The sequence below is a fragment of the Paraburkholderia sp. HC6.4b genome (assembly GCF_014200875.1).
GTDB classification, from domain to species: domain Bacteria; phylum Pseudomonadota; class Gammaproteobacteria; order Burkholderiales; family Burkholderiaceae; genus Paraburkholderia; species Paraburkholderia tuberum.
In genome coordinates this window covers 112,718-215,499 of sequence record NZ_JACHDC010000020.1, presented here as the reverse complement: position 1 = coordinate 215,499, position 102,782 = coordinate 112,718, and the positions used below count along the sequence as shown (strand labels likewise).

At 61.1% G+C, this 102,782-nt stretch carries 116 protein-coding genes and 5 pseudogenes (1 of these 121 cut by a window edge); 61 read left to right on the top strand and 60 right to left on the bottom strand.

Annotation, left to right across the window (positions count from 1 at the left end; all coding sequences use genetic code 11):
* Window positions 1-673: 673 nt before the first annotated feature.
* The 3 genes from HDG34_RS28750 (at window position 674) to HDG34_RS28740 (ending at window position 3,464) form a co-directional block, all read left to right on the top strand.
* Entirely contained in the window at window positions 674-1,966 is a 1,293-nt protein-coding gene (locus HDG34_RS28750; protein WP_184064721.1) for a sodium:proton antiporter, read from the top strand.
* A 410-nt stretch (window positions 1,967-2,376) separates the two neighbouring features.
* A complete protein-coding gene (locus HDG34_RS28745) occupies window positions 2,377-2,655 on the top strand; it encodes a DUF1488 family protein (RefSeq protein WP_018423012.1) in 279 nt (92 codons plus the stop codon).
* A gap of 17 nt (window positions 2,656-2,672) precedes the next feature.
* On the top strand, window positions 2,673-3,464 hold the full coding sequence (locus HDG34_RS28740; protein WP_184064717.1) for a phosphate/phosphite/phosphonate ABC transporter substrate-binding protein: 792 nt from the start codon (window positions 2,673-2,675) through the stop codon (window positions 3,462-3,464).
* A 33-nt stretch (window positions 3,465-3,497) separates the two neighbouring features.
* On the opposite strand, the gene HDG34_RS28735 is transcribed toward HDG34_RS28740, so the two are convergent.
* The 4 genes from HDG34_RS28735 to HDG34_RS28720 are packed head-to-tail and all read right to left on the bottom strand — an operon-like array spanning window position 3,498 to window position 9,296.
* A complete protein-coding gene (locus tag HDG34_RS28735) occupies window positions 3,498-5,567 on the bottom strand; it encodes an acetyl/propionyl/methylcrotonyl-CoA carboxylase subunit alpha (RefSeq protein WP_184064714.1) in 2,070 nt (689 codons plus the stop codon).
* Between the two features lie 52 nt (window positions 5,568-5,619).
* On the bottom strand, window positions 5,620-6,405 hold the full coding sequence (locus HDG34_RS28730; RefSeq protein WP_184064711.1) for an enoyl-CoA hydratase/isomerase family protein: 786 nt from the start codon (window positions 6,403-6,405) through the stop codon (window positions 5,620-5,622).
* 49 nt (window positions 6,406-6,454) lie between these two features.
* Window positions 6,455-8,062 (bottom strand): carboxyl transferase domain-containing protein, encoded by a 1,608-nt coding sequence (locus tag HDG34_RS28725; protein WP_184064708.1) that lies wholly within the window; start codon window positions 8,060-8,062, stop codon window positions 6,455-6,457.
* A 52-nt stretch (window positions 8,063-8,114) separates the two neighbouring features.
* Window positions 8,115-9,296 carry an isovaleryl-CoA dehydrogenase gene (locus HDG34_RS28720; RefSeq protein WP_184064705.1) on the bottom strand — a complete coding sequence of 394 codons (1,182 nt, stop codon included), beginning with the start codon at window positions 9,294-9,296 and terminating at the stop codon, window positions 8,115-8,117.
* 247 nt (window positions 9,297-9,543) lie between these two features.
* Here HDG34_RS28720 and HDG34_RS28715 point away from each other — a divergent pair, with 247 nt between their 5' ends.
* From HDG34_RS28715 to HDG34_RS28705, 3 genes are all read left to right on the top strand, one after another.
* Window positions 9,544-10,326 carry a TetR/AcrR family transcriptional regulator gene (locus tag HDG34_RS28715; protein ID WP_184064702.1) on the top strand — a complete coding sequence of 261 codons (783 nt, stop codon included), beginning with the start codon at window positions 9,544-9,546 and terminating at the stop codon, window positions 10,324-10,326.
* A 39-nt stretch (window positions 10,327-10,365) separates the two neighbouring features.
* The gene (locus HDG34_RS28710; protein ID WP_184064698.1) at window positions 10,366-11,289 is read left to right on the top strand and encodes a DUF72 domain-containing protein; all 924 of its coding nucleotides are present in this window, start codon (window positions 10,366-10,368) and stop codon (window positions 11,287-11,289) included.
* Window positions 11,290-11,552: 263 nt separating this feature from the next.
* Window positions 11,553-12,671: a 3-deoxy-7-phosphoheptulonate synthase gene (locus HDG34_RS28705; RefSeq protein ID WP_311734751.1), complete on the top strand. Its 1,119-nt coding sequence runs from the start codon at window positions 11,553-11,555 to the stop codon at window positions 12,669-12,671.
* A gap of 244 nt (window positions 12,672-12,915) precedes the next feature.
* Here HDG34_RS28705 and HDG34_RS28700 read toward each other — a convergent pair whose 3' ends face one another.
* A complete protein-coding gene (locus tag HDG34_RS28700; RefSeq protein WP_013092091.1) occupies window positions 12,916-13,194 on the bottom strand; it encodes an HU family DNA-binding protein in 279 nt (92 codons plus the stop codon).
* A 349-nt stretch (window positions 13,195-13,543) separates the two neighbouring features.
* Here HDG34_RS28700 and HDG34_RS28695 point away from each other — a divergent pair, with 349 nt between their 5' ends.
* Window positions 13,544-13,927, top strand: a complete 384-nt coding sequence (locus tag HDG34_RS28695; protein ID WP_184064694.1) for a hypothetical protein — start codon at window positions 13,544-13,546, stop codon at window positions 13,925-13,927.
* Between the two features lie 241 nt (window positions 13,928-14,168).
* On the top strand, window positions 14,169-16,142 hold the full coding sequence (locus tag HDG34_RS28690) for a bifunctional diguanylate cyclase/phosphodiesterase (protein WP_184064691.1): 1,974 nt from the start codon (window positions 14,169-14,171) through the stop codon (window positions 16,140-16,142).
* Between the two features lie 27 nt (window positions 16,143-16,169).
* Here the strand turns inward: HDG34_RS28690 and HDG34_RS28685 are convergent, their stop codons facing one another.
* A complete protein-coding gene (locus HDG34_RS28685) occupies window positions 16,170-16,883 on the bottom strand; it encodes a DUF899 family protein (RefSeq protein ID WP_184064688.1) in 714 nt (237 codons plus the stop codon).
* 285 nt (window positions 16,884-17,168) lie between these two features.
* Between HDG34_RS28685 and HDG34_RS28680 the strand changes: the two are divergent.
* Window positions 17,169-17,621: pseudogene (locus HDG34_RS28680) on the top strand (LysR family transcriptional regulator); the annotation flags it as partial.
* Between the two features lie 219 nt (window positions 17,622-17,840).
* Here HDG34_RS28680 and HDG34_RS28675 read toward each other — a convergent pair.
* On the bottom strand, window positions 17,841-18,446 hold the full coding sequence (locus tag HDG34_RS28675; RefSeq protein WP_184064685.1) for a peroxidase-related enzyme: 606 nt from the start codon (window positions 18,444-18,446) through the stop codon (window positions 17,841-17,843).
* A 177-nt stretch (window positions 18,447-18,623) separates the two neighbouring features.
* On the opposite strand from HDG34_RS28675, the gene HDG34_RS28670 reads away from it, so the two are divergent.
* The 5 genes from HDG34_RS28670 to HDG34_RS28655 all read left to right on the top strand — a co-directional run bounded on the left by HDG34_RS28670 (window position 18,624) and on the right by HDG34_RS28655 (window position 24,199).
* A complete protein-coding gene (locus tag HDG34_RS28670) occupies window positions 18,624-19,040 on the top strand; it encodes a cupin domain-containing protein (protein WP_184064682.1) in 417 nt (138 codons plus the stop codon).
* 477 nt (window positions 19,041-19,517) lie between these two features.
* Window positions 19,518-19,739, top strand: coding sequence for a hypothetical protein (locus HDG34_RS39530; protein WP_026226309.1), 222 nt, complete (start codon window positions 19,518-19,520; stop codon window positions 19,737-19,739).
* A 308-nt stretch (window positions 19,740-20,047) separates the two neighbouring features.
* Window positions 20,048-21,382: a glutamine synthetase family protein gene (locus HDG34_RS28665; RefSeq protein ID WP_184064679.1), complete on the top strand. Its 1,335-nt coding sequence runs from the start codon at window positions 20,048-20,050 to the stop codon at window positions 21,380-21,382.
* A 50-nt stretch (window positions 21,383-21,432) separates the two neighbouring features.
* The gene (locus tag HDG34_RS28660; RefSeq protein ID WP_184064676.1) at window positions 21,433-22,887 is read left to right on the top strand and encodes an aspartate aminotransferase family protein; all 1,455 of its coding nucleotides are present in this window, start codon (window positions 21,433-21,435) and stop codon (window positions 22,885-22,887) included.
* Window positions 22,888-23,467: 580 nt separating this feature from the next.
* A complete protein-coding gene (locus HDG34_RS28655) occupies window positions 23,468-24,199 on the top strand; it encodes a DUF2278 family protein (protein WP_184062928.1) in 732 nt (243 codons plus the stop codon).
* 132 nt (window positions 24,200-24,331) lie between these two features.
* On the opposite strand, the gene HDG34_RS28650 is transcribed toward HDG34_RS28655, so the two are convergent.
* From HDG34_RS28650 to mdlC, 3 genes are all read right to left on the bottom strand, one after another.
* Window positions 24,332-25,750 (bottom strand): MFS transporter, encoded by a 1,419-nt coding sequence (locus HDG34_RS28650; protein ID WP_184064672.1) that lies wholly within the window; start codon window positions 25,748-25,750, stop codon window positions 24,332-24,334.
* Between the two features lie 130 nt (window positions 25,751-25,880).
* Window positions 25,881-27,332, bottom strand: a complete 1,452-nt coding sequence (locus HDG34_RS28645; protein ID WP_184064669.1) for an aldehyde dehydrogenase — start codon at window positions 27,330-27,332, stop codon at window positions 25,881-25,883.
* Window positions 27,333-27,369: 37 nt separating this feature from the next.
* A complete protein-coding gene (mdlC, locus tag HDG34_RS28640) occupies window positions 27,370-29,013 on the bottom strand; it encodes a benzoylformate decarboxylase (RefSeq protein WP_184064666.1) in 1,644 nt (547 codons plus the stop codon).
* A 104-nt stretch (window positions 29,014-29,117) separates the two neighbouring features.
* Between mdlC and HDG34_RS28635 the strand changes: the two genes are divergently transcribed.
* From HDG34_RS28635 to HDG34_RS28610, 6 genes and pseudogenes are all read left to right on the top strand, one after another.
* Window positions 29,118-30,035 carry a LysR family transcriptional regulator gene (locus HDG34_RS28635; RefSeq protein ID WP_184064663.1) on the top strand — a complete coding sequence of 306 codons (918 nt, stop codon included), beginning with the start codon at window positions 29,118-29,120 and terminating at the stop codon, window positions 30,033-30,035.
* 127 nt (window positions 30,036-30,162) lie between these two features.
* A pseudogene (locus tag HDG34_RS28630) lies at window positions 30,163-30,444 on the top strand (5-oxoproline transporter, DUF969 family subunit); the annotation flags it as partial.
* 58 nt (window positions 30,445-30,502) lie between these two features.
* Window positions 30,503-30,676: pseudogene (locus tag HDG34_RS28625) on the top strand (5-oxoproline transporter, DUF979 family subunit); the annotation flags it as partial.
* A 10-nt stretch (window positions 30,677-30,686) separates the two neighbouring features.
* Complete coding sequence (locus tag HDG34_RS28620) at window positions 30,687-31,697, top strand: DUF2891 domain-containing protein (protein ID WP_184064660.1); 1,011 nt, start codon at window positions 30,687-30,689, stop codon at window positions 31,695-31,697.
* A gap of 155 nt (window positions 31,698-31,852) precedes the next feature.
* Complete coding sequence (locus tag HDG34_RS28615) at window positions 31,853-34,264, top strand: DNA polymerase II (protein ID WP_184064657.1); 2,412 nt, start codon at window positions 31,853-31,855, stop codon at window positions 34,262-34,264.
* A gap of 413 nt (window positions 34,265-34,677) precedes the next feature.
* A complete protein-coding gene (locus HDG34_RS28610) occupies window positions 34,678-35,049 on the top strand; it encodes a BON domain-containing protein (RefSeq protein WP_184064654.1) in 372 nt (123 codons plus the stop codon).
* Window positions 35,050-35,160: 111 nt separating this feature from the next.
* Here the strand turns inward: HDG34_RS28610 and HDG34_RS28605 are convergent.
* Window positions 35,161-36,117 (bottom strand): annotated as a pseudogene (locus HDG34_RS28605) (MFS transporter); the annotation flags it as partial.
* Window positions 36,118-36,535: 418 nt separating this feature from the next.
* Between HDG34_RS28605 and HDG34_RS28600 the strand changes: the two are divergent.
* From HDG34_RS28600 to HDG34_RS28590, 3 genes are all read left to right on the top strand, one after another.
* A complete protein-coding gene (locus HDG34_RS28600) occupies window positions 36,536-37,042 on the top strand; it encodes a KilA-N domain-containing protein (RefSeq protein WP_184064651.1) in 507 nt (168 codons plus the stop codon).
* A gap of 283 nt (window positions 37,043-37,325) precedes the next feature.
* Window positions 37,326-37,544, top strand: a complete 219-nt coding sequence (locus HDG34_RS28595; protein ID WP_184064648.1) for a hypothetical protein — start codon at window positions 37,326-37,328, stop codon at window positions 37,542-37,544.
* Window positions 37,510-37,923 carry a hypothetical protein gene (locus tag HDG34_RS28590; RefSeq protein WP_184064645.1) on the top strand — a complete coding sequence of 138 codons (414 nt, stop codon included), beginning with the start codon at window positions 37,510-37,512 and terminating at the stop codon, window positions 37,921-37,923. Before HDG34_RS28595 ends, HDG34_RS28590 begins: the two co-directional genes overlap by 35 nt.
* 80 nt (window positions 37,924-38,003) lie before the next feature.
* On the opposite strand, the gene HDG34_RS28585 is transcribed toward HDG34_RS28590, so the two are convergent.
* The 14 genes from HDG34_RS28585 to HDG34_RS28520 form a co-directional block, all read right to left on the bottom strand.
* Complete coding sequence (locus tag HDG34_RS28585; RefSeq protein ID WP_184064642.1) at window positions 38,004-38,294, bottom strand: hypothetical protein; 291 nt, start codon at window positions 38,292-38,294, stop codon at window positions 38,004-38,006.
* On the bottom strand, window positions 38,278-38,502 hold the full coding sequence (locus HDG34_RS28580) for a hypothetical protein (RefSeq protein ID WP_184064639.1): 225 nt from the start codon (window positions 38,500-38,502) through the stop codon (window positions 38,278-38,280). The genes HDG34_RS28585 and HDG34_RS28580 overlap by 17 nt, the downstream gene beginning before the upstream one ends.
* Complete coding sequence (locus HDG34_RS28575; protein WP_184064636.1) at window positions 38,499-38,900, bottom strand: hypothetical protein; 402 nt, start codon at window positions 38,898-38,900, stop codon at window positions 38,499-38,501. The genes HDG34_RS28580 and HDG34_RS28575 overlap by 4 nt, the downstream gene beginning before the upstream one ends.
* A gap of 1 nt (window position 38,901) precedes the next feature.
* A complete protein-coding gene (locus tag HDG34_RS28570) occupies window positions 38,902-39,453 on the bottom strand; it encodes a hypothetical protein (protein ID WP_184064632.1) in 552 nt (183 codons plus the stop codon).
* A 36-nt stretch (window positions 39,454-39,489) separates the two neighbouring features.
* Window positions 39,490-39,672 (bottom strand): Com family DNA-binding transcriptional regulator, encoded by a 183-nt coding sequence (locus HDG34_RS40250; RefSeq protein ID WP_184064628.1) that lies wholly within the window; start codon window positions 39,670-39,672, stop codon window positions 39,490-39,492.
* Window positions 39,673-39,717: 45 nt separating this feature from the next.
* Window positions 39,718-40,371 (bottom strand): hypothetical protein, encoded by a 654-nt coding sequence (locus HDG34_RS28560; protein WP_184064625.1) that lies wholly within the window; start codon window positions 40,369-40,371, stop codon window positions 39,718-39,720.
* Complete coding sequence (locus HDG34_RS28555) at window positions 40,368-40,955, bottom strand: glycoside hydrolase family 108 protein (protein WP_184064749.1); 588 nt, start codon at window positions 40,953-40,955, stop codon at window positions 40,368-40,370. Before HDG34_RS28555 ends, HDG34_RS28560 begins: the two co-directional genes overlap by 4 nt.
* Before the next feature lie 8 nt (window positions 40,956-40,963).
* Window positions 40,964-41,410 carry a hypothetical protein gene (locus HDG34_RS28550; RefSeq protein ID WP_184064623.1) on the bottom strand — a complete coding sequence of 149 codons (447 nt, stop codon included), beginning with the start codon at window positions 41,408-41,410 and terminating at the stop codon, window positions 40,964-40,966.
* Window positions 41,397-41,798: a putative holin gene (locus HDG34_RS28545; RefSeq protein ID WP_184064620.1), complete on the bottom strand. Its 402-nt coding sequence runs from the start codon at window positions 41,796-41,798 to the stop codon at window positions 41,397-41,399. Before HDG34_RS28545 ends, HDG34_RS28550 begins: the two co-directional genes overlap by 14 nt.
* A gap of 24 nt (window positions 41,799-41,822) precedes the next feature.
* Window positions 41,823-42,764, bottom strand: coding sequence for a phage minor head protein (locus HDG34_RS28540; protein WP_184064617.1), 942 nt, complete (start codon window positions 42,762-42,764; stop codon window positions 41,823-41,825).
* Window positions 42,761-43,996, bottom strand: a complete 1,236-nt coding sequence (locus HDG34_RS28535; protein WP_221309289.1) for a hypothetical protein — start codon at window positions 43,994-43,996, stop codon at window positions 42,761-42,763. Before HDG34_RS28535 ends, HDG34_RS28540 begins: the two co-directional genes overlap by 4 nt.
* Before the next feature lie 146 nt (window positions 43,997-44,142).
* A complete protein-coding gene (gene terL, locus HDG34_RS28530; protein ID WP_184064611.1) occupies window positions 44,143-45,762 on the bottom strand; it encodes a phage terminase large subunit in 1,620 nt (539 codons plus the stop codon).
* Window positions 45,763-45,773: 11 nt separating this feature from the next.
* Entirely contained in the window at window positions 45,774-46,409 is a 636-nt protein-coding gene (locus tag HDG34_RS28525) for a terminase small subunit (RefSeq protein WP_184064607.1), read from the bottom strand.
* A complete protein-coding gene (locus tag HDG34_RS28520) occupies window positions 46,402-46,776 on the bottom strand; it encodes a hypothetical protein (RefSeq protein WP_184064604.1) in 375 nt (124 codons plus the stop codon). Before HDG34_RS28520 ends, HDG34_RS28525 begins: the two co-directional genes overlap by 8 nt.
* Window positions 46,777-46,932: 156 nt before the next feature.
* On the opposite strand from HDG34_RS28520, the gene HDG34_RS28515 reads away from it, so the two are divergent.
* The 3 genes from HDG34_RS28515 to HDG34_RS28505 all read left to right on the top strand — a co-directional run bounded on the left by HDG34_RS28515 (window position 46,933) and on the right by HDG34_RS28505 (window position 49,952).
* Window positions 46,933-48,912 (top strand): hypothetical protein, encoded by a 1,980-nt coding sequence (locus HDG34_RS28515; protein WP_184064601.1) that lies wholly within the window; start codon window positions 46,933-46,935, stop codon window positions 48,910-48,912.
* A gap of 252 nt (window positions 48,913-49,164) precedes the next feature.
* Window positions 49,165-49,437 (top strand): hypothetical protein, encoded by a 273-nt coding sequence (locus HDG34_RS28510; protein ID WP_184064598.1) that lies wholly within the window; start codon window positions 49,165-49,167, stop codon window positions 49,435-49,437.
* Window positions 49,438-49,472: 35 nt separating this feature from the next.
* Window positions 49,473-49,952, top strand: coding sequence for a hypothetical protein (locus HDG34_RS28505; RefSeq protein WP_184064595.1), 480 nt, complete (start codon window positions 49,473-49,475; stop codon window positions 49,950-49,952).
* A 49-nt stretch (window positions 49,953-50,001) separates the two neighbouring features.
* On the opposite strand, the gene HDG34_RS28500 is transcribed toward HDG34_RS28505, so the two are convergent.
* The 25 genes from HDG34_RS28500 to HDG34_RS28380 all read right to left on the bottom strand — a co-directional run bounded on the left by HDG34_RS28500 (window position 50,002) and on the right by HDG34_RS28380 (window position 71,644).
* Window positions 50,002-52,695, bottom strand: coding sequence for a host specificity factor TipJ family phage tail protein (locus tag HDG34_RS28500; protein WP_184064592.1), 2,694 nt, complete (start codon window positions 52,693-52,695; stop codon window positions 50,002-50,004).
* Complete coding sequence (locus HDG34_RS28495; RefSeq protein ID WP_184064589.1) at window positions 52,679-53,038, bottom strand: hypothetical protein; 360 nt, start codon at window positions 53,036-53,038, stop codon at window positions 52,679-52,681. Before HDG34_RS28495 ends, HDG34_RS28500 begins: the two co-directional genes overlap by 17 nt.
* Entirely contained in the window at window positions 53,038-53,550 is a 513-nt protein-coding gene (locus tag HDG34_RS28490) for a DUF1833 family protein (RefSeq protein ID WP_184064586.1), read from the bottom strand. The genes HDG34_RS28495 and HDG34_RS28490 overlap by 1 nt, the downstream gene beginning before the upstream one ends.
* Complete coding sequence (locus HDG34_RS28485) at window positions 53,540-54,025, bottom strand: hypothetical protein (protein WP_184064583.1); 486 nt, start codon at window positions 54,023-54,025, stop codon at window positions 53,540-53,542. The genes HDG34_RS28490 and HDG34_RS28485 overlap by 11 nt, the downstream gene beginning before the upstream one ends.
* 53 nt (window positions 54,026-54,078) lie before the next feature.
* On the bottom strand, window positions 54,079-57,255 hold the full coding sequence (locus HDG34_RS28480) for a phage tail length tape measure family protein (RefSeq protein ID WP_184064580.1): 3,177 nt from the start codon (window positions 57,253-57,255) through the stop codon (window positions 54,079-54,081).
* A 5-nt stretch (window positions 57,256-57,260) separates the two neighbouring features.
* On the bottom strand, window positions 57,261-57,692 hold the full coding sequence (locus HDG34_RS28475; RefSeq protein ID WP_184064577.1) for a hypothetical protein: 432 nt from the start codon (window positions 57,690-57,692) through the stop codon (window positions 57,261-57,263).
* 321 nt (window positions 57,693-58,013) lie between these two features.
* Window positions 58,014-58,451, bottom strand: a complete 438-nt coding sequence (locus tag HDG34_RS28470) for a hypothetical protein (RefSeq protein ID WP_184064574.1) — start codon at window positions 58,449-58,451, stop codon at window positions 58,014-58,016.
* A 14-nt stretch (window positions 58,452-58,465) separates the two neighbouring features.
* Entirely contained in the window at window positions 58,466-59,938 is a 1,473-nt protein-coding gene (locus tag HDG34_RS28465) for a phage tail tube protein (RefSeq protein ID WP_184064571.1), read from the bottom strand.
* A 52-nt stretch (window positions 59,939-59,990) separates the two neighbouring features.
* Window positions 59,991-60,410, bottom strand: a complete 420-nt coding sequence (locus tag HDG34_RS28460) for a DUF4128 domain-containing protein (protein WP_260321374.1) — start codon at window positions 60,408-60,410, stop codon at window positions 59,991-59,993.
* Window positions 60,410-60,817, bottom strand: a complete 408-nt coding sequence (locus HDG34_RS28455) for a hypothetical protein (protein WP_184064566.1) — start codon at window positions 60,815-60,817, stop codon at window positions 60,410-60,412. Before HDG34_RS28455 ends, HDG34_RS28460 begins: the two co-directional genes overlap by 1 nt.
* Entirely contained in the window at window positions 60,814-61,209 is a 396-nt protein-coding gene (locus HDG34_RS28450) for a hypothetical protein (protein WP_184064563.1), read from the bottom strand. Before HDG34_RS28450 ends, HDG34_RS28455 begins: the two co-directional genes overlap by 4 nt.
* A gap of 8 nt (window positions 61,210-61,217) precedes the next feature.
* Window positions 61,218-61,688, bottom strand: coding sequence for a hypothetical protein (locus HDG34_RS28445; protein WP_184064560.1), 471 nt, complete (start codon window positions 61,686-61,688; stop codon window positions 61,218-61,220).
* A gap of 6 nt (window positions 61,689-61,694) precedes the next feature.
* The gene (locus tag HDG34_RS28440; protein WP_184064557.1) at window positions 61,695-62,588 is read right to left on the bottom strand and encodes a hypothetical protein; all 894 of its coding nucleotides are present in this window, start codon (window positions 62,586-62,588) and stop codon (window positions 61,695-61,697) included.
* 131 nt (window positions 62,589-62,719) lie between these two features.
* Window positions 62,720-63,094 carry a hypothetical protein gene (locus HDG34_RS28435; protein ID WP_184064554.1) on the bottom strand — a complete coding sequence of 125 codons (375 nt, stop codon included), beginning with the start codon at window positions 63,092-63,094 and terminating at the stop codon, window positions 62,720-62,722.
* 2 nt (window positions 63,095-63,096) lie between these two features.
* Window positions 63,097-64,395 (bottom strand): hypothetical protein, encoded by a 1,299-nt coding sequence (locus HDG34_RS28430; protein ID WP_184064550.1) that lies wholly within the window; start codon window positions 64,393-64,395, stop codon window positions 63,097-63,099.
* Window positions 64,395-64,772, bottom strand: coding sequence for a hypothetical protein (locus tag HDG34_RS28425; protein WP_184064547.1), 378 nt, complete (start codon window positions 64,770-64,772; stop codon window positions 64,395-64,397). The genes HDG34_RS28430 and HDG34_RS28425 overlap by 1 nt, the downstream gene beginning before the upstream one ends.
* Before the next feature lie 472 nt (window positions 64,773-65,244).
* Window positions 65,245-65,697, bottom strand: coding sequence for a YbjP/YqhG family protein (locus HDG34_RS28420; protein ID WP_260321373.1), 453 nt, complete (start codon window positions 65,695-65,697; stop codon window positions 65,245-65,247).
* An 805-nt stretch (window positions 65,698-66,502) separates the two neighbouring features.
* A complete protein-coding gene (locus HDG34_RS28415; protein ID WP_184064542.1) occupies window positions 66,503-67,126 on the bottom strand; it encodes a hypothetical protein in 624 nt (207 codons plus the stop codon).
* The gene (locus HDG34_RS28410; protein WP_184064539.1) at window positions 67,123-68,475 is read right to left on the bottom strand and encodes a hypothetical protein; all 1,353 of its coding nucleotides are present in this window, start codon (window positions 68,473-68,475) and stop codon (window positions 67,123-67,125) included. The genes HDG34_RS28415 and HDG34_RS28410 overlap by 4 nt, the downstream gene beginning before the upstream one ends.
* Window positions 68,472-68,708: a hypothetical protein gene (locus HDG34_RS28405; RefSeq protein ID WP_184064536.1), complete on the bottom strand. Its 237-nt coding sequence runs from the start codon at window positions 68,706-68,708 to the stop codon at window positions 68,472-68,474. Before HDG34_RS28405 ends, HDG34_RS28410 begins: the two co-directional genes overlap by 4 nt.
* A 45-nt stretch (window positions 68,709-68,753) precedes the next feature.
* Window positions 68,754-69,071, bottom strand: a complete 318-nt coding sequence (locus HDG34_RS28400) for a winged helix-turn-helix transcriptional regulator (protein ID WP_184064533.1) — start codon at window positions 69,069-69,071, stop codon at window positions 68,754-68,756.
* Window positions 69,072-69,129: 58 nt separating this feature from the next.
* The gene (acpP, locus tag HDG34_RS28395) at window positions 69,130-69,369 is read right to left on the bottom strand and encodes an acyl carrier protein (RefSeq protein ID WP_184064530.1); all 240 of its coding nucleotides are present in this window, start codon (window positions 69,367-69,369) and stop codon (window positions 69,130-69,132) included.
* A 60-nt stretch (window positions 69,370-69,429) separates the two neighbouring features.
* A complete protein-coding gene (locus HDG34_RS28390; RefSeq protein ID WP_184064528.1) occupies window positions 69,430-69,954 on the bottom strand; it encodes a hypothetical protein in 525 nt (174 codons plus the stop codon).
* A gap of 51 nt (window positions 69,955-70,005) precedes the next feature.
* Window positions 70,006-71,112 carry a hypothetical protein gene (locus HDG34_RS28385; RefSeq protein WP_184064524.1) on the bottom strand — a complete coding sequence of 369 codons (1,107 nt, stop codon included), beginning with the start codon at window positions 71,110-71,112 and terminating at the stop codon, window positions 70,006-70,008.
* Window positions 71,105-71,644, bottom strand: coding sequence for a YdaU family protein (locus tag HDG34_RS28380; RefSeq protein WP_221309288.1), 540 nt, complete (start codon window positions 71,642-71,644; stop codon window positions 71,105-71,107). Before HDG34_RS28380 ends, HDG34_RS28385 begins: the two co-directional genes overlap by 8 nt.
* A gap of 50 nt (window positions 71,645-71,694) precedes the next feature.
* On the opposite strand from HDG34_RS28380, the gene HDG34_RS28375 reads away from it, so the two are divergent.
* From HDG34_RS28375 to HDG34_RS28365, 3 genes are read left to right on the top strand one after another with little or no spacing between them, the layout of a single operon-like run.
* Window positions 71,695-71,973, top strand: a complete 279-nt coding sequence (locus HDG34_RS28375) for a type II toxin-antitoxin system RelE/ParE family toxin (protein WP_221309292.1) — start codon at window positions 71,695-71,697, stop codon at window positions 71,971-71,973.
* A gap of 12 nt (window positions 71,974-71,985) precedes the next feature.
* Window positions 71,986-72,294 (top strand): HigA family addiction module antitoxin, encoded by a 309-nt coding sequence (locus HDG34_RS28370; RefSeq protein WP_184064518.1) that lies wholly within the window; start codon window positions 71,986-71,988, stop codon window positions 72,292-72,294.
* Window positions 72,287-72,538: a helix-turn-helix domain-containing protein gene (locus HDG34_RS28365; RefSeq protein ID WP_184064515.1), complete on the top strand. Its 252-nt coding sequence runs from the start codon at window positions 72,287-72,289 to the stop codon at window positions 72,536-72,538. The genes HDG34_RS28370 and HDG34_RS28365 overlap by 8 nt, the downstream gene beginning before the upstream one ends.
* A 10-nt stretch (window positions 72,539-72,548) precedes the next feature.
* Here HDG34_RS28365 and HDG34_RS28360 read toward each other — a convergent pair whose 3' ends face one another.
* From HDG34_RS28360 to HDG34_RS28350, 3 genes are read right to left on the bottom strand one after another with little or no spacing between them, the layout of a single operon-like run.
* Window positions 72,549-72,749: a transcriptional coactivator p15/PC4 family protein gene (locus HDG34_RS28360; protein WP_184064512.1), complete on the bottom strand. Its 201-nt coding sequence runs from the start codon at window positions 72,747-72,749 to the stop codon at window positions 72,549-72,551.
* Window positions 72,750-72,790: 41 nt separating this feature from the next.
* Window positions 72,791-73,030: a hypothetical protein gene (locus HDG34_RS28355; protein WP_184064509.1), complete on the bottom strand. Its 240-nt coding sequence runs from the start codon at window positions 73,028-73,030 to the stop codon at window positions 72,791-72,793.
* A gap of 20 nt (window positions 73,031-73,050) precedes the next feature.
* Window positions 73,051-73,353 (bottom strand): DNA-binding protein, encoded by a 303-nt coding sequence (locus tag HDG34_RS28350; RefSeq protein WP_184064506.1) that lies wholly within the window; start codon window positions 73,351-73,353, stop codon window positions 73,051-73,053.
* Between the two features lie 180 nt (window positions 73,354-73,533).
* Between HDG34_RS28350 and HDG34_RS28345 the strand changes: the two genes are divergently transcribed.
* Window positions 73,534-74,016 (top strand): hypothetical protein, encoded by a 483-nt coding sequence (locus HDG34_RS28345; protein ID WP_184064502.1) that lies wholly within the window; start codon window positions 73,534-73,536, stop codon window positions 74,014-74,016.
* A gap of 59 nt (window positions 74,017-74,075) precedes the next feature.
* Here HDG34_RS28345 and HDG34_RS28340 read toward each other — a convergent pair whose 3' ends face one another.
* On the bottom strand, window positions 74,076-74,339 hold the full coding sequence (locus HDG34_RS28340; RefSeq protein ID WP_184064500.1) for a YdaS family helix-turn-helix protein: 264 nt from the start codon (window positions 74,337-74,339) through the stop codon (window positions 74,076-74,078).
* Between the two features lie 69 nt (window positions 74,340-74,408).
* Here HDG34_RS28340 and HDG34_RS28335 point away from each other — a divergent pair, with 69 nt between their 5' ends.
* From HDG34_RS28335 to HDG34_RS28220, 25 genes are all read left to right on the top strand, one after another.
* Entirely contained in the window at window positions 74,409-74,915 is a 507-nt protein-coding gene (locus HDG34_RS28335) for a helix-turn-helix domain-containing protein (RefSeq protein ID WP_184064497.1), read from the top strand.
* Window positions 74,916-75,014: 99 nt separating this feature from the next.
* The gene (locus HDG34_RS28330) at window positions 75,015-75,989 is read left to right on the top strand and encodes a hypothetical protein (RefSeq protein ID WP_260321372.1); all 975 of its coding nucleotides are present in this window, start codon (window positions 75,015-75,017) and stop codon (window positions 75,987-75,989) included.
* A 232-nt stretch (window positions 75,990-76,221) separates the two neighbouring features.
* Window positions 76,222-76,470, top strand: a complete 249-nt coding sequence (locus HDG34_RS28325; protein WP_184064494.1) for a hypothetical protein — start codon at window positions 76,222-76,224, stop codon at window positions 76,468-76,470.
* A gap of 87 nt (window positions 76,471-76,557) precedes the next feature.
* Window positions 76,558-77,031 (top strand): hypothetical protein, encoded by a 474-nt coding sequence (locus HDG34_RS28320; RefSeq protein ID WP_184064491.1) that lies wholly within the window; start codon window positions 76,558-76,560, stop codon window positions 77,029-77,031.
* Between the two features lie 174 nt (window positions 77,032-77,205).
* Window positions 77,206-77,355 (top strand): hypothetical protein, encoded by a 150-nt coding sequence (locus HDG34_RS28315; protein ID WP_184064489.1) that lies wholly within the window; start codon window positions 77,206-77,208, stop codon window positions 77,353-77,355.
* Between the two features lie 11 nt (window positions 77,356-77,366).
* Entirely contained in the window at window positions 77,367-77,768 is a 402-nt protein-coding gene (locus tag HDG34_RS28310) for a hypothetical protein (protein ID WP_184064486.1), read from the top strand.
* The gene (locus tag HDG34_RS28305; protein ID WP_184064483.1) at window positions 77,765-77,959 is read left to right on the top strand and encodes a hypothetical protein; all 195 of its coding nucleotides are present in this window, start codon (window positions 77,765-77,767) and stop codon (window positions 77,957-77,959) included. Before HDG34_RS28310 ends, HDG34_RS28305 begins: the two co-directional genes overlap by 4 nt.
* A complete protein-coding gene (locus HDG34_RS39520) occupies window positions 77,956-78,081 on the top strand; it encodes a hypothetical protein (RefSeq protein WP_260321371.1) in 126 nt (41 codons plus the stop codon). Before HDG34_RS28305 ends, HDG34_RS39520 begins: the two co-directional genes overlap by 4 nt.
* A 2-nt stretch (window positions 78,082-78,083) precedes the next feature.
* A complete protein-coding gene (locus HDG34_RS28300; protein ID WP_184064480.1) occupies window positions 78,084-78,236 on the top strand; it encodes a hypothetical protein in 153 nt (50 codons plus the stop codon).
* Between the two features lie 49 nt (window positions 78,237-78,285).
* The gene (locus HDG34_RS28295; RefSeq protein WP_184064477.1) at window positions 78,286-79,362 is read left to right on the top strand and encodes a hypothetical protein; all 1,077 of its coding nucleotides are present in this window, start codon (window positions 78,286-78,288) and stop codon (window positions 79,360-79,362) included.
* Window positions 79,355-81,067: a YqaJ viral recombinase family protein gene (locus tag HDG34_RS28290; RefSeq protein WP_184064474.1), complete on the top strand. Its 1,713-nt coding sequence runs from the start codon at window positions 79,355-79,357 to the stop codon at window positions 81,065-81,067. Before HDG34_RS28295 ends, HDG34_RS28290 begins: the two co-directional genes overlap by 8 nt.
* A 1-nt stretch (window position 81,068) precedes the next feature.
* A complete protein-coding gene (locus HDG34_RS28285; RefSeq protein WP_184064471.1) occupies window positions 81,069-81,257 on the top strand; it encodes a hypothetical protein in 189 nt (62 codons plus the stop codon).
* Window positions 81,258-81,291: 34 nt separating this feature from the next.
* Window positions 81,292-81,732 carry a KTSC domain-containing protein gene (locus HDG34_RS39515; RefSeq protein ID WP_260321370.1) on the top strand — a complete coding sequence of 147 codons (441 nt, stop codon included), beginning with the start codon at window positions 81,292-81,294 and terminating at the stop codon, window positions 81,730-81,732.
* 7 nt (window positions 81,733-81,739) lie between these two features.
* Entirely contained in the window at window positions 81,740-82,015 is a 276-nt protein-coding gene (locus HDG34_RS28275) for a hypothetical protein (protein ID WP_184064468.1), read from the top strand.
* Window positions 82,016-82,068: 53 nt separating this feature from the next.
* A complete protein-coding gene (locus tag HDG34_RS28270) occupies window positions 82,069-83,991 on the top strand; it encodes a ParB/RepB/Spo0J family partition protein (protein ID WP_184064465.1) in 1,923 nt (640 codons plus the stop codon).
* Between the two features lie 133 nt (window positions 83,992-84,124).
* On the top strand, window positions 84,125-84,370 hold the full coding sequence (locus HDG34_RS28265; protein ID WP_184064462.1) for a hypothetical protein: 246 nt from the start codon (window positions 84,125-84,127) through the stop codon (window positions 84,368-84,370).
* Window positions 84,367-86,085 (top strand): hypothetical protein, encoded by a 1,719-nt coding sequence (locus HDG34_RS28260; protein ID WP_184064460.1) that lies wholly within the window; start codon window positions 84,367-84,369, stop codon window positions 86,083-86,085. The genes HDG34_RS28265 and HDG34_RS28260 overlap by 4 nt, the downstream gene beginning before the upstream one ends.
* A 317-nt stretch (window positions 86,086-86,402) precedes the next feature.
* Entirely contained in the window at window positions 86,403-86,963 is a 561-nt protein-coding gene (locus tag HDG34_RS28255) for a Bro-N domain-containing protein (RefSeq protein ID WP_184064457.1), read from the top strand.
* Entirely contained in the window at window positions 86,960-87,169 is a 210-nt protein-coding gene (locus tag HDG34_RS28250) for a hypothetical protein (protein WP_184064454.1), read from the top strand. Before HDG34_RS28255 ends, HDG34_RS28250 begins: the two co-directional genes overlap by 4 nt.
* Window positions 87,166-88,119 (top strand): phage Gp37/Gp68 family protein, encoded by a 954-nt coding sequence (locus HDG34_RS28245; protein ID WP_184064451.1) that lies wholly within the window; start codon window positions 87,166-87,168, stop codon window positions 88,117-88,119. The genes HDG34_RS28250 and HDG34_RS28245 overlap by 4 nt, the downstream gene beginning before the upstream one ends.
* The gene (locus tag HDG34_RS28240; protein WP_184064448.1) at window positions 88,116-88,589 is read left to right on the top strand and encodes an ASCH domain-containing protein; all 474 of its coding nucleotides are present in this window, start codon (window positions 88,116-88,118) and stop codon (window positions 88,587-88,589) included. The genes HDG34_RS28245 and HDG34_RS28240 overlap by 4 nt, the downstream gene beginning before the upstream one ends.
* A complete protein-coding gene (locus HDG34_RS28235; RefSeq protein WP_184064445.1) occupies window positions 88,586-88,834 on the top strand; it encodes a hypothetical protein in 249 nt (82 codons plus the stop codon). The genes HDG34_RS28240 and HDG34_RS28235 overlap by 4 nt, the downstream gene beginning before the upstream one ends.
* Window positions 88,835-88,854: 20 nt before the next feature.
* Window positions 88,855-89,118 (top strand): hypothetical protein, encoded by a 264-nt coding sequence (locus HDG34_RS28230; RefSeq protein ID WP_260321369.1) that lies wholly within the window; start codon window positions 88,855-88,857, stop codon window positions 89,116-89,118.
* Window positions 89,115-89,312 (top strand): excisionase, encoded by a 198-nt coding sequence (locus HDG34_RS28225; RefSeq protein ID WP_184064439.1) that lies wholly within the window; start codon window positions 89,115-89,117, stop codon window positions 89,310-89,312. The genes HDG34_RS28230 and HDG34_RS28225 overlap by 4 nt, the downstream gene beginning before the upstream one ends.
* A 2-nt stretch (window positions 89,313-89,314) precedes the next feature.
* The gene (locus tag HDG34_RS28220) at window positions 89,315-90,400 is read left to right on the top strand and encodes a tyrosine-type recombinase/integrase (RefSeq protein ID WP_184064436.1); all 1,086 of its coding nucleotides are present in this window, start codon (window positions 89,315-89,317) and stop codon (window positions 90,398-90,400) included.
* A gap of 40 nt (window positions 90,401-90,440) precedes the next feature.
* Here the strand turns inward: HDG34_RS28220 and HDG34_RS28215 are convergent.
* The 4 genes and pseudogenes from HDG34_RS28215 to HDG34_RS28200 all read right to left on the bottom strand — a co-directional run.
* Window positions 90,441-91,034 (bottom strand): annotated as a pseudogene (locus HDG34_RS28215) (MFS transporter); the annotation flags it as partial.
* Window positions 91,035-91,168: 134 nt separating this feature from the next.
* Window positions 91,169-93,124 (bottom strand): aconitase family protein, encoded by a 1,956-nt coding sequence (locus HDG34_RS28210; RefSeq protein ID WP_184064433.1) that lies wholly within the window; start codon window positions 93,122-93,124, stop codon window positions 91,169-91,171.
* Between the two features lie 133 nt (window positions 93,125-93,257).
* Window positions 93,258-94,160 (bottom strand): LysR family transcriptional regulator, encoded by a 903-nt coding sequence (locus tag HDG34_RS28205; RefSeq protein ID WP_184064430.1) that lies wholly within the window; start codon window positions 94,158-94,160, stop codon window positions 93,258-93,260.
* Between the two features lie 104 nt (window positions 94,161-94,264).
* Window positions 94,265-94,993 carry a 2OG-Fe(II) oxygenase gene (locus tag HDG34_RS28200; RefSeq protein WP_184064427.1) on the bottom strand — a complete coding sequence of 243 codons (729 nt, stop codon included), beginning with the start codon at window positions 94,991-94,993 and terminating at the stop codon, window positions 94,265-94,267.
* Window positions 94,994-95,206: 213 nt separating this feature from the next.
* Here HDG34_RS28200 and HDG34_RS28195 point away from each other — a divergent pair, with 213 nt between their 5' ends.
* The gene (locus HDG34_RS28195) at window positions 95,207-95,854 is read left to right on the top strand and encodes a DsbA family oxidoreductase (protein ID WP_184064424.1); all 648 of its coding nucleotides are present in this window, start codon (window positions 95,207-95,209) and stop codon (window positions 95,852-95,854) included.
* 188 nt (window positions 95,855-96,042) lie between these two features.
* Here HDG34_RS28195 and HDG34_RS28190 read toward each other — a convergent pair whose 3' ends face one another.
* A complete protein-coding gene (locus tag HDG34_RS28190) occupies window positions 96,043-96,363 on the bottom strand; it encodes a pyrimidine/purine nucleoside phosphorylase (protein WP_008917257.1) in 321 nt (106 codons plus the stop codon).
* A gap of 197 nt (window positions 96,364-96,560) precedes the next feature.
* Here HDG34_RS28190 and HDG34_RS28185 point away from each other — a divergent pair, with 197 nt between their 5' ends.
* Together HDG34_RS28185 and HDG34_RS39915 are read left to right on the top strand one after the other, a co-directional pair.
* Window positions 96,561-97,136, top strand: coding sequence for a cysteine hydrolase family protein (locus HDG34_RS28185; protein ID WP_184064421.1), 576 nt, complete (start codon window positions 96,561-96,563; stop codon window positions 97,134-97,136).
* Window positions 97,051-97,578 carry a BON domain-containing protein gene (locus HDG34_RS39915; protein WP_311734750.1) on the top strand — a complete coding sequence of 176 codons (528 nt, stop codon included), beginning with the start codon at window positions 97,051-97,053 and terminating at the stop codon, window positions 97,576-97,578. The genes HDG34_RS28185 and HDG34_RS39915 overlap by 86 nt, the downstream gene beginning before the upstream one ends.
* A 142-nt stretch (window positions 97,579-97,720) precedes the next feature.
* Here HDG34_RS39915 and HDG34_RS28175 read toward each other — a convergent pair whose 3' ends face one another.
* Window positions 97,721-98,497 carry a hypothetical protein gene (locus tag HDG34_RS28175; RefSeq protein ID WP_035471695.1) on the bottom strand — a complete coding sequence of 259 codons (777 nt, stop codon included), beginning with the start codon at window positions 98,495-98,497 and terminating at the stop codon, window positions 97,721-97,723.
* 518 nt (window positions 98,498-99,015) lie between these two features.
* On the opposite strand from HDG34_RS28175, the gene HDG34_RS28170 reads away from it, so the two are divergent.
* From HDG34_RS28170 to HDG34_RS28160, 3 genes are all read left to right on the top strand, one after another.
* A complete protein-coding gene (locus HDG34_RS28170; RefSeq protein WP_184064415.1) occupies window positions 99,016-100,206 on the top strand; it encodes an L-dopachrome tautomerase-related protein in 1,191 nt (396 codons plus the stop codon).
* A gap of 214 nt (window positions 100,207-100,420) precedes the next feature.
* Window positions 100,421-101,626 (top strand): paraquat-inducible protein A, encoded by a 1,206-nt coding sequence (locus HDG34_RS28165; protein ID WP_184064412.1) that lies wholly within the window; start codon window positions 100,421-100,423, stop codon window positions 101,624-101,626.
* On the top strand, window positions 101,623-102,782 hold the 5' portion of the coding sequence (locus HDG34_RS28160) for an MlaD family protein (protein WP_184064408.1). Its footprint extends 136 nt past the window's final position; only the first 1,160 of its 1,296 coding nucleotides appear in the window; its start codon is at window positions 101,623-101,625; its stop codon lies beyond the right edge, outside the window. The genes HDG34_RS28165 and HDG34_RS28160 overlap by 4 nt, the downstream gene beginning before the upstream one ends.

The window sequence follows — 102,782 nt, the reverse complement described above, 5'->3', positions numbered from 1 at the left end:
TTCACCGAGTTGAGCATCGATTCGCTTCGTCATCCGGAAAATTCGACGGCATCTCGTCTGCAACTTGGGCAGTTGGTCCATTGATCAGCGCTTCCTTAGATATATGATTTACAGATTTTGGAACAATGAATCACAAGGCTCCATGCAATGTGAAGTCATCGGACCGGCAAATTCGGATTACAGATTCATACCGTTTATTCAGATTCGATTGAATAGCCTCGACGAATCAAGCCCCGCGAACCATCTCGAAATAAAAAGCTATATCTCAAAATAAAGACCGGAACTCCTCCGGCGCTTCAGTAGTCCGAACACTGCCATTGCCCATCGTGGTGCCCTCTGGCGAGCCTGGCTCCGCCCGGTTCGCCGTCATCCGCTCGTGGTCCGATAAAAAGCACGCTGCGTCTGGCCGCATCGTCCGCTGCGTTTGAATAAAGCGTCCGTCCCGGTACGTCGCTCGATCGCCAGCGGCAAAGATCGTGTCATTACAGACCGCAGATCGCTTATCGGATTGAATGAGCCTGAATAAGGAATTGCTGGTGAAACATCTCGCTGGTTCAATATCGCAATTGTGTCGGCATTCTCTGCCTGCCTGTTTTATGCCTTGTCGCGCGAGTTACCTCGGTGCCACCCTGATCACGCGTTCGCGCCGCCGCGAAGCGGGAGAGCGTGCACGATGAGCGTCTTCCAGATTGCCGGTGCGCTGTTCGCCATCGTCGCGCTGTTCGGCGTCCTCAATTATCGATTCATCAGGTTGCCCGACACGCTCGGCATCACCGCGGTGGGGCTCGTCGTCTGCGTCGGCATTTCTGCGCTCGGGTTCTACTATCCGGCGATGGCGATCGCCGCGCGCAAGATCGTCGTGCAGATCGATTTTGCCGACATCGTGTTTCACGGCCTGCTAAGTCTGCTGCTGTTCGCCGGCGCGCTGCACGTCGATCTGTCGAAGATGCGCACGCAGCGGCGCGCGGTGCTGATGCTCGCGACGATCGGCGTATTGATTTCGATCGCGGTGGTCGGCTTCGGCTTTTACTACGCGGCGCAATGGCTCGGCCAGCCGGTGAGCCTGCTGTGGTGTCTCGTGTTCGGCGCGCTGATCTCGCCGACCGATCCGATCGCGGTACTCAGCGTGCTCAAGCGCGCGGCGGCGCCCGAAAGCCTCGAAACCAAGATTACCGGCGAATCGCTGTTCAACGACGGCACGGCCGTCGTCGCATTCGTCACGCTAGTCGGACTCGCGACCGGCGCGAACGAGTTTTCCGCGGGCGCGATCGCATTCGATCTGCTGCGCGAAGTCGCCGGAGCGCTCGTGCTCGGCGCGGCGCTCGGCTTCGGCGCGTCGCTGCTGCTGCGAGGTATCGACAGCTATCCAGTCGAAATCCTGATCACACTCGCGCTCGCGACCGGCGGCTATAGTCTCGCCGAAGCGCTGCACGTGTCAGCGCCTCTCGCGGTCGTGATCATGGGGCTCGTGATCGGCAATCACGGCGCGTCGACGTCGATGTCGGAGAAGACGCGCGAGCATCTGTTCAACTTCTGGGACCTGCTCGACGAGTTGCTCAATCTCGTGCTGTTCGGGCTGATCGGACTCGAAATCATTGCGCTGTCGCTGCGCGTCGAGATCGTTTGGCTCGGGCTCGCGGCGATTCCGGTCGTGCTGTTCGCGCGCGGCGTCAGCGTCGCGATTCCGCTGCTCGCGCTGCAGAACTTCCGGCGGCTCAGTCCGCATTCGGCTGTCGTGCTGACGTGGGGCGGACTGCGCGGCGGCATCTCGATTGCGCTCGCGCTGTCGCTGCCGGAGTTTCACGGACGCGAAATGTTCATCGGCGTCACGTATCTCGTCGTGGTATTCAGCCTGCTGATTCAGGCGACGACATTGGGCCCGCTGATCCGTCGGCTCAATATCCCGGCCGCTCACGCAACCCGGCCAGCCCCGCCGGACTCATCGCCTGCACAAAACGCGCGCTAATCGTAAAGTGGATACCTACGCCGATCTGCACCGCGAGGTTGGTGAGAAAATCCAGACACAGTCCGAGACCGGCGCGAGCGGCTCTCGCGTCGATTTCGAGATTGGATTGGAGCGCCCGATTTAAGCGTTTTCTGAGCAGTGCCGCCGCGATTCTGACCCGGGGCGGCCCACCAGCAGGCGAGACCGATGGCGAGTCGAACCGCCGCCGTCTCCCTCCGGCCACGGTTCACGCCGCGGTCCTGGCTCGGACTTCAACGAGTCCGCCGCCAGTTTCTGGCTTACTTTCCGCCAGTTTCCGGACCGTCGCGCCTGCCGCGGCCCGGGCATTTGGCCGTCAATGCCGGTTCTCCCACATACCTGGCAGGCGCGGTTTGTCATTCTGTCGATTCAGGCGTCCGAAGGAGTTCGCCATGTCGGTCTATGTCGATGAAGGGTTCCGGCCCTGTGTGACGGAATGCGCGACGGTCGCGTTCCGCGTGTGCTGCGACGATCGTGCGCAGATTTTTGAAGTTAGCGCCGACGCGCTGGTCGAGTTCTGTGGCGCCGTGAGCCGTCGCAAGCAGGACCTGTTGGTCGCGTTCGAGGATGCGCAGGACGAGATCCTCTCCGTAGCCGCGCAGCGATGGCAGTTCACGCCGAGCGAGCCGGTGCGGCTCGGTCTCGATGAATTCAAATTGGTCAGACATTAGGCGCGAGAAACGCCTTCATGAGCTGGATCGCCGCCCTGCCGATGTACAACGTGACACCCGCGCTCGACCTCGAATGGCGCGAGTGGCTCGACGACGTGCTGCGCCGGGTCAAGCCCGCGTGCCGCATCGTCGAACCGGACGAGGAACTGCACGGCTTCTGGCGGCGCCCGAATCTGCTGATTTCCCAGACCTGCGGTTATCCGCTGATGCAGGGGCTGCACGCGCAGGTGCAATTGGTCGCGACACCCTGTTTCGATGCGCCCGGCTGCGACGGAGCGCATTACTCGAGCGTACTGGTCACGCGCGCCGACGCGCGCTTCGACTCACTCGCCTCGTGCCGCGGCGCACGCGCCGCCTACAACCAGGACGATTCGAACAGCGGCATGAACGCATTTCGTCACGCGGTCGCACCGCTCGCGCGCGCCGGCATGTTCTTCGGCGCGGTGCTGCGCACGGGCTCGCATGTCGGCTCGCTGCGCGCGGTCGCGGACAATCGCGCGGACGTCACCGCGATCGACTGCGTGACCTTCGCCTTCGTTTGCGACGTGCTGCCGGAACTCGCGGGGCGCGTGCGCGCGATCGGCATGACCGCCGCCTCGCCGGGCTTGCCGCTGATCGCCGCGGCCAATGTGCCGCCGGCCACGATCGCCGCGTTGCGCGACGCGTTGAACGAGGCGCTGAGCGTCCGCCCCGAGCGCGCAAAACGCCTGCGTTTAAGGGGCTTTTCGACGTTGCCGCTGACCGACTACGCACGCATCGGCGAGCTGGAAAGCGAAGCGCGCGCCGCGGGCTACGCGCGGCTCGCTTGATTCACCTACTCGCTCTTCTGCCACTCGACGTGCTTATTCACCCGCCTGCTGCACCTCCAGCACCAGCAGTTGCGCGCCGTCGGCGACCTGATCGCCGACCGCGTACAGCACCTCGGCGACCGTGCCCGCCGCCGGGGCGCCGATCGTATGCTCCATCTTCATCGCTTCCATCACGATCAGCGGCGCGCCCTTCTCGACCACCGCGCCTGGTTCGACCAGCACCGCAATCACTTTGCCCGGCATCGGCGCGGTCAGACGGCCTTCGCCGTGCTCGGCATCCGCGGCATGCGCGAGCAGGTTCTGCCATTCGAATGCGAGCGTCTCGCCATGGCAGAACACGTGGAACCTGTCGCCGTCGACGAATACACGCCCCGTCACGCGCGCATCGCCGATCGTCGCGCGCAATTCATGGTCGCCCGCGCCGACCGACCACGTGAAGTCCTCGCGCACGCCGTCGTGTTCGAGTGTTTGCACGAGCGCTTGCGTGTCCCCGTTGCGCGCGAAAACGACCGTGAACGCGTCGGGGCTGTCGTCGTTGGCGCCGTCGTCGATCACGCGCCAGCCGAGCGTTTGCGTGTAGCCGCTATTGAGCCGCCAGTGCGACAGCGCGTCCCACGGCGACGCGCCGTGCGCGGTGCCGCCCTCGCGCGTCAACAACGCGGCGCACGCGAGCGCGAGCGCTTCCTTGAACGGCTTCTGTGCCGGCGCGAACAGCACGTCGTGATGACGCTCGATCAAACCGGTGTCGAGCTCGCCGCTCGCGAACGGCTCGCTCACGACGATGCGCCGCAGAAACTCGACGTTCGTATGCGGCCCGACCACCTCGCAGGCATGCAGCGCACGCGCGAGGCGCGCCAATGCCTCCTCGCGCGTCGCGCCGTGCACGATCAGCTTGGCGATCATCGGATCGTAGAACGGCGTGATCGTGTCACCCTCGCGCACGCCGCTGTCGATACGCACCGGCGCCTTGCGGCCCGGCTCGCCGAGCCCGGCCGCGTCGATCGCGAACTCGACGCCTTCGGGCATGCGCAGATGCTTGAGCGTGCCGGTGGACGGCAGGAAGCCGCGCGCCGGATGCTCTGCGTAGATGCGCGCCTCGATCGCGTGGCCGTCGAGCTTCAACTGCTGCTGGGTGAGCGGCAAACTCTCGCCCGCGGCAACGCGCAACTGCCATTCGACGAGGTCCTGCCCCGTCACCATCTCGGTGACGGGATGCTCGACCTGCAGCCGCGTGTTCATCTCCATGAAATAGAACTCGCCGGTCGGCGTCATGATGAACTCGACCGTACCCGCGCCAACGTAGCTGACCGCGCGCGCGGCGGCCACGGCCGCTTCGCCCATCGCGCGCTTGACCTCGGCCGACAGCCCCGGCGCGGGCGCTTCCTCGAGCACTTTCTGATGACGCCGCTGCACCGAACAGTCACGGTCGAACAGATAAATGGCGCCGCCGTGCCGATCGGCGAACACCTGGACCTCGACGTGACGCGGCCGGGTCAGATACTTCTCGATCAGCACGCGATCGTTGCCGAAGCTGCTCGCCGCCTCGCGCTTGCACGACAGCAGCGCGGCCGCGAAGTCCGCGCTGCGCTCGACCACGCGCATGCCCTTGCCGCCGCCGCCCGCGCTCGCCTTCAGCAGCACCGGATAGCCGATCGTGTCCGCCTCGCGCTGCAACAGCTGCGGCTCCTGGTCGTCGCCGTGATAGCCGGGCACGAGCGGCACCGCGGCCGCGTGCATCAGCGCTTTCGCGGCGGCCTTCGAGCCCATCGCGGCAATCGCTCCGACCGGCGGTCCGATAAAGACGATGCCGGCCGTCTCGCACGCATGCGCGAAGTCTTCGTTTTCCGAAAGAAAGCCGTAGCCCGGATGCACGGCCTGCGCGCCGGTCGCGCGCGCGGCTTCGATGATCCGCTCGATGCGCAGATAGCTTTGCGCCGCCGTCGAACCGCCAATATGCACCGCTTCGTCGCAGGCGGCGACGTGTTTCGCGTTGGCGTCGGCGTCCGAATAGACGGCCACGCTCGCGATGCCGAGCCGCTTGCAGGTCGCCGCGACGCGGCACGCAATTTCACCCCGGTTGGCGATCAGGATCTTGTTGAACATGAGTGTCTCGATGAAATGGGCGGTACGGGGCGATGGTTGTTAGCGAAGCATGTCAGTTGCGCCAGCCCGGCGTGCGCTTTTCGAGGAACGACGCCACGCCTTCGCGGCCCTCTGCGCCGGCCCGCGTTTTCGCAATCCGCACGGCGGTGTCCTCGATCAGCGCGTCGCTCAACTCGCGGCCCGCGATGTCCTGCACGAGCCGCTTGCAGGCGCGCACCGCTTGCGGGCCGTTCGCGCACAGCGTCTGCGCGAGCTGCGCGACCATCGCATCGAGCTGCTCGGCGCTCACCGCTTCGCTGACCAAACCCAGCCGCAACGCGCTCGCGCAGTCGAACGCCTCGGCGGTGAGGAAGTAGCGCCGCGACGCCTGCTCGCCGAGCGCACGAATCACGTATGGCGCGATCGTCGCGGGAATCAGCCCGAGCCGCGCCTCGGACAGGCAGAAGTGTGCGCTTTCGACCGCGACGACGATGTCGCACGCGGCAATCAGGCCCATGCCGCCCGCGTATGCGTCGCCGCTCACGCGCGCGATCACCGGCTTGTTGCAGCGATATACCGCCGACAGCATGCCGGCGAGCCGCATCGCATCGGCGCGGTTCTCGTCGTCCGAGTAGTCGGCCATTTTCTTCATCCAGTTCAGGTCGGCGCCCGCGCAGAACGCCTTGCCGTTCGCGGCGAGCACGACCGCGCGCACGTCGTCGCGCGTGTCGAGCGCGGTGAATGCGGCGGTCAGCTCGGCGATCATCGTTTCGTTGAACGCGTTGCGCACGTCCGGACGATTGAGCGTGACCGTCGCGATCTGGCCGGCAAGCTCGACCTTCAGCGTTTCGTATTGCATGCGTAACACTCCTTTGCCTTACGCGGTCGCATCGCGGTGACGCGGGCCATCACATTCTGAACACGCCGAAACGCGTGTCTTCGATCGGCGCGTTCATCGCCGCCGACAAACCCAGCCCAAGCACGTCGCGAGTTTGCGCGGGGTCGATCACGCCGTCGTCCCACAACCGCGCGCTCGCGTAGTACGGATGGCCCTGACGCTCGTATTGCTCGCGGATCGGCTGCTTGAACGCCTCTTCTTCCTCCGCGCTCCAGTTGCCGCCCTTCGCTTCGATGCCGTCGCGCTTGACGGTGGCGAGCACCGACGCGGCCTGCTCGCCGCCCATCACCGAGATGCGCGCGTTCGGCCACATCCACAGGAAGCGCGGCGAATACGCGCGGCCGCACATGCCGTAGTTGCCCGCGCCGAACGAGCCGCCGATGATCACCGTGAACTTCGGCACCTTCGCGGTCGCGACCGCGGTGACCATCTTCGCGCCGTTCCTCGCAATGCCTTCGTTTTCGTACTTGCGGCCGACCATGAAGCCGGTGATGTTCTGCAGGAACACGAGCGGAATCTTGCGCTGGCAGCACAGCTCGATGAAGTGGGTGCCCTTCAGCGCCGACTCCGAAAACAGAATGCCGTTGTTCGCGACGATGCCGACCGGATGCCCCCAGATATGCGCGAAGCCGCAGACGAGCGTGGTGCCGTAGCGCGCCTTGAATTCGTCGAACGCGGAATCGTCGACGATACGCGCGATCACTTCGCGGATATCGAACGGCTTGCGCGTGTCGACCGGAATCACGCCGTAGATGCTCTGGGTGTCGTAGCGCGGCGGCTTCGGCTCCTGCAATACGAGCGGCGCCGGCTTCACGCGGTTCAGATGGCCGACGATGCTGCGCGCGATCCCGAGCGCATGCGCATCGTTCTGCGCAAGATGATCGACGACGCCCGACAGACGCGTATGCACGTCGCCGCCGCCGAGATCTTCGGCGCTGACCACTTCGCCGGTCGCGGCTTTGACGAGCGGTGGGCCGCCGAGAAAAATCGTCCCCTGGTTCTTGACGATGATCGACTCGTCGCTCATCGCCGGCACATACGCGCCGCCCGCGGTGCACGAGCCCATCACGACCGCGATCTGCGGAATACCCGCGGCCGACAGATTCGCCTGGTTGTAGAAGATGCGGCCGAAGTGATCGCGATCGGGAAATACGTCGTCCTGATTCGGCAGATTCGCGCCACCCGAGTCGACGAGGTACACGCACGGCAAGCGGTTTTCGCTGGCGATTTCCTGCGCGCGCACGTGCTTCTTCACGGTGACCGGATAGTAGGTGCCGCCCTTCACGGTCGCGTCGTTGCAGACGATCACGCACTCCTGTCCCGCGATGCGGCCGATGCCGGTGATCACGCCGGCGCCCGGCGCGTCGTCGTTGTACATGCCGTACGCGGCGAGTTGCGACAGCTCGAGAAACGGCGTGCCCGGATCGAGCAGTTGCGCGATCCGCTCGCGCGGCAGCAGCTTGCCGCGGCTCGTGTGCTTGTCGCGCGCGGCCTGGCCGCCGCCCTGCGCGAGTTGCTCGATCTTCGCACGCAGATCGGCGACGAGCGCTTCGAGCGCCGCCGCGTTCGCGCGAAAGTCGTTCGAGCGTGGGTTCAGTTTCGATTCGATGATCGGCATGACGTCGCTTCTCCAAAGTGCGGCGTATTGAGGGGGTTCACGCGCGCTTGTATCACAGCGTTTCGGCAAACAGCTCCCGGCCGATCAGCATGCGACGAATTTCGCTCGTGCCCGCGCCAATTTCATAGAGCTTCGCATCGCGCCACAGACGACCGACCGGATACTCGTTGATATAGCCATTGCCGCCGAGAATCTGGATCGCCTCGCCAGCCATCCAGGTCGCCTTTTCGGCCGTGTACAGAATCACGCCCGCGCAGTCCTTGCGGAGCTGGCGCACATGGTCGTTGCCGAGCGTGTCGAGTTGGCGGCCCACCGCATACAGATACGCGCGGCATGCCTGCAGCGTCGTGTACAGATCGGCGACTTTGCCCTGGATCAGTTGGAATTCGCCGATCGACTGGCCGAACTGCTTGCGGTCGTGGATATACGGCACGACCGCGTCCATCACCGCGACCATGATGCCGGTCGGGCCGCCCGCGAGCACCGCGCGTTCGTAGTCGAGACCGCTCATCAGCACTTTGACGCCGCCGTTCAATGCCCCAAGGATATTTTCCTCCGGCACTTCGACGTCCTGGAACACCAGCTCGCCGGTGTGCGAGCCGCGCATGCCGAGCTTGTCGAGCTTCTGCGCGACCGAGAAACCCTTCATGCCCTTCTCGACGATGAACGCGGTAATGCCGCGCGAATTCGCTTCGGGATCGGTCTTTGCATAGACGACCAGGGTGTCGCAGTCGGGGCCGTTGGTGATCCACATCTTGGTGCCGTTCAGCACGTAACGATCGCCCTTCTTCTGGGCGCGCAGCTTCATGCTGACCACGTCCGAGCCCGCGTTCGGCTCGCTCATCGCGAGCGCGCCGACGTGCTCGCCCGACACGAGCTTCGGCAGATACTTGCGCTTCTGCGCGTCGGTGCCGTTGCGATGAATCTGGTTCACACACAGGTTCGAATGCGCGCCGTACGACAGGCCAACCGATGCCGACGCACGCGAAATTTCCTCCATCGCGACCATGTGCGCGGTATAGCCCATGTTCGCGCCGCCGTACTCTTCGGAAACCGTCATGCCGAGCACGCCGAGGTCGCCGAACTTGCGCCACAGGTCCATCGGGAACTGATCGGTACGATCGATTTCCCCGGCGCGCGGCGCGATTTCTTTGGCGGCGAACGACGCAATGCTGTCGCGCAGCATTTCGATCTCTTCGCCGAGCGGGAACTGCAAACCGGGCAGATTGGGCATTGCGGTGTCTCCTGAGTTCGTGGGCGGCCGTTGGTGGAGCGCGAAGCGGCACGCGAAAGCATGTCAACGCGCATTTCACGCCAGATTGACGTATGCGTCAATAGGTATTTCTGAGTGTTACTCAGAAATTTACAAACCCGCATTAGCTGGCCGATTCGGTGCTACGATCGCGTTCATCGGGCATAGACGCAGCGTTCAAACGCCAGCTCGAGCCCCAATCCGCACCAAAAATCTGAATTTTACTCATATGACGGTTGCCGAGAAGGCCGGATTACCTGTCTCGCGTCGCCAGCCGGCCGGACGCAAGTCGCAGCAGCGCGTGAAGGAGATTCTTCAGGCGGGGCGCGACGTGTTCTCCGAAAAGGGCTACGAACGCGCGACGACTGCGGAAATCGCGCAGCGCCTGGGCGTTTCCGAGGCGACGGTGTTCAGCTACTTTCGCGGCAAGCGCGAGTTGTGCGCTCGTGTCATCGGCGATTGGTACGACGAGATCATCGACGCGATCGAAGCGGGCCTGCCGCGCGACGGCAACGTGCGCCAGCAGTTCGCGTTCATCGTGCGCATGCATCTGCGGCTGATGCTCGTGAATGGCACCGATCTGTGCGCGCTGGTGCTGTCCGAAGGGCGCGCGCGGCATCACGAACTGAGCGAAGCGCTGACCGAACTGCAGCGCCGCTACACCGCGCCGTTGATGCGCGTGCTCGCGCAAGGCCAGCAAAGTGGCGAGATTCGCTCCGACATGCCGCTGCGCCTGTTGCGCTCGATGGTGTTCGGCCCGATGGAGCATGTGCTGTGGGACGCGACGCTGACGAACCGGCAGATCGATATCGACGCCACCGCCGATCAGTTGATCGACGTGCTGTGGGTCGCGCTGACGCCGCCCGACCTCGCGCTCGGCGCGTTGCAGCGCTTTCGCGTGGAAGTGGCTGCAGCGAGCCGTCGTTTCGACGAAGCCAGCGTCGCGGCCGGCGAAGACAAGGCCGAGGCCCCCGGCCCAGCAAGCGCCGCGCGCCGCGAGAAAAGCGGCTAATCTACGAGCTTTCCCGCCGCAGCCCGAAGGAGAGCCCAAGTGCCCGCAGCGACAAGCGCGAAGGAAAGCAACAAGCGAAGCGAGAAGTCTGGCGAAGAACGCGGCGACAAACCGAAAGCCGCAAAGAAAGCGCCAACGAAAAAATCAACCGAAACGTCGTCCGGATCCACGTCCGCCGCACGCATTCGCATCGGCATCGGCGGCTGGACCTATGCGCCGTGGCGCGGGCCGTTTTATCCGGAAGACCTGACGCAAAGCCGCGAACTCGAATATGCGAGCCGGCATCTGACGTCGATCGAAATCAACGGCACGTTTTACGGTTTGCAGAAACCGGCCAGCTATGAGAAGTGGTATCAGGAGACGCCCGACGATTTCGTGTTCTCGCTAAAGGCGCCGCGTTACGCGACCAACCGCAAGGTGCTGGCCGAAGCCGGCGACACGATCGAGCGATTCTTCGCAAGCGGCGTGCTGCTGCTCAAGCAGAAGCTCGGGCCCATCAACTGGCAGTTCGCGCCGACCAAAAAATTCGACGCCGACGATTTCGAGGCCTTTCTGAAGCTGCTGCCCGCGAGCATCGAAGGACAGAAGCTGCGGCACGCGGTCGAGGTTCGTCACGGTTCGTTCAGGACACCGGAACTCATCGCGCTGGCGCGCAAGTACAAGGTCGCGGTCGTGCTCGCGGCCGACAGCGAGTATCCGCAGATCGCCGACATCACCGCGCCGTTCGTCTACGCGCGCATCATGGGCACGAGCGAAAAGCAAGCCAAAGGCTATTCGACGAAAGCGCTCGACGCATGGGCCGAACGCGCGCGCCAGCTCGCCGCGGGCACCACGCCCGACGATCTCGAGACCTGCGCGGAGCCGCCCGCGAAAGCCGCCACGCGCGACGTCTATCTATATGTGATCAGCGGCTTCAAGGAGCGCAATCCGGCCGCCGCGATGGCGTTGCTCAAGAAGCTCTGAATCCGCCGCGCCGCCTGCCCGCCGGTCCACCTGCCATGAGGCCGGCGCGGGTGTCATAATCGCGCCAGCGCATCCGTGCGCGGTCGCGTCGGCTTCGCGTCAAGCCCGACGCAAGACCTTGCGTCAAACCTCGCCCGAGGCACGCAGTAACCCAACCCGCACGGTCCACGTCAAACCCACGCGGCGCCCGCACGCCCTCATCGCGGCGGCGCTCGCATAATCAGGCGGCAAGGCCGCCTCATCAACCGATTGCGGAGAACATCTTGAGCGCCCTCGACAATCCCCTGCACGATCAGGAAGTCGGCTCGGCCGACGCCACCCAGGACACCACGCGCATCGACGACGTGCGCATCGGCGCGGTCCGTCCGCTGATTTCCCCCGCGCTGCTGCAGGACGAACTGCCGGTGCCGCCCGCGGTGCAGTCGCTGGTCGAGAAGACTCGCGTCGAAATCGCCGACATTCTGCACAGCCGCGACGACCGGCTCGTGCTGATCGTCGGCCCCTGTTCGATTCACGACCACGACCAGGCGATCGAATACGCGCGCAAGCTGAAGGCCGCCGCCGATCACTACCGGGACGATCTGCTGATCGTGATGCGCGTGTACTTCGAGAAACCGCGCACGACGGTGGGCTGGAAAGGCTACATCAACGATCCGCGTCTGGACGGCAGCTTCCGCATCAACGAAGGCCTGCGTCTCGCCCGGCAATTGCTGCTCGACATCAACGGTCTGGGCCTGCCCACGGCGACCGAGTTTCTCGACCTGTTGAGCCCGCAATACATCGCCGATCTGATCGCGTGGGGTGCGATCGGCGCGCGCACGACCGAGAGCCAGAGTCATCGTCAGCTCGCGTCGGGACTGAGCTGCCCGATCGGCTTCAAGAACGGCACCGACGGCGGCGTGCAGATCGCCGCCGACGCGATCGTCGCGGCGCGTGCGAGCCACGCGTTCATGGGCATGACGAAAATGGGCATGGCCGCGATCTTCGAAACGCGCGGCAACGACGACGCGCACGTGATCCTGCGCGGCGGCAAGAAAGGGCCGAACTATGACAGCGGTTCGGTGCAGGCGACCTGTGAAGCGCTGAGTTCAGCGGGTCTGCGCGAGCAGGTGATGATCGACTGCTCGCATGCGAACTCGAACAAATCGCACTTGCGGCAGATCGAGGTCGCGGACGATATCGCGCGGCAACTGTCGGAGCGCGAGCGCCGCATCATCGGTGTGATGCTCGAAAGTCATCTGGAAGAAGGCCGTCAGGATCTGAAGGCCGGTGTGCCGTTGCGTTACGGCGTGTCGATCACGGATGCCTGCGTGAGCTGGGCGCAGACCGAACCGGTGCTCGCCACGCTCGCCGAGGCAACCCGCAAGCGTCGCGCGGGCTGACGGGGCAAAGAACGGACCGCCCGATCGCGATGGCCGCGGCGGGTCCGCTCCAGACTCGATCGAAGCGGGTCGAGCCCACGAACGCCTGGCTCAAGGAGCCAGACACACGCGCCGCACCGGCTGCCGGCGAATCGCCTGGCCGGGTTGGGCAGCGCGTGATCCTCACGTCCGACGCATCACTCACGCGCGCCTCACAGCGGGGCTGCGGAGCGCACCGCGAATGCTCCGGCGTGAAGCGCGTTGCTTACGACGCGTTGACGGCTTCCTTGAACGCCTTGCCTGCGGTGAACTTCACCGTCTTGGCCGCGGCGATCTGGATCTCTTCGCCCGTCGACGGATTGCGCCCCACGCGTGCCGCGCGCGCGCCGGTCGAGAACGAACCGAAACCGACCAGTTGCACCGTATCGCCGCTCACCACGGCCTTGGTCACTGCCTCGACGATCGCGTCGATGGTCTGGCCGGTTGCCGCTTTGCTTTCGCCCGTCGCTGCGGCGACTGCATCAATCAGTTCCTGTTTGTTCATAGCACTTCCCGTATGGTAATCATGGAACCGGCGCCCTCTGAGGCGCCGGGACCGACACACTAACGCATAGGCGCACCTTCGCGCAAACCCTTGGTGTAAGGCTTGTATCAAGGCGGAGGCGCCGTTTTGACGTTTTTGCACCCCAAACTGCCATAAGAATCGCGAGCTTATGCGCGCGCGCCGCCTCATGAGCATTCGCCGCGCATCACAATCCGTTGCAATTTCAGTACTTTAGGTCGCGTTACGCGATCCCGCGCCGGCTTCCCGATGACGATAGCCCTTTTCCCGATGCGCGGGCGCACCATTTGCGACACATGTCACAAGTTAACTATCGGCAAGACATAAAGAAGTGAGAATTCGCCACTTTGCAACATGCGCGCTGCTCGGCGCGTTGTCGTCGGCGGCGGCCGCGGCCGACGACAACGCGTGCGCGACCCTCGTCGGTGCGACGAACTCCAGCGCCGCGCAGAGCTTTTCGCTACGCGACGGCGAACCGGTCGACTTCGTCGGCGGCGGAAAAACCGTGCACGGCAAGCTGCTCGTGTTCAGCGACGGCGACGTGTTTCGCGCGTACTGGCAGCCGGATGACAGCCCGGAAAAATACGTGCTCGCGAATGCTGGCGCCGACGCGGTCCGGCTCGTCGCGGCCGCGCCGCGTGGCACGCCCGCGCCGGCCGGCCAGCCCGGCACCGCCATGCGGCCGCAGCGGGTGCTGTCGTGCCCCACGCTTTGAGCATGCGCGAAGGCCGCCTTTTGCTCGAGTCTCGCGATCGGCATCCGGCACAAACGTCTGGTTCCAGCGCCGCCAACACGCGCCGCCAGGTAGTACTTACCGCCCGACTATCCGTAAGCGCGCAGCAGGTTTCACGGACCCTTGACTGCGATGCTCCGTTACCCCTTTGAGCGCTCAAGTTAATCAGCCTCGCGCCGATATAAACAGCTGCGTTTAGCGCGCAAACGTTAAAGGGATGGCGATGGCTTGGCTTGCGAGATTGAAGAAGGTACTGTCGGTCGCCGAGGGTGACCGGGAGCTGATGCGTGCGCAGTTGCACGCGTTCCGCCGCCAGGTACCGCTTCTCTACTTCATCCTGCTCGTCAACACGGCGGCGGTGGCGGCGACACATCTGGACAGCGCGCCGGCCTGGCTGTCGATGTATGTGCCCGGCACGCTCGGCGCGCTGTGTGTGTTTCGCTGCGTGCGCTGGTGGCGCAAACGCAACCATAAGATGACGGACGCTCAGGCGGTCCGCGAATTGCGCAGCGTGACCTGGATCGTCGGCGTGTTCGGCGTCGCGTTCAGCGGCTGGTCGGTGCTGCTGTTTCCGTACGGCACCGCCTACCAGCAGGCGCAGGTCGCGTTCTATATGGCGACGACGCTGGTCGGCAGCATGTTCTGCCTGATCCATCTGCGCAAGCCCGCGCTTCTGCTGCTTTGCATCGTCATCCTGAGTTTCTCCGGCTTCCTCGTGTCGAGCGGCTCGCCGGTGTTCTTCGCGATGGCCGTCGACATGGCGCTGGTCGGCGTCGCGCTCGCGGCGGTCATCCAGCTTTACTGGCGCACGTTTGCAGACGCGGTGCACGCGCAACGCGAACTGCAGGCAAGCCAGCACAACACCCAACGGCTCAGCGACGACAACTATCGGCTCGCCAGCATCGACAGTCTGACCGGCCTGCCGAACCGGCGCAGTTTCTTCGCGGCGCTGAGCGCGATATCGGAGCAGGCGCTCGAAACCGGTGGCGGCTTCAACGTTGGCCTCATCGATCTGGACGGCTTCAAGCAGGTCAACGACATTTACGGTCACGCGAGCGGCGACCTCGTGCTGCAGGAAGTCGGCACGCGGCTCGTGTTGATCGGCGAAACGGGCCTGATGTTCGCGCGTCTGGGCGGCGATGAATTCGGCGTGCTCGTGCGCCACAAGGTGTCGAACGAAGCGCTGGTCGAGTTGGGGCAGCGTATCTGCGATGCGCTCAGCCAGCCTTATCAAGTCGCCGACAATGTCGCGGAGCTGTCGGGCACGATCGGCTGGGCCGCGTTTCCCGACGCGGGCTCGACGGTCGCGCAGGTGTTCGAACGCGCCGACGCCGCGCTCTATGTCGGCAAGGAAAACCGCCGCGGCATGCCGGTGATTTTCTCGACCGAACACGAAACGCAGATGCGGCGTCTAAGCCTCGTCACGCAGGAGCTGCGCCATGCGGACCTCGAAGCGGAACTGTTCCTCGAGTTCCAGCCGATCTACGATCTGCTCACGCGCCGGCCGATCGGCCTCGAAGCGCTCGGTCGATGGCACAACGCGCGGCTCGGCATGGTCAGGCCGGAGGAATTCATTCGGATTGCAGAGCGGACCGAGCTGATCCTCGGCATCACCGACGTGCTGCTGCGCCAGGCGCTCGCCGAGGTCGCGCACTGGCCCGCCGATCTGTATCTGTCGTTCAACCTGTCCGCGATCGATATCTCGACGTCGGCGCGCGCGCGCCGCCTGATCGACATCGTCGCGGCAAGCGGCGTGTCGCCGCATCGCGTGACGTTCGAAATGACCGAAACCGCGTTGACGCGCGATTTCGAGCAGGCGCACAGCGCGATGACGATGCTGAAGCAGGCCGGCTGCCGGCTGTCGCTCGACGATTTCGGCACCGGCTATTCGAGCCTCAGCTACGTGCATCGGCTGCCATTCGACGCGATCAAGATCGACCGCAGCTTCGTGAGCGACGTCGATACCAATAGCGCCTCGAAGAAGATCATCAAATCCGTGATCGACCTATGCCGCAACCTCGGGCTCGAATGCGTGGTCGAAGGACTCGAAACGCCGTTGCAGGCCCAGGTCGTGAAGGCGCTCGGCGCGCGCGCGGTGCAGGGTTATCTGTTCAGCCTGCCGATGCGGGCGAGCGCGGTCGGCACGTTTCTGTGGACCGCGCTCGCCCAGAGCCACGCGGCGCAGACGCATTCGTAGCGCTCGATCGCTCCAGGGCAGCGCCGCTCAATACGCCAGCTTCGGATACCAGTCGGTGCCACGGCCGCCCGGCGTCATGTCGAGGATCGTCCACAACGGCATCGGATCGGGCGCGCCGCGCGGATCCTGTCCGGGGTCCGACGTCGACGGCCCCATCTCCTCGGCCCAGAAGTGCCGCACGACGCCGCCCGTGCGCGTGAATACGTTCAGCGCGGGAAGGTCGTCGCCGGCGGGATCTTCGGCCGCGTAATCGCGATTGAACGTGTTGCCGCCCGACGAATACAGCCGCAGATGCCGCCAGCCGCGCTCCTGCTTGAACGCGACGAGCCTGTCGATCGACGAGCGGCCGATCACCGCGAACGCGACGCGCTGCAGGATATCGGGCATTTCGCCGTCCCACGCGCTCAGTAGCGACGTGCACATCGGGCACGGCCGCGCGCGTTGCGGTCCGAACATCCAGTTGTAGGTCACGAGCGTGTCGTGCGCGCCGAACATCTGCGATAGCGTGACCGGGCCCGCTTCGCCGTCGAAGCGGTAATCCTCCGGCACGACGCCGCCCGCCGGCAGCGCGCGACGCTGCGCGGCGACACGCTCGATCTGGCGGCGCAGCTCGATCTCCTCGGCGAGCAACGCGTTGCGCGCGCGTCGATATTCGGGGCTCTCGCCGGGAAAGCGCGAGGGCAAGTCGGCCAGTTCGCGGGCCGGTTTCAGCGTATGCATCGAAGTGTTTGCGTCGTTCATCAGTCATCTCCTTGTGAGAAATCGTCAGAAAACGGACGGAAGACGAGCGGGCATCGTCGCTTTGCCGCCCTTCCTGTAGGGACGACGAACGAGGCCGCGGAAAATCGACAGGCCTCCCCATGATTTTGCAGCGGGGGCTTTTTGCGGCGATTTTGCCGGCGGTTTGACCATCCGCTCGCCAGCCGCCGGCGCAAGGTATGCTTGCGCCAAACAGCAAGCTCGTTACACCCGCCAACACCACCCGGCACACGCGCCACGCACGACGCGGCGCCTTGGGGAACGCACATGCCGCTTCGTCTGCCACCCCTGCCTGCGCTTCGCTTTTTCGAAGCGGCCGGCCGGCATCAAAGTTTCAAGCTCGCCGCCGCCGAGCTGAACGTCACGCCGAGCGCGATCAGTCACGGCATCGTCGGACTCGAGGGAGCGCTCGGCGTCGAACTGTTCGTGCGCGAGCCGCGCGGCATCTCGCTAACGGCGATCGGCGCGGATTATCTGTCGTACGTCTCCGAGGCGTTTTCGCTGATCGCGATCGGCACGCAACGTCTGCCCAATCATCGCGCGGATCGGCCGGTCGCGCTCAGCTGCGCGCCGACCTTCGCGTCGCGCTGGCTGCTGCCGCGCCTCGCCGGTTTTCGCGCGCGCTGGCCGCATGTCGTCGTGAGCGTGGACACCTCGCGTCGCCAGGTCGGCTTTCCGGTCGACGGCTTCGACTTTGCGATCCGCATGAGTCGCGCGCCCGGCTCGTTTCTCGGCGCGTGGCTCGGTGGCCTCGTGTTCGATCTGACGAGCTCGTACTCACTGCTATGGGTAGCGACGGTCGCGGCGGGATTGATCGCGGCACTGCTGCATTTCCCGATCGACGACACCGTGGTGATGACGCCCGCGCGGCGTTCATCTCGCCCCGCGCAGGCGTGATGCGAATTGCCGATAGAGATGCTGAAGCGATTCCAGTCGAGGCTACTTTTTCGGTGCATCCGCCGCGGCTTTCGGCACACGCCCCATCAGATAGAACTCGTCGTTCGGACGCATCGAGATCACGTTGGCCATCCGGTTCGACAGCCCGAAAAACGCGGTGATTGCCGCGATGTCCCAGATGTCTTCATCGGTGAAGCCGTGGCCGCGCAGTGTCTGGAAGTCTTCTTCGTCGACCGTGCCCGACGCGCGGCACACCTTCAGCGCGAAATCGAGCATCGCCTTCTGGCGGTTCGTGATGTCGGCCTTGCGGTGATTGACCGCGACCTGATCGGCGAGCAGCGGCGCTTTTTCGTAGATGCGCAGAATCGCGCCGTGGGCGACCACGCAGTAAAGACAATCGTTGACCGCGCTCGTCGCGACCACGATCATCTCCCGCTCGCCTTTCGTTAAACCGCCCTCTTTCAGCATCAACGCATCGTGATAAGCGAAGAACGCGCGGAATTCGTCGGGCCGATGCGCGAGCGTCAGAAACACGTTCGGCACGAAACCCGCTTTCTCCTGCACTTCGAGAATGCGGGCACTGATGTCTTCGGGCCACTCGCTCGGCTCGGGCACCGGGTAGCGGCTGATGGGCTGAAGCGTGGCCATGCGCTGTCTCCGTGATCTCTGTCGGGGTATGCCGACCATTGTAGCAACGCGATTTCGCGCTCGCCCGCGCTTCACCAGGTCCGCTCGATCACGTCCGACATTGCCGCCCGTATCGTCTAGACTTTCAGTTCGGCATGCGTGAAGCCGCCCGGCACGGCGGTGACGAAAGGAGCGACCATGTCAAACGTTACGCACGACGCGCGGGCCCCGGTGGTCAAGGTGCGGCCCGAACGGGAAATGGCGACGATGCAGCGGCTGCCCTATTTCGTCGGCATTTCGGCGGGCACCGCGGGCAGCACCGGGCTGTCGATGTACATGGTCGTGGTCCCGCCTGGCGGCCATGCGGAGCCGCACTTTCACGCCGACTACGAGACGGCGATCTATATGCTCGAAGGCAAGATCGAGACGCGCTACGGCCCGGGTTTGCGCGAGTCGGTTATCACCGAGCCGGGCGACTTCCTGTTCATTCCGCCGGGCGTGCCGCATCAGGCGTTCAATCTCGACGCGAACGCCGCGGCGCGCGCGATCGTCGCGCGCAATCACGCGGACGAGCATGAGCGCGTGGTGCCCTATGATCCGTCCGAGGATGCGTGAGCCAACGGGCCTCTTCCCGGACCGCCTCGCCTGAAGCGAGGCAAATCATGCTTCTCAAACCGGTTTGATCCACTTGCCGCGCGGCGCATGCAGGCCGCGCCGCGTCGTGCGCCGCGCCCATTCGTCGGTCGCGCGCGATTTCGTCGACGTTCTTTCACGACGCCGACTCGCCACCTGTGCTAAAGCCGACCAGAACCGCCGCGAAGATCACCGCACGTCTCGCGGAGTGAATGAACAGTAGACGAAACACGCGGCATCACGCTCGATGCCGCTTTGCCAAAATCTAAAAATAAATTGACGGCATTTTTAGCTCGTATATCCTAGCTAGTGGAAGATCTTGTGGGCGGCGCGGCGAATTGAGCTACTACCGTCCAGTACCGTTTCTTCTCGATCAACCCGTGTCCTGTTTCTTCAATATCCGCTGTGGATTCGAAACGGGCCGTTCAATACCCTCAACTACGCCAGTCGAGTGTCATCGTGAGAGTCCGAGGCCCTTTGGTGAATTGGAATCGCAGTCAGGCGCGTTGTACTTGCGCTGACGGCGCCAGCGCCGACGGCAGCAACGGCAGCCTTGCGTTTCGCCGCTTTCTGTCCGTCATCACAGTCCTGTCGCGTCGTTCCGTTCGACGCCGCAACGTCCTCTCCGCGCGCGCGTTCATCGCGGTGCGCACAGACGAAGTCGCTTCGCTGCTGCCGTAGCGCCTCTCCTCTTTCATCTCTTTTCGCTGCTCGATTCGTCCGTTTGCTCGCGTTTTCGCGAGCTGGCTGCTTGCGTCCGCGCGGCACTGACTGATCACCGCGCATCGCGACGGATTCAATCGAACCGCTTCTAATCGGTAAGCGCTGCGCGTTATTGCGCGGATTCGCTTTGGCGTCGACTCGCCTTCGCGTTTTCCCACCTCGCCGCGCGATATTTCGCGCCTTCGGCGACGCGTGTCGCCCGCGCATGAATACACGAAACCCTGCACACATGACCCAGGTCGCGGACCAAAACAGAGAGAACAATCATGCATGACATCGACGAATTTCTGAAAAAGCATCACGTCACCGAAATCGAAGCAATTATTCCGGACATGGCCGGCATCGCGCGCGGCAAGATCATTCCGCGCAGCAAGTTCGAATCGGGCGAATCGATGCGTCTGCCGCAGGCGGTGATGATCCAGACCGTCACCGGCGACTATCCGCAAAGCGATTCGCTGACCGGCGTCACCGATCCCGACATGGTGTGCGTACCCGACGCGAGCACGATCCGGATGATTCCGTGGGCAGTCGACCCGACCGCGCAGGTGATTCACGATTGCGTGCATTTCGACGGCACCCCGGTCGAAATCTCGCCGCGCTGCGTGCTGCGGCGCGTGCTCGATTTATATAAGGCGCGCGGCTGGAAACCGGTGATCGCGCCGGAGCTCGAGTTCTATCTGGTCGACATGAACCGCGATCCCGATCTGCCGTTGCAACCGCCGGTCGGACGTACGGGTCGCGCGGAAACCGGACGCCAGGCGTATTCGATCGAAGCGGTCAACGAATTCGACCCGTTGTTCGAAGACATCTACGAGTACTGCGACGTGCAGGAACTCGAAGTCGATACGCTGATACACGAAGTCGGCGCCGCGCAGATGGAAATCAACTTCATGCACGGCGATCCGCTCAAGCTCGCGGACAGTGTGTTTCTCTTCAAGCGCACCGTGCGCGAAGCGGCGTTGCGTCACAAGATGTACGCGACTTTCATGGCGAAGCCGATGGAAGGTGAGCCGGGCTCGGCGATGCACATGCATCAAAGCCTCGTCGATATGGAAACCGGCCGCAACCTCTTCACCGCCGCCAACGGCGAGCCGACCTCGCTGTTCACCGGCTATATCGCCGGCTTGCAGAAATACACGCCGGCGCTGATGCCGATCTTCGCGCCGTACATCAATTCGTACCGGCGTCTGTCGCGTTTCATGGCCGCGCCGATCAATGTCGCGTGGGGTTATGACAATCGCACGGTCGGCTTCCGGGTTCCGCATTCCGCGCCGGTCGCGCGCCGCATCGAGAACCGGATTCCGGGTGTCGATTGCAATCCGTATCTGGCGATTGCCGCGACCTTGGCGGCGGGCTATCTCGGCATCACGCAGCGGCTCGCCGCAACCGAACCGCTGGCGAGCGACGGCTATGCTCTGCCCTATCAATTACCGCGCAATCTCGAAGAAGGCTTGACGTCGATGAGCGCGTGCGAGCCGATTGCCGAAGTACTCGGCGAGCAGTTCGTCCGCGCGTATCTCGCGTTGAAAGAGACCGAATACGAAGCGTTTTTCCGCGTGATCAGTTCGTGGGAACGCCGGCACTTGCTGCTGCACGTTTGAGTGCTGCAGGCCAATCGGTCAATGAGAACCTTGAAAAGACGGAGGGCAGTATGAGCTATAAGACTGAAGACGTGATGTATGCGGAAAAGGAAACGTCGCAGCATGGCGGCACGAAAGACGCGCCGACCTCGCAAGCCACATCGCGCAGCACCGCCGAATACCGCGCGCTCGATGCCGCGCATCACATCCATCCGTTCTCGGATATGGGCTCGCTCAATCGCGCGGGTTCTCGCGTGATCGTCAAGGCGCAAGGCGTGTACCTGTGGGACTCGGAGGGCAACAAGATCATCGACGGCATGGCGGGACTGTGGTGCGTGAACGTCGGCTACGGCCGCCAGGAACTGGCCGACGCCGCATTCCGGCAGATGCGGGAACTGCCGTACTACAACACGTTCTTCAAGACGACGCATCCGCCCGTGATTGAACTGTCTGCCCTGCTCGCCGAACTGGCGCCCGCGCCATTCAATCACTTCTTCTACTGCAACAGCGGCTCGGAAGGCAACGACACCGTGCTGCGCATCGTCCATCAATACTGGGCGACGCAACGACAGCCCGCGAGGAAGTTCGTCATCGCGCGCAAAAACGCTTATCACGGGTCGACGATCGCGGGCGGCACGCTCAGCGGCATGGCCTATATGCATGAGCAGATGCCATCGAAAGTCGAGAACATCGTGCATATCGATCAGCCCTATTTCTTCGGCGAAGCGGCAAGCGATCAGACGGCGGAAGAATTCGCACTGGCTCGCGCGCGGCAGCTCGAAGCGAAGATTCTCGAACTCGGTGCGGACAATGTCGCCGCATTTATCGGTGAGCCTTTCCAGGGAGCGGGCGGCGTGATTTTTCCGGCTGACACGTATTGGCCGGAAATCGAGCGCATTTGCCGCAAGTACGACGTGCTGCTCGTCGCGGACGAAGTGATCGGCGGCTTCGGCCGAACCGGCGAATGGTTCGCGCATCAGCACTTCGGCTTCGAGCCGGACCTGATCACGCTCGCGAAGGGACTGACGAGCGGTTACGTGCCGATGGGGGCTGTCGGTCTACATGATCGCGTCGCCCGCGCACTGATCGACAACGGTGACTTCAATCATGGCCTCACCTACTCCGGGCATCCGGTCGCGGCGGCCGTCGCGCTTGCGAATCTGAAACTGCTGCGCAATGAGAGGATCGTGGAGCGCGTCAAAGCGGATACGGGTCCGTACTTTCAGAACAAACTGCGTGAGACGTTCGCCGGTCATCCTATCGTTGGCGAGATCAGCGGCGCGGGCCTCGTGGCGGGCGTGCAACTCGCCGAGAAGCCGCTCGAGCGCAAGCGCTTCGCGAATGGCGGCGATGTCGGTACGATGTGCCGCGACTTCTGCTTCAACGGCAATCTGATCATGCGCGCGAGCGGCGACCGGATGTTGCTGTCGCCGCCGCTCGTGATCAGCCGGCCGGAAATCGACGAAATCGTCTCGAAGGCAGAAGCGGCGATCGATGCGACCGCGCGGCAGGTGGGCATCCGATAGCACTGCGTGGTTGCGATTCAGTTTCCCTCAGCCCTCGAGTGCCCGCACAGCCTTCAAATCGCCGGTCAGCCGCAGGATCGCACCAATCATCTGCCCCCCGTGACCGCCGCCGGAACGCGCGGCGGTCCTACTTTACGTTGTACCGGTCGCGCGAGCGTTCCAGGTTATGGTCAGAAAGGCCACCAGCCCTTACCGCCGTTGCCTGCATCATGGTCCGGGTGCGACCCGTCATGATGCCCGTGCGTGTCGGAGTCCCGGTCGAAGTCGAAAAGATCGAACAGGTCGCCGATCGCGGGCGCATTGACCGGGCGACTTCGTTCTGTCGAGCACCCCTCGTTGATCTGTTCGACGGCCGCCTGGCCGTCAGCCGTCGTCCGACGCGAGGAAATGCCACGCCTTGTCCTTGCGCGTCTCCAACCCGTAGCGCCACGCGTGATGATCATTGCTCGCACACCGCAATAGCGTCGGGATAAAAACATTGCAAGGGTATGACAGCGGGCACGGTTGTTTATCGACGTGTAGCACCGTATGCTTGGATACGTCGCTTTCCGATCGTCAACTTCGACAAGGTCATTCAGTCATGAACGAATACTGCATGTTCAAGGGAAAACTGCTGCGCGCGGCGCCTTTCAAAGATTCGTATATAGGCAGTCCGCACTATGTGATCACGGTGACTGGCAACGACAACACGCCATTCAACATCGTCGTCAATTCGGCGTCGACGCAACCGGGCGCAAGCGGTAACGACGACGTGTACTTCTATGCCGATCTGAACTTCGCCGATCCACTCACCGCGAAACTGCAGCCCCTGAACCTCGGCCTCTACACGAGCGGCTTTCCACGGCTCGACTACTTCCAGGACAGCAGCCTGCTCGACATTCACCGCATGCGGCCGGTCCCCTACGAGGATCAAAACGGCAACCGCGCCGACGTCAACGACATCATCGACGAAATCCTCACCATCGACGAAAGCAAGCCGTCGCAAAGTCTGCCCTACGACAACGGCAGCGGCCAGTTGCACAACCGCGATTTCTGGACGCCGACCACCGCGGGCATCGTCGTCTACGGGTTCGGCTTTCTGTTTCTGCCGAAGAAGGACGGACTTCACGAGACTCACATGAATCAGGGCAATCCGCGCGGCCCGCATTACAACGAAAACGGCGCGTTCCAGGACGGCGCGGTGATCGTGCAGCGCGCCGATGGGTTTGCCGCGATGTTTACCGCGTTTCAGACACAGTATTTGCCGACCAATGCGGCCGGCGATCCGGCGGCGAATGCAGTCGCGTTGCCCGTTTATATTCAGCGAGGTTGATAGCCTCGCTCGTGCATGGGGCAAGTGGAAACCGCCGCGATGCGCGAGAAACAGGTCCTTGCAAAGGGGAAAATCAGATCGCGCGCAAAAGTCCCTCGCGATACGAACGCACCGCGAGAGACGTCGCGTCGATCAGCGCGCGCTCGCGGCGCCTCGACGCGGAATATGCCGCTGCACCACCGCCAGCGCGATCAGCACGATGACCATTGCGATACCGAGCATCAGCAGATAGCCCGATGCGCCACCGGCCGTGATCACCGCGGCACCGGCGAATGCGCTCAGAATCGCGCCGACGCGGCCGAACGCGAGTGCCGACGCGGTGCCCGTCGCCCGCACGCTGGTCGGATAGACGTATGCGCACAGCGCGTACATCGTCGATTGCACCGCATTGACGAACAGCCCGTGCAAGCCGAGACCGAGGATCATCAACGCCGTATGCTGCGTCGCGCTGACGCCGAGCAGCATCCATGCACTCGCGACGCCGCCCGCGCAGCACAGCAGCAGCGGCCAGCGCGAGCCGTAGCGCCCGATAGCCAGCGCGCACAGCACCGCGCCGATTACGCCGCCGAGGTTGTACGCGCTCAGGCCATAGCCCGCGAGCGACACGCTCAAGCCCTCACTCGTCAGCATCGACGGCAGCCAGCTGAACGCCGCATACACCGCGAGCAGGCACATGAAGAACGCACCCCAGATCGCGACCGTGTCGCGCGAACAGCCATCGCGAAACAGCGCGGCAAACCCGACGTGTTTCTCGGCGCTTTGTTCGCGCACATCGGTGAAGCTCGCATCGGCCGACACGTCGTGCGCCATGCGCCGCAACAGCTTCACGAGTTCGGGCCAGCGATGCGGACGGCGTGCCAGAAAACGCGGCGATTCCGGCAGCGCCGCGAGCAGGACGAGGGCGAGCACGAGCGGCAGCACACCACCCGCTACGAACAGACCGCGCCAGCCATAAACCGGCAGCACCTGGCCGGCGAACAATCCCGCGACCATACCGCCCAGCGGCACGCACAGAATGGTCGCCGTCACCGCGAAGGTACGAAAACGCGCGGGCGTGAACTCGGCGGTCAGCGTAGTCGATGTGGGCAGCGCGCCGCCGATGCCGAGCCCCGCGATAAAGCGCAGCGCCGCAATGGCCGCGACGTTCGGCGCGAGACTGATCGCGCAGGTCGCCAGGCCGAACACGAACACGCTGCCGATCACGGCCCAGCGGCGGCCGAAGCGATCGGCGAACAGCCCCGCGAACGCGCTGCCGATACCCATGCCGACCAGCCCCGACGCAACCACCGGCGCAAACGCGTTGCGCGTGATGCCCCACTCCTTGGTCAGCATCGGAATCGCGAAGCCGATCAGCTGGCTGTCGAAACCGTCGACGACGATCGACAGCGCCGCGAGCACCACCGCGATTTTCTGCAGCAACGTGTAGGGGCCGTCGTCGAGTGCATGACCGATGTCGACCGTGTTGCCGCCGCGCGCGATGCCGGCGAGCGCCGCGTCGTCGCGCGCGGTCGCGGTCGAGGCCGCGGCCGAAGCAGGAGGAACGAAACTCATGAGCCTGTCTCCGTTGTTTGCGCTGCACGCGCGTTGTTCGATTTTTTTTGCTGTCGGCAGTACGGTGCGACGCGATGGCCCGCCTCGGCGAGTTGGCCGCCGAACAGCGAGCCCATCGCGACGCTCTTCGTCAGAACGGATAGTGACGCGGCGTCGTTTGCAGCGTGACCCAGCGCAGATCGGTGAATTCCGCGATCCCCGCCTTGCCGCCGAAGCGGCCGAAGCCACTCGCCTTCACGCCGCCGAACGGCATTTGTGCTTCGTCGTGCACGGTCGGGCCGTTCACGTGACAAATGCCCGACTCGATGCATTTAGCGACGTTCAGCGCGCGCGCCGTGTCGCGGCTGAACACCGCCGCCGACAGGCCGTATTCGTTGTCGTTCGCACACGCGATTGCGGCTTCCTCGCCACGCACGCGCACGATCGGCTTGACCGGCCCGAACGATTCGTCGTGATAGATGCGCATGTCCGGCGTCACGCGATCGAGCAGCGTCGCGGGCATCAGCGTGGTTTCGCTCTTGCCGCCGCACACGAGCGTCGCGCCTTTGGCGAGCGCGTCGTCGATCAGCGCGTTGCAGCGCTCGACCGTGCTCATGTCGACTACCGAGCCGAGCACGACCGGCCCCTTGCGCGGATCGCCGAGTGGCAGCGCGCGCGAGCGCGCGGCGAGCCGCTCGACGAACGCATCGGCGATGCTGTCGTCGACGATGATCCGCTCGGTCGACATGCAGATCTGCCCGGAGTTCGCGAACGCGCCGAACACGGCCGCATCGACCGCGGCGCCGATGTCGGCGTCGTCGAGCACGACGAGCGGCGCCTTGCCGCCTAGTTCGAGCACGCAGGGCTTCAGATTGCGCGCGCACGTTTCGGCGATCAGGCGGCCCACGCGCGTCGAGCCCGTGAAGTTCACGCGACGCACGGCCGGGTGTCCGATCATCGCGTCGACGATGCGCGCGGCGTCGGCCGGCGCATTGGTCACGAAGTTCACGGTGCCGCGTGGCAGACCCGCCTCCTGCATCGCCTCGATGATGAGGCCGTGGGTGGCCGGACAGATCTCCGAGCCCTTCAGCACGACCGTGTTGCCGCACGCGAGCGGCAGCGCGATCGCGCGCACCGCGAGTATCACCGGCGCGTTCCACGGCGCGATGCCGAGCACGACGCCCGCGGGCTGGCGTACGCCCATCGCGAGACTGCCGGGGACGTCGGATGGGATCAGTTCGCCGGCGATCTGCGTGGTCAGCGCGGCGGCCTCGATCAGCCCGGCCGCCGCGAGATGCACGTTGAAGCCGGCCCAGATGCCCGACGCGCCGGTCTCGGCGGCCATCGCGGCCGCGAAGGCGTCGGCCTTCGCTTCGAGCGCGTGCGCGGCCTTCGTCAGCAGCGCGCGGCGCTCGCTCGGTCCGAGCGCGGACCACACCGGAAATGCGGCCGCGGCGGCATCGGCGGCAGCCACGGCATCTTCGACGGTCGCGGCCGGCGCGCGCGTCGCGACTTCGCCGTCGAGCGGACTGCGGCGCTCGAAGCTCGCGCCGTTGCGCGCCTGTGTCTGCTCGCCGCCGATCAGCATCGATACGTTTTTCATCGTAGGTCTCTCTCCTTTTCGTGAATGGGAAGCGCCGTTACGCGACGATCGCTTCGACGAGCGTGGGACCGCTTTTCACGTCACCTTCGGTCAGCGCGCGACGCAACACGTCGGCAAGTTCAGCCGCCTCGCTGACGCGCGCGCCAGGGCAGCCCATGCCCGCCGCGATCGTCACGAAGTCGAGGCCCGGCAGGTCCGTGCCCTGCACGGTCTCGCCAGGCGCGAAACCGAACACCGGCGCGAAATCCTGCAGCGCCGCGTAGCGCGTGTTGTTCAGGATCACGAATGTGATCGGCAGCTGCATCTGCACCGCGCTCCAGATCGCCTGAATCGAGTACATGCTTGAACCGTCGCCGATCAGCGCGATCACGCGCTCGCCCGGCCGCGCAAGCGCAACGCCGAGCGCCGCCGGCATGCCGTAGCCGAGGCCGCCGCTGTCCATCGTCAGGAACGTGCCGGCGCGCGCGATGGGCAGATAGGTCTGCATGATGGGCCGCGAGCTCGGCGCTTCCTCGACGACGATGCCATCGGGATCGCGCACTTCGGCGAGTGTCTGCAACGCGAACGCGACCGACATCCGCTCGCCCCGCGCGGGCGGCGGCGCTCGCGGCGCCACCGCGAGCGGCGCGGGCAACTCGCGCGCTTTGGGCGCGGCGCGCGCGAGCAGATCCTGCACGCCGAGCCGCACGTTGCCGACCGCGGCGATGCCCTGCGGCGTCCATGCGGCAATGCCCGGATCGTCGATCAACTGACACAGCCGCGAGCCCGGCGGCACATGCGGACCATTGCCTTCGACGTGATACGTGAACGCTGGCGCGCCGATCACGAAGATCGCGTCGTGCGCGCCGAGCAACTCGACGATGCGCTCACGCAGCGCCGGCAAAAAGCCCGCGAACAGGCGGTGCGTTTCGGGGAAGCTGCAACGTCCTGTCATCGGCGCGACGTAGACGCGCGCGGAATGCCGCTCCGCGAGGCGCACGACTTCAGCCGCCGCGTCCGCGCGATCGACCGCGCCACCGACCACGAACGCGGGCCGCTCGCACGCGTCGAGCACCGTGCCGATGCGTTCGAGCATCGCCGGATCGGGTCGCATGATGTGCGCGACCTCGCGGTCGGCCACGCGCTCGGCCGGCTGATCCCAGTCGTCGGCGGGAATCGACACGAACACCGGGCCGCGCGGCTCCTGCATCGCGATCGCGTACGCACGCGCGATCGCGAGCGGCACATCCTGCGCGCGAGCCGGCTCGATGCTCCACTTCACGTAGGGCTTCGGCAATTCGGTGGCCTGGGTCGCGGCGAGGAACGGTTCGAACGGCAGGATCGAGCGGGCCTGCTGACCCGCGGTGACGACGAGCGGCGTGCGGTTGCGAAACGCCGTGAAGATATTGCCCATCGCATTGCCGACACCCGCCGCCGAATGCAGATTCACGAGCGCCGCGTTGCCGGTGGTCTGCGCGTAGCCGTCTGCCATGCCGACCACGACCGCTTCCTGAAGACCGAGCACGTAGCGGAAATCCGCGGGGAAATCGCGGAACATCGGCAGCTCGGTCGAGCCCGGGTTCGCGAAGATCGACGTCATGCCGACGCGGCGCGCGAAGTCGATGACCGCGTCGCGTACGGTCCACCGCCTGCTCTGTTCTTTTGCGTGTGCCTGATTCCGCTGCGGCGCGCTGCTTGTCATGCGAAGTCTCCTGTCAGGTGAGCGCGGAAAATCGAATGGCCATTATCACGACCGCCGGGGTAGCCGAAAATTGCCCAATTCGCAAAAAGGCATTACCTTTCGGCATGACTTACAACCTGCAACAACTGCAGGCGTTCGCGGTGATCGTCGAGAGCGGCAGCCTCGGACGCGCCGCCGAAGCGCTGCACATCACACAGCCGGCCTTGAGCCGGACCATCCGCCGTCTCGAGGAACAGGTCGGCGCGCCGCTGTTCGAGCGGCATTCGCGCGGCATGCATCTGACCGCGGTCGGCGAGGCGCTGCTGCCGCACGCGATCCAGTTGCAACGCGAAGCCGAACAGGCGCGCGAGGAAATCGACGCGATGCGCGGCCTCGCGCGCGGCACGATCCGCGTCGGCGCGGTCGGCAGCATCGCGAGCCTCGTGCTGCCGCTCGCGGTGAGCGGCGTGTTGACGAAGTGGCCGAACCTGCGCGTGGAGATTATCGAGGGCGTGTGGGACCGGCTCGCCGATGCGCTCGTCAAACGTCAGATCGATCTCGCGCTCAGCATGGCCGTGCCCGATACCGACGAGATCACCGCGATCGCCGATTGCCGCTGGGAAGACGCGAGCTACGTGGTCGCCGCGCTCGATCATCCGCTGCGGCGCAAGCCTGACCTCACGCTCGCCGACACGCTGGGCGAACGCTGGGCGATTCCGCCGCGCGGCACCGGCCCGTTCGAGCACATGCAGAGTGTGTTTGCCGAGCGCGGGCTGGGACTGCCGAACGTCGTCGTCGAAACGCGCTCGGTCACGGCGCTGAAGAGCCTGGTCGCGCGTTCGGGCTTTCTGAGCTGGATGGCGTCGACGATGTACGTGACCGAAAGCAAGGCCGGCGTGTTCGATACGCTCGGCGTCCCAGGCGTGGTCGGGCGGCGCACGTTGACCGCGTTCCGGCGGCGCCAGGGGATTCTGCCGAGCCCGGCGGTCAAGCTGCTGGAGCAGTTGCGGCAGTTGACGGCGGAGGGTATGACCGCGGGTTGATCGTTTCCCGCACACGCTGCCACTTTCTCGGCGTTTACCCGATAAGTATATTTTATCGATTATTTATCAATAAAGTCTCGTGTTAGATTCCGTCGCCATGCGTCGGGGAAACGAAAAGGAGAGCCGGATGGGGGTTTTGATTGGCGTGCCGAGCGTGGTACTCGGCTTCGCATTGCGCTTCAACGCGCTGCTGGTGGTGACGATCGCGGGCGTCGCGACCGGGATGGCCGGCGGCTTGCAGACGGTGGAGATCGTCAGCGCGTTCGGCAAGGCATTCGCGGATCACCGCTACATGGGCCTGATCTGGCTCACGCTGCCGGTCATCGCGCTGCTCGAACGCAACGGTCTGAAGCAACAGGCGCGGCATCTGATCTCGCGCCTGCATGCAGCCACCACCGGCCGCGTGCTCTCATCACGCTGGTCGGTACGCTGACGCTCAAGTACGCGCCTTTCGTCGAAACGAAGAATCTGGTTTCTGTGGCACGCTGATGACGCCGATGGCGGCGAACTTCAACATCGTCCCCGCCGCGCTGCTCGAACTGAAGGACCAGAACGGCGTGATCAAGGCGCAATGGCCGACCGCTTTACTATTGCTGATCGTCAACACCATACTGTCGTACGTGTTCGTATTCCGCTTCTGAGGAACCGCCGATGACCACCCAGCTCACCCGCGAATTCGCGTCCAGATTCGCCAATGTCGCACTCGCCCACCTCACGCGCGAATACCCGAACAAGCTCACGCACTCGCTTGAAGGACCGCAGGACGTGCAGGGTCCGCGCGCCTTGCATCCGATCTTCTACGGCAGCTACGACTGGCATTCGTGCGTGCACGGTTACTGGCTGATCCTGCATCTGCTCGAACGCTTCCCAGATCTGCCCGAGGCCGCGCGCATCGTCGCCGTGGTCGACGAGCATTTCACCGCGGCGAACGTCGCCGGCGAACTCGCGTATCTGGAGCTGCCGCACAACCGCGGCTTCGAGCGGCCGTATGGCTGGGCGTGGCTGCTCGCGCTCGGTGCGCAGTTGCAGTCGATGAAAATCTCGGAAGCCGCGCGCTGTGCGAAGACGTTCGCGCCGCTCACCGAGGCGTTCGTCGAGCGCTTCGAGGAGTTCCTGCCGAAAGCAACCTATCCGCTGCGCGTCGGCACGCACTTCAACATGGCGTTCGCGCTCGCGCTGACGCTCGATTTCGCGCGGCAAACCTCGCGCGAATCGCTCGAGGCGCTGATCGTCAGCACCGCGGAGCGCTGGTATCTGGACGACGTCGCGTGTCAGGCGTGGGAGCCGGCCGGCGACGAATTCCTGTCGCCGTCGCTGATGGAAGCGGAGTTGATGCGGCGTGTGTTGCCGTCGGCGCAGTTCGCCGACTGGTTCGGACGCTTCCTGCCGGACCTCGGCGCGAAAAAACCGGCGACGCTGTTCGAGCCCGTCACCGTGACCGATCGCAGCGACGGCAAGATCGCGCATCTGGACGGCCTCAATCTGAGCCGCGCGTGGTGCCAGCGTGCGCTCGCGCGTGCGCTGCCCGCCGGCGACGTGCGTCGCACCGTGCTGTTCGATGCGGCCGAGCGTCATCTGCACAGCGCGCTGCCGCATGTGACCGGCGACTACATGGGCGAGCACTGGCTCGCCACGTTCGCGACGCTGGCGCTCGAAGCTTGAGCGAACCGGGAACGAACTGAACCGGCTTTGAAGGGATAACGCCGGGCTGGTTGGGGCGCTTCAGTACGAAGCGCCCTTTTCATGGCCCGTTCAACAGTCCCTGCCTGCGGCGGTAAAATCGCGCAAGGCGATTGCGCCGCTTTAAAGGTGGAAGTTTGACTGAGTTCGAGCAGGGTTTCATTTTGACCCGACATTGGCGGGACACGCCCGCCGGCACGGAAATCGAGTTCTGGCTGGCCACGCACAGCGGGCCGCGCCACATCCGTCTGCGCCCTCAGCCGTCCGTCGCCTTCATTCCGGCCGAACATCGCGAACGCGCCGAAACGATCCTGCGACGCGACGCGCCGCTCGATCTGCGTTCGCTCGAATTGCGCGACTTCCGGCATCGGCCGGTCAGCGGGCTTTACTGTGCGCAATACCGGCAATTGAAGGGCTTCGAGAAGCGCCTCAGAGAAGGCGGTGTCGATGTCTACGAAGCCGATATCCAGCCGCCCGAGCGCTACATGATGGAGCGCTTCATCACCGCGCCGGTGTGGTTCAGCGGCGTGCCGCAGCAGAATGGTCCGGGGCTCGATGGCCCCTGGCTCGACAGCGAACTCAAACCGTCCAACGACTATCGTCCGCCGTTGAAGCTCGTGTCGCTCGACATCGAAACGAGCGCGCATGCCGAGCTATATTCGATCGCGCTCGAAGGCTGCGGCGAGCGGCAGGTGTATATGCTTGGGCCGCCGAATGGCAACATCGGCAACAACGGCAACATCGGCAATGTCACCGACGCCATCGACTTCAAGCTCGAATACTGCGAAACCCGCGCACACCTGCTCGAAAAGCTGATCGAGTGGATGGAGCGGCACGATCCCGATGCGATCATCGGCTGGAACCTCGTGCAGTTCGATCTGAAGGTACTGCAACACCATGCCGAGCAGTATCGCGTGCCGCTGCGCATCGGACGAGGCGGCGCGGTGATGGAGTGGCGCGAACACGGCGTCACGCACAATCACTTTTTCGCGGGCGTGGCGGGTCGTTGGGTCATCGACGGCATCGAGGCATTGCGTTCGGCGACGTGGAGTTTCCCGTCGTTCAGCCTCGAATACGTATCGCGCTCGGTGCTGGGCGAAGGCAAGGCGATCGACAATCCGTATCAGCGGATGGACGAAATCCAGCGCCGCTTCGACGAAGACAAGCCCGCGCTCGCGCGTTACAACCTGAAGGACTGCGAGCTCGTCACGCGTATCTTCGCGAAGACCGAGTTGCTGCCGTTCCTGCTCGAACGCGCGACCGTGACCGGCCTGCCCGCCGATCGCAGCGGCGGCTCGGTCGCGGCGTTCACGCATCTGTACATGCCGCGCATGCATCGGCAGGGCTATGTCGCGCCGAATCTCGGCGACGTGGCCGGCGCCGCGAGCCCCGGCGGCTTCGTGATGGATTCGCGGCCCGGGCTCTACGACTCGGTGCTCGTGCTCGACTACAAGAGCCTGTATCCGTCGATCATCCGCACGTTTCTGATCGACCCGCTCGGTCTGGTCGAAGGCATGCTGCATCCCGACGACGCGAGCTCGGTGCCGGGCTTTCTCGGCGCGCGCTTTTCACGCACGCGTCACTGCTTACCGTCGATCGTCGCGCAGGTGTGGCAGGCACGCGAAGCGGCCAAGCGCGAGCACAACAAGCCGCTGTCGCAGGCGCTGAAGATCATCATGAACGCGTTCTATGGCGTGCTAGGCTCGACCGGCTGCCGCTTCTTCGATCCGCGGCTTGCGTCGTCGATCACGATGCGCGGCCACGAGATCATGCACACGACACGCGAGCTGATCGAGGCGCAAGGCTACGAAGTGATTTACGGCGACACCGATTCGACCTTCGTCTGGCTCAGGCACGCGCATGACGAGGAAGACGCCGCGCGCATCGGCCGCGCGCTCGTCGAACATATCAACGCGGCGTGGCGGCAGAAGCTGCAGGCGCGCTTCGGTATCGACAGTGCGTTGGAACTGCAATTCGAGCGGCACTACCGGCGCTTTTTCATGCCGACGGTGCGCGGTGCCGAGGAAGGCAGCAAGAAACGCTACGCAGGACTTATGGTATTGCCGGACGGCCGCGAGGACGTGGTCTACAAAGGGCTCGAAACCGTGCGCACCGATTGGACGCCGCTTGCGCAGCAGTTTCAGCAGGAACTGTATCGGCGCATCTTCAAGCAGCAGCCGTATCAGGATTACGTGCGCGACTATGTGCGCGATACGCTCGCCGGCCGGCTCGACGATCAGCTCGTCTATCGCAAGCAGTTGCGCAGACCGATCGACGCTTACGAGCGCAACGTGCCACCGCATGTGCGCGCGGCACGCGTCGCCGATGAGTTCAATCGCCAGCAGGGACGTCCGCTGCAATATCAGAACGGCGGCTGGATCAGCTACGTGATGACGGTGGCCGGCCCCGAGCCGCTCGAAACGCTGCGCTCGGCGATCGACTACGAGCACTATCTGACGCGGCAATTGCAGCCGGTTGCCGACGCGATTCTGCCGTTGCTACGCGACGATTTCACGACGCTGATGTCGGGGCAGAAGCAGTTGTTTTGATCGGGGCGGCGAACGCGCGGCTGCGAGCATGGACGAATTGCCTACTTCACCATGGACGGGGCTCGGCCTCTTCATCGGAGTGCGTGTTATGCACAGCAAAGGTGCGGCAGGGCGAGTTGCCGCGGCTCGCGTATCGCATGCTCCGCGCTACCGGTAATCCGTGATTAAAGGCGGAAAAAACTAATCCCTGGTTTTGATTTGCAACCCTATCAACAGAATTAGAGCGCCATCATAATTTGAAGTATTGTAATTTCTTCGGTTGTCCGCGCAATTGGCCGGTTTGCATTGCTGCTTGACCTAACCCTTTATTGTCCTATAGTGCCATTTGATCCGCCTCAGAAATATTGTGGGGGCGTGTGTCTGATATCCCTGAATCTGTAGCCCCAACGATCTGCAACGACAGGAGAAGATGCATGAAAGCAATCCACGCCGTCAAACTGGTCGGTACCGCCCTTCTGATTTCGGGTTCGATTCACGCCTATGCGCAGGCGAGCAACGCTAACGCCCCTGCGTCTGCCCCGACCACGACGCCCGAAGCCCGATCGCATTACAAGTCAATGAAAGCAGCGAACCGGGCGCTACAGCGTCAGGTTCGAAATGCGCTGGTGAAAGACAGGAACATCTCCACGGCCAATATCACAGTTCGCGCCCGCGATGGTGCTGTCACGCTGCAGGGCAGCGTACCGCTTCAGGCAGAAAGCGACCGGGCAACCGAGGTGGCGAAAGGGGTGCCTGGCGTAACTTCGGTCAGGAACGCGCTGTCGATCCGTCCTGTGGGCACCTGAAGCAGTCCTGGACCCCGCTTTGCAGGAAGGCCGGCGCTCTGACCGTGCATTCCATTGAGGGCATCGCCAATGCGGCACATGGCGGCGGGCCGGCTCGACAGCCGGCCTTCGCTATGCGGATATCTTCTCGAGTTCGAGCCCTTTCGTCTTCGGCCCCATCAAGCCAATCGCCAGCATCACGATCAGCATCGCGCCCGCGATGAACACGAACACGCCGGTCGTGCCAAAGTAGCGCAACACGGCCGCGATCAGAAAGGCCGTGAAAATCGCGGAAAAGCGGCTCCACGAGTAGACGAAGCCGACCGCGCGCGCCCGGATGCTGGTCGGAAACAGTTCGGTCTGGTACGCGTGATAACTGTACGAAATGATGTTGCCGGCCAGCGTCAGGCACACTCCGAGGCTCACGAGGAGCACCGCCCCCGATACCTGACTGAACCACAACCCGCACACGATATTGACGCCGGCCATCACGACGATCACCGTCTTGCGCTCGAAGCGGTCGCCGATAAACAGCCCGATGATCGGACCGAGCGGCGCGGCCAATGCGATCACGCTCGAATACATCAGGCTCGTCGTGATCGTGATGCCCTGCTTGATCAGCAGCGTCGGCACCCAGTTCGCGAAGCCATAGAAGCCGACCGTCTGGAAGATGTTGAAGATCGTCATCATCAGCGTGCGGCTGCGGTACGGCGGTACCCACATGTCGCGGAAGCTGCCGCGCGGTGGGATCGGCACCGGCGGCGCCGGCGGCGGCAACTCGCGGCCATATTCGTGACGTACCTTCGCCTCGAGCGCGATCATCACGCGGTCGGCTTCGGCGAGACGTCCTTGCTGCGCGAGCCAACGCGGGCTTTCCGGCAACGCGCGGCGAATCCACCAGACGAATAGCGCGCCATGCGCGCCGATCAGCACGACCCAGCGCCAGCCGTCCAGACCGAACAGCGTGCGCGGCACCAGCATAAACGATAGAAACGCGACCACCGGCACGGCCGTGAAGCCGACCGCCTGCTCGCACGCGAACGCGCGGCCGCGGATCTGCTTCGGCACCAGCTCGGAGATACTTGCTCCTGAAAAATAAAAATTATTCAACAAATTCAATTGTTTGCAATGCTTTTCGATACCCAAAAACACCGGCCAAAGCAGGTCAACTGCGGCCATAAAAATCAAATACTTACCAGAGTGTTCCGAACGCTGTTTCGGCTTGCTTGCGCTTTGAGAGCTGGATGCCTATACTCCGCTCGTTGCCGATACAAAGGCACACGGGCTTGGACTCCCGGAATTCAAAGGCGCACACAGGCCGCGCCGTCGTTATGACTCGCGGCTTTTTGTTTGTGCACGTCTGGCAGCAGCTCCTATGGCGGCTCCGGGCGGGGGCACCTTCGGGTGCGCCGGTTTCCTTTGGCCGGTAGTCCAACCCCGTTCGGTAGCCGTCACCCCGCTTGGACTCGGGGCGGCGGTTTAAAAACCGCACCAAAGGAACTTCACCATGACTCTCACTCTCGGTACGTCGGCAATCCGCGAACTCGGCGGCCTGTTTTCCCTCAACGATTTGCATCAAGCTAGCGGCAACGCGCCCGAGCATCGCCCCGGACATTTCCTGCGCAATGACCAAGCGCGGGCACTAATTACCGAAATTGAAAATGCACAGATTTGTGCATTTAAGATCGAGCGGGGTCGCAACGGCGGCACCTACGCCTGCCGCGAGCTGGTGATCGCCTACGCTGCATGGATCAGCGCGGCGTTCCACCTGAAAGTCATCCGGGTATTTCTAGATCAGACTTCGCCGGCCGCCGACCCCACGAAGCTCGCCATGCACGCTCTGCGCAACGGACGCTGGTTGCTGAAGATCCGTGACGACATGACTGCATCGCTCGAGCGCGTTCCGGACGATGCCATCGTGGCTACCGCCGGGCACATCCGTCAGTTGCTCGACAAGGATGGCTACCTGATCGTGAAGCGGGCCGATATCGTGAACCTCGGCGAGGCGCGATAAAAAACGCCCACCGATGTTCTGGCGGGCCGCAGTTGCCACGTGCACTGATTGATCGTTGTTCGTCAAATCTTCCCAGAGTGGCCCATCACCATGGCGTGCGATTCGGGCTCCGCCGCCGTGGTTAGACGGCCACGGCTGCTACCACAAATCAGGCGCGCTGCGCCGCCTCCCGTAAACTGATTTGCCAAATTAGTTTAGACTCACAGTCCGGTGTTGATACAATCTCATCAGGCACCACGCTTGATCGCTGACAACAACGTCCATACAACAACTGGAGAAGGCAATGAAGCATTTGCTGAATATCCTTGCTGGGGTGGGCTCCGCAATGAATGCGTTTGGTACCTTGCCGCAATACGATGTCCCGAAGCGCGGTGATCGTGCCCGTGACCTAGCATTGATCAGAAAAGATTTCGGCGTCGTGACGGGACGCATAGAAACGCACGCCAGCAAGGCGCTTGCAGGAAAATATGGGACAACACACGACGGCGCAGGTAAAAAGTAAAGACGCAAGTCTTACCGTATCCCAGCATGAGACGGATGCCCCGATCCTGCCGATGGCGCAGATTGAGAAGCTGATCGAGATTCTGCCCAATAGAGTCGACTGGGTTTTTGCGGAGGCGACCCAGGAGGGTGATTTCAGGCGATCTGAGACTCGGCGCGTGAATACACTAGTGTTTGTGGAGAGGCTCACCAGTATGCTATCCGGGCTGATTATAGGCGCGCTCGCCTTGGTCACATCGGGATATCTGGCGGTCCAGGGGCACGATGCAGTCGCCGGCATCATTGGCGGAACAACAGTTGTCGGCTTGGTCTCCGCGTTTGTCATCGGTCAGAAAAAACAAGCCATGCAACAAAATAGCCGATCACTGCCAAAGAAGTAGTTGAAACCGACCCTCGAAGCCAAACAGAAAGCCCCACATCCGCGGGGCTTTTTCTTTTCAACCTTTTTCTGTTTCGCCCATCAAGCCCGCACAGGATGAGTCGTCGGCATGTGGTGAGTCTCGGCCTCGGCTCCGTGATAGATCACCATGTGATGGTGCATCGCATGACTCATCGCCACCAGCAATCGCATCGTCGCCGCCTGCGCGTCGACCATTTCCTCGAGGAGCGTGTACATGCAGCACTCGAGCTGGTTTTCTGGCGTGCAGGTATCGCGCATGGACTCCAGGGCATGCGCGGCGGATTCCATGTCGTGACAGGCCGATTCCACATGCCCGGCATGGTGCATCATTGCGTCAAGTTTGGCTTTCATTTCCGATGTCCTTGTATGGGTGATATGGCTCTTCGCTGCCGAAGTCCGGTTGCGCGGTCTCGGCGGCGGATTGTTTGATGTCTGATTCGGTGACTGGCTGTGGGGCCGATTGCTCCTGGATCACCTTCAGCAGCTTGGGCGCCGTGTACTTCACGCCATCGAAAAGAACCTGCGTGATCGGATGCATGACGAGATCCATGAAGCTCATGACAGACCTCGCTCGGCAAGTCGCCGGATGACCGGATCACCGAAAATCCGGATGCCGTTAGCCGCGCCGTATCTGGCGAGCACGTCGGGGAGCGAATCGCAGATTTCCGCGACAAACTTCCCATCGGAGCCCATCTTCGCTTTAACTCTGTTCCAGCTCGACATCCATTGCTCGTGGCTGGGAAGATTCGGGTCTTTCAGGCGTGCGGCGCGTAGCAGCATGCCGAACATCGGGGAACTGAACTGGGCATCCATGAACGCCCTCAATTCAATCACCGCTGCATAGGCTTCTTCGCGCTTCCGCTTCTGGGGCAAATCCGACGTCGCCAGACCCCGCAATTTTACGATTGCGGGACATGAAAACGCCCCCCGTGCTGCGTCCAGCATAGAGGGCATCATGTCAGCAGCTCCGACCTTCGCCGACAAGCAGGCCGGTCGGTGCCGGCTGCAGCGAGATGTGCTCGACCTCGCATTCGCCGCGGCCGCGACGGCGGCCGTGATCGCGGTCGCACGGATTCTCGTAGACGATGGAGAAATCGCGGAACCCGTGCTCGTCGCCATGACGGATAACGGTGTTTGCAGCCTCCTTGGAGGTGCAGATCGCCACGTCGAAACCGTGTGTCATGGCTACGGCCAGCGCATCCAGCTTATCCAGGGTGGCGCGCGTGTTGAGGTACGTGTCTTCCTGGCGAACTGCGGCGGCGCCACGCGCAGTCGCTGCCGCGACCACTTCGGCGTTCGAGAGGCCAGTGCGATCGCGGATCGTGTCGTTGACGTGATCGTGGCGGCCGTTCAGGAAGAAGCCGATACCGAAGATGATGAAGACGAGGAACAGGAACGCGATGCCGCCGGCGACCCAGCCACCGACTCGCGTATCGTCATCGTAACCGCGGCGCCCGTAGTTGCCGCTATCGATGAAGGAATACTCTTTGTTTACGCTCGGGACAATCATTGCAGAACTCCGATAGGAATCTGACAACTTTGCCCTTCACGTTGCTTTAGGCTTGGGGATTGCGCAAGGTGCGCTATGAGTGGATTTTAGGACATTTCCTATTGCAACGGTGTTTCTCGTCTTGCACTTGTGGCATTTGATTTCGACGGTTCCATCCGCACGACAGAGGAAGCGACCACAGTGGCTACAGCGGATGACCTGCAATTCGTTTTCCGACATACGTCACCTGTTTGTGTGGGCGCTTCGTCCGCGTGCGGCGTGCTGCTATTGGGCAGCGGATTGCATGGCTGTCGCCTGACCCGAAGATGTGGTCACCGTGCCCGGCGACACGGCGAACTGCGTAACCTGCCGCGTCTGGCTCGCCGCCTCGCTCGTCGTGCCGAAAAGGAAGCTCGTTACCTTGTCGCTTTCCTTCAGGAAGTACATCACGAGGCCGCCGGCCGTGGCCGCGATCACCGGGTCGCGCAGCGTACCGTCTGCGAACCCGAGCAGCACGAGAAACACGACGCCGATCGTCGCAATCACAATTGCGCATCCGAGCGCCGGTCGCATCCAGTCGCCCGGTTGCTTTGCGGCAAGCTGACGCGCACTGTCGCGGTCGGCCGCGTCTGACTGGATCTGCGCCGTGCGCTGTGCATCGGCGGCTGTCTGCGCGACCAATTCGGCCTGCCTCTGCTGAAGCGCATACGAGGCGAGCAGCGTCTGATTCGCCAATTCGGCCTCGCGCAACTTTTCGAGCAGCGCTGGATCGGCGCCGATCGCGGCGGCGGCTGCGGCAGGATCGTCAGATGGAGTGCCGGTGACCGACGAAATGATGGCACCTACCGCGCCGCCGGCAATTGTGCCGATCGGTCCAAGCAATGAGCCGAGCAGTGGCGCCGCCTTCGCGATGGTTGGTGCGAGCTCAGACCAATTCATGCGATCGCTCCCAGTGCGCGGTTCAGTTGCCAACCGTATTCAAAAGTCTGCTGGCTGGGATTCTTTTCCGCGATCTCGACATAGCGCACCGAGTGCATCGATGCGACCATGCCGACCAGCACTCGATGCCCGTCGGCGCCGCGCTGTGCGTAGAATGCTTTCAGCGCAGCGAGGGTCATCGGCCCGATGCCGCCATCAACCATAATGTCCGGAAAGACCTTGCCCTGCTGATTCAGCACGTTCAGTGCGCGCTGCATGAACTGAACGCCGGTGGGCGGCCCCATGTTCACGCCAATATCGAGCAGCTTGGCGGCGAGCGTCGCATCGATCGCATCGATCTGATCGAATTTCGGCGTCAACCAGTACTTCGTGCGATAGATCGCGAGCGCGGTATCGCGCGACATCTGATTCATCAGGCCCACATATTCATGCGCCCGAGCCTCTGCCGCTGTGATGCCCCACATCGTCCCCTCGAGCTTGCCGAGATACCAGTTCCCCTTGTCGTTTGGATCGCACGAAAATCCGCCCTCGCGGCCGATCACACCATCGATGTATTTTTCGAAATTGTCCACTTTAACTCCCATGACAAAACCTATTTTCGCGATTTCACTAGTCGCGCCGCCTGCAAAAAGATCTCTACGTTTCCGCCAGTGCAGTACACCGCGTACATCACCAGCACATTGACCAGCAGCTCGGATGGTTCGACCGGCGTCCAGTACCATCCCGCCCATACGCGCACCGCTATCGTCGCGTAGGTTGCTGCGATCGCATACCTCAGTAGCCGCGGCAGCAGGATCGCTGCAGCCACCACTATCCATTCCTTCAGATATCGAAGTAATCTGTGCATCAAACCTGCCAGCTCGATGCTCCTTTTATATCTGGGTAGCTGGATCGCTGGCTCGGCATACTCGGTCGCCATCGGATCCGGGAAAACCACGCGCCAGACAATCCATACTGAAACAAGCCCGGTGATGACAAGTAGTACGCAGTCGAGCAGCCCGTGCGCGTTGAGGTAGCCTTCCAGATCAATCGTCTTCATGATTTTTTCTCCCTGGTAGTTTGTCGAGAGCCCATGTCCGCACCTGATCAAGCGTCGGCTGTATGTTGCGCTCAGCCCAATCAAGCACCAGTACCGCAAGAGTGACCACTGACGCGGATGACATAAATCCCACCGCCCACGTCGAAGCGTTCGGGTACAGATTGAGAGCCCATGATGTGATGTGATAGCCGCCGATGAGCGAGATCGCAAAATAAATGCACTTACGCAACCTCGACGGCTCATGCGTGCGCATCAGATAGACAAGCGAGCCGCAGACGACACCCAGCGCCACGCCGCGATTTGGCAGCACACGCAGCGCAGTCATGGCCGCACCGCTCGCTATAATGGCAAGCGCGGTCAGTACTGAGGATGAAACGGGTTCTGCCATGTACACCTCAAAAAGTCATTTAAGTTAGGACTTAGGCAGCACATACTGCACACGGCATCGACACTGAATGACGTTTTCCGCACTTCCATCTGGGTCGCGCGGATAGCGCAGCCTCCCAAGCGAATTGCTGAAGTACTCACCAAATCTCACTTCATCACCATGCAGTTCTTCATGCACTGGACGCTCGCGGCCATCCTCGGTCGTGACCCATCGCTTGATGATGTTTGGGCTGATGTGGCCGTCGGCAATAGCCTTGCCAATAGCCTCATCCTGAGCCACCGACACCGCCGTCAGACTCTCGGTTCGGGCAATGACCTGGCTGCGATACTTGATCCATCGCGAGCGATACTGGCTCACGAGTTTGTCAATGCGCTCCTTTGAAAGCGGGGCATTCTCTGCTATCGCGCGCTCGATAGAGCTGTCTGACCGCTTGTCTCTAAGCGCTCTGAGAAGGGCATTGCGATCGAGATTTTCCAAGTTGGTCCGGTAGTTCGCGACAAACGATTCCTGCTGGGTCGTAAGCCCGATAGACTCCCGAAAATCGCGCGCGATTTCGAGCGGCGGCCGCCCGGCCGACATCGCCGTGTCGACGGCCTGTCTTACCGCCGATGCAGACTCAACCGATATCTGGTCTATCCGCTCCGCGATCACAGCATCCACGCTGGCGGAGCGCGGCATAGCTGTAATGTAGGCCGGCGTCGTGACTGCACTCGATGGAATGATGGCGATCGCGACGCGGCCCGACTCAATCATTGCTGCCTGCATCACCGGCATCAGTCGCTGACTGATCGTGATGTTGAACTGGTCCAGAAGTCGATAGATGCCGCTCACGCCTTCGGTCGCGAGGATACGCGCCAGATCGTTCTCGCTCACCATGCCGCGCAATGCATCCCAAGAATCCATCAGCGCCCGCTGAATCTGGAGGTCGTATTTCCGTGCAAGATCGGGATATGGGTCGCGACTCATTGCGGCGCATCCGTTGGCAGGGCTGGCAAATCGTCATCGCTCAAGCCGTCCTTGCGCTTCGGCAGACCCATTGAGGTTCGTATCTCGTTGTCCAGCTCAACATCAGGGCCACCGATCACCCCAGCATTAGCCAGCGATGCAACGTCCGCAGCAAGTGCGGCAATCGATTCCTTGGTAACATCCCCCGGCTCAAGCATGGGTTTCATCTGTGGCGGAAAATTATTCAACTCCCACAACCGGCTGACAATCTGTGTGTTGACGGTAGCCTTAATCATCGTGAGCCACCCCGATATCGCACGCATGAAAAGCTGGGACCGATCTTCCCCTAGCGATTTGTTGCCACCAGTTCCCTGGGAACCGAAAAACAGAAAATCGGCAAGCAGCGCACGCGCCATTCCTGAGTCATGCCGCTTGATAGCCCGGTCGACGTCGACGGCATTTGTCTGGCCCGGACTCGTGAGCTTAAGTTCGACCGCCCGATTGTTTGTGTTCGTTACTTCTCCATCCTTGCCGATATTCTTTACAAAATCCGCGTAGATAACAGCGCCCGACTGACTATTCATACGGATATTTTTGGCCAGGTCCTCGTAGGATTTGCACAGCGCGGCCGCATTACGCGCATCTTCCGTTGGCATACCCTTGTCGTCGACTTTGAGGCTGTCCGTTTTGAGGCTCGCCGGGACATAGATGACCGGGAAACCCGTACCGCGCTCAGCGAGGATGCTCTCGATTTCCACCAGCTTTCGCTTGTAGAAAAACGGCCTGTAACTCGTCCTCAGGCAGCTCATGCCCTCGGGATTCCCGCGGTTCGGTGCGACCACGAAATGCAGTGCGCGATCCAGCGGAATATAGAACGTGCCGGCGGACGGGACGAGTTGATGCAGGCCCAGCACGCGCCCTGAGTTGTTCGGCTCCATTTCCCATCGCATCAGGGAATCCTGTGCGATCAGCATGAACTGGTCGATGCCGATCGAGCCGTCGTTCAGCTTTTTCAGTACGGCATCAAAGTATGACCATCCCCATTCAACACAAGTCAGCACGTTCTGCACGAAGTCAGTCCAGCTTTTCTCGATATAGCCACTACCCATCTCGGTGAACAGCGCATTGTCGAGCCACGCCGAGTATTTCTTTTCTTTGTCGGACATTGCTGGTTCAACGCGCCAGTCGACTGTCCGAAACAATGTGCGAATTGCAAACAGCACACCCCCAATGGTCTCATCGTTGTAGATCATCGAGTTGATCGTACGTTTCTTGTTCTCCCCGACCCATGCAGGCAAAAAGTCATCCGAGGTGTAGCCTGAGTCACCCCCCCGGCCATACCCGAATACCCCTGATGGTTTGTAGAGATTTTCTTGCATTCGTTTGTGTCTTCGAAAAGTTAGGTAGCGTAGTCTGGCGTCGCGATGCCGACAGCCGGATACACCTTCGATTTTTCTGGCGGCATCGCAACGTTTCCTCGCAACCCGATACGAACTGCGTCCGCCAGGTTGTCGGCGAAGTCATCGTGCGCATGCGTGTCGTTGCTTGTGATGTCCATCAGCTCCGATACAAATTCGGTCAGCAAGGGATGATCCATTGGGAACAGCACACGATTCGCAGCCATGTGTGGAGTCGTATCGTTGTACCGCTCGATCTTGGAATCCCCTGATCCACGGCTCACTGGCAATACCGGAAACGGCAGAGAAGTTCTTACTGTCTGGATTAGGCCGGTTCCGCTCGATTTGTCCTCGACATACGCTGCCCGAACGTTCGGCATCCCCTCTACGCTGTTACACCGAAGCGCAAACTCGATGAACTTCTCTTCGAGTTCTGGTGCCTCAAATTTCCCCTTTATTGCGTCGATCAGATACAGACACCCCCGATAGACTCCCCAACAACACACAATGCTATAGTCGTTCCGCCGTCCCTTTTTTTGGGCGGTGTCGGCCGTCAAGAATATGTACTCGAACGGCGGCGGGTTGTATTGGTCGTAGTAGTGAAGGTATTCCTGCCTGAAGATAGTGCCGCCGAAAGCCCGCGGCCGTTGTCCAAACTGGGATTTGAATACGTAATCGTTTCGAGCCTCCAGTTCGAGCAATTTGGAGAGCGTGTCTTTCGCCGCCCAATAGCTGAATCGGCCCTTATCATCTCGCTCCTGCCTTTTGGGATTGACCAGGTCTCGATATTTCTTGGGCAACGAGTGCACGTACTCGTCATCAATCAGCGCAGGCACGATGATTTGCCGGATGTCACCAGCCGTGCCGCGAGACGTCCACACCTTCAGCCACGGCAAGTCTGTCTTGAGCGTTTTTCCCGCCAGAAAATTCCCGGTGAAGTCGTCCACATGCAGCCGTTGCTGAATGACGACTACCGGCGTATCGGAGCGGGCAAGCCGCGTGTCAATCACATACTGTGCGCTGGCATTGGATTTCTCCCGCCTGATGTCGCTCAGCATGTCGCTCGGCTTGTTCGGGTCATCAAGGATTGCGCTTCCCTGATACCCGGAATCGAGCCTTCCCGCACGAAACCCGAGCGTCTGGCCACCCAATGCTGCAGCACGAAACTCGCCTTTTTTAATGCCGCGCTCATCGACCACGAACCATGATTTCTTGCTGTTGGTGTCGCTTGAGAACTTCATCGGCCACATGGCCTGAAATTCCTGCGATCCCACCAGGTCTCGCGTCCTCGTCGAATTGGCTTGCACGAGTTCATCGCCAGACGTCGCCTGCATGAATCTGGCTTTTCGGTTTCTCGCATATCCCCGGGCCGGGAAACAGATAGAGGCAAGGTGCGACTTCGATCCGCCCGGGGGGATGTTGATGAAAAGCCGTGTTACGTTTTCAGACTCCACGTTTTCCAGCTCATCGCATAACAGATGGTGATGCCAGTTGACAGCAAATTTTCCGCCGTCCATGAAGCGAAAGAAGCCGCGAGCGAACATCAGCAGGGACGCCTCTGATTCCACTCTCAGCACCCCTCTCTCAAGAGGCGTGAGCGATTCCCACGTCAGATCGCTCATCCATTCCCCCGTCAGAGTTCTGCTCTGAGGCGCTTGCAGGCCGTCCTGAGAGCCTTCGCGCTCACGTCTGCAACCTCAATCGGACCGCCATTCTTCCCTGTGCTTTCAACGCGATCAATGAATGCACCGAAAGTCTTGCCAAGGAGTTCGGCGGCCTTGTTTCTGTCGGCGTATTTTTCATTTACTCTGGGCACGACCAGCCATCCAACACCCGGCATATTCTCGATGCGTTCGATGTACTTGACGGCATCGTTGGGGATGTTGTTTGGGTCGTCGACGAAAAGACCAAACAGGAATTCGCCTTTACCACCTTCGTATCGGCGCCGCTCGCAGGATTTCTCAAGAATCGCCTCATAGCCAAGGGCTGCCCGGGTCCATTCATGCTGAAGGTCAGACAGAGTTGCGATAGCCCGCGCGGCCGCCTGATCAGTAATGGCGTCCAAATATGCCCTGACCTTTTCATTTTTTAGCATGCGTGCAGCAAGTGCAGCGGCGCTCCCGGGAGTCACCTTTGGGTGCACGAGCGCGTAGCACTGAGCCAGTGTCAGACCAGTTTTTTGGCGCTCTAGAAGATGATGCACAAAAGAAACCTGTCCTGCGGTCAGATTCTTTCGTGCGCCATCTACTGCGGACTGCTTTTCATCCACCTGTCACCCCAATTTGCCTGCCACGCAGTTTTCTGCGAATACTGCACCGTACATACTCACCGATAGATTCATCGGGCTGCTTTGCTGCATAGATCATGTCCTGAAGTGATCTCGACAGCATGATGTGAAGACGTACTCTGAGCGCACCCGTGACTGCGCATTCGACCTCCTCTCGCACAGGATCACTGACCATTTCATAGACCGCCGCCCTGACGAACTCACCGGCGGACTGATCATCGCGCTTGGACTCTGCAATGGCGGCGCGCAAGGACTCATCCAGGAGGACGACCGTTCCCGTCAACTTGCTTCGGCAGCCTGACGGAATCACTCGCCCGGCTTCAGGATACGAATGATTCAGATTTTGCATGTGCTATCCGGATAGTGGTTTTGTCCTGGTGGCCTTTCCCCGCATAAAGCGGAATAGCTCGGCACTCCCCGAAATGATAGCGTGCGCGGTTTTTTGCGCTTCGCCCGGGAATCGTACAATTCCCCAAAGCGATCAATGCCACCCAAAGGAGCCGTCGTGGCCAACGAAATTACCATTCTCGACCTGCAAAATGCCCGGTCTGACGCATATCACATAGCAGAGGTCGCCACTGGGATTTCGCAAACCACCGCTCGACCGATTGCCTATAGCACCGATCGACTCGGCAACGAAAAACCGACGATTCCGACGGTTCTCACGGGTATGGCGAGATTTAATTTCCGTGGCGACTGGGAAGCTGGAATGACCCTCTCGTTCAAGGATGTCGTAACACACGATGGAATCACATATCTATCCGTCAATCCGGAGCCCTATGTTTCCACTGACATCAATGCCGACCTGGCAAGTGGTTCGGTCGTTATTTATCAGGGACTTACTAGTTTTGATATCGGAATGCCGGGTGGCGCATCGCTGATCGGCTTCATTCAAGGTGGAGCCGGGGCTGTCGCGCGCACAGCTCAAGAAAAGATGCGCGAGCGTATCAGCGTCGATGACTATTTCCAGATCGGCGATGCAGACTTTACGAACGCATTCGAACGCGCGGGCACGTACCTCGCGCAGCGCGGCGGCGGCACCATCGTGTGCCCTCAACCTTCGTACATAGCCTCGCATATCGACATCCGGCGCTATCAGCTTATCGAATCATTCTCGGGTGCGACCGTCGAGCTGAAGCAGGCTGCGGGCTCGAATCGCGATTTCATCACCTCCGAGAACTTTGCGGTGCTCACCGGCTCCGGTCTCGATGTCGCGGGCGATTCTCGCGTGCCGAGCTGGTTTGGCTTGCGGCGCGTACTAGTCAATTGCTCTGGCAATGTCGCAGGGCGCGGGGTTGCCTTCTATGGCTCGAATGTGATCGTCGACGATGTCGTCGTGCTCCGCGCTGCCGGTGACGGTCTGCACACAGAGTACGCGACGAATGTCACGGGCACGGCGGGCGTCTCGACGCAGGAAGAGGGCTACGTCCGCAACGTGATCTGTCGTGACAACGGCGGTGTGGGCTGGCGCAATCGCGGACCACACAATCTGTTTGTCGATAACGCGATCTGCTGCTTCAACAACGATTGGGGTTACGTCAGCGAAATCCTCGCCGGCAAGTACAACGGTGCGCCAACGTATGTCACATCGTTGCATTGCTATTCGAACGATATGAACTGGGAGACTGCAAGCAATCGTGCCCGCCGCAACATGTACATCGGCACGAACATGTCATGCGGCCTGCTCGCTGTCGACGGCTCGCAGTGTGAGATACGTGGAAGCAACTCCATGATCAGCATCGTGAAGCAATATCTCGGAGGTCAGGGTGGTGACTCACTGATCCTGTCTGGCAGCCAGATATCGATTGGTTCGCACTACGGGATCATGCGCAATGACGATGTGTCGAGTGGCTTTACGGTGCTGCGAATCACGGGAAATTTCAATCAGATCGGCACATCCAACATTAGCGGCACGCTTAACCGGTTCGATGGCGTGGATATTACCGGCGTGTCCAACAGCATCGGGGACCTGGTCGCGCAGAACTGTCGCACGGCATTGACTGTCTCGGGCTCGCGAAATCGCATCGGGGGTTACCTTGGAAACAATCTGGTGGGGTTCAACTACAAAACCCCCACAGACGTGCACGGCGGTTACAACCAGATTGGTCTGCGCATTTACCAGACTACCGGTGCCTATGTGTCAGGCGATCAACCCACCAACGGGAAAGACAAGTTCGACATCATGGCGAATGGCCTGTCGGCGGTGCCGGCGAAAACCAGCAACGTATTCGAAATCGCCGCGTTACCGCTCGATTCGACAGCTATTCAGGAAGTGAGCGTTGAGCATGGGCTCATGTACACGCCGGTTCATCGTTACGTGCAACTGACGATGACAGGGCTGGTTGGCGGCTCGACGGTGCAAATGGCCTGGGGGCCACGTTGCACAGCGGTGGATGCGACGCATATAACGATTCAGTACAAGTGCTCGACGGCCGGGCCGGCAGGCTCACAGATGAGCGTGTCTGGCTCAGTCGTCCTTTCCTAGTGGGTGGTCGATGTCATATATACAACGCAACAGTCCGAGTCAGTACTCCGTGATTCTCGACGAAGATGGGACCGTCAGTTCGATCCGGCTCCATACGAGACAACAGGTATCCGATAATTCGACTGGTGAAGTGATCAACGACAAAATAGTGATCACAATCATCGCGGATTTCGTGTCCGGGGATGTGCCCGATTCCAGTCAGCTCGATCTGTTCTTGGCACGCATTTATAACCGTACTTCTGGAGGCTAATCGTGAGCGAACAAATCGATCAATTCAGCAACTTGAGGCCGATGCTGGACAGTCCGGCCCGGAACTTCTTCCTGATCGAGCCGAGTGATTCTGAGCAACTGCCCGAACGGCCGCGAGCAATACGCGTGGGCATCGCTGGCGATGTCGCAGTGATTGGAGATCATGGAGTTGAGGTACTCTTCGAAAATTGCTATGCAGGTGAAGTTTTGCCAATTCGCCCAATCCAGATAAAGGCGTCTGGCACGACGGCCAGCAACCTCGTGGCGCTCGTATGATTGGTCTAGGAGTCTCGCTGACAGGACGCTGCAGCGTGCCCCCACGGTCATCGGTGCCGCCCGCGCCGGCAGGCTACACCGCGCGCTACTGGCGATTGTTCTTTCCGTATCCGAACCCGGTGACGCCTGCCGACAATCTGGCGGTAGGCCGGGTGTGGATGTACCAGCGCGGCCAGCGGCTTTCATACGACGACGTCGTCGGCTTCGACCAGAGTTCGATGTACGCAGGTCGGGACGCGACCATTGCGTTCCAGACCACGAGTAACGTGCCGACGAGCCCGGCGGACTCATGGACCAGTGCGGTCGCAGGTCCATCCAACCAGTGGATCAGCGTCGATTTTGGCGTGCCCACGACGATCGATACGGTCGTCGTGCTGCCTGTCACTTACAATAACCGCACACCTGAAACTATTTGGGTGGAGGCATCAGACGGTGCACCGTGGGTTACGGTAGGTGAGCTGGGGGGGCCATGGGGAGATGCCTCACGGGCCATCCCGATTACCGCGCCATCGTAGCTATATCAATCTACATTTTCTTGATTTCAGCCTCCCCCAGAGGATCTTGCTATGTTGCCAGATCATCCTGATAGTATCGATCGTCGTAGTTGATGCATGTAATCGTGATGTGCTCTGCGCCATCCTGAATCTGCGGGGCCACGGTCTGCACCAGCATGGCCTCCGCTTTCAGGGCGGTATCGGAGCCAAAGTTGTACATCGTCTTGGCCTCGAGGTAACCAACGAACAGATCTTCGAGTGGAGCCCTGCCAAGCACCACGCTATTCGCGTCGGCGCCGGGCGTACACGGAATTCCCTCTATGCTGCCGTCGCGACGCGTCAGCACAATGCTGTGCGATTCCCCTGGCGTGAAGGTAACCGGCTGAGACAGAAAAACGGTAAGCCCCTGCTGGTCTATAACCTCTCCATCCTGAGTCGGTCCACGCGTTCCGTCCGCAACATCCACCCGCATGGATGGCAGGCATGATCGAGCGATTCCGAACGAATCAAACTGCACAGACACACGCCCGTACAGCAGCTTGTTGTATTCCCGACTCGCGCGTATCGCCGCTCCCCGCGGGGTAATACAGCCCGAAACCTCAATGCGCTTGGGATTCGCAGCAATATCATTTGCTGGCCGGCGAATGACCGTTGGAATGCCTGCTTCATCATCCCGGTACGTGAGCTCAACTCCATCATAGAGTTGGTCTGCAGTGAACGAGCGTGTACGCGTATCAGTACCGGGCCATTTGTTGCGGTGTACAAATTGCATTGCGCTAGTCGACTGCGGCCCTTCAAACTGGAATTTCAGCACGCCACCCATGCGATATGGGGTGACATTCACGGCGTTACAGATCAGCGAAACGGACTCCTCGAAAGTGATGTCTGTCGTGTCGAAGGCATAGCCGACCTCGATAGGCTCCCATGAGCCAAAATGGGCATAAGCTTGCCCCATCGTTTCCCACAGGCCGTCGTGATCGACCTGGCTGCTGCTCAGGCGACCAAGTCGCGGATCAAGCGCCATATCCCAGATCACATCAGCAAAATTCGGGTTGGGAGAACCTGCTGTATCCCCATACGTGATGATGCGGGTCGCATCAAGGCTGATACCCGGCGAACGCACGGCGAGGGCACCCGTCGTCGCCTGCCTGAGAACATGGATCGTGGTCATGTCGCCAAATGCCATGGCCGGTACCGCAGTAGCTGAAAACAGGTCGCGCCACTTCAATTCATCGACGACCGATCCAGAGAAATCCAGATCAGTCGGCGTGATTCGGCCCACATAGACCGTGCACTCGGCATAGGGGATACCAATCACAACGGTGAGCGCCGCATTGTCTCGACCATTTGACTGAACCGTTGCCTGCTCCGACACAAACGCGCCCGTCTCCACCCCCTTCACCGTCTCATACAGGGAGATGGTGACCGTGACGGGATTGTCAAATGTGTTTCGCCCGTCGTCTTTATAGAGGCCGCTTTGCGCGATCAGGTTGATCCACGCCTCCTGACTACCCGGCACCACCTGTGCACCTACCTGCCGGGCCCGCGAAATTGCGGACACAGTCATTGCTGGCATCATGAAAGATGCACTCTGTCCGGGATAGGCCGTGCTGCTATCCGAATAGACCGTTTGACCACCAGCGCCGGGCAGGGGATAGCCAACAGCCGGAGGTGTCGCAAAACTCATCACGGAATAGAAGGATCCGCCATAACCCATTCCACCCCACTCCGACGGCGCGGGCCACGCCGGACCGCCGGTCACAATCACGGTGAACGCATCCAGAATATTTGTCACCACGTAGCCATCGAAACTCAGATCAACTGACCGATACCCATTTGCGGTAAATGAACGCGTTACTTCGCCAACCTCCCGATCGTACTCGACCACATTGACGAGTCCGATGCCAACCATCACGATGCCATCCGCTATTTCGAGCTCAGATCCGATCGATATGAAGCTGCTGAAATTGAATGACACTCCGGCTGCCGGCCGAACCTCGATGCGTTTTCCCTGGTCAGTCGGGACCAGCGTCACCGTGGCCCCGTTGGCACCAATTGCATTCGGTGCAAGCAGCGTCTGACCGTTGATCGTCGATGACTGGGATACATTCCAGAGGATGTCTGTAATTGGCGTGCCAGATGTCGCGTAGGGCTCACCAAGATTCGGGCTTGTGCCCGGCCCATAGAAGGCGATTCCCGAGCCGGGTATCGAATCCAGCAGCGTATCGCCGTCCCTCACATTTCCGGTGGCGTACCGGCCCACTCCAACCGCCATATATGACCACTCATATTCGATGTTGTTGACGAATTTGGTGTATGGAACCATGAGCTGATCCGGGACACTCGCAGAAACACGCCCCCGGATATCCGTTCGACGCTGATTGACGCGCGCCATATTCGAGCGCCCAGACAGGCCATTGGTCGGACTGGACTGGGTGCGGTTGGCGTTTGCCGGAGCGGCCGCCTTCTTTGCCATCACGCCCATCACCACGCCGACGGCCAGCGACGCTATCAGCACAGCTGTGAGAACGCCGAACGTCGGATCGCCCGGCATGATGCACACCTCGAACTCGCCTTCTGTCTCCATCAACGCGGCGACGTCATGCGTGATATCCGAACCCTCCGAACAATGACCGAGATACACGCGCAGGCCCTCTGGCAGTCCGGATGCCGCATAACGCGCAAGCAGCCATTCACCTACGCTCGCGGCTTCGCATGACTCCATGACAGTGGGTTCGGGGAAAAAGTTAATTCGTACAGTCATAGATATAGAACCGTATTTTTCGATATTCCATTCGCAACACGGACAGCGAGCTACCCATGACCTGACCACTATCGGGGCCGTTGTTGCAATGCCAGACCAGCCAATCGCGATACACGCCGACATGGAGTCCAGCGCGGCTCAACATGACGACCAAGGCTCCATCTACCGGCGCTATCGCAGGAACGAAATGCTGGCGCATCCAGATCATGAATCCGCGCTCCCATTCCGATCCGGCCGATGCTGTGGGCGCGACAATGCCGAGCGTCTCGCGGTAATAGTCAGCCACATAGTGCGCGCAGTTGTAGCGCTCGCGGTGATAGGGCGTTCCAACCGGCGGCATCATTACTGGATCACAAAACCTTTGAGCATCGGGATATCCACGATCGCATAAACCTCGCCGGTCGCCGATACATTCAATGGCTGGCTACTCGCCGTGAAGGCGCATCCTTCCGGAGTGTAGGCAATGGAATTGATGCCCAGCACAAACGGCCCGTCAGCAACCGGACTGATTGTTCCATCCCGGCGATAGATAAATGACCGAACGATGCAGGTTGGAATGACCTTGCTGTCAACTGGTATGCGGGCTACCTCGGGCGCAATGATTTCATTCAGGTCCTGAAATGTAATTCTTATTTCGTAATCCAGATCACCGTTGGCAGCGGCGCGCTCAAAACTGACTGGAACATACTGGAATTCGACAAGAGAGCCGTCTTCCAGTTGCCCAGTGAAGCCATCCGGGAGATTTCGCACGATGTAGTACGACCGCGAAAAATTCGGGTGCGATACCTGGAATGTTTCCAGCTCGATGATGCCGGCCTGCTGGCTCGCCAGAAGCCTTTGGAGTTCAGTTTGCATAGCTGGGAATCCGGCCTAGGCTCACAGTCGTATCGACATTGGCGAATTGCGCCAGAATATTGAGGAACCGCGCTGCATCATCTCCATAGATTTGCCACAGAAGGAGTCTGCCCAGAGCAAGATCCCTGTCAATCAGAACCTGTTCAGCGGCGACCGTCAAAACCACCTCGGCATAGTAGCCGAGCATGACCGAATATTGCGGATCGGCCGTCATCACCGCGACGTGATTGATCGGCGCCGGCGTATTGATCGCGAGTGCGCAGACGAATGGCATTGACCCCTCGTTCAGCAGGAATTCCCACCAGTTCTGGAACCACTGCACCATTGCTGGCGAGTTGAGAACGATCGTGAACTGGACGGGTGTTGCCTGTCTTATGAACTGCTGCATCACGCGCGGCATGCCGCCGGGCAGCGTTGTTACCAATGAGCCGAGCGTCGGCGTCAGTGTATAGCTGTCCTGGATCGGCTGGATCATCTCCCCACCGTACATCAGCACAGGAAGGTCAGTTATGTCGGTTACGGCTGGCATCAGAATGTGCGTTGCTGAACAATATTGGTTTTCATGGTCTTGCGGAAATTGCTGTTCGGTTTTCCTGCTTCCGATGCCATCACCCGCGGCGCATGCTGATTGATTAGCAGGACGACGTCGCGCTCCGACAGCCGCTTGGCCTCAACCTGCACGCCAGCATAATTATGGATCGCCATATTGAGGCCACTGCCGCCCACCTCATACCCCGCATTCATCGCGCGGAGTGCCGGGCCATTATGCGACGTGGCATCTGCCGTCATAACGGATTCTCCGGCTGACAGTTTAGCGGTGATGCTATCGCTCGTGCCTGTGCCAGGTCCTTGCAGATCGACCACGCCGTTGCGAAATGCTGGCACCGCTGACGCCACCTGCTGCGCGAGTTGCACGCCGAGCGCCACCACCTGTGCGATTGCCGCGAGATTGGCAGGGAATGGGAGGCTTGCAGATGCGTTCGCAATAGCAGCGGGGATCTGGACTGCAATCTGAGCAGCAGCGGCCGCTTTGGATACTATGAATGCGGCCCGATATGCTGCGCTCTGCTTTCCGCTCGTCGCCTCCGTTACGGTCATGAGTGATTCGGCAAGATTCTGTGCGCCGGCCAGCTCAGTCTGCATTCTCGCTGTGTCGATGGCTTGTAGCTGATCCGCTGTATCCTGCTTTGCCTGAGTTAAGGCGGCATCATATTCCGCATCAGTCTTGTTATATTCTTCTTTCCACGTCTTCAGTGCCTTGATTGCATCGTCGCCCTCACGCTTTATCTGTGCAGCAGGCGTCTCTGCGCCAAGCATTCCAGACAGGCCGGTGCCAACTCCACCAAGTCCTGGCTTTGATTTAAGTCCAGCAAGCGTCTGCATATCGTAGAGCTTTCCAGCAACGTCTCCGATTGCCTTCGCCTGTGCTTTAGCCGCGCTCGCTCCCAAGATTGCCTGGGCCTTTAACAACGCCTGCTCCCGCCCGACACTGCTCATCATCGCAACCTGTATTGCGAGCGCCTTGTTTTCCTTGTCGATCGCATCTGCAGCGAACTTCGCCCGTCCAGCTTCATCGGCCTCCTTGACGGCCGCAAGGTACTTCTGCTCTATCTCCAGACTCTTGCTTTGCGGATCGATGAGCTTGGCGGCCGCGGCCGCGCCGGCCTGACTGATAGCATCCAGTTGCTGATGCACCGTTACCTGCTTTTGCAGCTGCTCCAGTATCCGGGCATTGGACGTTGTCACCGACGCATCGTATTTGTCCGCTGCGATCTGCCGCGCCTGATCCTGCTGCTCATGGAATTTGGCCAGCTTTTCCGGGTCGGCCGACGGGGCGCCGGTCTTCGTCGTGGGCGCCCTGATTCTGGATGCCGCGGCCTCGATCGCCTGGTCGCGCTTGCTGAGCTGCTCCTTTACCGCAACCTCGTCACGCAACTGCTGGAGAATCTTTTCGTTGCTGGTGATTTCGTCTTTCCGGGCGACTGCAGATGCCCTGCCCTTGCCCATGATCTTTTCGCGCTCAGCTGAGATCAGCTTTTCGACATCGACCTGCTTCATGTCGATCGCAAGGGCATCCTTTCGGATTTGAGCAGAGACATCCTGGAATCTCTCTTCTTTTGTGCGGCTCGCTTCCCTGAGCGCGTCCAGGCGCCTCCGCGCGTCAACTCGCGCCGTCTCTGCTACGGCAGTCTTGGAATCTGCTTCAGCTGCTGCCTTTTTTCCATCTACAAGCTTTTGCTGTTCAGCAACCTGTTTTCTCAGGTCTTCGACGTTATCCATCGAAGGAAACTCTGGGTTGACAAACCCGGCCTGGGCATTAGCCAGCCTTTCCTTTAGGGAATTGAGCTTCGCCACAGGATCGTCTCTGCCGATCCCAAGCATCGCATCCCATGCGGCATGGGCCGCACCTGTGATGGCGTCCCAGCCCTTTTCAATCAGCCCTTCGCTTGCCTTGATTTCCTCGGCACGTTTCTTCAACTCATCGGAATATGTCTTCTCCGCTAGCGCTGCTGCAGCTTGTTTATCGCCATGTTTGTCCAGTGCCGCGATCTGATCGTATGTAGCGAGCGTCAGGAAGTGATATTGATCGTTCAGGGCGACGATCGCCTTTACCGGATCATCTGCAATTCGCTTGAATTGAGATACCGTGGCATCGACACTCTGACCAGTGGCTGCAGCCATCTCTGTAGCGGCCGTGCCAATCGACAGAATCTGGTCGCTCGTGAACTTGCCTGAAGCCGCCAGCTCAGTGATGGCTATCTTGGCATTGCCGATCGAACCAATGCCCGATGATGCCGCCACTGCCATCGCGCGCAGCCCCGATGCCGTGGTGCCAGCATAATTGCCGGTCATCACCAGTGCGGCATTCATCGCACTGGCTTCTTTGGCTCCCTTGACCGCAGCCACGGCGAATGCACCGACACCGGCAGCCACCGCTCCGATCGCGAGCCCTACCGGGCTGAGTGCGGCCTGAAGCAACCCGGATTGCGTTGCGAGCGTCGCCATCGAAGTCGGCACGCGCGAGAAATCGCCTGTGACCGCCTCTTTCCCGATCTGGATGAGCTCCTGCTTCGTGCCGGCAGAAGACAGGCTGAAGCCGTGCATGGCCTTGTCGGCTTCCTTCGCTGCCCGCTGCGCGTCATAGAGCGCGCCGGCGGCCATCTTCGCTTCCAGAGCTTGTGTCCGGGCTATCCCGAATGCATCCCCGGCAGGCGTCTGTATGCGCGTCGCAGCAAGCGCCATGGCGCGTTCGCGCGCGTCTGTCTCGGCCATGGCCTCTGCGCGACGCTGGAGCGATGCGATGTACTTCTCGTTCGCGTCGAGCGCTGCATCAATGGCCTTGGTGTTGTCTTCAGTGGCCGTCGTTGCGCTCCGCTCCGCCGGAACAAAGTCCGAGGCCAGCTTCAAATGTTTCTGCGTAGCTGTCGCGGCTCTCTCCGATGCATTCGCGGCCCCCTGCGTTGCCGTGGCAGCCTTTTCCGCCGACGCGCCAGCACCATCGAGTGCATTGCTGAGGTCGCGTCCGGTCGCGCTCAGTTTCGACGCAGAATCCCCGGCGTCATCGAATGCATCGCTGACGCTCTTGCCGGCCTCTTCCGCCTTGTCGCCAGCCGCACCAATACCCTGGAGAGCAGCTGTGATCGCCTTCGCGCCCGAGACCGCTCCATTGGGGTCTACAACAACGTCAATGCCGATGTCATCCATGACGGCTACTTCCTGAGGTATTTGATGTATACGTTTGCGATCGCCATTTCAATGAAACCGCTGGGCGTCTGCTGTGACCAGCCAGAATTCAGCCGGTTAATGTAGGGGACGTGATTGGACACATAGATGGGCAGCGCATCCGTCAGCCTGTACTCGCCAAGTTGTGCGAGCCCTTCGGCAAAACCAGATGCGCGCACTGCTACATCAGTTGCTGCGGCGATGGGGTCTGCTGGTGGAACCCCGCCATTCCCGGCGGGCGAAGCGCCAACGCCAAACCACCAGTTGTTGCTGGCCCAACCGGTGTCGATCGGCGTGCCGATTGGCGGGTTATCGACCAGCTCCGACCGGATATCCATCGCGATTTCGACAATGCGCTTCGACAGCTCCTCCTCAAGCTGAAGCGTGAGCGCCTTGATCTGATCCGAAACGCTACCCATTTTTCCCGACTCCAGCATCAACGGCGCGGAGGATTCGGCGCAGGGAATCGACCGGATATCCGAAAGATTGCGCGTATCGGTCGATTGCGGTCCATGGTATGGGGCCCGGAATGCTGCTCATGAACCCCTTTGCAAAAACCGGGATGCGAACCCGGTCAGCAGCGAGATCGACATAGGCACGCAGGAAAAACTCCGCACCCGCGATGACTTCTGGCCGACTTCTTACTATTTTGGGTATGGCGACCCCACGTGCTGCTGCGGCTTTGGCGACCCAACCCAGATCGTCGCCCCCCGTTTTCTCTCGCCACAGCAGCACGTCGATTAGTTTTTTGCGACTCCATCCTCCCAGTCGGCACGAAACTGCGAGCTGTTGAGCGATACCTGGACGAGCTTGTGCATCAGGTTCCGCCCGATGCCTGGGTGGTCGGTGGATCGGATGATGGAGACGGCCGTATCGACCGTAAACGGCACATCATTGCCGTCGTCATCTTTCAGCGACCAGTTGGAGATCAGCACCTCCGTTACCATCTGCACGACTGCATCGGTTGGATTTCCGCCAATCAGATCCGCGATGAATGTCCCGTTGTCGGTGACGACCTGATGATTTGGATATGTCGCAGTAAGCAGCGCGAGCCGCCGGTTGAATTCCTGATTCGCCCCGCTATACGAGACAATATCAACGGAGAAGATACCGGGCGTGATTTCAACTGTGACGGTATCGTTGAGATTGAACTGGCCGAGTGCCTTGCTGAGCTTCATTTTTCGTGTCCAAGTTAGCTTGATTGGATCGGCAGATAGCGGAACAGGGTGACACCCATCGTGTATCCAAGGGCATCATCCACATAGCCGCTTGCCGTCGTCTTGATCTTGATTTTCTGATTCACAGAAAGGGTTTTGGAGCCATCTCCGAGCGTCATGGATGGCACGGAAAAATAGACCCCGCCATCATGGTTCGCAAGGAACCATTGAAGCGATACGGTCTGATTGTTGCGCACCGCAGACAGCACCGCGCCGTTCGTGAATATGGCCTCGGTAGAGATATCCAGATCGAAGTTGCCGAAATTGACGAACGTTGCACCAAGCATGCCTAGCGTGTTTTCGCCCGCCCGGTTGTTTTTCGCGGTGATCGTGGTGCTGCCGAGGAACGTCGTTACACCGGCCCCGTCGAGATCTGCAACCTTCAGCCGGATAAAGTCCGCCGCCGTGTTGAATGCCGTGTTGTATTGTTGATCCGCCCATTGCAGCCCAGGTAGCCGCTCCGTCGTCGGTGCCTGAACGTCTCGCCCAACGAACTTGACGTCCATCGTCGATTTTTGCGCGAGTGGAAAATCAAGCGCCAGTTCATTAGCCCGACAGTCTCGAGCGTACTCATAGAGCGGCGGCACGGTGTTGTAGGATGCCTCCATGGTGTACCGGACATCAGTGAACCGCGGGTCCGACGTGCGCACATTCGAGACGAATGAGCCGAAAAAGATCGGGATACTTTTACCGGCACCCTGATCAGCTGTCGCAGGACCATTCAGGTCGACGAGCGCCAGCCGGTTGCTTGAGATGCTGGCGATACGGGCGATGCCGCCGAGACCGCCTTCGAACTGCTCCGCCGCCGTTGCGCCACCGATCCAGATTGCCGAGCCGACGATGAGCGGCAGCGTGGTGAAATCCAGTTGCACGCTCGTAAGGCCGTTGATGCCATCCCATTGCAGATCGCCAGCCAGTGGCGTGACGCCCGCAATAAATACTCTCGCGGTAGGCGGCGGGATTTCCTCGAGGAGCCCTGGGATAGCAATGCTCGTGGCTGTCGATCCAGCCGCCACACTGTGCAAGCCATTGTTTGCCTGAATGCCAAATCCAGACATTGCCACAAGCGCGCCCTCGGCGAGAACCGGACCAACCGGCATTGAGACGGAATCGTCCTCGACAGCTGTCGGAACGATGCCATCCACTGCTACGCCCTGCCACTGCGACATCAGGAAGCCATCCATGAAGGTCGCGATCATCGACAGCGTGGTATCCGCCTTGAATTCCGGCGCCGCCTTGAGGTCGGTGACGGTTCCCTTGCGGCGTTGACGCAGATCGCTGATCGGCTCACGGGCCACCGTCGTGATAGCTGCCGAAAAATTCGAGATATCATTCGGCTGCAGGTTTTCCCACATCGTCGCTGCGACGGGCATGCAAGTCTTGCAGATTGCCAGGTTTGTCGCGTTTGTGTCTGCAGCACCGTTTTGCGTGCAATCGAAATCCGACATATCCAACCTCTAAATGAATTGTGGCCTGCGGCCCGCGCCGCATCCCTATGACTTACGCCACGACGTCGAAAGTGAATGGGATGACGACGTTTTGCGTGTAGTACTGGTTGTCATTGCCGATCGTCACGATCCGAACGCCCGTGGGCTGCCCGTACCGCAGCGGAGGGTCGGACCACTGCCCCTCGAATGAATCGCGAATGGCAGTGCACAGGTCTGTGTTGCTCTTCGTGCCGATACCGGACGGCGTGAACACGTTGACGTAGGCCGCGCCGACACGCATGCGCCGCCGCTTCACTTTCGAGCCACCCAGCGTAGTGATCGCGGCGTTCTGGATGAGCACCGATGCCCGAACCCACGTCTCATCCTCGCGCGGGCTCAGTTGCAGGTTTGGGTACTGCATACGGACACCTCGCGGGTCGACAATCGACGCCAGGCGACCCAGAATCACGCTGGCGGCAGAGTCCTCCGTCATCACGCTGCGACCCGATGGAATGCGGCGACCTGACGGCCCTCAATGCGAGGTGCCTCGTTGTCGAGAAGCGTCCATCGCTGGCCCGTGCCGGTCAGCATGACAACGTCACCGTTATCGGTGACCACCGTAACCGCATCGAGCGTGTTGGGCCGGCTGCCGTCGGCATCCACCAGGCTCAGAAGGTCCACATAGAACTCCGTCACCTCAATGACGGTCAGCGTGGCCTTGTCCCACGTTCGCCTGGGCCCGATCAGGACGCCCATTCCCGTGTAGACGTCGCGCGTCTCAATCACGCTGGTCGGATGTGCAGGGTCAGGCGCGCGCGTGATGCGCTCGATCGAGATGGGCTCACCAATCTCCGCGATCACCTCCTGCACGCCAGTCAGAATGTCCTCGGCGTAGCTCACGGAAGACCTCGATCGAGACAGGGCGGATTATCAAGCTGCCCGTCGACGAATTTCCTCGGAATCTGCCCCCCCGACATCACGGCAACCCCGGCACCACCAATGCTTGCGCCCGATGCCCCTGGGACGCCGGAATCGGTCTGTTTGCGGAAAATCAGGTTGCGCTTCAGGCTTTGCCATGACTTGGCGATATCGCTGTTGTTGATGCTGATGGAGCCAACGCGAATGTTGACCTTGTTCGCGTACAGGCTCGCCATCGAGTCAGCCAGCGCGATCGCAACATCAATCACTGCCATGGGAGCGTCCAGCAAGCCGCCGATCTGAGCATCAGTGACGGTCGCCGGAACACCTGGTAGCAACGTGCGCACGAGTGCGATGTCTGAAGCTGAAGCCATTGCCCACCTCACTTACTGTTCTGCTTCTCGGCGGGCGGATGACCGTCACACCATTTTTGCGCATCGGACAGGCGCCCACGCAGCCGATGTACGTCTGCGCCATCGAGCGTGATTCGGTGCCACCCGCCGCCGATGTGCTCGATGGCATACCTAGAATCTTGGACCGGCGACTCCCTGGGATCTGCCTGCGCATCGGCCGCCGGCTCAGCGGGCGACGTCTCCGCAGAGACAGCCGGGATCGATTCGACAGGCGCCGCGGCGGGAGCCGGCCGCGCCGGCGGCGTGCCCTCCTCGCTGTCATAGCGCTCGTGCCCGATGCGGCCACTACCGTAGATGCGTGCGATCACATGCTCGCTGGTGGCGAGCCTTCGCCACGGGATCTCCACGCCTACTGCATAGTGCCGCCCCTGAAACACGAAGCCGTCGCGCTGGGCGAAGAGCGGCCGGTGAAAATCGAGCGGGATTCGAGACTGGCCCATATCCGCTCAGACCACTTCGTCGAAGAGCGCGCCCAGGTCCGCGCCGACCATCTTCATGTCGTATGCCATCGAACACTCGACGCGATCAGATTCCAGATGCTCCATGCGGAACTTCTTGACCGCCACACCTTCGGGGTTTCCGATGTAGTTTCTCCACGAAAACACATATCCGGCGCTCGGAACCATCAGCCCAGGATTTTTTGTGCGGTACGCCAGCAGCACCTTTCCGGAAACGATGAAATCGAAGTTTTCCTCTTCGGCGCCTTCAGGCGTTGTCGCCTGGACGGCGCTCGAGATAACGATTTCATCGACGCCGAAAAGCTGCGCAAGCGCGACATCCGTCACCTGTGCCGGGCTTGTGCTGCTGGTGCCGCCCGAGTACTTGATGCGATCGATCACAGCCGGGTTGGTATCGAGCGCGTCGCGCACGTCCTGCGCCATTGTCAGCACGTTCGGGCGGAAGCCGCTGCCGCGCTGCACCTCTGTCGATTTCGATTTGATGTCCTCGATAGGATCCGAGGCAGCATCACTCCACTTCCGGAACTGCCCTGCTACAGGTGCAGTAGCGACACCGGACACCACGATTTTCCACCCGCTGTCGGTGGACAGATAGCGAGTCGCAAATGCACCCTCGCGCTGGATCAGCGATTGCTGTGTAAGGAATTGCGTCACCGACTGATCGAGTTGAAGCGGTGCGTCGACGTTCGAGCGGATCTGATCCGGGATGTCTTTGTGCAATGCATACACATCGCACATGTACTGATCCGGAAGCATGTCGAAACCGCTACCAGCCGACTCCGTGCCGGGTGCGCGCGGGCGAAAATCGTTGCGCATCATGCTGGATTTCCTGTACTTGAAGTAATAATCCGACTTGAAATCCACCGGCACCATCGGGAACACGCGCGCAGCTGCAAACGAATTTTCGTCCTGCAGATACGCGATGGAGATATTGGTCAGCGGCCCATTGATGTGGACCGACTGGAGGCCCGGCTGGTTGCCGCTGCCCGTTTTGATGACTCGCTTAACCATGATCAGGCCTTCGTGATATTGACGTTAAGCAGCACGCTGCCGATCGATCCAGAAATCGTCGAAACGATTGTGGTGCCCGACACTGCATAGCCCGACCCATCAGCTGCAGCGACGGCCGCGCCATTGGCATCGGACGAGACGGTGGTCATCGGGGGGGCGCTGGCGGCCATGACGACCTTGCTCACGCCCGAGAAAGCGATTTCCGCTGCCTCGCCGAGGCGCGGCGCGTTCTGGAGTACGCCGACGGACGGGGCGCCGGCGACGCTCTGCAGAACTGCATTTCCGTTTGCATCGAGCGTGGCAAAGCGAAATTGCGCGTTCGTCAGGTCTTGGCCAGCTGCTGCCGTGAATGACTGTAGTGCCTGTTCGAATGCCATGATCACTCACCCCCTTCGATGCGGGCATACAGATCCTGTCCCGCCGCCGTCTTGAGTACTTCGGTCTGTGCACGTGCGTACGTCATGCCGGCGTTCTTCGACATGTGCTGCTCGGTGAGCGCAGTGAGCTCAGCCTCAGCGCCGGTCGCCGATTCAGTGCCGCCGTTGCCCGGATGGCCCGCTGGCAAGGTGCGCGCCTTCAGTGCGGTGGCGCCCGACTTGAGCATGGTGTCAAGCGCGTCGCGCTCAGCTTTCGGCAACGCATCCATTGCGCGGAGCGCCATGGCCTTGGCTGTTGCATCGCCGGGCAGCATCGCGTATTCCGGCGATCCCGCCATCGTCGCGTACTTCGCGACTGCCTGCGCTTCGGCGGCCGTCGCGAGATCAGCTGCCTGCTTCTTGATCAGCGCGAAAGCGGCGTCGCCAACCGCCGACTTGCGCACTTCGACGCCACCGACCGACACGACTTCATCGGCCGCCTTGAACGTCGCCAGCAATGCCTCGCGCGTGGCCGGCGCGGCTGCAATAAACGCGTCCGCCTCCGCTCCCTTGAGGGTTGAAAAATACGCCTTTTGAGCATCGTTCATGCTTGCGAGAGCGGTTTGTTTTGCCAGTTCAGCCTGTGCATCAGCCAACTGTTTTGCCAGATCGGGCATGCTGCCCTCCTTAGTGAGAATATCGGGGGCTTCATCCGCATCCTTGTCGGAGTTGGCCTTGCGCCATGCGGCGAGGACTCTTGCCTTGACGGCAGCGAGGTCTTCGGCAGGGATTTGTACCTTGTTGCCGCGGAATCCGCCCGGGCCAAGCGCCGCCACAGCAGCACCAACGATCCGTGGATCGGGCGTGCCGCCTGGCGTACTGGTCAGGCGCAACTTCCACTCCGACGGTTTGTCGCCCGGCGTATAGGCATAGTCGCTTTTCGGGAACTTGACACCAGCTTCTGTTTTGTACGGTGCCGCGGCCTTGATCGTGATACCCAGCGCGATTGCAGCAGCGTCAATGTGACCGCCGGCGATGTCTTTCATCGTTGCCATCTGGTCATCGGCGTCGAGTGAGTCATCCACTGCAATGGCGGTCAACTCCTCACGCATTGCGGCATGCTGATCCCATAGCGGTGTGAGTATCGCGGCCTTCGCCGTCTCGCGATCGGCCATCGCTGCGTCAAATGCTGCTTTAGCCAGGTCGCTGCCTTTCATGATCGTCACCCGCGCAGGAGTTTGTGCCGGATTTGGAACGCCAGAAAGCTCACCGATCTTCAGGAAGCTTGCAGTGCGCTTGTGGGTTTTCCCGTCGAATCGCATCAGTCATCCACCCAGTTCGCAGATCCGCCGATCGAGAAGCCTTTGAGCTCCCCGGAGGCGAATTTTCCGAGCATCGCGGAATTCGGTTTAACGCCCACCACCACGCCGCTCTGTTCGGCGGTGATGCCGAGCGACGATGCGATATCCGAGGTCAGCGGAAACGCGAAAACAACCTCGCCTTGTTCATCGCCTGCATGCATCAGCTTCAGCGTGCGGTTCCCCTGCATGAAGCTTGACCATGCCTCGAGTGCCACGGATTCCGGGATGCACTCGTTGTCCGAGTCGTAATACGGAGCCCCGGCTTTCGTGCAGATGTTCGCCCATCCGAAAACCAGCCCCAATTTCGCGTCGAACTTCGCTACCTGAAAATCGTGCATGACAACTCGCTTGACTATTTAGCGAGAATGTAATGCGAAGCCCTGAAAAGGTAAATTACCAACACCTGTGCATGCACAACCATTGGTCATGCACAGGTGTTGGTAATGTCATAATCTGTCGCCCCGAATTTCCGGGAGATGCGACATTTAAATTAGAGATAGAAATATGAGATTAGAAACCGCACTACTCACCATCATGTGCGCATCATTCTCAGGTTGCGCCACGAAACAGTTCACCAGTGTCGGCGACTTGACGCCATATGAGAAAACCACGATGACATGTCGCGAGATCGATCTTGAAATGCGAGGCTGATAGCCATCGGGTATCTGGGAGATGCTTGCCCTGCCAGCGCCGGGTAGCATTGACATCACTCCTGTCGTGTCAGCCGCTCGCGTACCGCCGCGAGCGCTGAACCGCCCCCGACAATCTTTCCTGTTAAGGGCCCAACGTCCTAGCCAGCGAGCGGCCCGACTACTTGTCGTCCTGTGTGTCGTCTATTTTGGTGATTTTCCAGGACCCATTCTGCTTGCGCAGAAAGGCGAGAATGTTCTTTTTCTCTACCGATCCAAAGGTGATCGGAACGACCGCCACATCATCAAGCATGATCGCCGGATGCACGGCAATGTGGGAGAGCCAGTCCTGCTGGTCATAGTCTTGGACCCTGGTGAAGTATTCGGCTCGCTCCGCGAACTTGTTTTTTTTATATTCAGTTCTCAGAAAATCGACTGTCGGCTTTGACACAAAGCGATAGATGTCCTTGTTCATCAGGGGATAGCCGCGGTCTTCAGCGTCCTGCTGTATGAACCACGTGTAAAACGCCTTCGCGCTAGATTCAGGTGTGTTCGTGTCCGGCGCCTGCGCCATCGCGAACGACTGAAAGAAGATTCCAAGGGCAATGCCGAGCAATGCAATCAGAAAGGCCATGTATTTCCGCATGGTTTCCCTCAATCGTGGCGATACATTCTATAGGGCGGTTTCGCACTTCTGTACGCAGGGCCTGGATAGAAGCCGTGCTGTTGCCTGAAGTCTGAAATCCAGATTTGTCCATCGTACATCGCCATATGTCCGTGCGGATGATCGGGAATTGACCGAATCACGACTACGTCGCCGCGCTGCGGATTACCATGCACTTCGTAAAAGCCAGCACTAACAAGTGATGAACCGTAGTCTTTCGCTGACTCAGTTCGCATAAGATGGACTCCACCCGACTCAATAGCGCGGCGCGTATATTCCGCGCACCTACCCATACTTACTGGCAGTGCGTGCGAACGCAGATAATTTACTGCGCCAACTTTGTCCCAACGCGACATGAGAGATACCCCAAAAGAAGAAAGAGTTTGTATCCTAGTGTCATATGCCATTTTTCGCCCATACATTTGACAACAATTGACACTGTTATTTGATGAATAATGGATTTTCATTATTGATATACCCACAATGCATTAACCAGAGCGAACTGTGTTCTCTACATGTGATTTTTATCAGGTAAATATGAACCCCGGGATTCAACCTTGCGCACTATGCGCGATCCTCCACGGCCAGCCGGCTGCCACTCAGCCGCATGAAGCGCTGATGCTCAATGGCGTGGGCGCTGTGAAGGACGCGCGAGCAGAGGCGCACTACACCTGCTCGCGATGCAGGGCGGTGTTCGCTCGCATTCTCGCCGGCGAGCCCACAAAGCCGATGAAGCGCAGGCGCTGCTCGACGGCGTATGTGAGCTCGGCCGCCATTACCCCTCCTGCGCTGGCCGTTGAGACGGGGTGGCGTCGATGGCAGCGTCGAGACTCGCCTTGTCGTAATAGTCGACGCCGCAAAAGGTGATCGGTAGGCCAGAGTCGAAGAACGCTCGATACCGCTCCGCGTCCCTGCGAACCTCGCCAATGAATCCCACAAGCTCATCCCTCTCGCGCTCTCCGTTATCTCCGCAAGCCGCGCGGATCTCGCATAGCAGCGTGGAAAGATGGTCGGAGTCGTCCTTGGGTGGGGCGGCGTAAAGCGGTTCGATGTCGCAATTGGCCGGGTCGTTGACGGTAGGCTTTCCAGCGCCGTCAATGTAGCGCCATTCTCCCGGCTTGCCTGTTCTGAATTGGCCATAGCCTCTCGCCCGCCATGCCACCGCCTGCACAGTCGACTGAGCGCTTGCAGCGGCGATCACGAAGCGTCTTGCCTCACGGTTAGTCTGTCCCTGAGCCATCGCCTTGCGGTCATGCGGTGAAATGCTGGGCAGATATGTATTGGCCAAGCGATTAAGCGCCTTCTGCTCGGACTGGCCCATAGTCGCAAGCTCTTCCAATTCTTTGCAGCGCTGAACCAGTTCGTCGCTCATCGCTTGCGCGCTTTGGGAGGGGGTCATTTCGGCTCCCTTGCGCGGACAAGGATAGCGCGGGCGAAGTCGCGTAACTGTGGCATCAACTCCCCGTTATGAATGGTCGGGCGGCGAATCCAAAGATCGTCGATCTCGCTATCCGTCAACGCCTCGTCTGCGCCTTGCTCGCTGGCGCGCGGAAGTGGATCGGCATAGACAATTCGGCAGCGCACATCAGGCCGTTTTTCCATCCACGCAAAGGCGCGTAGATCGACGTCCATCCATACGTCTCCGTTATTTGGATCATCATCAGTTGCCATCGCCTGATAGATCGGTTCGGCTTGCGGAGCGGCGGATTGCTCGACGGTGGCGAGAAGGCCTTCCAATTCATCAACCTGATACCCCGCCCAGCCTGGTACCGATTTGATGGCGAGAATGGCGTACTTGATGGCTGATCGCTGCTTGTGCGTCAGTGTCACTGTGGCTTGCGTGGATGTGGCGCGGGCTTGCATCGAAGAAAGCACATACTCAATCGCATCCCGTGCATCACGGTGCGAATCCTTGAAAACCGTGCGCGCATCGTCAATAGCCGCTTCAAACGCCTCCCGCTCGTCGCTCACAGTCGCGGCAGGTTCGGCCACGGCGGCGAATAGTTCGCGCAGGAAGTCATTCAAGCCGCTTTCGTTGAGGCACCAGCCTTCGTCGTGAACCGGGCCGCCATGCTTGTTGAACAGACGCGTCACCGTCTCCTTGCTCGGCACAGTCGCGGCAGAGCGAGCGACTTTCGACATATCGCATCGAAATAGCTTTCGTCCATCTGGAACAGGTTCCAAGGCTGGCGTTCCAGATGTTCCAGTCGAGGCAGAGCGAGGGAGAGGGGCGGCGTACTCGGGGTGACGCGCGATAAATGCCGGGAGCGCAGCCTTGAACGTCTCGACGTACTGGTCGCGCTCTTGCCCCCAATTGAGGTCGCACTCGTCGGCGGTCTCCCACTCGTCGTGCTCGTCGGGCACCTCGTACGTGAAAAGACTCTCGATGCCCGACAGGCAATGCGAACGGCGCTGCATGTTTTCGAGGTTCGTCATGAGGATGCCGGGCGTGCGCGCCAATGCGCCCATGCCGACGAGGTCGTAGACGCGGTTGAGCGTCTCGGATTTCGCATCCGCGTCTGCCGTCGGCTCTGCACTGGTAGCAGCGAGAGCAGCCCCATTCGCACTCTGATCTGCACTGGTGGCGAGAGCGGCGAGCTTTTCTTCGATGCGATTCCAGACTGCTTTCGCTTCGTCACCAGGTTTGGCAATGATCCAGTCGAGCATCAGCGTCTGAATCATCATTGCGGAGTCGGGCAACGGATCGCGCATCTCGGCCGTTTCGGATCGGTTGAGCTCTTGGGTCATTTCCGAATCCATCCTTTGCCGGTCGAGGCGATCTTCCCCGCTTTGCGGAGAGCCTGAAGACGCGCATCGAGGAAGCGGAACGGCTGTTTGTAGGTAGATGTGGCCGCCTTCCGCTCATCGGAAAGGCGTACGCACTCATCGCCGACTGCGCCCATGATGATTTCGTTGAAGCCTCGCGCCTGCTCATCGAGTGCTTCAAGAATCATCACGTCGAGCTTTTCGTATTTTTTCATCTCGAATTCCTTTGAAATTTAACCTTTTTGAACATCACAGCCCGGTTAGCGTCGGCCGATGCCCACCATCGACCAGATCGCGGTCGCAACAATCCGGCTCGCGCTCTCCCGATCATCCGCCTTGCGCCGCGGTCGTGGCTTCCGGGGCTTGTCTTCGATGGGTTGATCGGTGCGCACGAAGTGCTGTGGCATGCTCCCGCGGCGATCGCAATGCGTCTTTCTCAGGAACCCGTCACGAGAAAGGTCGTTCACCGCCTCCTGAATCGTCCGTACGGCCTTCCCCGTCAGTTGGGAAAGCTCAGCACACGACATCGAGCCGTCTGTCTGTACGAGGTCGCAGATGCGGCGCTTCGTCGAATGCATAACTCCTCCTCGCAGAGACGTGATTGATGGCCCCGGCGAGGCTTTACGGGGTTCGGCCTCAGCTCCTGACGTTCGCCTGCACGTGGTCGATCGCTTGCTGGACGGTCATGATCTTCTCGGCTTCCTCATCCGGAATTTCAAGGTCGAATTCGTCTTCGATCGCCATCATGAGCTCAACCGCATCGAGCGAGTCAGCACCGAGGTCATTCGCGAAGGACGCTTCGTTTTTGACGTCCACCACTGCGATGCCGAACTGCTCTGAGACGATCCCCTTGACACGCTGTTCGATGTTTTCCATCGTCATTCCCGCTGAAAAGTTCAAAACACGGCCAGACTCATGCAGTCCGGCCGATGCTGTTCACAGAAGCGCCCGCGCCTGACGGATCAGCGCAATCAGCTCATATTTGGTCGTCTCAATCTCGTCGAAAATGAGATTTTCCAACCGCTCGAGCGGAGCATGGGCCCGGTGATCGTTGTACAGCGTGCCGCCGTCATCGATGCCACCACCACCATCGACACTGGCAGCAGAATCCGACGTATCCATCGACTGGGCGTCCGCACCTGCGGCATTGGCGTCGGGCGCCTGCAGTTCCCCCGCATCGGTGCCTTGCTCCTGCTCTTGCGCTGCGTCGCCGACGTCAGCCATCGTCGCGTCACCAGCGATGGAATCCATCACGGCGTCAGGAGCTTCCGACAAGGCCTGCGCATTTCCCACTGGATCCACGCCCGCTGGCTCGACGCCGGGCAGCGCGGCATCAGTTTGCTGCTCCTGATCCGTGGCGGGCTCGGTGCTCGCCGGCTCTGCGCCCGGACTATCCTCGACGGCGTAGAACCGCGCGAGCATGGTGTCGGGCAGCAGCGAGAGGATGGACGTTCGTTTCATGGTGTTCTCCAAGGTTGCATTTGGCCCTGACGGGCCGTGGTGTCAGGAACGCTATGCGGCATCCCCGAAAAAATCTGCGGCGTCTGTTGAGCCACGCCGGCGACGCTCGGGAAAGTGGTCATCCCACCAAGGCCCATCGCCGGCGAAGGTCAGCACACGCAGCTTGAAATCGGCATCTGGCTCGTCGTCTCGTTGAAAAACGAGGCGCTCTTCGCCCCACGCCTTGAGGCTCGGCCAAGTTTTCCACCATTCGGTCGGTGGCCCGGTTGCGGAAGCGCCGGCGAGCACGTCGTCGACGAATTTGTCGAGAAATGCGAGGTTGATCGGCCCCGGGTCGTTCTGCTCGGCGCGGCGCGCGGCAGCGAGTTTGTGTGCAGCACGGAGCTGCTCGACCTTCACGTCGCGCTCGATCCACGCCTGCAGTTGCTTTCGGTCTTTCACGCCTCCGAAGGCCTGCCGGCGGCCGCAACCTGCCTCCCAAAGCGAAAGAATGGCTGCGAGCTCGTCGACAGGCGGTGGGTCGTCGGGATCCGTCACGTCTGGATCCACCGGCGCATCCTGTGGCGCTGGGTCGGACGTTGTTTCGAAAAGCGGCGGCGACTCGGGCGGCGAGTTATCCACAGGCTCTCGTGCGCGCGCACGCGCGTCGCCGCCGCTAGGCGGTATATTCTCTTCTCCTCTCCTCTCTTCTAGGCGTTGCATTGCCGTTGCATGCGTTGCATCGCGTTGCATGTCGTTGCTTTGCGTCGCATCGCGTTTCCGTTTTTCGCGCAGACGCTGACTGCGCTCCGTACTGGAAAGCGCGCCAGTATTGGGATTTCCGGAATCTTCACGCTGTGGCTGGCGCTCTTCCCACTTCGCAATGCGGCCATCGGCAATCAATCTCTTGGCCTCCATCGCGGAAAGAATTGATCGGGCAACACCCTCCTCAAGGCCAAACAAAACGTCTATGTCATCGCAGTCGAACGATGCAACGTTGCCGCGCGTTGCATCTGCGTTGCATTTTGTTGCATTGCTGCCGCATTCGAGCAGCGCGGCCCACACAGCGATCACAGATGCAACTGGCTGACCACTCTTGCGGGCAACCCATTGAAATTTGGGATCGGTTACGGTGCCGTGCCACCAGCGCAACCAGTCCATGCCGCGCTGTTTAGCCATGCCATGTCTCCGCGAGAAATATCTCGGGCGGCTTGTTGCTCTTCCGGCGATTGCACGTTCGGCACGATGTCACGAGATTTGCATCATCGTTTGAACCACCGCGCGACACTGGCTCGATGTGATCGCATTCCAGCTCTCCACCCTTGGCACCACAGTATCGGCAGACATAGCCGTCGCGCGCGAAAATCCGGATGCGGGTTTCTTTCCATTCATCGATTGAAGGTCGGGGTGATTCATCCTCAGATGGGAACCAGCCGCGTGACTGCCATTTCGCGATCTCGCTTTCGCAGCGCTCGTGCACATATCCACGCTCGGTTTGTCGAAATTTGAATTTGAGCAGGTTAGCGACGATCCGCCGCTCCTCGTCTGTGGACGCACCAATGCTGTAACAGGCAGTATCGAGATCGAGCGCTATCGGCTGCTCGGTGTCGTAGTAGACGTCGAGAAGGTCGCGGTATATCCAGCGTTCCACACGGCTCATATTGACCGTTCCGGAGCGGAAATCGCCGATGTGGTGAGGGTAATAGTTCATCCGGTCTATTCAATTTGCCGTTTACCGGCAAACAGTATAAAATGTTGCCCATGATCCAAACGTTCCGATGCACCGACACTCAGATTCTCTTCGAAGGGCGCCGCGTTCCACGGTTTGCGAATATCCGGACAGTTGCCGAACGCAAGCTGGCATGGCTTCATGCTGCGGTGACGCTTGATGCGCTGCGCTCGCCGCCGGGTAACCGGCTCGAAGCGCTGAAAGGCGATCGTGTTGGCTACTACAGCATCAGGATCAACGACCAATGGCGCATCTGTTTCGGATGGACCGCCGACGGCCCGACGGACGTTGAAATCGTCGATTACCACTGAAAAGGAATGGATATGCTCAAGAACGGAATGCGCCCGGTCCACCCGGGCGAAGTTCTGCGCGAGGAATACCTCGCCCCGCTTGGCATGAGCGCGAACGCACTGGCGGGCGCGTTGCATGTCACCGCGGGCCGGATCAACGACATCGTGCGCGAACGACGCGGCATCACGCCCGACACCGCCATGCGGCTCGCGCGTTATTTCGGCGGCGACGCGCAGAGCTGGATGAATCTGCAGCTCATGTACGACATGAAGATTGCCGAACGCGATCTGGCTCGGAATATCAAACGTGAGATTGCACCACGCGAGCCGGCGCATGCCTGAAATCAGCGCGCGCCAAGACACGCGCCCGCATCCCGACGATTTGACCTTGCGAGATCTGATGCTGGCCGCGCGCGCTGCGGCGGGTCTCACGCAAGCGCTGATTGCCGCGCACATGGGCACGACAGAGGCATCTATTGCACGGCTCGAATGCGAACTGGCAAGCGGGGGGCGTTCGCCGTCGATCGACACTTTGCGCAAGTACGCCGCTGCATGTGGCAAGAAGCTCGTGATCTCGTTCGCATGATGACTGCTCATCATGGCCACCCCTGTCGGTGTGCCGACGCGAGCTGATCGCGAGCCCGAACAAGCGCCTCGATCACAGCGTCAAGCTGGTCAGGTTTAAGCTCGATGCCCGCTTTGCCGGCGTTGAGATCTCCGTATTCGTCGAAATACCAGCGACGCACGCTGACGCGCGGCTGCCCCTTATAGGTCGACAGATCGACGACGAGGCGCATGCCTGAATTTGTCTCCAGGCATAGAAGACGGGTTGAATCAGTCACGGAATCGCCCCTCTGTCGAGCGGCTCAAGAATGCAGAGATTGAGCGGTGTCAAAAGCAGCGCATCCCCCCTCGCCTCCGCGTCTTCGTAGGCGAACTGGTAGTGCTGCGCGATGCGCCGTCCACTCTTTGCGCGTTCGCCGCAGAAAATGACGACGCGCCCCGTTGGCGCACGAAAGCGCGCACCCACCCGCAGATCGCTGCGGGCCGCGCGTGTCTTGCCTGAAACCGCTGGCATGAGATCCTCCTAAGCGGTTGTCATCGACTCGGGCCGCATTCGCCCATCCCGGCGCGCATGCACTTGCAGAACATGCCGACTTCACCAAGCGTGCACACTGCATTCGCGTATTTCGCTGACATGTACACATAGTCGATCGCGCCTAGCAACGCGTCGAACTTGTCTAGCGTGATGCCAGCAGGCTGCTTCGCCACGATCTTCGACAGCATCGATTCATCCCATCCCGTCGCCACCAAAATCCTTTGCCTCTTGTCGGGGTCAGCAATCGCCTCCCGGATCGCAAGCTCAAGGCTCGGCCTGCGCATTAGCACAACTTCATTCATCGTTGTTCAACGCCATTCAGGCGCGTTCATAAAGTAAGGAATGCCATTGAACGGCGCAGTCCCTATGATTTGTTCTCGCCGACGATGCACTGCCGGCACTAACGTTATATGGCGGGGGTTCTAACCCAACGTAGAATCGATGGCTCTGACACCTATCAATCCTTTACTGGAGGAACCCCCATGGAAAACACAGAAGCTCACAACCTCAGACCGGGAGCCGCCCTCTCTCTCAAATCTGTAATACGGACCATCGTTGTAGCGATGCCTTTCATAGTGGGCATCCTGCTTTCTGGTTGCTCGCCGGATAGTGCTCTCAAAAGCAGCGCAGAGGATGCGGTAAAGAAAAAGCTGAATGACCCTGATTCGGCGAAGTTCGAAGATGTGTATGTCGTCAAGAAAATCGACAAGGGGCACACATACAGTGTCATCTGCGGTCGGGTGAATGCCAGAAATGCCCTCGGCGGATACATTGGGTTTAGCCGATTCATCGCCATACCGGGGACCAAGGCACCCATTGGCTATGTCAATATCGAAGACAGACGCGACAGATCGCCAACTATCGGCGACGACGGCAAGCCGGAAAAGACCACATTGTTCGAGCTTCTCTGGTGGAACATGCACTGTGTCGATGAGCAGCACGCCCCTACCCACATGGGCAAGTAGCAACTGCATAAGGACCCATGACGCCGCCGGACGTTGCTGCTGACGAATCGGCTGGCGCATCACGCAACCTCCCGCGCGGTCGGTTGGGGTGTCGGCGAGCTGGGTGTGTCGATTAGCTCCGGCCAGATCTCATGCCAGCGATCAGGTCGAAGATCGGCTTTTGATTTGACGATCCGCCCTGTCGCGATCGCCAGCTCGGCAACGCGCCCCGGATTAATGCCGGACGTTTTCCATGCCGTTACGGAGGGCGGCCTGATATCGAGAAGCCTCGCGACGGCCGTGGGCCCGCCCAATAGGCGGATGAGTTGAGTTGCGGTAGCCATGCCTCATGATAGCCATAACTAATACTTCAAGCAAGACACTTCTAACTCCATCACTGTTAGGCTACGCTAATGAGTTCCCTCGCAGACCGGCTGCGTCTCGCCATGGCGGGGCCACCAGAAATCAAACCCGCTGATTTGGCACGAGCCTGCGGTATCAGGCCGCCCTCAGTTAGCGCTTGGTTATCGGGAAAAACAAAGAATATTGAAGGAAGCAATTTACTGGCGGCAGCCGAACTTTTGCACGTTAATCCATGGTGGCTCGCGACCGGCCGAGGTTTGATGCGTGCCAAATATGAATTGGACCCCGGTGGCCCGGCAGCCCAGTCACCAGAGCCATTGTCGGATACCCAAATCGAGATATTGTCTTTGCTTGATGCGTTGACACCAAGTCAACGAGCAGAACTCATCGCCACGCTAAAGCGTCAAGCTGCGGAGAACGATCGCCTGCAGGAAGAACTGCTGAGCCGGAAGCTATCAGTGGTGCCCCCACGGCACGTACCGGAGTCTAAGGTAGGGAGGCCATTGGGGCGGCGGGAACATGTTTCACCAGACAAAAAGAACATCACGAAGTCTTAAGCCGCGCAAGCGGCTTTTTTAACAATCGACTAATAGTTTTTAACAATCACCGGACCAGTCCGAAAACTTCTATCACCGGACCAGATAACAGGAGGTTCAATGACAGCCGCAGGAGCAAAGCCGATCCGGGGCGACAATTCATCGATGCCCCCGCATAATGACGACATGAGTCTTTTCCGAGTCACCTATGACGGCCCCGCCCTCGCCACATCCGAGATGGATGCTCGCGAACTGGCACCTGCACTACTTGCCGTTGCCGATCTTCTGGAAGCTAGCACGCGCGCGTTGTTCGATGGTGCCGCGAAGCCTCAGGTCAACGTCCGGGGTTCGTTCCAGACCGGCAGCTTTAATATCGATTTCGTGCTCGCGACGAATCTGCTCACGCAGATCAAGAGCATGTTCGCGTCGGATGCGGCAACAGCTGCTGCCAATGCCATAGGCATACTTGGCGCCCTTGGTTTTGCCGCAAAAAAAGGGTTCACCGGCCTGATCCAATTCCTCAAATGGCAACGCGACCGGACCATCAAGCGCGTTGATGTACTGGACGACCGGGTATTCGTCACGCTTGAGGAAGATGACGAATCACTGGAGATCGAACTCGAAGTGCTGAGGCTTTTGCGCTCACTCGCCGTTCGCGAAGCGCTCGACCGGGTGCTGGCGCCACTAGACAAACCCGGCGTGGACGTCTTCGCCGTGAGCGAAGGCGATGGGGAGCCAGTCGTGACAGTAAGGCGCACCGAGAGGATGTGGTTTCGCGCCCCGGTCGCCGATGACGAATTGCTGCTCGACGATACGCGCAAGATGGCCTTCTCGATCGTGTCCCTGGCATTCAAGGAAGACAACAAGTGGCGCCTATATGATGGCGCCGCCACGATACACGCTACGATTGCGGACATGGGATTCCTGTCCCGCGTGGACCAGAACCTGATCAGCTTTACCAAAGGCGATATTCTGGTTTGCAACGTGCGCGTGCAACAATGGCAGGCCACTGCTGGCGCGCGCACCGAATACACCGTCGTGGAAGTGCTCGAGCACCGGCCTGCCGCCCGGCAAATTTCCCTCCCCGGCGTCTGATTTACCGTCATTGCCCTGCGCGCGAGGCTTCTTGTTTGGGCCTCCAAATTTCTAGGGCCACTTGCGTGCAAATCCAATCGGCATATTCGCCCGTCCATTCTCGTTCGATCTCGCGTTACCAGTAGTACGTGCCTGAATTGACTTTCCTCAGTCTTAAGGCAACGATTCAAATTCTTGGTTTATTCTGCCGCATAGCCAGCTACCCTCTCTCTGCCGCCGCGCAGGAGGTCGCATGCGCAGCGCAGTCGATCTTGTTGCTATCAAGCGAGAAGCTCGCCTCGCTCGCGATCTTGCGACCTTAGATGCCCTGCGCGCCGAACTCTTGGCCGGCACACTCACCGACGCCCTCGTAGTTACGCGCGATCCACTCAAGCGCCGCAGACTCATCTTGTTGGGCGAAATCGAAGGCGACGACGATGCCGCCATCGCCATTCTCGAGCGCGCGAAGCACGATCTCTGCGCCGACCAATCCGAGCAATAGCGATCACATAAAAAATTAGCTATTTCTATTGCAAATTGAAGTAGGCATGGCTAATATTCCATCCATCACCTCACCGATGGATGAACCATGCAACCCCACACCGTACCGCCGCGCCCGCCAGCCCGGCCCGCCGCCCCGCAGCAACCCGCAGCGATCCTTGCCCGCGTCCTGACGCATGTCGCTAACGGCATCGAAATCCAGCACGCCTATGACGCGGTGTTCGGCACCGGCGCATACGAAAAGCTGACTGCCGAACTTTATGGCGACCTGCGCGCCCGCAGTGCCGCTGACGCGGAGCGCGCGCACATCGCTCAAGTCGCCAAAGGAATGCTGGTCAACGTCGATAAGTGGTCGGGCTCCGATCCATCAGCGACAGAAGCGCATCCCGAGCCGCCTCATTTTTGCGAGACAGACCCTCAAGCAGCCGGTCAACGAACCCATCCGGAGACTGGGTTGCTTCGTTTCGAACTTCGCCTGAGCTGCTACCCCTCCGTAGAAGCTCGGCAATACGATGGAGATCGCGAGACACGTCCTGTTGCACCTGGTCTGGGAGAGACTTAATCAGCATGGCTACAACACCTTCCAGCGCCCTGATTTCATAGCGCAACGCTTCTTCTTGTTCTGAATTAACAGTCACTGGGTGATTCCTTGCAAAAGTGGGTTGATGAAAGCCGTTTTCGAGTTCGGCACTTTCATTATCTCGCAGGGAATCGCCCACCCATTTTGGGATGCGCCATGCACACCTTCCAGTACGTAGTAAAGATCGACGGCCAGCTGCACGAGGGCGTCGTACCCGCTGTCTCCTCGCGCGAAGTCGAAGCTCTGCTCGAGCCCGTCGGCGAGCTCGTCACGGTCTTCAAGCTGTTCGACGGCATCGTTCTCTAAGGAGCGCGGCCATGCACCCGACATTCAACCTACCGCGCACCGACGACGCCGTCCAGTTCCTCACAGAGCGTGCGCAGGCTGCGCACGACGATGCCCATGAGCACGCTGAGTCCCGTCAGGATCGGTTGGCACGGATCACCGCAGAATGCCTGAAACTCCGGCGCGAACGGCTTGATGGCGCCGATCTTGTCGCGGGCATGCCGCCCGATACCGAGAGCAACCGTGCACTGTTGCACGCCGCGGCGCTCGCCGGCGATGAAGCATTCGGTGCAGTGTGCTTTTCATTCATCGCCGACTACATGGCAGGCGAGGCAGCGATCGAGGCTGAGGAGATCGTGGCCCGTCTCGAAGGTGACGCGCGCGAAGACGATCGCGGGCCGCGTGTATATCGGATATGCGGGGAGGATCTGTGAAATACCTCGAAAAATTCCTGATCGTTCTTATCGCCGTGGTCGCTGTGCCCACGATGATCTTCCTTGTTGGACTGTTTTTCGTGATGACCATGCTGTTTCAGCATTCGAGGGAGTTCGTGGCTGGCTTCATCGGCATTGCGATCGCTATCGCGCTACTCGTCTCAACCGGCTACATGGTGGTAAAGCCATGACCGATCACGATTGGTGCGCAGACGATGCGGATCGCCTGCACCGTCTTGTGACCCGCATTTTCGGCGCCTGCTTCATCGGCAGCGCGATCGCCTTCGCAGCACTCGCTTTCTTTCGAGGTTGACTATGCTCCGCCCGTTTCTCATCAAAGTGAATTTGCATGCGCCGATCGTTGGCCTGTTCGTTTCGACCGCTGCTGCCTGGGACGCGTTCATCGACATGGCATCTTCCGAAGGTGAATCGCTCGGTGGGTTCAAGCTGTCAGTCAAGGCGCTGTAACGCGCCGCGCCTTTTCGCATCAATTTAAAGCTCACGAATAGGACTTCTAATGGGAAATGCCCTGACAACGCGCACTGAATTTGGTGCGCAGGAAACAACCGGCGCTATGGTCGAAACAGCATCGACTGCGATCGCCGCGCAGTCGAAGGCGATGGTCGAGGCGCGTTACATCATGGCAATGCGTCAGCCGCGCAATTGGGATCAGGTACGTCAGGACCTTATTGCGGAATGCAAACGGCCGGCGTTCGCGCACAATAAAAGCGCTTGGTATAAGAAGCCTATCGGAAAAGGCGTCGAGGGTCTGGGCATTCGTTTTGTCGAAGTCGCATTGCGTTGCATGAGAAACGTGCTCGTCGAGACAACCATGATCTTCGAGGACGAATCCAAGGAGATCCAGCGCGTCAGCGTGACAGATCTCGAATCGAACCTGACATATCCGCTCGACGTTCGCGTGTCCAAAACAGTGGAGCGCTCAAAGCCAATGGACGACGGCTCCTATATTTCAGTGCGCAAGAACAGCTATGGCAACCTGACCTATACGGTGCCTGCGAACGATGACGACTTGCTCAACAAGCGTGCCGCGCAGATCTCGAAGGCAATTCGTACGCTAGGGCTTCGCATCATTCCTGGGGACCTGCAGGACGAGGCCGAAGTGATCATCAAAGCCATACGCAAAGATGAAGCGGCACGCGACCCTGCTTCCGAGCGCAAACGAATCGCCGATGCATTCATGGATATTGGCGTCAAAGCGTCAGATCTGACCCACTACCTCGGACATACGCTCGATACCTGCTCGCCGGACGAACTGGTTGATCTGCGCGGCATCTACGGCGCCATCAAAGACGGTGAGGCGACTTGGAAGCAGGTCATGGAGAACAAGACCGAGCAATCCGGCGGCACTGAATCTGGCAACGAAAACCACTCGAATGGCACGCCTGCCAGCAATCGCCCTGCAGCCGCGACGTGCAGCGACGACGAGTTCAAGCAGAAGACCGCCGGCTGGCGCAAACAGATCGTCGACAAGAAGAAGACGCCCGACGAGCTGATCGCGATGATCGAGACTCGCCAGAAGCTCACCGAAGAACAGAAGCTGCAGATCGACGCATGGAGCCACGAGAATGACTGACCGGACAATGCACAACCTCGTGCAAGGCAGCGACGAGTGGATGGCGTTTCGCCTGACGCGCTTCGGCGCCAGCGAAGCGGCTGCGATGCTCGGGCTCTCGTCGAAAGTGAAGCGCACCGAGCTGTTGCACATGAAGCACACGGGCAACCCGAAAGAGTTCAGCGATTGGGTTCAGCAGAACATTCTTGACTACGGCCATGAAGTCGAAGCGCTCGCGCGGCCGATCGTCGAGGAAATGATCGGTGACGACCTGTATCCAGTCACCTATTCGGATGGCAACTTGTCCGCCTCGAGCGATGGCCTGACGATGGACGAGATAACCGCTTTCGAGCATAAGCAGTGGAACGATACGTTGGCTGCTTCGATCACCGACGGCGTGCTGCCCGAAGAACACACGCCGCAGGCTCAGCAGGTTTTGATGGTCACCGGGGCAGAACGCCTTATTTTCGCCTGCTCGGATGGCACGCGCGAGCGATTCGTCTGGATGGAAGTACTTCCTGATCCCGCATGGTTCGATCGTCTGCGCGCAGGCTGGGCCCAGTTCGAGAAAGATCTTGCCGACTATCAACCGCGCGAGATCGCCGAGAAGCCGCAGGCCGAGGCAATCATGCAGCTCCCGGCGCTGGCAGTGCAGATCCGCGGCGAAGTTATTACGAGCAACCTGCCCGCGTTCAAGTCGGCAGCCGAGCAGTTCATTGCCAACATTAAGATGGACCTCAAAACCGATGAGGACTTCGTTAATGCAGACGCGACGGTCAAGTTTTGTGAGGCGAAAGAGAAAGAAATCGCGATTGCGATGGATGCGGCGATCGCGCAGATGTCCAGTATTGACGAACTGATGCGCACCGGCAAGTACGTCAGCGAACAGTTGCGCAAGAAGCGTCTCGCGCTGAGCAGTCAGATCGAGCAGCGTAAGAAGCAAATCAAAGAAAGCGCCATCGCCGAGCGTCGACAAAAATACGCCGCCCACGTCGAAGCGCTGAACAACGCGCTGGGCGATGCGAGCATCGTAGTCGCGACTCCGGACTTCGCGGGCGCTATCAAAGGCCTGAAGACCATCGCTAGCGCCAACGATAAACTCGACACGGCGCTCGCCAACGGCAAGATCGACGCCGACGCAGCTGCCCGCGATCTGCGTACGAAGCTGGACTGGTATCAACCGCGCGCCAAGGCTCATGGGTTTCTGTTCAGCGACTTACAGCAACTGATCCAGAAGCCGGCCGAAGACTTCGAACTTGCCGTGACAACTCGCATTGAACAGCACAAGCGAGCCGAGGAAGAACGACGCGCGAGAGAAGCCGCCGCACAGACCTCTGCACCAGCACCCGAGCAGGTCAAAACGGGAGCCTTGCCCGCCGTCCAGAGCGCCCTCCCCATTGATACGCCTGCACCGATAGAGACCGGCGTGCGCTCGCGCCCGGCCGCCGGCGAAATCGTTGCCGTGCTCTCGAGGCACTACGGCGCAAACCCGCGCAATGTCCTGAACTGGCTTTGCACGACGGACTGGCGCGCGGTGCAATCGCAGGGCGAGCAGCACAATGCGCCGCTCCGGCCCTACGACGACATGCTTCGACAAATCCTGAAGTGCTCGGATGCGGAATCCCTTGACGAGCTCGAATACCAGGCGCGCGCCTATCCAGAGTCCCAGCGGATCAAGCTCATGCAAGCGTACGACGATCGTCGTGAAGTGCTATTGGGAGCCTGACATGCGCCACCACAGCACAAGCGAAATGATCCAGCAGCTCGTTGGCATGCTCGGCACAACCGATCTCAGCGATTGGGAGCAAGGCTTTGTAACCACACTTGTTCGCTATGTCGACGCCGGCAAGGTGACCGAGCTCACCGACAAGCAGGTCGAAGCGCTGGATCAGCTGTACTCGCGCTACTTCGCGTAACCACCTTCATCTATTTCCATCCACAGGAGCAGACATGCAAACCAACGCAAGCAACAACATCGTCATGAAGGAAGTCGAGTCGTCGCAGATTCACAGCATCGGCCACGATCCCGAGAAGAATATTTTGGCAGTTCGATTCAAGAACAAGGGCGGCGCGCCTAGTTCGCTGTATCAGTACAGTAATTTTCACGCAGACGAATTCGAGCAGTTCGCATCGGCGGAGTCGATTGGTTCGCACTTCCACAAGCACATCAAGCCGCTTCCGGAACTCTATCCATATGAGCGCATCACCATCGTCACGGAAGAGACCCTTCGCGCGCTGCAACGGCTCGATGCCTGCGACCTCCCTGAAGGTGATCGAGCGCTCCTCGCCCCCGCATTCGCGGCACTGCATGGCGCGAGTGTCATCGCATTGCCCGACGAATTGATTTCGCGCGTGCGTGAGCTCGCCGAGCAATTCCTGTCGGTCGAGTAATGAGGCCATGATGCCGGCGCGCATTCCTGCCTGTCAGATTTCCGTCAGCGAAGCCGAATTTCAGGCGGCGTTCGTCAGGCTCGGATGCAAAGGCTCGCCACAGGATGCGTCAGAAGCGGTGAAGCGCATCGTCATCGCAGCATGCAGAGCGGAAGTCGATCCGACGCCGCAGGCTCGCAAACAACAAATCGCAGCAGCACCGATGCCGCAGGCGCGCCCGTTGCCGGAACCCCGCGATGTTGAGCCTGACCGGAAGTGCCTGGCAGCGAACGATAAAGACTAACCCCGTTGTGGGCGGCTCGTACAGCGCCCATCTTTTTCGAATTCACGACCACTATGACGAACACCATCAGCGGTGAAGGCCGCATCATTTTCCCGCCATTGTCGATGCTCAGCATCTCGCCGCTGAACGCACGCAGAAACGATACGGCACCCGTCGACGAGCTCGCCGCACTGATCAAGTCGCAAACGCTGCTGCAGAATCTGATCGTCGTGCCGCAGCTCAAGGGCAAGAAACTGATCGGCTACGGCGTGGTCGGCGGCGGCCGCCGACTGCGCGCCCTACAGCTGCTCGCTGAGCGTGGCGATCTGGAGCACGACTATCCAGTGCCGTGCATCGAGACAGATGAAGCGCATGCTGAGGCGATGAGCGTCGCCGAGAACAGCGGCCGCTCGCCGATGCATCCGGCCGATGAATTCGAGGCATTCAAGCGCATGTCTGATGCCGGCGAGCCGGTCGAGGATATCGCCGCCGCGTTCGGCGTCGCACCGCTGATCGTGCGTCGACGTCTGCAACTCGCCAAGGTGTCGCCGAAGCTCGTCGAGCGGTACCGCGCCGGCGAAATGAATCTGGAACAGCTGCAGGCCTTTACGCTCACCGATTCCCACAAGCTGCAGGAGCAGGTCTGGGACGGCGCGCCACAGTACATGCGGCATGCACAAAACCTCCGCCAGGCCTTAACCAAGGGCGATATCGAAGCGTCCAGCGACCGCCGGGCAAAGTTCATCGGGCTCGATGCATACGAAGCAGCCGGCGGCCCGGTGCGCCGGGATCTGTTCGGCGGCACCGGGAGCGGATACATCGGCGATGTCGCGCTCCTGCAAAAGCTCACCTCTGAAAAGCTGGATGCTGCAGCCGAAGCGCTCCGCGCAGAAGGCTGGTCATTCGTCACAGTCCACGAGCAGATCGGCTGGAATGAAACGCAGGCATACGGCCGCAGCAAGCCGAAGACGCGTGAGCTGACCGCCGATGAGCAAGCGGAAATTGCACGGCTTGAGGCCGTCGGCCACGACTCCAGCGAAATGCTCAACGCCGATGAGGACGACCAACTCACCGACGGCGAAGCCGACGAGCTCAACCAGGCAATCTACCGCGCGAACGCGCAGATCGTGGAGATCCGGGCTCGCACGGAGACCTATTCCGACCGCCAGAAAAAGACCGCCGGCGTCGTGATGGGCATCTCGCACAACGGCACGCTCGAGATCCACCGCGGCATGATCAAGCCGGTCGACAAGAAGGCGGCAGCGAAGAAAGCCGCGATCGCGGCCGGCGAAGAACCGGAAATGAAAGGGCATAGTGAGGCGCTCGTGCGCAAGCTGACCGCGCACCGCACGGTTGCAATGCAGGCGCACCTCGCAGACTGCCCTCGCCTCGCGCTGGCCACGATCGTTTATGCGCTCCTGAGCCAGATTCTTTTCGCGGGTGGCCACTTCGGCGCCGGCGCCGTCCGGATCAACGCGCACCGGAGTGCCGGGTCGCTGATTGGCGCGGCCGACGACATGGAGACCAGCCGCGCGTGGCTTGAAATGGACGCGCGCCGCGAGGCGCTGATCGCCAGGCTACCAGAAAGCGCCGATGGTCTGCTCACCTGGCTGCACGAGCAATCGACCGACTTCCTGCTCGAGGTGCTGGCGTTCTGCACTGCGTCGTGCATCGACACGATCAGCGGCAGCGAAGAATCGCCCGTCGCGGATGTGTTACTCGCCGAGCTCGGTACCGACATGGCTGACTGGTGGTCGCCGACCGTCGAGAGCTACTTAGGCCAAGTTCCCAAGCCACGGATCATCGGTGCGCTGACCGACGTCGGAATCGATGAGTTCGCACTCAGGGATCTCGACAAGCTGAAGAAAATCGATCTCGCGAAGAAGGCCGAGGAACTGCTCGCCGGGTCGCACTGGCTGCCGGCATTCCTGCGCCCGAAAGAACCGCCCAAGCCTCCGGCGAAGAAGGCGAGATCCAGCAAGCGGGGGGGGGGCTAGTCGAAGCTGACGAGCCGGATCTGCCGATCGAGCGATGCGATCGCACGGTCGATATGTTCGACGACATGGTCGTGATTATTGACAGCACCGAACGCGATTAACCCGCTTTTTCCGCGACATCCTGAGAGAGACCATGAACAAAACCAGCCTGTTCCGGCTGAATCCAAAGAGCAAAAAGCTCTGCTCGTGCTGCGACGAAGTGGCAATCAAGAAACTTGAAATCCAGACATCGTGGTTTCGCGGCGATGATGATGTTTTCCTGCTTTGTCTGACGCATGTTTCCGCCGCCGAGCAGATGAAGTTTGAAGACATTTACTACGACCACGCGATGACGAAGGCGCGTCGCGCGAAAACCGCCCAAAGGACACCCCTTCTATGACCACTATCAACCAACCTGCGGGCGATGAAATGAGCGAGTCAACGCTAGAACTTGCGGCCGAGTTCGGCGTCCACTACAGCGACGATAACAGTTTCGAGTTCGACGCCGACGCACTTGTACGATTCGTCGACGTTCTGCGCGCGGAATTCGCACGCGAACAGCAAGCCGCTCTCGCCGCCGCCCCTCCACCTCGCTCTGCCGCGACTGTGAGCGACGAGCGGGAGGCGTTTGAAGCGGCTATTGACGATGCGCGCACGGTTTTCAAGGATTCGCACCGTGATGCACGGGATGCTATTGAGTATGTGCTTTCTTCGATGCAAGCCCGCGCCGCATCCACGCAAGCCACGGTGACACTGACGCACAAGCAGCGATCAGCCATCAAGTACGCCATTCTCGCCATCAAATCGGTACCAGGCTGGGCCGGCTATCAGGTCGATGAATTACAAGGCCTTCTCGCCACCGCCGAGCAATCCGCGTCCCCCCAAGATGTCGCGACTGTAGCGGCGACAAATGAGCAAGCGCTGCTGGCCGCTGCAGCGTGGGCAAATTCCGACACGCCTATCAGTGAGGCGTTGGCCTATCGAGACGGCTTCAAAGCGGGAGGCGCCTTTCCGCGCGCCAGCGACGCAGCACTGAGCAAAGCGCGGTCCGAGCTGCACGCGATTGCCAAAACTTACGACGATGGCGAGCTGCGGACTCGCACGCTGGAGGCGTACGAAGCAACGTTCGACGCCGCGGCTTCCCTGCCAGCCGCAGACGATCGACCCAATCCAAATGATATTCAGGGCTGGTCAGTCACGGTCAACGTCAATGCTTGCGACATTCTCACGATCGGCCATAACAGCCTGATCGGCATCGACAACATCGAAGACCTTGCGCCTGTCGTCCGGACGTGCGCAGCGCATCTGCTTTCGTTCGTCGGCGCCGGTGCCGATCACGTCGGCAATTCGGTTGCATTGGCTGCCGACGCGAAACGCGGTACTGGTGCGCAGATCCTGTTCGAACGCCAGCTCACATGCGAGGCGATCACTGGCGCGATGGCATTCGGCTACATGGACAAGAATCCGCCGCCGAGTGATGACGAATGGCTTATGCCTTTCTGGAGGATAGGCCGGAGGGAGGCAGAGCTCGAAGCCGCAGCCGCAGCCGCAGCCGCAGCCGCAGCCGTGGGTAATTCTGCGGCACAAGGCAATTGCGTGCCGCCCCTCAGTCCCGCACGCATCTCGGAACTGTGGGATAGCATGCCCGGTGGTGGTGATAGGTTCATGAAGGAATGGGGCTATCAACAGTTCGCGCAGGTTGTTGAGCGTGAAGTGCGCGACTCCATACTCACCGTTCCTCTTCCGCACGCCAGCGATGCGTCGACCGTGCGTACCGAAAACTTCGGACTTTCCGCAATGCAGCTGTCGGCGCTGCGCGACGCTGGCCTCAAACCAGAGGAGATAGCCGGTGAGCCCGACGTGCAGCAAGAGCGCGTTCGCGAACTGCTTCACTGGTTCGCGCGGTTTATCCACGGCAGCGCCAATGGTAGGTGGGCAGTCTCGCATGCATTCGAACTGGCCTATTACATCGCGTCGAACGGTGTCAACCGCACCATCGACATGCAAGCCAGCCTGCAGGCTGCGTATATGGAAGGCGTCAACATCACGGAGAACGACCGAGGCATTCTGGAGCGGATCGGCGCCGTACAACCGCGCGCCAGCGCCGAGAGGTGAATGATGAGCCAGTTCGATCTGTTTAGCGGCTTCATTGAGGATTCGCCCGCGCCGGAGAGTCGACCATGACCCCTGTTGCATTCGCGCGCCGGGATGCCTATACTCCGCTTCAGGTGCGTAGAAACACCTCGAAGAGCGGAATGTCACCCCGAAAGTCAGTGGCATTTTTTACGTCTATTGGTTTTGCTCCAATGGGCGGGATGGAACGGAAATACAAGACCCGTAAGGGGAATACCGTTCGCCGTCTCTTTGCGGTTTCTAACATCCTGCCCACCCTGCGTAGAAACGGGGCCCTAGTCTCAAAGAGGAGCAAAACCATGTCGGCATCAGCCCGAGGCGCGCTCGCGCCTGTTGAGTCACCCTTTTCCTTCGAATTCGAGTCGTATCCGATGCGCGTCATCGTGATCGACGGCGAGCCGTGGTTTGTCGCTGCCGATCTGTGCCATGTACTGAAGATTGCCAATAGTCGGGATGCGCTACTCAAGTTGGATGATGATGAAAAGGGTGTCGGTTTAACCGACACCCTTGGTGGCCAGCAGAACGTCGCCATTGTCAGCGAATCCGGCATGTACACGCTGGTCCTGCGCTGCCGCGACGCTGTCAAGCCCGGCACGCTGCCCCACCGCTTCCGCAAGTGGGTCACCGCCGAAGTCCTGCCGCAGATCCGCAAGACCGGGCAATACGGCAGCGATCCCCTCAAGCTTCTCCAGAACGGCCGCTGGCTCCTGTCGTTTGATGATGACGGCCGCGCCCGACTTTCGCCCGTCGCAGAGGATGCCTTCGTGACGTCGCCCGAGCACATCATGCAGTTGCTCGCCAAGCGCGGCTACATCCTCGCGAAGCCGGCCGACAAATCTGCCTTTGGGGGTCTGCAATGACTTCTTTCAGAGATCTGCTTCCCAACCAGCAATACGCGCTGCTCGAATGCGCGCGCTTCCGGCCAGGCACATACGTCTATAAGCCTAAGACGATGGAAAAGCTCTGCGGCTTGGGGCTGACCTATCAGGCGCAAGGCAATTCATTTTGCCTGACGCAGGATGGCGAAGAACTGGTTCGCGCGATGAAAGACGGTAACAGGAAATGAGCGAGAACAGCAAAATCGAGTGGACCGATCACACGTTTAATCCATGGATTGGATGCGCGAAGGTATCGCCGGGTTGCGACCACTGCTATGCGGAAGTCAGCACGCCGTCGCGCGTCCAGAAGGTCACGTGGGGACCGGGCGAACAGCGGCGCCGCACGTCAGTGGAAAACTGGAAGCAGCCGCAGCGGTGGAACGCGCGACACGCAGAGTTCTTCGCGCATCACGGTCGCCGGCAACGCGTGTTCTGCGCATCGCTCGCGGACGTGTTCGACAACGCCGTCGATCCGGCGTGGCGCGCCGACCTCTTCGAGCTGATTGCCGGCACGCCGAATCTCGATTGGCTGCTGCTGACGAAGCGCATCGGCAATGCTGGAGAGATGATCGTCGATGCGCTGCTGCAGAGGAAAGGCTTGAAGTCTCACGCTCCCTGGCCGTGGCCGAATGTCTGGCTCGGCGCGACGATCGTCAATCAGGAAGAGGCCGACCGGGATATCCCGAAGTTGTTTGCGGTGCCAGCGAGCGTGCGCTTTCTGAGCATGGAGCCACTGCTTGGCCCCGTCGATCTGGCACAGGCGGGAGCCCTATGGTCCGACATGAACAACAATATCATCTACGCTCCAGCACGCAATCTGCGAGGTATCGACTGGTTGATCGCCGGCGGCGAGAGCGGACCCGACGCGCGGCCCATGCATCCGGAGTGGGCTCGCTCGCTGCGCGACCAATGCGCGGCGGCCGGCGTGCCGTTCTTGTTTAAGCAATGGGGAGAATGGTTGCCGGTTGAAACGGACGAAGATAGCTACGCCACAGCAGACGATGGGTCGAAGCGTGAATTGGACGGCCGTTTCCGCATGACTGAACTCGGCGAGCAGCGGTTCTTCCGCACTGGGAAGAAAACCGCGGGCCGCCTTCTTGACGGCCGCACGCACGACGAATTTCCGGAGGCGCGATGAAGGCTCTCTCCATCCGCCAACCCTGGTGCTGGTTGATTCTCCGCCCGGACCTTGCCGGTCCCGCGCGCGCCGCCGCGATCGCTGCCGGCATCCTGAAGGAAATCGAAAATCGCAGTTGGCCGACGAAGGTACGCGGTCGCGTGCTGATTCACGCGTCCAAGGGCATGACGCGCGCGGAGTACGAAGCAGCGCAGGATCCGCTGTGGCCAGTCGGCGGCCCGTCGATCGAACTGCCACCGTTCGACCAGTTGCAGCGCGGCGGAATCGTCGGTGTCGTGACGATCGATGAATGTATCCACCCCGCTGATCGCACGTCGCGCTGGCACGTCGACGGCGCTTTCGGTTTCCATCTGGTCGACGCGAAGCCGCTTCCGTTCGTGGAATGCAAGGGCGCGCTCGACTTCTTCGACGTGCCGGTGGATGTTGCAACACAGCTGAGACAGATGCATGACATGGGGGTGATCCTGTGACCAATCCGGATCTTCTCGACTACATCGCGAGGCAGGGATACTCCCACGTGCGCGAACTGCCCGACGGAACGATCGTGGGGTTGTGCAGGCTGCTGTTCACCACGGGCCTCTGCATTGATCTCGACATCGAGGGATGGGGGCGCCGCTACTGCTTCGAGCGCCGAGAGGATGCGCTGCGCGAGCTCGAAAAGCTGCGCAGCGGAGATGACGTGCCGACCGACTTCGTCGGGCAAAGGACGCGCTGATGCCCTGCACGCCCTTCCGCATGCCCGACGGCACGCGCGGCATCATCTGCAGCCGAGGCCGCCGACGCGCGCCGCCTGCATGCAGCGCCGACTGCTGCCGCAACGAAAGCAGCTTCCAGTGCGATTACCCGGTCGGCGCCAAGAAAACATGCGACCGGCATCTGTGCGGCACGCATGTGCACGAGGTCGCGCCCAACCTTCACTACTGCCCGGAGTGCTTCGCCCGCTTCCAGCGCGAGGGCGGCCGCCTACAGACGGATTTCGATTTCGAGGAGCAACCGTGAAGATCAAACTAGGTGATTGGCTTGCACGCGAATTTCAACCGCCACCGGCTATACGTACAGCCCGCCGCTGGATCAAGGCGGGAAAAATCTATCCGCCTGCTGTGAAGATCGGGATTTCATATTACGTTGAAGAGGGCGCAATATTTCAAGGCGCCATCGCCCGTCCGCGTCTTGCAGAACGGATTCCGAAATAACCATGGCGGCCCGCCCTCGCATGCGCATACGCGCAAACTGGCCAGAACACCTCCGCGAACCGCGGCCCGGCTATTACATCTGGGTCGATCCGCGCGATGGCAAGGCACACATTCTCGGACGTATGCCACTGGCCCAGGCGATCTATGAAGCTCAGGAGGCAAATCTCATTGTCGAGAAAGGCGCGCTCACCCGTTCCCTGGCTGATCGCGTATCGAGGGGCACTAATACGGTGGCAGACCTGATCGCGAAAATGCCAACACAGGGCCTGAAAAAGAGCACGCTGAACACGCGTGGCTATCACGATAAAGCAATCATCAACGCGATCGGCCACATCGAATGTGCGGCGCTGACCACGAAACATATTGCGGACATGCTTGAGGCAATCACTGCCGCTGGAAAAATGCGTACAGCTAAAGCGGTCCGCGACAGGATGCTGGCGATTTGTACGAAAGGCGCAGCCCTCGGATGGATGACCAGCAATCCCGCCACGATCACTGAAAAACCGAAAATCAAGGTGACGCGCCGCCGGCTGACACTCGATGAATTCAATGCCATTTTCGCGAAGGCGCCGGAGGTCGCTGACTGGCTTCAGAATGCGATGCTGCTGGCACTGGTATCCGGTCAGGACCGATCGACCATCGGTCGCTGGGAACGCTCGTTCAACAGGGACGGCGTCGCCAACGTGCAGCGTTCGAAGACCAGCGTGCGCATCGAGATCCCGCTCGAGCTGCGCATGAACGCGGTCAACATGTCGCTGAACGATGTCATCGCGCGTTGCCGGTCAACCGGCGTGGTCAGCAAATATCTGATCCACCACATCCGCAATCAGGGGCGCGCCGTACGTGGCTCGCACGTGAAGCTCGGCAGCATATCCAACGCCTTCGCAGATGCTCGCACGCTGGCCGGCATCATCGGCGACGATGCGCCCACGTTCCATGAAATCCGGAGCCTGTGCAAGCGCCTATACATCGAGCAAGGTGGCATCGACACCAAGGCGCTGCTCGGCCATATGACCGATGCGATGGCCGACCTGTACGCAAACAATCGCGGTCTGGCACCGATCAAAGTCCGAATCAGCGGCGCGTGAGTTCGGAACAAATTCGGAACAAATTCGGAACACCACCCCGAAAACCCCCGCCCAGCAAGGATTTCAGGTAAATCGGCACCAGTTCGGAGATGTACGTGCCGATCGTCACCAGTTCGACGCCGATGCCGACACCGGCGACGAAGCGCCAGAAATTAAGGCCCGTCGCGGTCTCCTGAAACGCCATCACGACGTTCGCCGCGGTGTACCACAGCAGCGACCAGGTGAACACCGCGCGCCGCCCGAAGCGATCCGCGAGGAAACCGCACGCGATCGTGCCGATAAACAGGCCGCCAAACAGCGCGGCGATGAAACTCGCGACGCCGGTCGAGCCGAACAGGCCATGCGTGGTCGCGGTCAACATGCCGCTTTTCACGAGGCCCGGCGCGATATAGCCGGAGTACAGCAGGTCATAGAGTTCGAAGAAGAAGCCGAGGCTCAGCAGCACCACCAGCTTCCAGACGGAGCGCGTGGCAGGCAAGCGGTCGAGGCGCGCCGAAATGCTGCCGGCGTCGAGCGATGCGTGGCCCGCCACCTGCGCGGGCGCGCTGCGCTCGGCGCTGCCGGCCGCGTCAGTGGAATGCGCCACGGTACCGCCGCTGCGCGCGACGGACCCCGCGGGATCGGGGAATGCCATGTTGTCTGTCTCCTTCTGTTGCGACTGCTTTTACGGCAGGGCTGATCGCTTACCGCGGCCGGTTCGATGCCGGCCTTGCGTCTTGTCGCGCGTCGCACGCGCCACGATGGGTCGGCCGGAGTCCGGCCGGCATTCTAGCCGTGCCCGCGTTGCAATTGTTCGAACGTGGTGATTTTTCCGGCCAGCGCGCTCGCCGCGACCGTGTACGGGCTCGCGAGCCAGACGTCGCCAGGTCCCGAACGGCCGGGGAAATTGCGGTTGATCGCGCTGATCGTCACGTCGTTCGGCTTGGCCGATTGTCCCGGTCCGCAGTTTGCGCACGAGCCGCAGCCAGGCATCACGAGCGTCACGCCCGCGCGCTCGAACACCGGCAGATAGCCCTGCTCCTCGCAATACGCGCGCACCGCCATCGTGCCGAATTGCAGATACAAACGCGTGCGCTCGGGCACCCGTAGGCCGTGCTCGACGCCCCAACGCAGCACCTCGTGATAGAAATCGAAGTCCTCGCGCTTGCCCGCGGTGCACGAGCCGCCATACGCGATATCGATCGCGACGTCCTGTTCGAGCCGCGGCGCCGGCACGCCATTGCCGGGGTCGCCCGGACGCGCGAGCATCGGTTCGATCGCGTTCGCATCGATATGGATCGTGTCGCGATAGGTCGCGTCCGCGTCGCTTTTCATCCAACCTTCCAGCACGAAATCGACGCCGCGCCGCTCCTTCAGGAACGCGACCGTGCACTCGTCCGGTTCGACGATGCCGGTGAAGCCGCCGAGTTCCGCGACCATGTTGGTCAGCGTCGCACGTTCGTCGATCGACATCGCGCGCACCGCCGCGCCGCCGTATTCGAACACGAGGCCGATCGCGCCGCCCGAGCGAATCGCCTCCATCCGCAGCAGATGCAGCACGACGTCCTTCGCGGTCACGCCGTCGCGCAACTGCCCGTCGATCTCGATGCGCAGCGTCTCCGGCACTTTGCAGCGCACGTAGCCCGTGACCCAGCTATTGGCGATCTCGGTCGCGCCCGCGCCAAATGCGAGGCAGCCGAGCGCGCCCGAATGCGGCGTGTGCGAATCGGTACCGCATGCTACCTGGCCCGGCAGCGCGTATTGCTCGGCCATCAACGCATGACAGATGCCCTCGGAGCCGGGCACACCATCGAGCGCGCCGTGCGAGCGCACTGGGTAGTCGCGCGAAAACGACGTGTGGCCTTCCATCAGATTCGCGACGCCCGGCAACAGACCGTCGCGCACGTGAGGGATGCTCTGCGACGCGAGCACCAGATGATCCTGGAACGCGATGATGTGATCCGGCGCATGCAGCGGCGCGGGCTTGCCGAACGCCCGATGCATCAGATGCGCGCACATGCCGGTGAAATAGTCATGGCTGAAGCGCCAGTCGGCGGCGATGAACACGCCGTCGCCGCGCTGCGCGCTCGCGGTGCCCGGATGCAGATGACGGTCGATGATCTTCTCGACCAGCGTTTTCGGCTCGGCGCCCGGCGCCTCGTTCGGGGCATCGCTCGCGCGCTCGCCCGGCGCGGGCCACTCCGCAAACCGGCTATACGCGAGCAGCCCGCCGCTGCGGATGATCTGCTGCGTGAGCGAGTCGCGGCCTTTGAGGAATTCGTCGATCGGCATCGCTTCGCCTGCAAGCAGGCGATCGAGCACGGAAAAATCGGTCGTGGTCAGAATGCCGATGTTGTCGCAGTTCTGCTGATAGATACGCTCGAAGCTCTCGGCAACGATCAGGCGAATACCTGCGGACAACTCCGCGAGCGGGCTCGATTCTCGCGACGAGCCCTTGCCGTAGCGCTTGCCGGCCACCGTCACGCGAAAGCCGCCGTCCTTCACCGCATTGCGGCCGATCGGCAGACGGTCGCCGGCCTTGAAGCCGACGTACGGGTACTGGCCGAGGCGCTCGTCGTAGGTGAGCATTACGGTGACGGGCGTGATCTCGTCCGTCGACACGTTGTCGCGCAACGGTCCCGCCGTGTCGCGAGTGAAGTTTTCGCCGGCCAGTTGCGCCTCGATCACGGCCGGGTCTTGCGACAGGTACAGCACGCGGCCGTCCAAACGAATCGTATCGCTCATCACTGCATTCTCCTTGCGCTCACTATACGGTGCGCAAGGCGGATGCCGAAGTGCCGGTGCGGCAACGCTGCCGTCTCGTTTCGCGAATGCTCGATGGCGGAGCCGCGGCGCGCAGTGCGAGTGGTGGAATCGTCTAAGGCGGATTGCCGAGGAACGACACCAGCGCGGCCGCGCTCGCGCTCAACTGCTCGCGCGCCTTGAAGATGATGATCAGATGACGCTCCGCCCACGCATCGGCAAGCGGCAGCAGCCGCACGTCGAGCGTGTTCACGTAGAGCAGGCCGACCGGCTCGGGCACGATCGCGATGCCGAGCCCCGCATGCACCATCCGGCACAGCGCATCGAGACTGCTCACGCGCATCCGCACGTCGAGCTGCTGGCCCGCGCTCGCCGCCTGCTGCGCGAGCAAACGTGTGAGCGCGCTTTCGCTGCGCAAGCCGACGAAGCTGTCGTGCAACAGATCGTCGAAGTTCACCCGCGCCGCGCTGGCGAGCCGATGCCCACCCGGCACGAGCACCGCGAGCCGGTCCTGGCGGTACGGCACCTGCTCGAACGCCTCGCTGCCAGCGACCGGATTGCAGATGCCGAAGTCCGCGCCGTGTTCGTCGACGATACGCAGCACGTCCGCGCTGTTTTCTTCTTCGAGTTCGATCGCTACATCCGGGAACGCGCGGCCGAATGCGGCCACGTCTTCAGGCAAAAACTGCACGATCGACGACAGATTCGCAACCACCCTCACGCGCCCTTTGACGCCCGTCGAAAAGCGCGACAACTCCGCGCTCATCTGCTCTATATTGCCGATGATCGCGAGCGCGTAGCGCAGCACGGTCTCGCCGACCGGCGTCACGGTAATGCCGCGCGACTGCCGTTGAATCACCGGCAGGCCGATCAGCGCCTCGATCTCGGCGATGCGCCGGCTCACCGCCGACGACGCGATGAACTCGCGCTCCGCCGCGCGCGCGATATTGCGCTCCTGGCAAACGGCGACGAACAGACGCAGCGAAGTCAGATCGAGTTTCTTGAGCAGGTTTTCCATGGGACGAGGCGACGGATCTTACGACAATGGCGGCAGATCGCTGGAATCGTGGCCGTTATCGTCTCACGGCACGCGGTGTTGCGCCATTGCGCCGACAGCGGCCCTCACAGCGCATCATGAAAGATGATGCCGACCGTATGCCGATGTCCCGAGCGCAGGCGGCTCACGCCGTGCCGCAGATTCACGCGATACGGCCCGCGCGTACCCTGCACGGGCCGGCTGTTCACGGTGAACACGACCGCGTCGCCCTTCGCGAGCGGCACGACTTCGGCACGCGACTGCATGCGCGGACGCTGCTCGGTCATCACGAACTCGCCGCCTGTGAAGTCGCGCCCCGGCTCCGACAGCAGTACCGCAACCTGCAGCGGGAACACGTGTTCGCCGTACAGATCCTGATGCAGGCAGTTGAAATCGCCCTCGCCGTATTGCAGGATCAGCGGCGTCGGACGCACCTGGCCCGCGTCATGGCAGCGTCGAATGAAATCCGCATGTTTCGGCGGATAGCGCACGTCGATGCCCATCGCCATGTTCCAGCGGTTCGCGACCGGCACGAGGTGCGGATAAAGGGCACCGCGCAAGCCGCCGACGAGCGACGGCAGCGGATACGCAAAGTACTTGTATTCGCCGCGACCGAAGCCGTGGCGCGCCATGACGACGCGGCTGCGATAAAGCGCGTCGCGTGTATAGAGCGCGCTCAGCGCGTCGCATTCGCGGGGCGTCAACAGTTGCGGCACGGCGGCGCAGCCGTACTGATCGAGATCGTGTTCGATCCGCGGCCAGTCGAGTGCGTCGACGCGTTGGTCGATCGTTTGGGTGGGAGCGATTGCGTTCATCGTCGATGAGTGGGCGGCGCGGGCTCGTCGCCCGCGCCATCAAAGTAGGTAGCTCGATGAACTTAGTGTACGAGTGTGGTGGCGGGAAAACACTCCGGGTCTTGCGGTCAAATTCAGCCGCACTGCACGGACGGACGATTCACGCTACGCTGTCGGTATCGTTGCGGCCGCACTTGCCGCCGCCGCATCGCACTTCATTCCGCCAGGACAACCATGAAACAGCAGCTCACCATCGATTTTGTTTCCGACATCGCCTGCCCGTGGTGCGCGATCGGCCTGTCGTCGCTGCAGCTCGCGCTCGCGCGGCTTCAGGACAAAATCGACGCGCGCATCGTCGTGCATCCATTCGAACTGAATCCGCAGATGGGACCGGACGGCGAAGACATCGTCGAGTATCTCGGCAAGAAATACGGCCGCACGGCCGAGCAGATCGCCGAAACGCAGGCGATGATCCGCGAACGCGGCGCGAGCGTCGGCTTCGATTTCGGTCCGCGCATCCGCACCTACAACACGTTCGACGCGCACCGCCTGCTGCATTGGGCCGGCCTGAAGGGCCACCAGTTACCGCTGAAGCTCGCGCTATTGCGCGCGTATCATGCCGACGGCAAGAATCCGGGCAATCATGACGTGCTGGTCGAAGCGGCCCAGTCGGTAGGACTCGACGCCAACGAAGCGCGCGACGTGCTGACGAGCGGCGCGTATGCCGATGAAGTGCGCGAAGCGGAAAAGAACAATCAGGAAACGGGCATTCAATCGGTGCCGTCGATCATTTTCAACCGCCGCTATCTGGTGACCGGCGGCCAGCCGGTCGAGCAATTCGTGCAGGTGATCGAGGAGATCGTGGCGAAAGAGACAGCGTAAGGTTCATCGTCGAAGCGAAGCGTAATGGACGGCCCATTCTGAGTACCTGGCTCACGCATGCACTCGCGAATGCTTGCGTGTTGTCTCTTCAACACATCTGAGCAAAGATAGTCTGGGCCTATTGTCCAAGCCGTCCCGGCTGCTTGCAGCAGGTCTTTCTTATCCCACTGCACGCGCCTTAAAGCCGCTTACAGATAGCTGCAAACGTAGTCCAGCGTTTCGACCACATCGATATCGAAGCGGCTCTTGCCAGGCACCGAGAACGATTCGCCCGCGCCATAGGTCTTCCACTCATCGCTGCCGTCGAGACGGATGCGGCATTTGCCCGCCTGCACTTCCATCAGCTCCGGCGCGTCGGTGCCGAAGTTCAGCGTGCCGGGCAGGATCACGCCGAGCGTCTTGCGCGTGCCGTCGGCGAACAGCACGGTGTGCGACACGCACTTGCCGTCGAAGTACACGTTGGCTCGTTTGACAACAGAAACCTGGTCGAATTGCGTTGCAGCCGTCATGGCGGTCTTCCTCTGGATCATCGTGAATGGATGCGTTGCGGCCCGGTGGGCGCGGCAGACGGCGCGCGATGCGCGCAAGCCGCCCGCGCAGGGCGCCCTGCCGGGCGCGAGCCCGCCATCATACATGGCTATTGATGGCGCCAATACGGTAAAGTCTGCCAGAACCATATCGACACCCACACAGACTCATTCGACCCATGCGCTCTCCCGCTCCTTCCGCCGGCGCCGTATTGTTGTTGATCGATCTGCAACGCGCGATCGATCATCCGAGCTGGGGCGAGCGCAACAATCCCGCAGCCGAGACGCAGGTGAGCCGCTTGCTCGCGCATTGGCGTAGCCGAGGCTGGCCGGTGTGGCATGTGCGGCACGACTCGACGGAGCCTGGGTCGCACTATCGGCCGGGTCAGGCGGGACACGAATTCAAGGCGTCCAACGTGCCGTTGCCCGACGAACCGGTGATTGCGAAACGCACGAATAACGCGTTCATCGGCACGGGACTCGAAGACCGCCTGCGCGCCGCCGGCCACACGACGCTGGTCGTGGCGGGTGTCATCACCAACAACTCGGTCGAGGCCACGGTGCGAATGGCCGGCAACCTCGGTTTCGATACCTATCTCGTGGCCGACGGCTGTTTCACTTTTGCACGGACCGACTGGCACGGAACGCCGCGCAGCGCCGACGACGTTCATGCGATGTCACTGGCCAATCTCGATCATGAGTACTGCGCGGTCGTCACGACGGGCGCGCTATTGGGCAACGGGCAACCGCAATAGCCGCAACGTCGATCTGCTGCGCGGCGAGCGACAATCAGGTGGTACAGGAGGACCTGTGAGAAAAGACAGCGCGAGCACCCTAATTGGCGCCATTGCCGCGGCAGCGATTGCGATCGGCACTGCGACCTGTGCGAATGCGCAAACCAGTGGCGGCATGCCGAACGATGCTTCCGCGCAAAGCCAATCCATGGCGGCATCGCCGGCTCGCAACAGACCCGATAGCGAACTCGCGCGCGACGTGCGGCGCGCGCTCGCACGCACACCGAACCTGCATTCAACGTCGATTCACGTGCAGGCGCGCCGCGGTATCGTGACGCTGACCGGTTGGGTACCGCAGCGCGCTCAGGTGCAACGCGCGGGCAGTGTCGCGAGATCGGTACGCGGGGTCAGACAGGTGAATAACCATTTGAATGTGCGCACGAGAGGTGCCAGCGGTCACTAGCGCAAAACGAATAAAAGAAAGTACTCAGCCCGCCACGAATGCGGCGGCCTGAGTACTTTCTATCGGCCAATCAATCGATGCGTGCGAGTATTCGCCGCGGCGGTCCATTGCTGCGCAACGCCGCCACGACTCGCGCAATACCTCAACGCCACATACGATAGCTGTAGACCGGCGCGCGATACGCATACACGCGCGGCTGCGCCCAATAGACCGGCGGACGATAAACCTGATAAGCGACAGGCGCGGCCGGTTGAACCACCGTTTCCACGACCTGCGGCATTTCATCGTATTGCGCCTGCGGATAAACCGGCACGTACTGCACGGGCGGCTGAGGATAGTCCTGCCGCACGTATACCGGCTGGTTGTCGTAGACCGGCTGCATCTGCGCGTAGGCCGGCGCCTGCTGGTATTGCATTGGCGGCGGCGCGTACTGCGGCTGCTGGTACACCTGCTGATATTGCTGTTGCGGCGGCGGTTGCGGCACCTGACGCTGCGCGTATTGGACCGGCCGCGGCTTCTGAGGCTGCGGCGGAATACTCGTGTACTTCGAGTTATCGTCTTCGGGAACGCCCGGCGGCAGCGGCGGCACGTCGACCCGCGCGACGTCGGTCCTGGCGGGTTGCCGCTGACCGTGATTGTGCGAGTCGATCATTGCCTGGTAATCGGCCTGATCCTGCTTGCCGCGGTTGATATAGCCATTGCGATACGCGCGGGCCACGTCCGACATCTTCGCATTCGGATCTTCTTTCATGCCGTCCGCATTGACCTTGTACTCGTTCGGACTGAGCGAGCCGGCCGGTACCTCGTCGTCGGACGCATAGGCCGCTTCGGGCCCGTCGGCCCACGCTGGATAACACTGCAGCGTTAGCACCGAAGCGACCGTCGTCACCCCGAGCCCCCAAAGCGTCGTTGTTCTCATGATCCACCTCGCGGCCGATTAAGAGTATTGAAAGCCGAAATTTTTACTTGCAGGCGTTGCTATTTGTCTGCGCGTGCAATTGTTATTTTCTAGCACATTCCTTTAACGTCGGCATTATTTTTTCTTTGCAAATGAGCGGTGTAGCGCACGAGTGACACGGCGGCTCCAAAGGCGAGTCAGGAGAAACCCTGAGAGTCAGAGTTGCCGAAATGGACCGTTTGGTACGGCGGCTCCGCACGCCGCCGCGGCGCGATTCTTTTCGCCCTGAATGACGTAGTAGCAACGCGGCCTTTTAGCGCACCATGTCGTATCAAGCGCTACGCGACAACTCGGCTTTCCCTATTGCGCGCACTACCGTTCTCTGCTCGCGCGAAAGTCAAACAATTCGCATAAAGGACGGTCCGCAATTCACGTTGAATACCTTCCGAAAGATTCGCGGATTACGATTCACTTTATCTTTGCACGCGACATTCGATTTGCTGAATACGGACATTTCCGTCCTGTCCCGGAGGCAGCCCATGAAAGACACCGCCACGCCAACCGCCGCGGATCGGGTTCCACTGACCGCCGCGCCTGCATCGAGCGCCGGTGACGACGGCTCGCTGCCGCATCTGCGCGAGATTGCGTCGTTCGGGCACCAGGTGACCGGCGTCGCCGTCGCCGCGGACGGACGCATCTTCGTCAACTTCCCGCGCTGGACAGAAGACGCGCCGATCTCCGTCGGCGTACTCACGCCCGATGGCGACGTCCGTCCCTATCCCGACGATCGATGGAACGGCTGGCGCAATGCCAGGCGTGACGAGTTGAACCCGCAGGATCGCTGGGTCTGCGTGCAGGCGATGCTGTGCGATTCCCAAAACAACCTGTGGGTACTCGACCCCGGCGCGCCGGCCCAGGCGTTCGTCGTGCCGGGTGCCCCTAAATTGGTCCGCATCGATCTTGCGACGGATAGCGTCGTCGGCTGCATTGCGTTCACGCTCGAAATCGCGTCTCAGGGCAGCTATCTGAACGACGTGCGCATCAGTCCCGACGGCCGTTTCGCCTACATCACGGACTCTGGAACACGCGGCGCGATCGTGGTGGTCGATCTCGGCACCGGTCAAGCGCGCCGCGTGCTCGACGGGCATCCGTCGACGCAAACGGATCCGGGCGTCACGGTCCATGCTGGCGGCGCACCATTGCGGCGTCCCGATGGACGCGGCGTCGAATTGGCGGCCGACGGCATCGCGCTCACTCGCGATGGACTGTATCTGTACTGGCAGGCGGTGAAGGGCAAAACGCTTTACCGCGTGCCCACCGAAGCGCTTCGCGATACCACGCTCGCGACCGATGAAGTCGGCAACCGCGTCGAGAAAGTGCTCGAGCATCGCCCCGCCGACGGGCTGCACATCGACCGGACGGGACGCCTGCTGATTACCGCGGTCGAAGAACACGCGGTGAAGGTATGGGACGGCGCGACATTGACGACGTTGCTGCACGAGCCCGGCCTGCGATGGCCGGATACGTTCGCGGAAGGGCCGGACGGCACGATCTACCTGACCGATTCACGCATTCCCGAGATGAACTGGTTCAAGCCGGGCCATCCCGACGCGCTGTCGTCGAGGTTGCTGATCATTGCCGACGCCGCTCCGTCAGCGGCGCCGAACACCAAACCGGGCACGCCGCCCGGCTCGCAAAGCGAAGCGGATCGGAACCGCTCACCCGACTGACGCCACACCGCCGCCGCCGACCGTCCGCGCTGCCCGGCGCGCCGAGGCCGGCCGGGAACGCGCCATGCTAGTGGAGGACAAGAGCTGGCGCGCGCCAGCGCGTCTGCCGTACATGCACGCGCCAAACGGCGCCCGGGGGTCGAGGGATGATCGGCGAAACTTCATTCGCAACGCGCTGCCCGCCTGAAAACGGACAGCCGATGGAGAACGTCGCATGACGATCGGCTGCCCCGAATGCGGCGCGCTCGAAGACATCCCGCCGCTCACCGCCCATACCTACGCGCGTTGCCGCGCCTGTCACTTTCCGCTCGAGCGGCGTAGCGGCCGAAGCCAGACCGCGGCGCTCGCCTGCGCGAGCGCGACCTTCGTATTGCTGTTTCCGGCCAACCTCGCGCCCCTGATGTATGTCCACATGCTCGGCGTCGAACGCTCATCACTGCTGTCGTCGGGCATCGTGCAGATGTGGAACGATGGCTGGTTCATTCTCGCGGTACTGCTCGGCACCTTCGGTATCGTGCTGCCATTCATCCGCTTTGGCGGCCTCGTGATCGTCCTCGCCGCGCTGCGGCTCGGCCGGCGTACCAGAGGAATCGGCGCGCTGTTTCGCTGGACCACCTCGCTCGATATCTGGGCCATGCCCGACGTCTATCTGGTCGGCTGCTTCGTCGGTTACGCGCGCGTGACGCAGAATCTGACCGGCACGATCGCCCCCGGCGGCTACTGCTTCATCGCCGCGGCGCTGCTGTCGATGCTCACGCGCGCGTCGCTCGACCGGAGAACGGTGTGGCGCGCGATCGCCGCGGAAAACGAGTTGCCGGAACATGAAGCGCCGCTGTCCTGCACGGTTTGCGATCTGGTCGTGCCGATGTCGCAGGAGGGGCGCCCCTGCCCTCGCTGCGCACTGACGTTGCGCGCTCGCAAAACCGACGCCGTCGTGCGCGCGGCTGCGCTGTCGCTCGCCGCGCTCGTTCTGACGATCCCGGCCAACTTCTTTCCGATGACCACTTCGATGCAACTCGGGCGGACCCACTCAACCCGGATCATCGACGGCGTCTACCAGCTGTTTCACGCTGGCCTGTGGCCGCTCGGCATTCTGATCATCTGTACGAGCATCGTCATTCCGGTGGCGAAGATTCTCGGCATGGCATGGTTCGTCGTCTCCGTTCGGCGCCGTTCGCGCCGGCATCTGCGGGTCAAGGCGCATCTGTACCGCCTGATCGACGAACTCGGCCGATGGTCGTACGTCGACGTGTTCACGATCGCGGCGTTCGTGCCGCTGGTCCGGTTCGACGGCATCGCCGCGGCGAGACCCGCCATTGGCGCCACCGCGTTCGCGCTGGTCGTGTTTCTGACGATGGCCGCTTCGCGCGCATTCGACCCGCGCCTGATGTGGGACGTCCACCCGCGGAGCAAGCGATGAGCGGCACGCGTCCCCGTCGTTCGCAAGCTCAGGTGCGGCGCAGCTCGTGGCCCGGCTGGATCTGGGCGGTGCCGGTCGCAGCCTTCGCGATGGCCGGATGGCTCGGCGTTCGCGCGTTGATGCATCATGGCGAGACGGTCACGGTAACCTTCGACAACGCGTACGGCATGAAGCCCGACGACACGATCGTCACGCTGCGCGGCGTGAAGGTCGGCGCCGTCTCGGAGATTACGCTCGCGCCCGATGGCCAACACGTGAAAGCCGAGCTCAAGATAGATCGCGCCGAAAAAAAGTATCTGCGCAGCGAGACCAGGTTTTTCCTGCGCGGCGCACACGTTGATCTCAACGATCCAGCGTCGATCAAGGCAGTGCTGTCCGGCCCCGAGATCGTGATGGAGCCCGGGCCCGGCGAACCGGCATCGCGTTTCGACGGAGTCGATCGCCGCCCCGCGCTCGCGCCGGGGCACGGCCCGGTCGTCACCTATCTGGTGCGCTTCGACGGTGCGGTCGGCGACCTGAAGAGTGGTGCCGATGTGCAATTGCGCGGTTTCGACGTGGGCACCGTCACCAGCGTGCGCCTGAACTACGACGCACGCACGGGCGCGCTGAGCACCCCGGTGCAGATCGCGCTGAACCCGTCGCAGCTTGGCATCGTCGGCGCGCCGCCACCGGCCAACGGGAACTGGCGCCCGCTCGTCGACGGCATGCTCACCCGCCTCGTCGCCACAGGCTTGCGCGCGCGGTTGTCGCAAGATCCGCCGCTCGTCGGCGCGGACAAGATCGACCTCGACTTCGTGCAAGGCGCGCCGGTGGCGACGCTCGCCAGCGAGGACGGCCTGCCCGTCATTCCGAGCGTCGCCGCCGCAAATCTCGACACGACGATGGCCAAGGCCAACGAGGTGATCCAGAAAATCGACGATCTCCCGATCCGGCAAACCGGCGAACAGGTCCGCAGTATCGCCGCGCATATCAACGCGCTCAGTTCCTCGCCTCAGATCAAGGACAGCCTGACGCACATCGACCACTCGGTCGCGCAGATCGATCACACGTTGCAGCAGGTCTCGCCACAGATCGGTCCGCTCGTCGCGCAATTGCGCGAGACGGCGAACGCGGCCGATCGCACCGTTGCCGCGGCGAACCGTACGCTAGGCGGCGA

Bases quoted from the DNA above. Each gene is read 5' to 3' on its own strand.
- HDG34_RS28750 (WP_184064721.1), top strand. From the start codon at position 674: ATGAGCGTCTTCCAGATTGCCGGTGCGCTGTTCGCCATCGTCGCGCTG.
- HDG34_RS28745 (WP_018423012.1), top strand. From the start codon at position 2,377: ATGTCGGTCTATGTCGATGAAGGGTTCCGGCCCTGTGTGACGGAATGC.
- HDG34_RS28740 (WP_184064717.1), top strand. From the start codon at position 2,673: ATGAGCTGGATCGCCGCCCTGCCGATGTACAACGTGACACCCGCGCTC.
- HDG34_RS28735 (WP_184064714.1), bottom strand. From the start codon at position 5,567: ATGTTCAACAAGATCCTGATCGCCAACCGGGGTGAAATTGCGTGCCGC.
- HDG34_RS28730 (WP_184064711.1), bottom strand. From the start codon at position 6,405: ATGCAATACGAAACGCTGAAGGTCGAGCTTGCCGGCCAGATCGCGACG.
- HDG34_RS28725 (WP_184064708.1), bottom strand. From the start codon at position 8,062: ATGCCGATCATCGAATCGAAACTGAACCCACGCTCGAACGACTTTCGC.
- HDG34_RS28720 (WP_184064705.1), bottom strand. From the start codon at position 9,296: ATGCCCAATCTGCCCGGTTTGCAGTTCCCGCTCGGCGAAGAGATCGAA.
- HDG34_RS28715 (WP_184064702.1), top strand. From the start codon at position 9,544: ATGACGGTTGCCGAGAAGGCCGGATTACCTGTCTCGCGTCGCCAGCCG.
- HDG34_RS28700 (WP_013092091.1), bottom strand. From the start codon at position 13,194: ATGAACAAACAGGAACTGATTGATGCAGTCGCCGCAGCGACGGGCGAA.
- HDG34_RS28690 (WP_184064691.1), top strand. From the start codon at position 14,169: ATGGCTTGGCTTGCGAGATTGAAGAAGGTACTGTCGGTCGCCGAGGGT.
- HDG34_RS28685 (WP_184064688.1), bottom strand. From the start codon at position 16,883: ATGAACGACGCAAACACTTCGATGCATACGCTGAAACCGGCCCGCGAA.
- HDG34_RS28675 (WP_184064685.1), bottom strand. From the start codon at position 18,446: ATGGCCACGCTTCAGCCCATCAGCCGCTACCCGGTGCCCGAGCCGAGC.
- HDG34_RS28670 (WP_184064682.1), top strand. From the start codon at position 18,624: ATGTCAAACGTTACGCACGACGCGCGGGCCCCGGTGGTCAAGGTGCGG.
- HDG34_RS28665 (WP_184064679.1), top strand. From the start codon at position 20,048: ATGCATGACATCGACGAATTTCTGAAAAAGCATCACGTCACCGAAATC.
- HDG34_RS28660 (WP_184064676.1), top strand. From the start codon at position 21,433: ATGAGCTATAAGACTGAAGACGTGATGTATGCGGAAAAGGAAACGTCG.
- HDG34_RS28655 (WP_184062928.1), top strand. From the start codon at position 23,468: ATGAACGAATACTGCATGTTCAAGGGAAAACTGCTGCGCGCGGCGCCT.
- HDG34_RS28650 (WP_184064672.1), bottom strand. From the start codon at position 25,750: ATGAGTTTCGTTCCTCCTGCTTCGGCCGCGGCCTCGACCGCGACCGCG.
- HDG34_RS28645 (WP_184064669.1), bottom strand. From the start codon at position 27,332: ATGAAAAACGTATCGATGCTGATCGGCGGCGAGCAGACACAGGCGCGC.
- mdlC (WP_184064666.1), bottom strand. From the start codon at position 29,013: ATGACAAGCAGCGCGCCGCAGCGGAATCAGGCACACGCAAAAGAACAG.
- HDG34_RS28635 (WP_184064663.1), top strand. From the start codon at position 29,118: ATGACTTACAACCTGCAACAACTGCAGGCGTTCGCGGTGATCGTCGAG.
- HDG34_RS28620 (WP_184064660.1), top strand. From the start codon at position 30,687: ATGACCACCCAGCTCACCCGCGAATTCGCGTCCAGATTCGCCAATGTC.
- HDG34_RS28610 (WP_184064654.1), top strand. From the start codon at position 34,678: ATGAAAGCAATCCACGCCGTCAAACTGGTCGGTACCGCCCTTCTGATT.
- HDG34_RS28600 (WP_184064651.1), top strand. From the start codon at position 36,536: ATGACTCTCACTCTCGGTACGTCGGCAATCCGCGAACTCGGCGGCCTG.
- HDG34_RS28595 (WP_184064648.1), top strand. From the start codon at position 37,326: ATGAAGCATTTGCTGAATATCCTTGCTGGGGTGGGCTCCGCAATGAAT.
- HDG34_RS28590 (WP_184064645.1), top strand. From the start codon at position 37,510: ATGGGACAACACACGACGGCGCAGGTAAAAAGTAAAGACGCAAGTCTT.
- HDG34_RS28585 (WP_184064642.1), bottom strand. From the start codon at position 38,294: ATGAAAGCCAAACTTGACGCAATGATGCACCATGCCGGGCATGTGGAA.
- HDG34_RS28580 (WP_184064639.1), bottom strand. From the start codon at position 38,502: ATGAGCTTCATGGATCTCGTCATGCATCCGATCACGCAGGTTCTTTTC.
- HDG34_RS28575 (WP_184064636.1), bottom strand. From the start codon at position 38,900: ATGATGCCCTCTATGCTGGACGCAGCACGGGGGGCGTTTTCATGTCCC.
- HDG34_RS28570 (WP_184064632.1), bottom strand. From the start codon at position 39,453: ATGATTGTCCCGAGCGTAAACAAAGAGTATTCCTTCATCGATAGCGGC.
- HDG34_RS40250 (WP_184064628.1), bottom strand. From the start codon at position 39,672: ATGTCGGAAAACGAATTGCAGGTCATCCGCTGTAGCCACTGTGGTCGC.
- HDG34_RS28560 (WP_184064625.1), bottom strand. From the start codon at position 40,371: ATGAATTGGTCTGAGCTCGCACCAACCATCGCGAAGGCGGCGCCACTG.
- HDG34_RS28555 (WP_184064749.1), bottom strand. From the start codon at position 40,955: ATGGGAGTTAAAGTGGACAATTTCGAAAAATACATCGATGGTGTGATC.
- HDG34_RS28550 (WP_184064623.1), bottom strand. From the start codon at position 41,410: ATGAAGACGATTGATCTGGAAGGCTACCTCAACGCGCACGGGCTGCTC.
- HDG34_RS28545 (WP_184064620.1), bottom strand. From the start codon at position 41,798: ATGGCAGAACCCGTTTCATCCTCAGTACTGACCGCGCTTGCCATTATA.
- HDG34_RS28540 (WP_184064617.1), bottom strand. From the start codon at position 42,764: ATGAGTCGCGACCCATATCCCGATCTTGCACGGAAATACGACCTCCAG.
- HDG34_RS28535 (WP_221309289.1), bottom strand. From the start codon at position 43,996: ATGATCTACAACGATGAGACCATTGGGGGTGTGCTGTTTGCAATTCGC.
- terL (WP_184064611.1), bottom strand. From the start codon at position 45,762: ATGAGCGATCTGACGTGGGAATCGCTCACGCCTCTTGAGAGAGGGGTG.
- HDG34_RS28520 (WP_184064604.1), bottom strand. From the start codon at position 46,776: ATGCAAAATCTGAATCATTCGTATCCTGAAGCCGGGCGAGTGATTCCG.
- HDG34_RS28500 (WP_184064592.1), bottom strand. From the start codon at position 52,695: ATGACTGTACGAATTAACTTTTTCCCCGAACCCACTGTCATGGAGTCA.
- HDG34_RS28495 (WP_184064589.1), bottom strand. From the start codon at position 53,038: ATGATGCCGCCGGTTGGAACGCCCTATCACCGCGAGCGCTACAACTGC.
- HDG34_RS28490 (WP_184064586.1), bottom strand. From the start codon at position 53,550: ATGCAAACTGAACTCCAAAGGCTTCTGGCGAGCCAGCAGGCCGGCATC.
- HDG34_RS28485 (WP_184064583.1), bottom strand. From the start codon at position 54,025: ATGATCCAGCCGATCCAGGACAGCTATACACTGACGCCGACGCTCGGC.
- HDG34_RS28480 (WP_184064580.1), bottom strand. From the start codon at position 57,255: ATGGATGACATCGGCATTGACGTTGTTGTAGACCCCAATGGAGCGGTC.
- HDG34_RS28475 (WP_184064577.1), bottom strand. From the start codon at position 57,692: ATGGGTAGCGTTTCGGATCAGATCAAGGCGCTCACGCTTCAGCTTGAG.
- HDG34_RS28470 (WP_184064574.1), bottom strand. From the start codon at position 58,451: ATGAAGCTCAGCAAGGCACTCGGCCAGTTCAATCTCAACGATACCGTC.
- HDG34_RS28465 (WP_184064571.1), bottom strand. From the start codon at position 59,938: ATGTCGGATTTCGATTGCACGCAAAACGGTGCTGCAGACACAAACGCG.
- HDG34_RS28460 (WP_260321374.1), bottom strand. From the start codon at position 60,410: ATGACGGAGGACTCTGCCGCCAGCGTGATTCTGGGTCGCCTGGCGTCG.
- HDG34_RS28450 (WP_184064563.1), bottom strand. From the start codon at position 61,209: ATGGCTTCAGCTTCAGACATCGCACTCGTGCGCACGTTGCTACCAGGT.
- HDG34_RS28445 (WP_184064560.1), bottom strand. From the start codon at position 61,688: ATGGGCCAGTCTCGAATCCCGCTCGATTTTCACCGGCCGCTCTTCGCC.
- HDG34_RS28435 (WP_184064554.1), bottom strand. From the start codon at position 63,094: ATGGCATTCGAACAGGCACTACAGTCATTCACGGCAGCAGCTGGCCAA.
- HDG34_RS28430 (WP_184064550.1), bottom strand. From the start codon at position 64,395: ATGCGATTCGACGGGAAAACCCACAAGCGCACTGCAAGCTTCCTGAAG.
- HDG34_RS28425 (WP_184064547.1), bottom strand. From the start codon at position 64,772: ATGCACGATTTTCAGGTAGCGAAGTTCGACGCGAAATTGGGGCTGGTT.
- HDG34_RS28420 (WP_260321373.1), bottom strand. From the start codon at position 65,697: ATGGCCTTTCTGATTGCATTGCTCGGCATTGCCCTTGGAATCTTCTTT.
- HDG34_RS28415 (WP_184064542.1), bottom strand. From the start codon at position 67,126: ATGACCCCCTCCCAAAGCGCGCAAGCGATGAGCGACGAACTGGTTCAG.
- HDG34_RS28410 (WP_184064539.1), bottom strand. From the start codon at position 68,475: ATGACCCAAGAGCTCAACCGATCCGAAACGGCCGAGATGCGCGATCCG.
- HDG34_RS28405 (WP_184064536.1), bottom strand. From the start codon at position 68,708: ATGAAAAAATACGAAAAGCTCGACGTGATGATTCTTGAAGCACTCGAT.
- HDG34_RS28400 (WP_184064533.1), bottom strand. From the start codon at position 69,071: ATGCATTCGACGAAGCGCCGCATCTGCGACCTCGTACAGACAGACGGC.
- acpP (WP_184064530.1), bottom strand. From the start codon at position 69,369: ATGGAAAACATCGAACAGCGTGTCAAGGGGATCGTCTCAGAGCAGTTC.
- HDG34_RS28390 (WP_184064528.1), bottom strand. From the start codon at position 69,954: ATGAAACGAACGTCCATCCTCTCGCTGCTGCCCGACACCATGCTCGCG.
- HDG34_RS28385 (WP_184064524.1), bottom strand. From the start codon at position 71,112: ATGGCTAAACAGCGCGGCATGGACTGGTTGCGCTGGTGGCACGGCACC.
- HDG34_RS28380 (WP_221309288.1), bottom strand. From the start codon at position 71,644: ATGAACTATTACCCTCACCACATCGGCGATTTCCGCTCCGGAACGGTC.
- HDG34_RS28375 (WP_221309292.1), top strand. From the start codon at position 71,695: ATGATCCAAACGTTCCGATGCACCGACACTCAGATTCTCTTCGAAGGG.
- HDG34_RS28370 (WP_184064518.1), top strand. From the start codon at position 71,986: ATGCTCAAGAACGGAATGCGCCCGGTCCACCCGGGCGAAGTTCTGCGC.
- HDG34_RS28365 (WP_184064515.1), top strand. From the start codon at position 72,287: ATGCCTGAAATCAGCGCGCGCCAAGACACGCGCCCGCATCCCGACGAT.
- HDG34_RS28360 (WP_184064512.1), bottom strand. From the start codon at position 72,749: ATGCGCCTCGTCGTCGATCTGTCGACCTATAAGGGGCAGCCGCGCGTC.
- HDG34_RS28355 (WP_184064509.1), bottom strand. From the start codon at position 73,030: ATGCCAGCGGTTTCAGGCAAGACACGCGCGGCCCGCAGCGATCTGCGG.
- HDG34_RS28350 (WP_184064506.1), bottom strand. From the start codon at position 73,353: ATGAATGAAGTTGTGCTAATGCGCAGGCCGAGCCTTGAGCTTGCGATC.
- HDG34_RS28345 (WP_184064502.1), top strand. From the start codon at position 73,534: ATGGAAAACACAGAAGCTCACAACCTCAGACCGGGAGCCGCCCTCTCT.
- HDG34_RS28340 (WP_184064500.1), bottom strand. From the start codon at position 74,339: ATGGCTACCGCAACTCAACTCATCCGCCTATTGGGCGGGCCCACGGCC.
- HDG34_RS28335 (WP_184064497.1), top strand. From the start codon at position 74,409: ATGAGTTCCCTCGCAGACCGGCTGCGTCTCGCCATGGCGGGGCCACCA.
- HDG34_RS28330 (WP_260321372.1), top strand. From the start codon at position 75,015: ATGACAGCCGCAGGAGCAAAGCCGATCCGGGGCGACAATTCATCGATG.
- HDG34_RS28325 (WP_184064494.1), top strand. From the start codon at position 76,222: ATGCGCAGCGCAGTCGATCTTGTTGCTATCAAGCGAGAAGCTCGCCTC.
- HDG34_RS28320 (WP_184064491.1), top strand. From the start codon at position 76,558: ATGCAACCCCACACCGTACCGCCGCGCCCGCCAGCCCGGCCCGCCGCC.
- HDG34_RS28315 (WP_184064489.1), top strand. From the start codon at position 77,206: ATGCACACCTTCCAGTACGTAGTAAAGATCGACGGCCAGCTGCACGAG.
- HDG34_RS28310 (WP_184064486.1), top strand. From the start codon at position 77,367: ATGCACCCGACATTCAACCTACCGCGCACCGACGACGCCGTCCAGTTC.
- HDG34_RS39520 (WP_260321371.1), top strand. From the start codon at position 77,956: ATGACCGATCACGATTGGTGCGCAGACGATGCGGATCGCCTGCACCGT.
- HDG34_RS28300 (WP_184064480.1), top strand. From the start codon at position 78,084: ATGCTCCGCCCGTTTCTCATCAAAGTGAATTTGCATGCGCCGATCGTT.
- HDG34_RS28295 (WP_184064477.1), top strand. From the start codon at position 78,286: ATGGGAAATGCCCTGACAACGCGCACTGAATTTGGTGCGCAGGAAACA.
- HDG34_RS28290 (WP_184064474.1), top strand. From the start codon at position 79,355: ATGACTGACCGGACAATGCACAACCTCGTGCAAGGCAGCGACGAGTGG.
- HDG34_RS28285 (WP_184064471.1), top strand. From the start codon at position 81,069: ATGCGCCACCACAGCACAAGCGAAATGATCCAGCAGCTCGTTGGCATG.
- HDG34_RS39515 (WP_260321370.1), top strand. From the start codon at position 81,292: ATGCAAACCAACGCAAGCAACAACATCGTCATGAAGGAAGTCGAGTCG.
- HDG34_RS28275 (WP_184064468.1), top strand. From the start codon at position 81,740: ATGATGCCGGCGCGCATTCCTGCCTGTCAGATTTCCGTCAGCGAAGCC.
- HDG34_RS28270 (WP_184064465.1), top strand. From the start codon at position 82,069: ATGACGAACACCATCAGCGGTGAAGGCCGCATCATTTTCCCGCCATTG.
- HDG34_RS28265 (WP_184064462.1), top strand. From the start codon at position 84,125: ATGAACAAAACCAGCCTGTTCCGGCTGAATCCAAAGAGCAAAAAGCTC.
- HDG34_RS28260 (WP_184064460.1), top strand. From the start codon at position 84,367: ATGACCACTATCAACCAACCTGCGGGCGATGAAATGAGCGAGTCAACG.
- HDG34_RS28255 (WP_184064457.1), top strand. From the start codon at position 86,403: ATGTCGGCATCAGCCCGAGGCGCGCTCGCGCCTGTTGAGTCACCCTTT.
- HDG34_RS28250 (WP_184064454.1), top strand. From the start codon at position 86,960: ATGACTTCTTTCAGAGATCTGCTTCCCAACCAGCAATACGCGCTGCTC.
- HDG34_RS28245 (WP_184064451.1), top strand. From the start codon at position 87,166: ATGAGCGAGAACAGCAAAATCGAGTGGACCGATCACACGTTTAATCCA.
- HDG34_RS28240 (WP_184064448.1), top strand. From the start codon at position 88,116: ATGAAGGCTCTCTCCATCCGCCAACCCTGGTGCTGGTTGATTCTCCGC.
- HDG34_RS28230 (WP_260321369.1), top strand. From the start codon at position 88,855: ATGCCCGACGGCACGCGCGGCATCATCTGCAGCCGAGGCCGCCGACGC.
- HDG34_RS28220 (WP_184064436.1), top strand. From the start codon at position 89,315: ATGGCGGCCCGCCCTCGCATGCGCATACGCGCAAACTGGCCAGAACAC.
- HDG34_RS28210 (WP_184064433.1), bottom strand. From the start codon at position 93,124: ATGAGCGATACGATTCGTTTGGACGGCCGCGTGCTGTACCTGTCGCAA.
- HDG34_RS28205 (WP_184064430.1), bottom strand. From the start codon at position 94,160: ATGGAAAACCTGCTCAAGAAACTCGATCTGACTTCGCTGCGTCTGTTC.
- HDG34_RS28200 (WP_184064427.1), bottom strand. From the start codon at position 94,993: ATGAACGCAATCGCTCCCACCCAAACGATCGACCAACGCGTCGACGCA.
- HDG34_RS28195 (WP_184064424.1), top strand. From the start codon at position 95,207: ATGAAACAGCAGCTCACCATCGATTTTGTTTCCGACATCGCCTGCCCG.
- HDG34_RS28190 (WP_008917257.1), bottom strand. From the start codon at position 96,363: ATGACGGCTGCAACGCAATTCGACCAGGTTTCTGTTGTCAAACGAGCC.
- HDG34_RS28185 (WP_184064421.1), top strand. From the start codon at position 96,561: ATGCGCTCTCCCGCTCCTTCCGCCGGCGCCGTATTGTTGTTGATCGAT.
- HDG34_RS39915 (WP_311734750.1), top strand. From the start codon at position 97,051: ATGCGATGTCACTGGCCAATCTCGATCATGAGTACTGCGCGGTCGTCA.
- HDG34_RS28175 (WP_035471695.1), bottom strand. From the start codon at position 98,497: ATGAGAACAACGACGCTTTGGGGGCTCGGGGTGACGACGGTCGCTTCG.
- HDG34_RS28170 (WP_184064415.1), top strand. From the start codon at position 99,016: ATGAAAGACACCGCCACGCCAACCGCCGCGGATCGGGTTCCACTGACC.
- HDG34_RS28165 (WP_184064412.1), top strand. From the start codon at position 100,421: ATGACGATCGGCTGCCCCGAATGCGGCGCGCTCGAAGACATCCCGCCG.